Origin of the sequence: Flavobacterium sp. (assembly GCF_027531705.1) — a bacterium.
GTDB lineage: Bacteria > Bacteroidota > Bacteroidia > Flavobacteriales > Flavobacteriaceae > Flavobacterium.
This window is the reverse complement of sequence record NZ_JAPZSP010000024.1, coordinates 1-115343: the sequence shown is the minus strand read 5'-3', so window position 1 is coordinate 115343 and position 115343 is coordinate 1. Positions and strand designations below refer to the sequence as shown.

Below are 115343 nucleotides of genomic sequence, written 5' to 3'. Positions count from 1 at the left end.
CAGAAATAATCCCAACAATCCCAAGTGGATGGTATTGCTCATACATTCTGTGTCCAGGACGTTCTGAGTGCATTGTCAAACCATGTAATTGACGAGAAAGACCAACTGCAAAGTCGCAAATGTCAATCATTTCTTGTACTTCACCATAACCTTCTTGCAATGATTTTCCCATTTCATAGGAAACTAGTTTACCAAGTGGTTCTTTGTATTTTCTTAGTTTTTCTCCAAACTGACGGACAATTTCTCCACGTTTTGGAGCTGGCATTAAACGAAATGTTTTGAATGCTTCAGTCGCAGTTTGCATTACTTTTTCATAATCTTCGGCAGTTGTTGTTCTTACTTTTGCAATAAGTTGTCCATCTACTGGCGAATAACTTTCTAGAATAGCACCATTAGAAAAGTGATTGTTTCCTGTAGAAGTTCCTTCGTTTATGGCTTTTACACCTAGAATTTCTAATGCTTCGGTCATGCCGAATTGTTGAGCAATTGTTGACATTTGTATGTTTTTATTTGTGATTTATAAATTTTTGGTAAAAATAGTGGTTTATTTTGAATTTTTGGTATTTAGCCCAGATAGAAATGGAAAGCTTTTTGAAAAAAAATGCTAATTTTTCTTGGCAGAAAAGAGCGACCATAGAAGCTCCTTTTGTGGCTTAGAAAAATAGTGTTTATTTTCAAAAACTTGAAATGTATAGCTGGATTTGCTTAAAGAAATTAAACATGAAAGGAACAAAAAGAGCTTAATTTCTTAAATGTTTATTCTAGGATTCGTAGTCTTTATCTATAAATCTTGGGTCAGATTGCATTATAGTTCCACATTTTTGACACGTTCTTTTTTCTTCAGAATTGTAAAATTCTTTAAAATGTGAAAGAAAATCTTTTTCAATATTGTGTAATTCAAAATAGACTTCGTGCAATTTGTGATTGCAATTGTCGCAAAACCAAAGCAAACCGTCTTTTAAACTTAAGTTTTCTCTTTTTCTTTCGATAACCAAACCAATTGAGTTTTCTGTTCGCGATGGTGAATGTGGCACTTTGGCAGGCAGCAGAAACATATCTCCAGCAGAAAGCTTCATAGCTTTCTTTTTGCCATTTTCTTGAATGTAAACTGTTATTTCACCCTGTAATTGATAGAACAATTCTTCGGTTTCGTTGTAATGATAATCTTTTCGGGCATTTGGACCACCAACAATCATTACAATATAATCGCCAGAATCTACATAAAGGTTTTTATTAGAAACTGGCGGTTGAAGAAGATGTTTATTTTCTTCTATCCACTTGGCTAGGTTGAAAGGTTTTTGAATTGACATAAAATTATTTTTTACGAAATTACTAAAAAATAAAAAAGGCTGGCAAGAACCAACCTTTTAAAAATTATTTTACTTCTTTAATAAGATAGACATATACTGGAAAGTGATCACTAAAACCTTCTTCGGTAGCAGAATGTCTTAGTGGATAACCTTTGTACTGTCCAGTTGTTTGTATCATAAAAGGTTTGTTATAAATTCCAGCTTTCCAATATTTGTATGTGCTTGAGTCGCTATTTATGAATCGTTCACTAACCATAATTTGGTCAAAAATATCTCCAGAATCTCTGTAAAAAAGAGAGGCATGACCTTCTTTTGCCATTTGCTCAAATGGATTGTATATATCACCAGCTGATTGTAGTTCCGATTTTTTGAGTTTAGCACCAATTTCAACTTTTACACTTTTATTATAAGAACCATCATTAAGGTCGCCCATAGTTATGATTTTAGCATTAGGATTTATTTTTACTAATGAATCCATGATTTTTCTATTAAGTGCGCCAGCAGCTTCTCTAAAAGGTGAACTTTTCTTTTCACCACCAGAACGAGATGGCCAGTGATTAACAATAATATTAATTTCTTCACCATCTAGAAATCCTGTAACTAATAATTGATCTCTAGTATAAACTCTTTTTGAAGAAAGATCTTCTGCAATAGCATCATCTGTAATTTCTTCTTTTTCTTCTTTTTTAGATTTTTTTTCTTGATCCTTATATATGTATAATGGAACATTAGTATAACTAGTTAAGGTAAAGTTTTTCTTTTTGTATAAAAGGCCAACATCAATTCCTCTTTTGTCGGGCGAATCAAAATGAACAACTCCATATTGTTTATCAATGAGTAGTGGTTCTTTTACTAAATCTTCTAGAACTCCTCTATTTTCAACTTCGCAAACACCCAAAAAAGTTGGAGATTCTTTTTGTTGGTCGTTTGTTCCAATTTCGGCAATGACTCTTGCCATATTTTGAAGCTTTCTTTTATATTTTTCGCCTGTCCAGTTTTGAGAACCATTAGGCAACCATTCTTCGTCGTTATTCGGATTGTTAATTGTATCAAACAAATTTTCTAAATTATAAAACGCAACGGTATGAATTTTATACTTTTTAGCCTGTGCATTTGCGCCTTGCATTGCGAATAAAACAATCAAAAGGGCAATAAGTTTATTAATTCTCATAAATTCGATATTATTATACTGTAAAGTTATTTACAAATTCTCTGCCAAAAGTATATAATATTATTAAATGATGTACATTTGTACCGTTAAGAAATTAATTCTTGACAAAAAAATGTAAATTAATTTTATTCTATTTATGAAAAAACTTGTTATTAGTACATTATTTGTAATGCAAGTGTTATTTGTTTTTGCCCAAACAGGAACGGGAGTTTCAGGAAAAGTTTTGGATTCTAAAACACAAAAACCATTACAGAATGTCGTTACATCCATTCAAAACACAAATTTAACTCAAATTACAGACGGATCAGGAAAATTTGTATTCAAAGGAGTACCTGTTGGAAATCAGTTACTTCAAGTTAGAAGTCAAGGTTACAAAGATCAATTATTACAAATTGAAATAGTAGCAGGAAAAATGATTGATGTCGGAATAGTTGTTTTAGACGAAGACATCACCGAAGAACAGCAAAACAGCTTAATTACTATCACTGATAATGATTTGGGTGATGATAATAGTGGTTCAGAAAGCACATCGGCTTTATTACAAGCTAGTAGAGATGCTTTCCAACAAGCGGCTGCTTATAATTTTGGTCAAGCACGTTTTAGCGTTCGTGGTATCGATAATGAATATTCTACTGTTATGATTAACGGTGTTTCAATGAATCGATTATCAGATGGAAGACCACAATATAGTAATTGGGGTGGTCTAAACGATGCAACTAGAAACCAAGAATTTACAGATGGTTCAAAACCTTCTGATTATACTTTTGGAGGAATTGCTGGAACGCAAGAAATGAATACTCAAGCTTCAATATATAGAAAAGGAACTAGACTTTCTTTCTTAAGCACAAATACCAACTATAATTTTAGAGCAATGGTTACACATGCTTCTGGAATGGATAAAGATGGTTGGGCTTATGTAATTTCTGGAGGAAGACGTTGGGCAGAAGAAGGTCATTTTGACGGAACAACTTATGCTGCTAATTCATTATTTGCAAGTGTTGAAAAAAGAATAAATGCAAATCATTCGTTAAACCTTACTTCAATGTATGCTCAAAACAGAAGAGGGAAAAACTCTCCAAATACTGATGAGATTACAAATTTAAAAGATTTTAAATATAATTCATATTGGGGTTGGCAAGAAGGCGAGAAAAGAAATTCTCGTGAAAAAGTAGTGGAAGAACCAATAATCATCTTAAGCCATTATTGGAAATTAAATTCAAAATCAAAATTAAATACAAACGTTTCTTACCAAACTGGTAAAATAGGTAATAGTAGAATAGATTTTCAGGCAGTTGACAATCCAGATCCAACATATTATAAAAAACTACCAAGTTATGCTACGACCAATTTTATAGATGGTGTTTATAGCCCTAATTTTGTACAAGCTGAAGGATTAAAACAAGGGTTTTTATCAAATCCGCAGTTAAATTGGACTGCTATGTATAATGACAATAGAAAACCTTTGAATATTAATACTGGGAGCGTTTTTGTGTTATATGAAGACAGAACTGATGATACAACTGTAACTGCAAATTCTATTTTCTCAACTAGACTATCCGACAATATTGTAATGAACGCTGGAGCAACTTTTACAAATTCAAAATCAGAAAACTTTAAAAATTTGTTAGATTTATTAGGTGGAAACTTTTATAATGATGTAAATCTTTTTGGAGTTGGTTCAGAACAAGATTCTGATACAAACAATCCAGGTAGAATTGTTGGTGTAAATGATAGATATGGTTACAACTACAATATAAATGCAACTAAAATTGATGCTTTTACTCAATTCAAGTTTACTTACAAAAAAGTTGATTTTTACTTAGCACAAACCTTTTCAAGAAATTCTTATCAAAGAGAAGGTCTTTACAGAAACGGATTTAATCCAACTAACTCTTTTGGTAAAAGCGATAAATTACATTTTGATAATTTCGGTTTTAAAGGTGGTTTAACTTATAAAATTTCAGGAAGACATTATGTTGATTTTAACGGTGTTTATATGAGTAAAGCACCAAATACAAAAGATGTTTTTCCTTATGCAAGACAAAACAACAATAGCACCGAAAACATTTCTAATGAAGGAATTAGTAGTATGGATTTGAGTTATATTATCAAAACTCCTAAATTGAAAGCCAGATTTACAGGTTTTTTTAATGAAACCAAGAATTCTACAGATGTAGCTTTTTATTATGCTGATGCAATTAATACAACTGGTACAACTGCTGCAGGAGAATTTGTAACCGAAGTAATAACTGGTCAAAACAAAAGAAATATTGGTATTGAAGCCGGTATAGAATACCAAATTACTTCAACTATAAAAGCAACGGCAGTAGCAGCATTTGGAGAATATAAATATACAAATGATTCAGATATTAAACTTTTGGCTGATGGAATAGTTGAACCAATAAATGATGACACGGTTGCTAAAATCAAAAATTATAAAGTTGCAGGAACACCTCAAGAGGCTTACTCAATAGGATTAGAATACCGTGACCCAAAATTCTGGTGGATTGGAGCAAACGCAAACTATTTGGCTAAAAATTATGTTGATGTTTCTCCGTTACTCAGAACTAATGATTTTTATGACAAATCTGACAAAGCGTTATTTCCAACAAATCAAAACTTAGCTGACCAATATTTACAACAAGAACAATTTGACTCGTTTATGTTGTTTAACGTTGTAGGTGGAAAATCATGGAGAATTGGTCAAAATACACTTGGGATTTTTGCTAATGTAAATAATATTTTAGACAAAGTATACAAAACAGGTGGTTTTGAACAAGCTAGAAATGCTACATATAGTGAATTGTACAAAGATTATCAAGGTCCAAATCGTTCTTTTGGCAATAAATATTTCTATGGTTATGGAAGAACATTTATGGTAAACGTTTATTTAACTTTTTAAATAATAAAAATATGAAAACTATTTTCAATAAAATTATAGCAATCACAACTTTGATGACATTGTCGGTTAGTTGTGTAAATGAGACATTTAATGATCCTATTCAGGCAGACTGTGTTAATCCTTCATTAGTAAAAACAAAAGAAGTGTCAGATGTTTATGCAGTTGCAATCAACCCAGTTGCAATAGCGCCAAGCACAATTCCAAACACACCAGAATACACATCAGATGATGTTATCGAAGCCTATGTTATTTCAAATGATAAAGGAGGGAACTTCTTTAAAAACATGTATTTTCAGCCAATAGATGGTTCACGTGGATTTATTATGTCGGTAGATGACGACAACATTTATAATGAGGGTTTTGAACCAGGAAGAAAAGTTTATCTTAAAATGAAAGGACTGCACTTTGGTAATCCATCTGATTTTACAAGAGGGTTAGTTTTTGGTGCAAAACCAACAGATATATATGATGTTGATAGAATTCCGACTCTTGAGTACAAAAAATATTTAATTCCTTCCTGTCAAATTGTTGATGAGGAAACAATAGTACATAAAATTACTCTTGCCCAAGCAATAAGCGATACATATCTTAATACACTTGTTGAAATTAGTGATGTTCAGTTTGATGATGTTGCAATTACGGGAACATATAGCAAACCTGATTTTGATACAAGTCTAAAAATAACAAATGGCTCTACTACTCTAGATGTTAGAACAAGTAAATTTGCTAAGTTTGCTGGAAATTCTGTTGCAAAAGGGAATGGAAAAATAAGAGGAGTTCTTGGAAAATATAATAATGGTTTTCAATTAATACTGAGAACCGAAAATGATGTTAAGTTTGATAAACCAAGAGTATTGTCACCATCCTTACCTTTAGGTGGTACTAATATAACATTCTCAGGAACTCTAAATGAGCCATTTACTAGTTATGCAATTGATACGAAGTCTTTCCCAAACTATATAAATGATAGAAGTTTTGGAACAAAATATTGGTTTGTTAGGGAATTTTCTGGTAATAGATATTTAGAAATGAGTTCTTTTGCTGGAACAAATAATCCTGGAACTCCAGCACAATGCTATTTTATAGTCCCTGTTGATTTTACTGCAGCAAATTCATTAACTTTTTCAGAAAAAATCAGATTTAATAATGGTAATGCTTTGAATGTATATTATGTGAAGCAACAAGATTTTACAGTTGGGTTTTTAAATGTTGCTCCGTTTGTAAACATTACTTCAAGCTTTAATATTACTTATCCTGGTACTAATTCATCAGAAAGCAATTTTAATTCTGCCGGAACCTATAATATTCCAACTAGTTTGACAGGAAACGGTTATTTTGTCTTTGAGTACGTTGGAACAACAACTATTACAACAACTGTTCAATTAGACGACATTGTAATAAATTAAAAATTTATAAATCCAATAAAAAAGGGTTGCGTTTTATACGTAACCCTTTTTTTATAAAAGAAATTTAAAAGCAAAATCTTCAATTTTTGCATCTCTAAAACTTATAAACTATCTTTGCGCCTTTAATTTGAAATACTTACAATGAACAAACTATTAATAGTAGGAACGGTTGCTTTTGACGCTATCGAAACGCCTTTTGGGAAAACAGACAAAATTTTAGGTGGTGCTGCTACCTTTATCGGACTTTCAGCTTCACATTTTAATGTAAAATCTGGAATTGTTTCAATAGTTGGTGAAGATTTTCCTCAAGAATATTTAGATTTACTAACTGCAAGAAATATTGATATTTCTGGAATCGAAATCGTAAAAGGTGGAAAAACATTTTTTTGGAGTGGAAAGTATCACAATGATATGAATTCAAGAGATACTTTGGCAACAGAATTAAACGTTCTTGCCGATTTTAATCCAGTTGTTCCGCAAGATTTTAAAAACGCCGAAGTAGTAATGTTAGGAAACTTGCATCCATTAGTTCAGTCAGGTGTTTTAAAACAAATGACAACAACTCCAAAATTAGTAGTTCTTGACACAATGAATTTCTGGATGGATTGTGCTTTGCCAGAGTTATTAGACGTAATCAAACGCGTTGATGTAATAACAATCAATGATGAAGAAGCACGTCAACTTTCGGGAGAATATTCTCTAGTAAAAGCTGCTGCTAAAATTCACAAAATGGGACCAAAATATGTAGTGATTAAAAAAGGAGAACACGGTGCGTTAATTTTCCATAACGAACATATTTTCTTTGCACCAGCATTGCCACTGGCAGATGTTTTTGATCCAACAGGAGCTGGCGATACTTTTGCAGGCGGTTTTTCAGGATTTATTGCGCAACAAGGTGATGTTTCATTTAACACAATGAAAACGGCAATTATTCAAGGTTCCAACTTAGCATCATTTTGTGTAGAAAAATTTGGAACAGAAAGAATGTTAGAGCTAACAGAATCGGAAGTCAAAAATCGATTAAAATTATTCAAATCATTAACACATTTTGATATAGAATTATAATAACTTTATGCCTCGAAATTTTCGGGGCATTTTTATTTAAAAACAACAGCACGGACAAGTCGCGACTTGTCCCTAAAACAACTACAATACAATGAGTGACGCAATCAAACACGAATGTGGAATTGCACTTTTACGATTAAAGAAACCGTTAGAATTTTACAAAGAAAAATACGGTTCAGCTTTCTACGGAATTCAAAAAATGTATCTCTTAATGGAGAAACAACACAATAGAGGTCAAGATGGCGCTGGTTTAGCTTCTATCAAACTTGATGTAGAACCCGGAGAAAGATACATAAGTCGAATTCGTTCAAACGATGCACAACCAATTCAAGATATTTTTGCTCAAATAAATGGCAGAATCAACGAAGAATTAACCATACATCCTGAATATCAGGAAGATGTTCAACTTCAAAAAGATAATATTCCTTATATTGGCGAGTTGTTTCTTGGACATGTTCGATATGGAACATTTGGTAAAAATAGTATTGAAAGCGTTCATCCTTTTTTACGTCAAAACAATTGGATGCACCGTAACTTGATTGTGGCAGGAAACTTCAACATGACCAATGTAAAAGAGCTTTTTACAAGTTTAGTAGAATTAGGTCAGCATCCAAAAGAATTAGCAGATACCGTAACGGTTATGGAAAAAATTGGTCATTTTCTTGATGATGAAGTAACCGATTTATACCAAGAATGTAAAAATAATGGGTTATCCAAACGAGAAGCTTCTCCAGTTATTGCTGCCAAATTAGATATTGCCAAAATATTAAAAAGAGCTTCTCGTGGTTGGGATGGCGGCTATGCTATGGCAGGATTGTTAGGTCATGGAGACGCATTTGTATTTCGTGATCCGGCAGGAATTCGTCCTGCATATTTTTATGAAGATGATGAAGTTGTAGTCGTTGCCTCAGAAAGACCTGTTATTCAAACGGTTTTTAATGTTCCTTTTGAAAAAGTACAAGAACTTCCGGCAGGTAATGCATTGATTATCAAAAAAAATGGAATTGCCACTTTAGAGGAAATCATTACGCCAACTATAAAAAAAGCTTGTTCATTTGAACGAATATATTTTTCACGCGGAAGCGATGCCGAAATTTATCAAGAAAGAAAAAAATTAGGAAAACTAATTCTTCCTGCTGTTTTAGAAGCTATTGATAATGATACTGACAATACAGTTTTCTCTTTTATTCCAAATACCGCCGAAACTTCTTTTTACGGAATGGTAGAAGCGGCTAATGATTTTTTGAACCAAAGAAAAAACCAATTTATTCTAACCAATCGTAAAACATTAACCAAAGAAAAATTAGAAGAAATTCTTTCGGTAAAAATTAGAACTGAAAAAATTGCGATTAAAGACGTGAAACTAAGAACTTTTATTACTGAAGATAGTAGTCGAGATGATTTGGTAGCGCATGTTTACGATGTAACTTACGGCGTTATCAAACCAACAGATAATTTGGTAATTATTGACGATAGTATTGTACGAGGAACGACATTAAAGAAAAGTATTCTGAAAATGATGGACAGACTAAGTCCTAAAAGAATAGTTGTTGTTTCTTCAGCGCCACAAATTCGTTTTCCTGATTGTTATGGTATTGATATGGCTCGTTTGGAAGGACTTGTTGCATTTCAGGCAGCGCTTGAATTATTGAAAGAGCGAAATCTTTATCATATTGTTGAAACAGTTTATGAAAAATGCAAAACACAAGAAAATTTAAAAGACAGCGAAGTTATAAATCATGTAACCGAAATTTATGCGCCTTTCACCGATCAAGAGATTTCAGATAAAATTGCTGAACTATTAAATCCTAAAGACATAAAAGCAGAAGTGAAAATTATTTTTCAGACAGTTGCTAATTTACACGAAGCTTGTCCGAAAAACTTAGGCGATTGGTATTTTACTGGCGATTATCCAACACCTGGAGGAAATAGGGTTGTGAACAGAGCTTTTATCAATTTTTATGAGGGAATTAGTGCTAGAGCCTATTAAAAAAAGTAGAGTTATGCCATTCAACGATTTTTATAGCTTTTTGTCCTATATGTTTGTTGTAAAAATTTGTTAAGTATATATTTGGTCTACCATAGCATTAGTAGGTTAAGTTTATGGTAGATTTGGGGCAAAAAAGGTGAAAGCAATTTCACCTTTTTTATTTTAGTTAACTTCCAAAAAATTAGTCTTTCATTTACTTTTCATTTCTTTTTTAAAACCTCAAATTATACTATTTATTTCTCATTTTGATGCAACAAAAAAAGCATCTTAATTGATATTTATATTAAAAGAACCTTTGTAAATTGACTTTTTCTCATTTAAAATAACTTCTATTGACTATTTGAAAAGTATAATTACACTATCATTTGACTGTATTGTAAATATAATACTAATAACCAAGGCTGTTGACACCAAGGAATGACGTATGTTTGCTACATCATAAAATTAGTAGGTTAATCTTGTGGTAGATTTGGGGCAAAAAAGGTGAAAGAGATTTCACCTTTTTTATTTTGTAAAAATTTAAAATAAAAAAAAGGATTCAATATTTGAACCCTTTTCTTTAACCTTTTATAATAAAGCTAAAATCTATATCCGATAGATAATCCACCTCTACCCACAAAAACGTGGTCATAGAAATCATTTTTATCTGCATTCAATAAGTTCCTTCCAAAACCTGCATTTATTTCAAAAATCACACCTTTTTTAGTAATCCATTTTGAACCTATACCAAAACCTAATGCAAAGTCAGTATATTTTTCACCTTTTTGTGTTACGTAATTACTTCCATATACTGGATCATACGTTGGATTATATACATAGTATTGATAATCTTGAGTAGATATTGAATTTAGCATTCCAAAACCTTCAACATAAAAACCTGCCGCATATTTTTTTCCAAAATAGAATCTATAGTAAGGAGTCAATTTAAATTTGGTTTCTATTTCTTTATCAGCAGCAAAACCCATCGATAGTCCAACAGCCGATTCCTCATTAATAATTCTTTCATATGTAAACTCAGGAAATCCAGCTAACGTAGAAATAGCATTAATTTTTAATTCATTTTTGGGGTTTGCGTTTTCTGTTGATGTTGTTTCTTGAGCAAATGAAAAACCATTTACTGCAATAACTAATAAGATTATAATTTTTTTCATTTTTTAGTTTAAAATTTGTTTACAAAGAAACGCAAAACTAAGCATATTATTACATTTTTTTCACCAATCCTATTTTCAGCTTTTCGTCAAAACTACTTAGTTTTTGATTTTCACTTTCAACCGTAAAAATAATTGTTTCTCTTTCTGGGTTTTTAGGATACGTTTTAATTAGCAATTCCATAAAGAAGGTTCTATTATAAATGGCTTCTTTGAAAAAGGTTTGAATGTTTAAGTTGTATTCTTTTAATTTTGGATTTTCTCTATTAATTGGAATTCCGTAGGCGTTTTGATAACTTCTTTTCGGTTTTGTTTTTCTCAAAACTTCAAGAGTTTTATCATCGATTCTTAAAAAAATGGTGCTATAAATGAAATCTGCTATTTTTACGGGATTGTTTTTTAAATCTACCCAACTCATTTCTAAATAAGTAAAAACATCTTCATAGAAAGAATCTGAAAATGTTTTTATCCACTCGAAGGCAGGATCGGGTTTATGTTTGATAAAAAAATCTTTAAACCTTTCTTTAGTATTTTCCTTGTAAAACGAAAAGCCTGTAGCTTCATCAATTAGGTTTTTAATAAATCTATTTTCTAAAAAAGCAATAATTTTATCAGCAATTTTTCCTGTTTTTAGCTGGTTTAAAGATAAATATCCAGCATTTTTAGCTTTTGCAATTGTGGTTATAATTTCAATAAAAAAATGGGCATTGTAACCTAAATAGCTTTTCTGTTTTCCTTCATCGTTTGTATGTGTAAAAGCAATAGGATAAGTTAACGTTTCAACAAATTCATCAGAAAGAACAACATAATTTTTTATTGAAACAAAAAAATCTAACAGCCATTGTTCTGATTTCCCTTCTTTGCCTAATGCTTTTTCGAGTTTGTTTTTTTCAACAACACGAATATAATCGTTTAAAACATAAGCGTCTAACTCGATTGTTCCAAGTTTTAGTTTTTTTGTCGGCAAACCAAATCTAACAACTCTCATAATTTGTTATTGTTTCTTTAAAAGCAAAAGCCACTCTGACATTTTTAATTTTTCTTTCTCTACCGAAGAAAGTGTTATTGTTTCAGGTTCTTTTGTCTCAATAATTAGTGGCTTAGCAACTTTTACGATTACAGTTTTTTCTTTTTTAACTGTCGTTTTTCTAGCTTTCTTTTTCGATTTTACAATTCCGTTATCAGCTTCGAGATATGCTTTGATACGTTGCATCATATACCAAGCTGTTTTTTGAGTAATTCCAATTTCTTTTGCTAAAAAAACCGAAGTCATTCTTGTTTTTCTATTTGAAAGCATCCAAATTGAAATAAACCATTTCTGAAGTGGAATTCGAGAATTATGAAAAATGGTATTGGTTTTTACATTAAAATATTTTCCAGTGTTTCGACAACGGTATTTGTGGTTTTTGCAGAAATATACTTTTGAATTTTCATCAAATGGGCTTATTATGTCTTCTTTCCAGCGAAGTTGCTCTAAGTGTTTTATACAGCTTTCTTCGTTTGGAAAAGTAGTGGTTATATCATTTCGCGATAAAAAGTCTATTGATAACATTTATACTAAGTTTAGTTTACCAAAAATAGTATAATTTGTGTATTATAATAAGTAATCTGCTTATTTTTATAAACCATTTTTCAACACAGCAGTAGTTTATCGATTTTTTTTGCACTTAATGTTTTTTTGTTAACAATAGCGCCAAACCTATCAACAAGAGTTAAATAGTAAACAAAAAACTAGTAAATTAGCAATCTAATTGAAAAAAAGGTCCCAAGCCTACTCAAAATTTAAATGACAAAATAAGCTTTATTTTGTTTCTACTAATGCTTTGCTGTGTTTATAGCAATAGCATTATATGAAATTAACTTATATCATTATCGATGATGACACTCAAAGCATTTTAAAAACGCAAGCTGTTGCTTCTCGTTTTCAAAATCTTGTATGTGTTGCTACAGCAGCTAATTATAGCGATGGTGTAAATTTAATTTTAGAACACCAACCCAAAATTGTTTTTCTCGAAATCGATCCTTCCGATAAAGAAAGTAATCTTTCATTACATATTATTAACGAGTTACACCGTTATTTAAAAGTTATCCCAAAAATAATTATCACAACTAAGTATAAAGATCTTGCACATGAAGCTCTTAAATACGAGGTGTTTGATTACTTTACTAAACCGTTAGGTATTAATGAGTTTAGAAAAACTCTACTTAAAATTGAAAAAAATTGCCAGTTTCAAGAAAAAGAGACTAAACAATCATTCGGACTGTTAGAAACAGCAATTTCAGATGATACTTTTGCTGAGAGTAATTTTATAGTTGAGACAAAATCAGATTTGGTTTCTGAGACCTTTTTTGAATTTGAGAAAGCGATAGAAGATAATGCTGGCAATAACCAAGGTGAAACAACTGAGCAAGTTGAAGCTATCGAAGAAAATCTAGAAATTGCAACCGACGAAACATCTAAAAAAGACAAACCACTTATTATTTGTGTAAAATCGTATGGTGATTACCGATTTATTGAAGCTAAAGATATTTGCTATTTGCAAGCCGATAATAATTCAACTGATATTCACTTGTATAATGGCGAAATGATAACAGCGTTTAAAACACTGAAACATTTTGAAGGTGTTCTTAAATCACCTTTTGTGCGTATTCATAACAGTTATATTGTCAATATTGATTACGTTTCAAGAATTCATACAGGAAATGCCGTATGTTATATCAAACACACCACAATCAAACTTCCATTTTCTAAGTCTTATAAAGAAAATGTAGATTCTATTATTAGTAGTATTACTAATGGGAATTATTTAGAGATTTAGTTTTTCCTATTTCTCAATTTACCTTCAAGCAATCCTTTTGCACCTATTTTTGATTTTTCTCAAAACAGTATAATCGAATCTATTTGTCAGTAATGTAATGCTAAAATCAATATTTTTTGCTATCAAATATTTTTTAAAGTATTGAAAATAAATGTTTTAATATTATAATTATACGTTATTTACACTAGAATTTGTGCAAAACTAAACAATCCTACTGACTACCCTTTTTTTAAATTACATTCACTATCAAATGGCTATATTCTACCACAAATACAATTTGTAAGGTATGGTAAATTAATGTGTTATATAAATTTACAAAGTGAGAAAGAGATAAAACTCACGCTGAATTTTCATCTAATTAATTAATAACATAAAAAACCCCAACATTATGAAAAAAGCAATTTTAACTTTCGGTGTATTCTTTACAATGGTTGTATTAACGTCTTTTAATGAGCCAAAAACAGAAAAAGTAACTATCTCTAAAACTACTACTGAGATTGGTGGAACATCAACTGGAGTGAAAGTATAACAACTACTTCCATAAAAATAACTTAAAGATGCATTAATGCATCTTTTTTTTTATCTTTATCAAATGTTTTAAAAAATAAATTTTTGAAAAAGGCGCAAATATTTTTAATTTTTTTGTTGATTTTAGGTTGTAGTAAAAAGAAAAACTTGAATGAAACTAAACTTATATCAAAAGATTCTATTGGAACACTTATTAAAGATGGAGAAAAAACATCTTTAACTAGAGAAAAAAGAATTTCTTCATTAAACAAAAGTTTTGATTTAATAATAAAATCTGGAAATTCGTTAAATAACAGAAATTTGTTAGCCGAAATTTCAGAACAATATTATAAGTTGGATGAGACAAAAATGCAAGAAAAAACCAGTAAAGTTTTACTAACTTATGCTACTTTATCAAACGACACTTTAAATATTGCCTCATCTTATAACCTTATAGGAAAGTCCAAGTTAGATTTATATGAAATAGATAGTTCATATTATTACTTTTTGAAGGCTGAAAAACTTTATCTTATATTGAAAGACAGTTCTGATATTGCCAAAAATTTTATAGCAAAATCAAATCTTCTATACAGTACTAACAATTATTTAGAAAGTGAACAGTCGGCAATTGAAGCTTTAAAGTTCATCAACAAAGAGAAAGACTTAAAAAGTAACTACTTGGCTAACAATCTAATTGGACTTTCATCAAATGGTCTAAAAAATTATTCTAACTCAATTATATATTTAAATAATGCGCTTCAAATTGCGTTAACAATTGATACTTATGAAAAAAAATTTTATGTTCCTATTTCATTTAATAACATAGGTTTCTCCTATCAAAATAATAATGATCATATAAAAGCCATTGAATATTTTAAAGAAGGTCTCAAAAGTAAATATCTACTTCCTGAAATGCCCGATTTATTTGCTAACTTAACTGATAATTATGCTTATTCAAAATTTAAGTTAAAAGATTATAGTGAACTACCTGGTCTATTTCATTTATCTTTAAAATTAAGGGAAAAAAATCAACTTTATGATGGAGTAATTTTAAGTAAAATACATCTTTCAGAATATTATAGAGAAATTAATGATAGCATAAATTCAAAAAAATTTGCATATGATGCATTAAAACTAGCAAAATCTACTAAAGTGTCTAGTGATATTCTCGCGTCATTAAAACAACTATCAAACGTAGATATAAAAAACGCTGCAAAATACTCTCAAGAATACATTCGCCTAAACGACAGCGTACAAAACGAAGAGAGAAAAGTAAAAGATCGCTTTGCAAGGATTGCTTATGAAACAGATGAAATTATTCAACAAAAATCGGAGCTTGAGGTTGAGAACCGTAATCTAATTTACTATTTATTTGCTACTGCTGGAATCTTTGCACTTTTATATATTGTTAGATCACAAAAAGCTAAAAACCGTGAACTCGCTCTAAAACAACAACAACAAGAAGTAAATGAAGAGATCTATAATCTTATGATTTCGCAACAAGCTACAATTGAAGAAAGCCGTGCAGATGAGAAAAAGAGAATGGCACAAGAACTTCATGACGGTGTGTTGAGCAAAATGTTTGGTACAAGACTTAACTTAGATAGTTTGAATGATGCTAAAGACAAGGATTCTATCGATAGAAGGTATACTTATATTCAGGAATTGAAGAATATCGAACAAGAAATTCGAGAAATTTCTCATGACTTAAGCTCAGAAAAAGAAAAATTAATTAATAACTTTGTTGGAATTGTATTAAATTTGCTTGAAGAGCAAAAAAATTCTTTTACAACTAAGTTGACATATTCTTTTGATAAAAATATTAAATGGGATATGTTAAACAATATTGCTAAGATTAATTTGTATAGAATTCTTCAAGAAACGTTACAAAATTGTAATAAATACGCTAAAGCAAAAGCGATAAATGTTGATTTCAAATCGGTAGATGAAAACATTGTTTTAACTGTTAGTGATGACGGTTTAGGATTTGATTTAAACAAAAAGAAAAAAGGAATAGGATTGAAAAACATGGTTGCAAGAGCCGAGGAATCTAGTGGTAAATATGAAATTAATTCTCTCATTGACCAGGGAACTTCAACAACCGTAATAATTCCATTAAATGCCCCAAAACCAAACCAAACTTAGTACAAAATGTCAAATATTATTAACCTTCTTATTGTAGATGATCATCCGTTTATCATCGAAGGCTATAAGCATGGAATAAATGCATACAAATCAAAAGAAAACTACCAATTTAATATTTCCCAAGCTAAAAACTGTGAAACAGGTTATGAAGCAATAATGAATGCCGAAGTACCGTTTGATGTTGTATTTTTAGACTTGAACATGCCAGCATACGAAGAAAAAAACATTTTTTCTGGCGAAGATTTAGCTTTACTTATTCAAAAACAAATGCCTGATGCTCGACTTATCATGTTAACCATGACTAATGATATGGAAAAAGTGCTTTCGCTTATTGATACTGTAAATCCTAATGGTCTAGCTATAAAAAATGACCTTGGACATAAAGAGTTATTGCTCGGTTTTGATAAAATAATGAAAAACCTTCACTATTATAGTGATTCTGTTGTGAAGTTGTTAAGCAAACCACAATATGAAGGATACGATTTTGACCAATTTGATAAAGAGATTCTAACTCAAATTTCAAAAGGAATTAAGCCAAGATATTTACTAAAATATGTTCCGCTGACTTCTGAAGTCGTTATAAATAGAAGAAAAAATTTATTCAAAGTACTTGGTGTCAAAACAGATTTAGATCAAGATTTATTGGATAAAGCAAGAAAAAAAGGATTGTTATAAAAAAACAAAAAGCGTTCTATTACGGAACGCTTTTTTTATGTAAATAACTATATATTATTCTTCTAAAGCATCCCAACCTCTAGCTTTCAACGGAATTTTAGTGTTGGCTCTTGTAATCAAATGAATGCCTTCGGTTTCTTCTGTTAAATGTCCAATCACTGTAAAATTTGGATTTCCTTTTATTTTGTCAAAATCTTCCAAAGCAATTGTAAACAACAGTTCATAATCTTCGCCACCATTTATAGCAACGGTTGTGCTGTCGATAGTAAATTCTTCACAAACATTTATAAACTGAGGATCAACTGGAATTTTTTCTTCATAAAGATTACAACCCACTTTCGATTGTTTGCAAATATGAATAATCTCCGAAGACAATCCATCAGAAATATCAATCATAGCCGTTGGTTTTATTTCTAAAGCAAAAAGCAACGTTCTTACATCAGTACGAGCTTCAGGTTTAAGTTGTCTTTCTATCAAATACGAATAGGCGTCTAAATCGGGTTGGTTGTTCGGATTTACCTGAAAAACTTGTTTCTCACGTTCTAAAACTTGTAAACCCATATAAGCTGAACCTAAATCCCCAGAAACTACAAGTAAGTCTGTTGGTTTAGCACCATTTCTATATACAATTTCTTCTTCATTAGCTTCTCCAATAGCCGTAACCGAAATAATTAAACCTTTTTGAGACGAAGTTGTGTCGCCACCAATTACATCAACATTATAGAATTTTGCAGCCAATGCAATTCCTTCAAACAGTTCTTCTAAAGCTTCAAGCGGAAAACGATTAGAAACCGCCACAGAAACTGTTATTTGTGTTGGTTTGGCATTCATTGCGCAAATATCAGAAAGATTGACTACAACAGCTTTATAGCCTAAATGGCGCAAAGGCATATAAGACAAATCAAAATGAACACCTTCAATTAACAAATCGGTTGAAACAACTGCTTTTTTATCGCCAAAATTCAAAACAGCTCCATCATCACCAATCGACTTTAATGTGGAAGGTTGTTTGGCTTCAAAATTTTTAGTCAAATGTTCAATTAATCCAAATTCGCCTAATTGTGAAATCGATGTTCGTTGCGGATTTTTATCTTCTATCATGGTAGTGCTCAATTTTTATGCAAAGGTAATCAGAATTTTTGGATGTTGGGAGTTGGATGATAGATGCAAAATTTGGAATTTGGAATTTCTTTTTTGGAATTTTAAATAATTACCTTTGTCACATTATGAAAACAATTCACTACAAAAATATAAACGTTTCTTTTTCTGACACTGGAAAAGGAACAACAGTTGTTTTACTTCATGGTTTTCTCGAAAATCAGTTGATGTGGAATGACATTATGCCTGAATTATTACTTAAAAACCGTGTGGTGACTATTGATTTATTAGGTCACGGACAAACCGATTGCCTGAGTTATGTTCACACTATGGAAGATCAAGCCGATATGGTGCAAGCGGTTTTGCATGAATTAAAAATTAGAAAAGCGATTTTTGTTGGACATTCAATGGGCGGTTATGTTGCGTTGGCTTTCGCCGAATTATATCCTGAAAAAGTAAAAGGCTTGGTTTTGATGAATTCTACTTCGTATGCCGATTCAAAAGAAAGAAAAGTTAATAGAGACAGAGCCATCAAAGCCGTAAAGCAAGATTACACGACTTTTGTACGACTCTCAATTGCGAATTTATTTAGTGAAGAAAACCGTGAAAAACTTGCTTTGCAAACAGAAAAAGTAAAGTTAGAAGCTCTAAAAACGCCACTTCAGGGAATTATTGCGGCACTTGAAGGCATGAAAATAAGAAAAGATAGAGAGGTTTTGTTTCACCTAACTGACTATCCAAAATTATTGATTCTTGGCGAAAAAGACGGCGTTTTAAATTATGATGAAAACCGTCATCAAATAGAAAATACTTCGGTTGAATTAGTAACTTTTCCTGATGGACACATGAGCCACATTGAAAATAAAGAAGAATTAAAAGTAGTTTTGAAAGGTTTTTTGAAGAAGGTTTAGGGTTTAACCACGAAGATCACAAAGAAGGCACGAAGTTCACGAAGTTTTGCTATATTTTCTCTTCAAAAGGTTTATTTTCATCTAAAATCTCACTTAATAACAAAGCAATTTCGTCTAAATAATTGGTCAAAATTGAATCCTTGATTGTTGTGCTTTCGTTTTTGTCTTCTTTAAAAATAAAAGGTAAAAATCCTGATTTTAAGTTTTTGAATGATAAAATTCCAGCTTCTATTGGTTTTTCATTTGCTTGTTTTTCATACATAAAAGCATAAGCCAAAACTTGAATGATTTTGTCATTTTTGATTTCTTCTGTTAATCCATTCCATGATTTTAGGGTAACGTTTCCTTTTTCAACTTTACCGGTTTTGTAATCAATTATTCTTATGATTCCGTTGCGTTCTTCTATTCTATCTACATTTCCTTTTATCAATACTGGAAATGGCAATTTAGGATGATTTAATTCACGCTGAAAAGTTTGTTCGAGAGCAATTATCTTAATAGCATCACCACTTTTGATGCTTTCTAATTCCAGTTTAAGAAAATTGAATACATTTCGTTTAGCCACTTCAAAAGCGAGCAAATTTCTACCTTTTTTGATTTCGCCTTCTTTGTAAACCAATTTGAATTGTTTCAAAACTTCCTCATCTAACTTTTCTAAGCAATTTTTAATATCTTTTTCGCTCAAAAACTTTCCGATGAATGGTTCGTATAAAAACTTTAAAGTTTCATGAATAATCGTTCCTAAAGTGTTTAGTGCAATGTTTTCTTCAACTTCTTCGACTTCTCGAATATGTAGAATTTTTTGAAAGTAAAAATCAATCGGATTTCGAATATAACTTGTCAATGCCGATGGTGAAAATCCTAAAGCAGCTATTTCTTTCAATCGAGTCATGACACTTTCAGACTTTGGGATTACTAATGGTTGATAAGCTATTTCGGGCAAAACAGCATTGTAAATTTCATCAGTAATGGTGTGATTTGGTTGTTTTTCGACTTCTAATTGTGTTATAAAACGACTTTTTTCGCCAGCATCTAATCCTTCGCTTTCTGTATTATAAAGTAAGTAAATGTTTTTGGCACGTTGTATCAAATGGTAAAAGTGAAAAGTGTAAATAGCATCTTTTTCCTTATAAGTTGGCAAACCTAATTCTCTTTTCACATCATATGGAATAAATGAATTCATTGATTTTCCTGCTGGAAATTTTCCTTCGTTCATTGAGGTTATAATGACTGTTTCAAAATCTAAAACGCGACTTTCTAAAACACCCATAATTTGCAATCCATTCAAAGGTTCACCTTCAAAGGAAACTTCAGCCAAATCGATAACTTGTTTGTAGATGGCATATAAAGTTTCAATTTTATCGATATTATCATGATTTGAATAATAAGTGTTCAGTTTATTAATGGTTTTAAAAATTGAAAACACAAAAGCTTTACTTATTTTTTCATCTTCATTATTGTTACTCAAATTGTTTTTGATGGTAACCAACAAAGTTGAAATAGATTCAAGAACTTCAATTGAACCATTTTCCCATTTTGTAAAAAGTAAATTGAATAAATTATTCGGATTTTCAATAAGTTCATAAAGCTTTTTGTGGGTTATGAATGTGTAATTATTTTGATTAATAATGCTTGCCAATTTGTTAGCAAAAACATAAGGTTCAACAAGTGGATGTGTCAAAATATCGAGCACATCTTTGTAATAAAACACATAGCTTGCTCCGTTTCGAGATAAAGCATTGGTGTGTAATTTGAATAATTTTGCAATCAAAACTTGCGCTGGATTGTTTTTACTTGAATAACCCATTGTTATATTCAAAGCTTCAACAGTTGATGGTAAAGTGTATAAAAGCGGCACTAATAAACTTTCTTCTCCTAAAACAATCGCTACTTTATCTAACTGATTTTGGTGATTTTCATTGATTATGTTTTCAATAAGTTTTCCAGTTATTTTGGCTTGACCAATAGTTTTGGGTGTTCCAATAATATTGATTTTTTTTTCTTTAGAAAAATCGGTTGCAATCCATTCAAAAGGATTTGATTTGTAATATTTCCAGTTTTCTTTATAGCGACGAACAAACAAACCTGCATCATGATAGGAATCTTTCAAAAATGTTTCATCAATATCCCAATATATTTTAGCTTGACCATTTTCTAGTAGGTGTTGAATTATCTTTTCTTCAGAAGCATTAAGCGCATTAAACCCTGCAAAAATTATTTTTTTATCTGAAATAGAATTTGAGAATTGAACTAAATTATTGGTTGCTTCACGATATATTAAACCTTGGTAACCCACTTTTTTTTGAAGCAGATGACTATAAAGTGATTGGTAATAATTAGGTAGAAGTTTCCAAAAATCAATATATTTTTCGAGTAAAGGTGTTTTGTTTTCAACTTCTATTCCCCATTTTTTGATGTCTTCAATATCTTTAAGATAAGATAAAACATGCATTGGATCGAGTAAATAGCGATCAATTTCGTTAAAATCTTGTAATAATGTTTTTGCCCAATTGGCAAATAGTTCAAATTCTTGTTTGTTTGGTTTTTCTGTTATAGAAAGATAAACTTCATAAAACTCAAACAACAATTCGATTGGATCAATAGAACGAATACCAGCAATTTCTTGAATAAAATCTTCAATACTGATAATATTTGGCGATAAAATGGTATTGTCAGCTTTTTTCTTTAAAGCTTCGATTAAGAATACTTTCGCTCTTTTATTCGGCAAAATGATATAAGTATTCAATAAATCATTCGAATAATCATCGATTACTACTTTTGCAATTGCATCTAAAAAAGAGGTATTTGTCATTCTATAAAAATAAAAAAAACGCCCCGATAAATCGAGGCGTTTTCAAGAAATATTTTAAAAGAAATTATTTTACTAATTTCACTTCAACTCTTCTGTTGTTAGCTTTACCAGCTTTAGTTTTGTTAGTATCGATTGGTTTAGTTTCACCGTAACCAGCAGATGTTAATCTAGAAGAAGCAATTCCGTTTTCAACTAAATAGTTTTTAACAGCAGCAGCTCTATTATCTGATAATGTTTGGTTAGCAGCATCTTTACCATCGCTATCTGTATGACCTTCGATTGCGAAGTTAGAGTTTGGATACTCTTTTAAGATAGAAGTAATAGCTTGTAAAACTGGGTAAGTTTGTTGTTGGAATGTAGCTTTGTTAGTATCAAATAAGATAATTTTAGCATAGTCATTCAATTTTTTAACAACTTCATCACTTACTTCAGGACAACCTTTGTTAGCAACAGTTCCTTTTACAGTAGGACATTTGTCATCTTTGTCAAGAACTGAGTCACCGTCAGTATCTGGCCATGGACAACCAGCGTTATCTTTAGGACCTTTTACAGTAGGACATTTGTCTGAAGCATCAGTTACACCGTCACCATCAGAATCTGGACAACCATTAAGAGCAGCTAAACCAGCAACTTCTGGACAAGCATCATCTTTATCAGCAATACCATCACCGTCAGTATCAGGACATCCGTTTAAAGCAACTAAACCAAATACGTCAACACAAGCATCTTTGCTATCAACGATTCCGTCACCGTCAGTATCAGGACAACCTTGGAATTGTTTTAAACCAGCAACTTCTGGACAAGCGTCATCTTTGTCATAAACACCATCTCCATCAGTATCTTTACCTCCAAATTTGAAAGTAAGACCTGCGAAATGTTGCATGTGAGTTGGTACGTTATCTGCTGCACCTCTCATAGCTGAATCTTCCATTGAATGTTTGTAAGTTGACTGCCAAGAAAGACCAACCATTTCTGTAAACCAGAAAGTTAATCCTAAACCTCCATTTACAGTACCATAGCTAGCATCACCTAACCAAGTATAACCACCACCTATGTGAGCAGATGGTTCAACAACTTTACTTAAATACTTACCGAAGCTATATTTAATAACTCCATCAGCTGCATAGTAGCTTAAATCACCAGGGTTAACAACTGGATAGTCTCCAGGAACTGTTGGACGTTCTCCAACAAATTTAGAAATTTTGTTAACCGATCCAGTAACTCCAAAAGAGAAATTACCACCAACATGTTTTGTTACATTCAAATAAGATACAGAAGGGATAATGTTCCAGTAGTTTTTCACATTAAAAAACTGAGAAAATTGATCTTCCATTTTTGAGGCAGCACTAACTCTAGCACCGTCTACTGCGTTTGCTCCAAAGGAAATTGCCCATGGGTTGTCACTGTCTTGCGCTTGCGAACTTAGTCCAGCAAACAATAACACTACAGCAAATAATTTGTTAAGATGTTTCATACTTAATTTTGTTAGATTACAATAATTTAATGCGACAAAAGTAACACGTAATTTTTTAACTGCAAAATGAAAACTAAAAAAAAACGTGTAAAAGGTTATAAAACTTGTAATTATACAACATTTAATGCTTTGCCGACCTCAATAAATGCTGAAATTGCCTTGTCTAAATGCTCCTTAGTGTGAGCCGCTGACAATTGAACTCTGATTCTTGCTTTTTCTTTTGGAACCACTGGAAAGAAGAAACCTATTACATAAATCCCTTTTTTTAGAAGTTCGTTTGCCATTGTTTGAGATAATTTTGCATCATAAAGCATTACTGGAACAATAGCAGAATCTCCATCAATAATATCAAATCCTGCTTTTTTCATTCCTTCTTTTAAATAATTAGTATTCCATTCTAATTTATCTCTTAATGAGGTATCTTTTTCTAAAAGTTCAAATACTTTTATAGAAGCTCCAACAATTGCTGGTGCCAATGAATTAGAAAACAAATAAGGACGAGAACGTTGACGAAGAATTTCAATAACTTCTTTTTTAGCTGTTGTGTAACCGCCCATTGCACCACCAAGTGCTTTGCCTAATGTTCCTGTAATGATGTCAACTCTTCCCATTACGCCTTTTGCTTCAAGCGTTCCTTTTCCTGTTGCTCCGATAAATCCAGCTGCGTGACATTCGTCAACCATAACCATTGCATGGTATTTATCCGCCAAATCACAAATTTTGTCTAATGGCGCAACTAATCCGTCCATTGAGAAAACACCATCTGTTACAATAAGTTTAAAACGAGTTCCAGCTTCAGTAGCTTTTATAAGTTGTTGTTCTAAATCTTCCATATTGGAATTTTCATAACGGTAACGTGCTGCTTTACACAAACGAACACCATCAATAATAGAAGCGTGATTCAAACTATCAGAAATAATACAATCTTCTTCTCCTAATAATGGTTCAAAAACTCCACCGTTGGCGTCAAATGCTGCTGCATATAATATAGTGTCTTCAGTTCCGTAGAAATTGGCGATTTTTTGCTCTAATGTTTTATGAATATCTTGAGTTCCACAAATGAAACGAACTGATGACATTCCGAATCCGTGCGAATCTAATGCGTCTTTAGCCGCTTGAATAACTTCTGGGTGTGATGATAATCCTAAATAGTTATTGGCACAAAAATTTAATACTGTTTCACCATTAACGGTAATTTCTGCTCCTTGTGGTGAAGTAATGATTCTTTCTTTTTTGTACAAACCATTGTTTTCAATAGTTTGTAACTCGTTTTGCAGGTGTTGTTGAATTTTTCCGTACATATAAATGTAGTTTATTGTTTGTAGTTTTTTTGTTTGTGGTTACAAATGTAACACTTCAATTTTTTCTCCTATATATATAAGTGCTTTTTTATTGACTTTATAACCCATTTTTTCAATAGCTGTTTGGTAATTTTCTAATTGTTGCTTGTATTTAGGTTGATGCGAACCTGTTTTATAATCGAGTAAATAAACTTCATTTTTCTTGGAAATAACCATTCTGTCTGGTTTTACCAAATTTCCTTCTTTTTGAATGATGGTTTGCTCGTTTAAAACTAGGTTGTCTTTATCAAAATAATTTTCTAGTTCTGAATGATTTACAATTTCACTAATGGTTTTGGCAACCATTTCTTTTTGATTATTGGTTATTAATCCGTTTTCGAGAGCATTTGTGATAGCAAAATCAATATCTTCTTTGGTTTTTACAAAAGATAGAATTTCGTGAATTAAATTTCCATATTCAATGGCTTCTTGCTGATGAGTTCCCCACATTATGGCTTCTCGTTGGGCAATTTTAATGTTTTTTGGATTTAAAATTTCTGAAATCGATTCGATTATTTTTGAAGTATCAACATGTTCTTTGGTTGCAGATAGTTTTTCAGCATTTCCAAAGGCATATTCTAATTTATTTTCATCAAAAACAGATTGATTTTGCAAATATTTTATAAAAAAAGAAGCCATATTGCTAGGATATTCGCCATCTTTCTTATGTTTTAGCTGTTGCGAAATCACATACAATTGTTCTTCTGCACGAGTAAGAGCAACGTATAAAACGTTAATATTATCTAGCAATTCTTCTTGTTTTTTGGAATCATAAACCGCTTTTGCGGCTTCGCCAAAACCTTCAACCGAACTAGTGTTGTCTATTAATATTTTAGGTAATTCGACTGCTTCTTCTTCATTAGAAAGCCATAATTTGTCTTTAGGTTTTCGAGTATAATCTTCTTCGGCAAAAGGAAAAATTACAACGGGAAATTCCAATCCTTTTGATTTATGAATGGTCATAATACGAACAGCATTAGTTCCTTCGGGCGACGGAATGCTAAATTTTTCAGCATTTTTATCCCAATAATTCAAGAAATCTGAAATTCCAGCTTGGTTGCGAATGTCTCTTTCCAAAACAATGTCAAGGAAATATTGGATGTATGAATTCCCAACTTTTAAATTCAGAAATTTTGTAATTAAAATTTCGACCGCTTCATAAAGTGATTTTTTTCTAATATTTTGAAACGATAAATTCACATGAAAACTTTCAAGCCAATTTTCAAACTCTTTTTCATTTGTAAACGACATTCCTTTAGCAATAAAATCGTGAATAGGCATTTGGTCTTGACTATTTTGAGCCAAATAATTCAAGAACTGCGCTTTTGATTCTAAATCGGCATTGTTTTTTAGGTATTTTAACAAATGAATAATCAATCGAACTTCTGTCGCATTTTGAATCATCAAGGTTTCCGATGATAATAACGGAATATTTTGCTCGGTCAAATAATTGGCAATAGCAATTCCCTGATCGCGTTTTCGAGTCAAAATGACAATATCTTTATACTCAAAACCTTCTTTTAGGACTTTTTGAATTGTGTTTAAAGTCGCCAAAACGAAAAGTTCGGTTTTATCTAGTGCTTCGTCGTCGTTTTCAAATTCATTTTTATCGATTATGGGTAAAAAAGAAATGTTCATATAACCGCCTATTTGGTTATTAGATTTCTGAAAACTATGATTTTCGTATAAATCTTTATAAGCTGCATTGTCAAATTCATTTGATAACAACTTGAAAAACTGATTATTAAAATCGATTATCTGCGAATAACTTCTATAATTTTTATCTAAATGAAACTGCTTTTTATCGGGATTATTAAACGGATTTTTGTCTTTACTTAACTCGATAAATTGCTCTGCTTTTCCGCCACGCCAGCGGTAAATAGATTGTTTTGGGTCGCCTACAATCATCAACGTTCCTTTTTCGCCATCAATTTCGCCCGACAAAGCGTTGTCTATCAGCGGAATTAAATTTTGCCACTGCATTTCGGAAGTATCTTGAAATTCATCAATAAAAAAATGGCGGTAGCGTTCACCCAATCGTTCATAAATAAAAGGTGCTGGTTGGTTTTGAATTTCTCGATGAATAATAGCATTAAACTCAGCAATGGAAAGCACATTTTGTTCTTCCTGAATTTTAGCTAACTCATTGCTTACGGTATTTAGCAACGAAAGTGGCGTAATATTTTTTAGAAAGGCTTTGTAAAAATCTCTTTTTTCAAAATTTTTGTAAATTGTATCTAAAAACTCCAATAATTGTGGAATTACACTTTCAATAATGGCAGTATCTTTAGCTGTTTTATTGATTTTTATAGCATCAAATTCGTGATAGGTTTTATTTTTTGGGTTAAATTTTCCGTCAATAATACTCTGAATATGTTTAGGAAAATATTCGCCTGAAAATGATTTTGTATCAATTCCGTTTTGGTCAAAAATGGAAATAGCATTTTTAGCTAGATTGATATTTTCTGCTTCTAATTGTTCACAAATCTTGGCAAGACGTTTCTTGATTTCTAAAAATTCGGAAATTGTTTTGTTGTGAAAATGCGTTATCTCTTCTCGATTATTCTCGTTTAGCAACAATCTTCCCGTTTCTAGAATTTCCCGCGAAATATCCCAACTTTTATCGTCATCGGTTTTTTCCATGGTGAAATCGATGAGTAACTTAGTCAAGGTTTCGTCTTCGCCCGCTTGCGCAATAATGGCATCGACTGCTTCGGTAAGTAAATTTTCGGTATCGAGTGTTACTTCAAAAGTCATGGGTAAATTCAAATCGTGGGCAAAAGCTCTAATGACACGATGCGTAAATTTGTCGATGGTAGAAATATCAAAAGCGGCATAATTATGAATAATATGCTTGATGATTTGTTGCGATTTGACCTTAATTTGATTGACAGAAAGATTGGTTTCTATTGCCAAATCATGCATAAGGTCTGACGCTTTTTTGTTGGGTTCGTCTTTTGCAAATTCGGACAAACTGCCTACAATACGGCTTTTCATTTCGTGAACGGCTTTGTTGGTAAACGTAATGGCAAGAATATTTCGATAAGAATCGTTTTTGCTTGATGAAAGAATGATTTTGAGGTATTCTTTAACCAAAGCATAGGTTTTTCCTGAGCCAGCCGATGCGTCGTATATGGAGAATGAAGGTCTTTGCATTAGGTTTTTATTTTTGAAACGATTGTTGATCTTTAGAATTTTCTAGCCCTGATAGTAGTGGAAATCCTTTTCTTTTTTTCTTTAAAAAAGAAAAGATTGCAACGTATAGCAGGTTAAAGCTCATAAAAAATATCATTTCTTTATTTGATAAATATAATTCAATTTTGAATCTTCTCCATAATATTCTACTTCAAATTCATCAATTTTTGTGGCGCCTATTTTTTCTATTGCTTTTTGCGAACGAATATTAAAAGCTCCTATGTGAAAATAAATAGTATCAACATGTTGAAAAGCATAGTCCATCATAAGTTTTTTCAGTGCCTTGTTGTATCCGTTGCCCCAAAATTTTCTACCTATAAAAGTATAACCTATTAAAACTGATTTTTCATTTTCGTTATAATCATAAAATCGGCTACTACCAATAGGCTCGTTGGTTTTGGCGTCGCGAACAAAAAAAGCACCTTTCGACTGAATGGCACCTTCAAAAAAGTTTTGGAAGACTTCTTTTTGATAACGCAATTTATTAGGATGTTGTTCCCAAATGAGTTTGTCAGAAGCAACCGAATAAAGTTCGTCAAAATCATTTTCATTGAGCGGAACTAACTTGATTAATTCGTTTTCTAAGTGCCTTGGTTGTTGAATAAATTTCATTAAGCTAACTTTAAAATAAATAGTAGTTATAATTTTATAAAATTATACAATAAAAATATAATAATTTTTGAAGTTAAATGTATAAATTTGGATTCAATTATTTACTAATTTAAAAAATATATCATGGCATTTGAATTACCACAATTACCTTACGCTTACGATGCGTTAGAGCCACATATTGATGCCCGTACGATGGAAATTCATCATACAAAACATCACAATGCATACACTACCAACTTAAATGCAGCTATTGCTGGAACAGATTTAGAAGGAAAATCGATTGAAGAAATTCTGAAAAATCTAGATATGACCAAAGCAGCTGTTAGAAATAATGGTGGTGGATTTTACAATCATAACTTATTTTGGACTGTAATGTCACCAAATGGTGGCGGATTGCCAAAAGGTGATTTGCTAGCAGCAATAGAAAAAGATTTAGGTTCGTTTGACGAATTTAAAGCTGCATTTGCTAAAGCCGGTGCTACACAATTTGGTTCAGGATGGGCTTGGCTGTGTGTAAAAGATGGAAAATTAGAGGTTTGCGGAACTCCTAATCAAGATAATACGTTGATGCCAGGTGTTGGTTGTGGCGGAACTCCAATTTTAGGAATGGATGTTTGGGAGCACGCATACTACTTGCATTATCAAAACCGTCGTCCTGATTATATTGAAGCTTTTTTCAATGTTATCAATTGGGATGAAGTAACAAGAAGATACAACGAAGCTAAGTAATTTTAGATTTGTGTTAAAAATAAAACCCCGTTTCGGTTGAAACGGGGTTTTTTATGTTTACATCTTCATCAACCAATTCTTAACCGAAACTTCATTTTCTATAATGTCTTTTAGTTCCGAAATGCCCACTCTATCTTGTTTCATCGAATCTCTGTGGCGTATGGTTACGGTTTGATCTTCTAGTGTTTGATGGTCAACTGTTATACAAAATGGTGTTCCTAAAGCATCTTGACGACGGTAACGTCTTCCAACTGCATCTTTTTCGTCATAAGAAACATTGAAATTCCATTTTAAATCTTCTATTATTGTACGAGCCACTTCTGGCAAACCGTCTTTTTTAACTAATGGTAATACAGCCGCTTTTGTTGGCGCTAATACTGATGGTAATTGTAAAACCGTTCTTGTTGAACCGTCTTCAAGTGTTTCTTCTTTTAATGAATTGGAGAAAACAGCTAAAAACATTCTATCCAAACCAACTGAAGTTTCTACTACATAAGGTGTATAGTTAGCATTGGTTTCGGTATCAAAATACTGCATTTTTTTACCTGAAAATTCTTCGTGCGCTTTCAAGTCGAAATCGGTTCTTGAGTGAATTCCTTCTAATTCTTTGAAACCAAATGGGAAATGGAATTCGATATCAGCGGCAGCATTGGCGTAGTGTGCTAATTTTTCATGATCATGAAAACGGTAATTTTCTTTTCCTAAACCTAACGATAAATGCCAGTTCAAACGAGTAGTTTTCCAATACTCGTACCATTTCATTTCTTCACCTGGTTTTACAAAAAATTGCATTTCCATTTGTTCAAACTCACGCATACGGAAAATAAATTGTCTTGCTACAATCTCATTTCTAAAAGCTTTACCGGTTTGAGCAATACCAAAAGGAATTTTCATTCTTCCCGATTTTTGAACATTCAAGAAATTTACAAAAATTCCTTGTGCTGTTTCTGGACGTAAATATAAATCCATTGCACTTTCAGCAGAAGCACCTAGTTTTGTTCCAAACATTAAGTTGAACTGCTTTACGTCTGTCCAATTACGTGAACCGCTTTCTGGACAAGCAATTTCTAATTCTTCGATTAGTGCTTTTACATCTTCTAAATCGCCATTTCCTAATGATTTACCCATTCTTTCCAAGATTTCTCTTTCTTTAGAAAGGTATTCCATCACACGTGGATTGGTTGTTTTGTATTGTTCTTCGTCAAAAGAAGCACCAAAACGCTCACGGGCTTTTTCGATTTCTTTTTTGGCTTTCAGGTTTAATTTTTCCGCATAATCCTCAATTAAAACGTCGGCTCTATATCTTTTTTTCGAATCTTTGTTGTCTATCAATGGATCATTAAAGGCGTCAACGTGTCCTGATGCTTTCCATGTGGTTGGATGCATTAAGATAGCTGCGTCAATTCCGACAATGTTTTCGTGCATTTGCACCATTGCTTTCCACCAATATTCACGGATGTTTTTCTTAAGTTCAACACCGTTTTGTGCGTAGTCATAAACCGCACTTAATCCGTCGTAAATTTCGCTTGACGGGAAAATATATCCGTACTCTTTTGCGTGCGAAACTACATTCTTAAATAAATCTTCTTGTTTTGCCATAATGGTGCAAAAATATAAAAAGTGAACTTAAAAAATAACTTTATTGTAAATTGAATCAATCAATTTTATACATTTATACTTTCAAAACTATTTTTTCATGTTTGAGAGTCTTGTAAATCTCTTTTTTCCCAAGGTTTGTATGGGTTGTAATTCATTTTTGTTAAATAATGAAATTACAATTTGTACGGTTTGTCGTCACGAAATTCCTTTAACCAATCACCATTTGAACGAAGAGAATGAGGCGAAAATGAAATTTTACGGGAAAATCCCAGTCGAATTTGTCGCTACTTTCCTTTATTTCAACAAAAAAGGAATTGTGCAAGAACTAATTCACAACCTAAAATATAGAGGTCATCAAGAAATAGGAACTGCAATAGGAAATTGGTTTGTTGAAGATTTGAAAAACAATAAAATCATACAAACAGTTGATGAGGTAATACCTGTTCCGTTACATAAAAAACGACTCAAAAATCGAGGTTACAACCAAGTGACTACTTTTGCTAAAACAATTTCAGAAAATTTGGGACTGGTTTACAATGATGAAATTTTGTCCAGAAACATCTATTCAACAACACAAGTTTATAAAAACCTTTTGGGTCGAACTTCGGTTTCATCGGCAACTTTTGGAGTTACATTTTCTGAAAAAAATCACAACAAACATTTTCTTTTGGTTGACGATGTATTGACGACAGGCGCAACACTTGAAGCTTGTGCCAGAGAACTTCTAAAAATCCCAGGTGCAAAAGTTAGTATTGTTTGTATGGCATTGTCGCATTAATTCTTCGGGCCATTAATATAAGTATCAAAATAACCACATTCGCGGATAACTTCTTGGTAATATTTGGTGTTGAAATATGATTTTTTTAGGTTTTTAAAACCATTCCAAGCTAAGAAATTTACTTCTGTTTCTTCTTGCTCATACCAGTTTGTGTAAGTTGTATAATATTTTTTGTTGTAATACTCATTTCGTTCGCATTTGGCCAACATATAGTGGCATTTGGCTTTTTGTTCATCGGTTTTGGCAGCAGCTAATGCTTTTTCGTAATATAATTTTGCCAAAGAACAATCGGAAACCATTTTTTTAGACGAATCTCTAAAATCATAAGGTGACGATCCATAACCCATTATATTTCCTTCGTGAAATGAACGTGCATTTCCAAAATGAGTGATGTTGTAAAAGGCGTTTGCAGTTAACATTGCGTTTGTGTAAACATCTTCTTGTTTGGCTATTTTATCTTGCATTTCTTTGATAGTAGTAAGAAATTCAATTTCAGAATATTTTCGTTTTTGATAAGCAGCATGATCACAATCGTGGCAATCTTTAATATTTCCGTTGAATGGATTTCCTAAAAATTGGCTGTGTTGAATACTATCGGTTTTTTGCATAAAAGCAATTGCTTCTGGAATTTTATTTTGAAAAGTTGCTTTTACAGCTTCATATTCATATATTTCAGTAAGTTTCACATTATAAACGTTGGCAGCAATTTTTTCAATTTCAGATTTGTTTTCTTTTGACATAAAAGCTTTCATGGCATCTAAGTTAGCTTGATTATCATAAAAATCATTGTTTCTGTCAAAAAGCTCCGCCATTACAGTATTTTTTTGACTTTTGTACAAAGCCGACAAATATCTTTTGCTCCAAGCAGAAGCATTGTTATATCTTAATTCTCCAGCGGTATCGTATTTTAGTTCTTGGTAAATCCATTTTAAATCAGGCACAAGTAAAGCTTCACTTTTAGTATTCATTTTATCGGTTTTACTTACATTGTTTATAAAACGTAATAGTCGTAACTGATTGATAGCTAGATTTTTTTTTGGCAATTGTTTTTCGGCTTTATCAAAATAACTTTCGGCTTGACTGTAATTTTGCGTTAGAGTTTGCAAGTAACCAGCAGCACAATTCCATAAATAGGGTTTAGACGTTTTTCCTGCTTTTGCAATTTTGTCAACCAATGCTATTGCTGTGGCATTTAGAGCTTCTTTGTTGGTTTTTTTCTTTTCTTCTATTGTTTTATTTTCAAAAGAATTATCAATTTTTCCTTCTTGAATGTTGACTAATCTTGTCAAAAGATAATCTAAATGTTCGCTTTCGGGTTTTAAATCATAAATTTTCTCAATAGCTCTTACTTCGTCATTATAGTAACCTTGAAGTGCCCACAAAGCTGCTTTTTCTTCATTGGTTTTAGCCATTGCCAACGATTGATTCCAGTCGGTTTCTTCTTGTGGATGAAAGCAGTAAGCCGTTACAACACGCATCGTCGGACATTTGTCGAAAACTATACTGTATTGGTAATTGGAATGTGCGTAGTTTTTATTTTTATAATTTATTCCAGCTAAATAAGACAATCCTCTGTAATACAAGGTGTTTTTGGGAACATCATTTTGCGTTTTGTTGAAAAAAGCGACTGTTTTTTCGTAATCACCTTGGTAAAAAAGTGCTTTGATAGTTTGAAACCAATAACGATTTTTAAGAAAACTATCTTTTTCGGAGTTGTATCTTTTTTCAAAAAGAGAAATTAGTTTTCCATCAACCGTTTTTTGGTTCGCATTACTGTCATAATCCCAGTAGTTTTCATTGGTAGAAGCATCTTCCAGTTTTTTGGCAGCATCTAAAAATTCGATAAAACTTTTAACTTTCTTGTCTTTATAATCTATTTTCGATTCCCATTTTTTGGAAAAATCAGTTGGTTTTTTGGTTGAAATAAATTTGCTAATTCCGGTTAATTCCGTTGCACTTGAGTCGACTGTTAGGAAGAATTTCAAAGTTTCTAAATCAATTTTTTTATCGAGATAATTGCTCCAATCTGAAATTATTTCGTCATTAAAACGACCGTTGTGAGCGGTGTCAAACCCATAATAATCGCGGGTATAAAACACGTCAGGCGACAAAAATAGCGGAGAATACGATTTTTCTACAAAAACTTCGGGTGCAAAATTGGAGTTGTCATCCCAAAAATCCCAATCGCCGCCAGCGCAAGCGTAAATAATCGTATAAGAAAATAAGCCAATGGCACTAAAAGCTATTGCTAATTTTTGTAAAAATGTCGTTTTCATATTGTTGTGTATTGAATTCGTCTAAATCGTAAAAAATAATTTCGTTGGGATTTTGTTTTAAATTTTCTTTCAAATCATCTGTCATTTCTAGTAAATCTTCTTCAGAAATGCTTTCAAATTTTAAAATATCGTATGTTTTATAATAAGTTCCACCTTTAAAACAAGGATTTTTCGCCTTGAAAAAAGTTTCATTTACCTGAACAAAATTAGTATCTTTCTTTATATTTTCAATGCTAATTTTACTTTTTAAACCAGTAATTTTTCCATCTCTTATATGAATTGCCCATGTGTAAATAGGAAGCGCAATTTCAAGTTGCAAAGGATATTTCTGAATGCTTTCGAGGTATTTGTCAGCGATTTTTTTGTCGTAAATAGAATTTAGCGAATCAGGTGCAATTTTTCCCATATTGTAATACATCAAAACTGCTTTGTCCACATTAGGAACGCCCGTTTTTTGGTAATATTTTATTTGATGTAAACGAATAGTCGCCGAAATTTTGACCTTAGCCACTTTTTTGAAAGCTTTAATAAATTTGAAAAAACGGTCTTTGCTAGTCAATGTCCAATCGCAATCAAACTGTACTTCATCAATAGAAATATTGTTTTTAGCATTTATTTGATTGACAAACGAATTGGTTTTGGTGGCTAATTCTTCAAGATTAATTTTCGGATTTAGGAAAACTTTATTTTTAATGTAAATCACAGGAACAACTTTGAAACCTGTAGTTTTTTCTTGAAATTGAATAGGTGCTTTCGGAAAAGCCTCGTTGGTTTTTTCTAGCAAATCAATATCAAAATAACGAACATATAATTTTTGAACCTGATTGTTTTTCAGAATTGTTTTCTCCGATTCAGAGAATTTGAAAACGGTTTTCCAGTAATAAAAAGAAATCGTAGGCTTTTCTTGTTTTTGGCAAGAAAGGAAGAGCAATAAAAATAGGAGTAAACCAAATTTTTTCAAGAGTGATACTGTATTTTCGAGTGTAAAATTACATAAAAATGGGTGTGAGAATAAATAATGATGAAAAAATAATTGTCTGTATTAATAATTCTATAAAAAGTTTCAATAACAATAAATATAATTGTTATTTTGTAGCTAGTTAAAAAATACATTCTGTTTTGAAGAATTATATAAAAATTTTTGCAATTCTTTTCTCGATTCTTATTGCTAGTTGCGCCAAGCGTGGCTCTATTAGTGGTGGACTAAAAGATACGATTGCACCAGTTATGAAGGTTAGTTTACCCAAAAATTTCAGCACTAATTTTACTGGAAAAACCATCAAACTGACTTTTGACGAATATGTGAAACTAAAAAATGTAAACAAACAATTGATTGTTTCACCTCCAATGACAACGGCTCCCGATATTTCGCCAACAACGGCTAGCAAGTATATTACCATCAATATAAAAGATACGTTGCAACCAAATACAACCTATAGTTTTAATTTTGGGCAAAGTATAGAAGACAATAACGAAGGCAATCCGTACAAGCAATTCAAATATGTTTTTTCGACAGGAAGTTATATAGATTCATTGAAGTTGAGCGGAAAAATTAAAGATGCAATCGACAAAAAAACCGATAATTTTGTGTCTGTTCTATTGTATGAAATCAATGAAAAGTACAATGATTCGGTGGTTTACAAGCAGAAACCAAGATATGTTACCAATACGTTAGATAGCGCAACAACTTTTCAGTTAGAAAATCTAAAAGCTGGAAAATATCTTTTGGTTGCCATGAAAGATGTGAATAATAATTTCAAATTTGATTCTAAAACAGAGAAAATTGGGTTTCATAAACAATATGTTACAATTCCGAATGATACACTTTACGAAATTGAATTGTTCAAAGAAAAGCAGGCTTTCAAATCTGTAAAACCTTCGCAAGCTTCGAATAATAGAGCTTTATTAGGATATAGCGGCGATTATAAAGGTGCGAAAGTGACGCTAAAAAAAGGAAACGAAATCATTCCGAGTACGGTTTCTAAGTTTCAGGAAAAAGATTCGGTTCAAGTTTGGTTTAAACGTGCTGATATGGATTCTGTTTCTGTAAATGTTACCAAAGACAAGTATTCGGCAGATTATAATTTGAAACTAAAAAAACAAAAAGTCGATTCGCTTAGCATAACCCCAAAACAAAACGGAATTTTAAATTTAAGAGATAAATTTGCTTTGAAAACTTCGATTCCGATAACCAAAATTGATAATTCTAAAATCGCTTTTATCAATAAAGATTCGGTTGCAGTTAAATTTGAAACTGCTTACAACGAGTGGAATCAAGAAATCGAATTCAATTTTGAAAAAGAACCTTTGGAAAAATACAAACTCAAAATTTTGCCAGGTGCTTTTGTAGATTTTTACGAAAAAGAAAATGATAGTTTAAAATTTATCTTTTCGACCAAAAACGTAACCGACTACGGAAATCTTAGATTAAAACTCGAAAATGTAAAATCATTTCCAGTAATTGTTGAATTGACCAACAAAGAAGGCAAGGTTTTATATACCGAATATGCCGAAAAAAGTGGTCAAGTAAACTTTGATTTAATCGAACCAGCCCTTTTTACTTTGCGAATTATCTACGACGAAAATGGTAATAAAGAATGGGATTCTGGTAATTTTATAGCCAAAAAACAATCGGAAGAAGTCATTTATTTCCCAAAAGAAATTGACATAAGGGCCAATTGGGATGTCGAACAGGTTTTTGATTTGAAGAAATAACTTATTGACTTGTTTTTTTGCTACTGATTAGATGGATTAACACTGATTTTGTTATATCAAGATTGTAAAATCCTTATAACCTGTGAAAACCTGTGGCTAAATGATTTATTTAACGTGAGTTCGACGTAAGCATATTTAAATTTAGACACGAATTACACGAATTATTTTTTAACAATTGAATTTCATGAATTAAAAATCTGATAAAATCAGATTTTATTGGTGTAATTTTCTATCATCAATTTGTGTAAATTAGTGTAATTCGTGTAAAATGGTGAATGTTTCTTTGGTTTTTATATCGAACTCACGTTATTTAAGTTCAAATTCATCTTTATCGTTTAGAAAAGCTAATTTACTTCGTGTCTCGTCTTGTTTTTCTTTGTCTATTTCTACAATGAAAACGCCATCTTTTTCTTGAGGTTCTACCAAATAATTTCCTAAAAAATCGATGGCTTGTGAGTGACCAACATAGTCTAAATTGTTGTTGTCGTTTCCTATTCGGTTAACGCCAATTACGTAACTCATATTTTCTACTGCTCGTGCTTTTAGCAAAATATCCCAAGCATTTACGCGAGGTTTTGGCCAATTGGCAACATATAGTAGTAAGTCATAATTCTCAACATTTCTTGCAAAAACTGGAAAACGCAAATCATAACAAACAAGCGGACAAATTTTGAAACCCTTGTAAGTAACAATCAATTTTTTCTTGCCAGAAGTGTAAACTTTATCTTCGCCAGCAAGTGTGAAAAGATGTCGCTTGTCATAAAATTCAATTTTGCCATCGGGAAAAACAAAAAGCAATCGGTTGTAATAGTTTTCATTTTCTGTAATGACTAAACTTCCCGTAATAGCGCAATTTTTCGCTTTTGCTAGTTTTATTAGCCAAGAAACGGTTTCGCCTTGCATGGTTTCAGCAACCTTTTTCGGATTCATTGTAAAACCAGAAGTAAACATTTCGGGTAAAACAATCAAATCGATTACTTCATTTATAGAATTGATTTTTTGCTCGAAATTAGTTCGGTTTTCTGTTGGATTTTCCCAAACGAGCGTTGAGTTAAGCAGGGCTATTTTCATATGGTAAAGTTAAAAAAAAACTTCCGTCAAATTAACGGAAGTTTTTAGTTGTGATTTATTTTACCATAATTTTTTTGACTCTACCAAATTGATTATTTCCAAGTCGGATGAGGTAAACGCCTTTTGGAGCGTAACTCATGTCTAAGTTGTAACTATATTTACCTTCTTTGTTTTTAACTTTATCTAAAACAACACGTTGCCCGTTAGTGTTATAAACAGTAAAAACAAGTGGATTTACTTCTAGAGATTTTTCAAGTGAAATTTCAAACTGATTATTGGCAAGTGATTTTACAACTAGTTCAGTATTATTCAAGTTATAATTAGCAATAGCTAGAGTAGGAGTAATGGTAACTAAATAGTCTTCGGTTTCACCATAAGTTGTTCCATCACAAGCATCGTCAGGAACGTTATTATTCCAGTTTGTTTTGGCGCGCATCAAGTGTTGACCAAGAGTTGCAGTCTCTGAAACAGTCAAAGAAGTAGTTTCGGTATAAGTTCCAGAACCTTCGTTTGCTCCAAGTTCATAATTTGTAACTACTTTTTCATTTGTTGTAAAAACAAAATCATCATTATAATCAATCCAAACTGATACAAATTGGCTTCCATAATCGGTTGAGATAGTTAAATCATTAGTGCTTCCTTGAACTAAATCGGTAGAAAGATTGGTAAAATCGCTGTAGCCATTTGCACCACATTCTGAAGCATTATCAATAGTACCTAGCTGAAATAATCGTAATCCATCACCCGATGTACAATCGGCGTCTGGTTGGCAATTTGATTTAGTAATAACTGTCGAAAATGAATCGTTGGAATTATTACTATCGGCTACTAATGCAGTTGTTGCTGAAAGATTGTGAATACCTAATGCTACAAAATTACCTGTTTGTGTAAAAGTATAATTTGCCGAACTATCTGCTGGAATTGTACCAGTAAAAGTTTCGTTTACGGTTGTACCATCCAAAGTATAAGAAATAGGAAAATTAGATTGAGCTTGCCCACCAAAATTCTCTACGGTAACCGTTATGCTTTCCGTTGCGGTTAAATTTGTTCCCGAAACAGGTGAAGTTATAGCCGATACACCAACGTCTTTTGGGTTTAAATGTATAACTGTTTTAGTAAAACTATTGTTAGAATTGTCTTCATCGGTAGTCATTGCAGTTGAAGCAATTATTGTATAGGTTTGTCCAACAGTTCCTAAATTTGCTGTGGCAGAAAAAGTATAAGTTGCGTAACCAGCAGAAGCAATTGTACCTGTAAATGTTTCAGTAATGACTGTTCCACCATTTATTTGGTAAGAAACAGGAAAGTTAGAAGCTGCATTTTGACCATAATTAAAAATGGAAATGGTAACAGATTCTGAAGCAGTCAGTGTAGCATTATTTGGGTTTGTTATAGCTACAACACCAACATCATTGGTAAAGTTAGGTGCAATTTTGAAAACACCTACAACATCTTTTCTGCCAGAGTTCATATATTCATTGCAGAACCAAAATGATTTACTATCAACAGGATCAAGTGCAAGTTTGCTATAATCACCATAACGAGTACCTGGAATGTTTTGATTTCCAATAGCGATAACATTTTCTTCGATAGTCATTACGCCAAGCGGATCATTTGCATATCTTCCTGTATAGCATGAACCAACTTTTTGATTTACAGTTCCACCCATACTTGTATAACCCATTCCAATATTTCCTTGAATGTCAATTCCCATACTTGCATTCCAAGCATGTTTGTTATTTGGAGCCGTGTAAGTTCCTTCTTGATAAATAGACCAAGGTTGTCCATCACCAGATTGACGTAATTCGAACCATCTTACACCAGCTTGTTTGTCGGCATCAGTTTTAGTGTTTACCACAAAATTGAAAACTGCTGAATTATGAGAAGGGAATTTTCTAAATTGAGCTTGATTCATTACAGTTGCCTGAAGTGCATCAATTGAAGCACCACCATTTGGTTGCGCAAGATTTTCCCATGCTCCATCATCAAAAACTGATGTGAAAGCAGAAGTAGTAAGAGTTTGTGCAGTCGAAATAGTTGAATTTGAAGGTGTTGACCAATTTACATTTACTGACCATAGTTTTAAATGATCTTCGGTAACTCCAGACCAAGCATCATCTTGCATATAAACAATTGGCACATTTCCGGCAGCAGGAAAGTTAGAACTAGTTACATTAAAGGCTTGTGGACTGTAGAATCCGCTTGTTACTATTCCTGGTAAAGGAAAACCAATAATTTGTGCAGTTGTGTCACCAGTTAACATTTTGCTTCTTTCTAAAGCATAAATAACTTCTGTAGTTGATGCTGAACCTGAATCTTTGTTAGCAGTTAAATAATAACCGTCACTCCAAATAGAAAGTTTTTGATAATCGGTATTCATTGGAAAATTATACACATACCAACCACCAGTTACAGGATTTGATGTTTGACTAACAGCTACTTGTACGCCATCGCCTAAAAAAGTCATGACAAATCTTTCGGCTTGAGTATCGTATGAACAAGTTAAATCACAACAGCCACTTTCTGGAAAAATATTACTAGTGTCTAATTGAGCAGTAAGAGGATTTCCAAGTTTGTCAAAAATTCTAAAGCCTGTATTGAAAACTAAAATATAGTGGTCGGGACCAACGGCACCAGCTGGATCGGTAGGTTGCGATTCGGAAGCGGCACCATCAAAAACGATGCTGGCACTTCTACCTTTTAGCTTTAAATTGTTTTTGTTTTCTTTGGCTAATGGATCATTTCCATACGGAAAACCTTTGCCATAAACGGCTTTGTTTTTACCAGATTTTTTATCTTTTGCCTCACCAAGATTTACAGGAGCAGGAACAAGATTAGTTCGAGAAGATAAACTCTTAACGATGGTCATGTGGCTTGCATTCTTTATAAAAGTTGGATTGCTAGCCACTTGAGCATTTAGCTTACATTGTAAAAATATAGCTAAAGCAAGAAGTGTAATTTTTAATTTCATTTTTCTAGATTGTTGTTTGTTAGGCAAATCTAGGTATTTTTATTTTAAAGAAAGAATTCTTTTTCACAATGAATTACAAGTATAAATCAATTTGATATTTTATATTTTTCCTCTTCAGTGCTCAATTTCCAATTATCGGTTCTAAATGGAATTGTTGGAAAACCTTCGTTGTTAAACAAATTACATTCGGAAGCATCACCAACCCATCCAAAACGAATTGCGATTGGGTTTGGAACTTTATTGCATGTTAAGACAATTCTATTCTCAATAATTTCTGCCTTAGCAAAATAAAACACATGATTTTCACCAGCTACTTCAAAACCTTTTATATAGCCATATTTATCAGGTGTAAATAAACCAGAACCTATATTTTCAAAAGTTATATATGTTTTTCCTGCTTTATTTTCAAAAGATTTGAAAGTTGGTCCATTTGATGTTACTTGTTTAATTAGATTTACTTCATCATAAACACCATCAAGTGCTATTGAAGCCAATCGTTTTCCAACATCTTGTTTGTTAGTTGGATGAATATCTTTTGGATTGGTAACTAAATCAGTAGTGACAACCATTCCAGTGTTTTTTAGTTGCAAAGTATTGGTTTGTGCTTCTCTCAATTCTGCCCAAGAACAACCTTCATTGCTGTTTCCTTTGGTAAGAAAACTTGCTAATTGTACAAAATAAAAAGGAAAATCTGATTTGAATTTTGAACGCCAATCTTCAATTAATAAAGGAAAAGCTTTGTTGTATTGATAAGCTCTTGAAGTATTGCTTTCGCCTTGGTACCAAAGCACACCTTTGAATGCAAATGGAATTAGCGGATTAATCATTGCATTATAACAAAGTGATGGAAATTCGTTTTCGTTTACGCCGTTTTTGATGGTTTCAACTTGAAATTTCCAAGTTCCATTTAATGCAATTTGAGTTTTTTCAGAAATTAATTTTAATTCTTCATTATTTCCATAAATTCCGCCACCACCGCCGTTATCGATTACTCTAATTGCAATTACATTATCACCAACTTTTAGAATTTCTGATGGAATTTGATAAGCTCTTTTTATATCCCAACCAAAGGTTTCCCCGACTTTAATTCCATTTACAAAAGTTTCATCATTGTCATCTATAGCAGGAATTTCTAATGTAATAGACTTGTTGTTTTCGGTTAATGTAAAATGTTTTCTGAGCCAAACTACTCCATCAAAATCCCCTAAACTTTGTTCTTCCCAAGCGGTTGGTTGTTGTAAAGTGAGCCATAAACTGTCATCAAAATTTAAATCTTTATAAAATGGAACCTTTTCAGTTGAGAATTTAGTTTTTTGAAGAGTTTCAATTCTATTTTGAGCAGCTACCATTTTTAAATCTAATAGAGTATTGAGATTGACTTTTGGCATTTGAGCAATCATTTCTTTGAATTCAGGACTACTTTCAAAACCTTCACGACTTATCCAAGTTTCTATATTAGTTCCGCCCCATGAAGCATTTATTATACCAATTGGAATGTTTAGTTTTTGATTTAATTCTTTTGCGTAGAAATAACCAATTCCTGTAAAATCGGCTACCGTTTCTGGTGAACAAATTTGCCAAGATGCATTTTTTAAATCTGAATTGGGAATTGAATTAATTTCTTTAGGAATTTTGATATGTCTAATTGTTGGAAAATTGGCATTTGCAATTTCTTCTTTCGAATTATTAGATTGTCCAACAGTCCATTCCATATTAGATTGCCCTGAACAAAGCCAAACTTCACCAATTAGAATATTTTTTATTTCAATTTTTGTTTTTCCTTTTATTGAAAGAATAAATGGACCGCCAGCTGATTCATTGTCTAAATAAACTGACCATTTTCCTTCTTTATTTGCGATTGTTTTTTTAGTTTGATTATGAAATTTTACCGTAATTGCCTCATTTGCTTTTGCAAAACCCCAAACAGGAATTTTTACATTTTGTTGCAAAATCATGTTATCCGAAAAAATAGAAGCCACTGAAGTCTGCGCTTGAATAATAATTCCAATAAATAGGAATAATACGATTATGAAATGTTTCTGTTTCATTTATTCTATTATTTAAAAAAACCTACACAAACGTAATTTGTTTAGGTTTTACATAAATCAACTTATAATTTAATAAACAAGCGTTTGAATCGCATTTGGCAAAATAGTTACTTCTGTAGCTGTTTTTCCAATACATAAATTGTATGTTACTTTTTTGTTACTGTTATTAAGAACAACTGTAATTACTTTTCCATCTTTATTAAGGAAAGAAGTTGTGAGCAAATTACTTCTGCTTGAAACAGAACTAATTCTTTTGGCATTTTTTCCAATAAATTTTGAAAAATGACCTATAAAATAATAGGAAGGTGTGTATATTAAGTCACCAGTTTTGGTATCACCGTGAATAGGAGAGAAGCAGAAATTGCCAACATGATTTGGCCCACCGTTTTCATCTAATAGAATATTCCAGTCTGTCCAACCAACAGTTCCGTTATTAAAATCATTTATCATCGATTTTCCATAACGCATCCCATTTGCCCAAAGTTGGTATTTAGTTGCATCAAATTTTTCCACACAACCTTCAGTAAATAATAGGTTTTTATTTGGGTATAATTTATTCACTTCACCAACGTTAGATGACATTGGTTCACCACCTGTCCATGTTTCGTACCAGTGAAAACCAACACCCCAAACATATTTATTTGCTTCTGGATCGTCTAAAATTGTTGTGGCTCTTTGTACTAATAAGTCACGATTATGATCCCAAACAGTGATTTTTTTATCGCCAAGACCGGCTTTTTTTAGAGTTGGCCCAAGATAATTTTTTAAAAAATCACGTTCTTCTTCGGCAGTATATATGCAAGATTCCCATTTTTGTGTTGCCATTGGTTCATTCTGAATGGTTAATCCCCAAATTGGCATTCCTTCTTTTTGATAAGCATTGATGAATTTTACATAATAATTAGCCCAAGATTGATAGAATTCAGGTAATAATTTTCCGCCTTTGAGCATGTTTTTAGTATCTTTCATAAAAGCAGGCGGTGACCATGGTGATGCATAAAATTTGACATCAGAACCAATCTTTTCTATAGCTTTTTTGATAAGTGGAATTTTGAATTGCTTATCATGATCAATACTAAAGGTTTTTAGAGCAGCATCACCTTCTTCTACGTAAGTGTAACTTTCTGAACTAAAGTCGCAACTGTGAATGTTTGTTCGCAATAAGGTATAGCCAATTCCATTTTCTTTACTGAAATAGGCATCAAGAAATTCTTGTTGTTTTGCAGGAGTTAATTTTGCAAAAACTTCGGCAGAAGCATCCGTAATTGCGCCACCTATTCCTAAAAAAGTTTGAAATTTTTTATCCGGATCTACAAATATGCAGGTTTGCGTTTCTAACGGTTGTTTTAATGTTGTGAACTGTAAATTAGAATCGGTTTTGGCTAATCTTAAACTTGTACTATCAGCCGATGTGTATATAGTTACTGATTTGTTTTTGGTAGAAAAAGGGATAGCTTTTACAGTTTTTTTATTTTGACCAAAAGCAATAACTGAAAGTAGTAGAAATGATGTTATAATTATTTTTTTCATTTTTATTTATTACCATACAAATGTTCCAACTGCTCCACCATCAAGTGAAACGGTTACCCATTTGTTATTATATTTTATATTGAATGTTTCCGCAGTATTTCCATCGTTTTCAACAATAAGAACTTTTTTGCCTGTTGGAGTTTTAAAAGCGACATTGTTTAAGTTTCCTGAAATATTACTTGCAATTCTAACTGAGCCAGTTGGAACAAATTTCGAAGCGTGGGCGATGATGTAATAGCCTACATTTCTTATATAATTGTCTGCATTTGTAATTGTTAAAGCGCCTTTACACATTGTACAACCGCCAGGAGTATGAGGATTAAAACCTGAGTCGTTGGCCAAATTCCATTCTAATGCAATTTTACTCCAATTTCTCATAGAACCAATAATAACGTTTTTTGAATGCCATTTTAAATCTCCTTCAAAAGAACTATTCGAACCTGTCCATTGTTCAGTAAAATATATATTTTTATTAGGAAATGCATTATGAACATTACTTAAAACAGAAATATCGCCAGCATATAAATGGAATGCTGAGCCATCAACATAGGTATTTGCTGTAGAATCTGATAATACTGTTAAAGGATATTCTGGAACATCACAATTATGATCGTAGGCAACAATTTTAGTTGTAATACCTGACGATTGAAAAGCTTGACCTAAGTGATTTTTTATAAAATCGGTTTGTTGAATAGCAGTCATTAACAAACTCGGATTGTTATTTGGATTCAAAGGTTCATTTTGAGGAGTTATTGCATCAATTCTTATTCCTTGAGCTTGCATTTGCTGAATATATTTTACAAAATATTGAGCATATACTGTATAATATTGAGGTTGCAAACTTCCACCTACAGAACTATTATTATCTTTCATCCAAATAGGAGGTGACCAAGGCGCAGCCATAATTTTAATGTTGGGGTTTATTATGAGAATATCTTTTAGTAAATTAATTAATTGACTATCTGGTGTCAGACTAAAATTTGATAAGTTAATATCAGTTTGGCCATTTGGCATATCATCATAAGAAAAAACAGAACTATTTAAATCGGAAGCACCAATACTAATTCGTAGATAACTTATAGCAATGGAATTATCAGCTGTACCAAAAAGTTCTTGTAATAATTCTTGTTTTTTTGAAACTGATAACTGATTAATAACTTCTGCACTACCACCCGTAAGTGTATATCCAAAACCATCTATTGATTGAAAGGTTTGATTTTCATTAATTTCAATAGTTGTATAGTTATTATTGTTTGTATTAAAATTAAGATTATTGGTTTGTTTTTGTAGTTTGATGGATTCGTCTGATTTTGTAACCCAATAATCAACTTCACTTGTAGTGGGTTTTGTTGTTGAATTTGGTATATCCGAAGATTGAGCACAGCTATATAAAATACTAGCTATAAGCACCTTAAATATTATTTTAAAACTTTTTTTTGTCATTTTTTGTTGTGTTTTATTTGGATTAAAACAGGCAAATGATCAGAAGGATATTTCAAATCTTTAGAATCTGATAAAATTGCGTATTTTAATACTTTAATATTGCTATTCTTTGAAATAAAAATATAATCTATAAGTTTTGTTACAGGTTCATTATGTTTAAAACTATTAAAAGTTCCAGACGGACCAAAGGGTTTTTGTTCGGATATATCACGACTGTCTATCATTTCTTTTTTAAGATTGATAATTCGTTCCTCAGTTGGTTCCGAGTTAAAATCTCCCATAAAAATTACGGGATATTTATTTTTATTTAAAAACAGAATTTTTGAAAGGATAAGTTGGAGGCCTTTAGTTCTGGCTTCTTCACCTATATGGTCAAGATGAGTATTGAATACCCAAAATGTTTTTTTAGTTTTTTTGTCATTTAATAAGGCATAGGTGCAAACTCTATTATAAGCTGCATCCCAACCTTTAGAAATTGTATCAGGAGTTTCTGAAAGCCAAAAAGTGCTTTCTTGTATTACTCTAAAACGATTTTTTTTATAAAAAATATTGGAAGATTCGCCTTTGCCAATACCTTCTCTGCCGGTTCCGACAAAATTGTATTGATTTAATGAACTTGCAATATCGATTACTTGACTTGGAGTTGCTTCTTGAATTCCGAATACATCAGGTTCATAAAATTGTATTTGAGATATAAAATAATCTTTTCTATTAGTCCAACTATTTTCCCCATCCGAATCTAGATTTAGACGAATATTATATGTCATTATGTTCAATAATTGAGCATTTACTTGATAGCTCAATATATTAAAAAATAGAAGACCTGTTATTGTAATTACTTTTCTCATCTTTTTTACATTATCCATCAAAGCTTCTAGCAAATTTATAGTAGAAGCTATTAATGGACAAATCAACTTAAACAAAATAGTATTAAAAACACTAAAACTAAATATTAATCCATTAATAAGAACGCTAAAAGATTTTTTTAATAGAATTGGGAAACATTTTTAAAGTATATGTAAAAAATTAAATTCTTCATTTATTTCAAAATGTACTTTTGAGATTCTATTGTAGCAGTTCAAATTAATGGATTAAATTAACAAAAATTAATATCCAGGATTTTGAGTTAATAGTGCATTAGCATCCAATTTATCTTGAGGAATAGGCCATAAAAGTCTATTCGCATTGATGTTTGATGCAGATGACAAAACATTTCCATTACCATCTTTTTGTTGTGACAATACTTGAATAGCTTTCCCCATTCTTTTTAAATCAAACCAACGATCACCTTCAAAAGCTAATTCCATTAATCTTTCTTCAAGAATTTTATCAATTGCATCAGATTGACCAGTAGCACTAATTGTTGCAATTCCAGATCTTGTTCTTACTTGATTTACCAGCGACATTGCACCAGTTACATCACCAGTACTTGCCAAAGCTTCAGCTTTCAATAATAAAATATCGGCTAAACGAGCAATATAGAAGTTTTGATTACCGTTAGTATCTCTCATTTTATAAGCAAATGGATAAGCTGTTGAAGACCAATAGTTATCAGACCAGCTAACATTATCTCTAGTTATAGTAGATGCTAATCTTTGAGTATCACCATTACTAGTAAAAGCTTGAACTAAAGTATGAGAAGGAGCATTAAATTTTTTCCAATCTGTTCCTAAAAACATGAAAGTATTCCATGCTCCAATTGGACTACTCCATCCGTCGCCATTAATTTCCCAAATTGATTCAGCATTTCCTTCGTGCGCGCTATCAAAAAGATGATCAAATGTAGGTAAAAGGGTATAACCACCACCAATAACAACATCACAATGTTGAATTGTTTTTGCCCAATCAGGATTTGGCATTGTAGCATAAACTTTTGCAAGAAGAGCGTGAGCTGCCATTTTGTTAGCTTTAAATTTATTAGAAGCATCTGGAGCTTTTTCTATTGCAACTAAACAATCTGCTATGATTTGCGCATATACTTCATTAACGGGTTTTCTTGCAGGAAAAAGTTCATTGAAAACTTCGTTGAAGTTATCACTTGAAATTGAAAAGATTGCAGTTTTAGCAATTGGGCAATCGCCCCATAGTTGAACCGCTTGAAAATGATTTAAGGCCCTAATTAATGAGGCTTCACCAACCATCTCATTTTTTCGAGTTGTAGTTAGGTCAGTTGCTTGGTCAACATAATTGATTACAATATTACATGTATTTATATTATTATAAATATCATTCCAATCACCTTTCATTTGAGAATTAGTAGATAGCATTTGATAAGCTTCATATTGAAAAACAGCAGGATTATCTGCGCCAATATAGGCATTGTCAGATTGCCCGTCACCTGCTAATAGAAAATCTAGTTGCCAATAACCTGACCCAAAAGTTCCATATACTGCATTCATTCTAGATTCGGCAGCTGCAGCATCTTCTATTACAATGCCATTATTAAGCGTGGTTGCTTCCTCTGTAATAGGCTCAGTATCTAAATAATCGGAACAAGATGTTAAAAACAACACCATTGATGCAGTTACTATTTTTAAATAATTTTTAAATATTTTCATGATTATATAGTATTAATATTTTAGTATTAAAAATTGGCTTTTACTCCAAAAATAAATGTTTTCACCTGAGGATATGTACCCAAATCAATACCTTGACCAATTCCGGTAGCATTATTAAAAGCTCCAACTTCTGGGTCAAAACCTTTATAATCTGTTATTGTATATAGGTTTTGTCCAGTAACATATAGTTTTACTGTATTTAATTTCAATTTTTCCAATTTAAATTGATAACCTAACGTGACAGCTTTTAATCGGAAGTATGAACCATCTTCTACAAATCTGTCTGAAACATGTAAAGCACTTGCATCATTAGCTTTTGGAACATCGGTAATTTGACCAGGTGTAGTCCATCTGTTTAAGACTTCTGTAGATTGATTGTTGTAGTTATTCATCAATGTTAAGTCCATTCTTGATGCGTTAAAAATATCTCCACCTTGCGAACCCGTAATAAGAGCATCTACACTAAAACCTTTATAACTAAAATCATTACTGAACCCAAAAGTGTAGTTTGGGTTTGGATTTCCAATATTAGTTCTGTCATCAGGAGTTATAGTTCCATCTCCATTAACATCTTTGTATAGCAATGTTCCTGTAGCTGGATCAACTTTGTCAACTTTGTAGCCGTAAAAACTTCCTAAAGAACTTCCTTCAGTTAATAAAATGACACTTTCTCCCAAAGAAGTTAAGTTTTGAAAAGGCAATTTTTTTAATAATCCTAATTCAACTACTTTATTATCGTTAAAAGAAATATTAAAATTTGAATTCCATTTAAAGTCACCTACCAAGTTTCTTGTGTTCAACCCTAACTCCAATCCTTTATTTTCGATTTCGCCAGCATTATAGTAATATGGTTTTGAAAAACCAGGAAAATAAATAATTTGAAGTAGGTCTTTAGTATTCTTTTTATATATATCCGTTGTGAGTCTGATTCTATTATTAAATAAAGCCAAATCTAAACCTAAATTAATGTCAGTAGTTGTTTCCCATTTCAAGTCTGAATTACCAATTTGATCCAGAGTTGTTGCATTTGACAGAGGATTAGTGTAATTTAAATCAAAGCTGGAATAAGCTGGTAATCCAGATAAGTTACCTGTTTTTCCCCAACCTCCTCTAAGTTTTAATTCACTAATAGTGTTTATGTCCTTTAAGAAATCTTCATTTGATACAATCCAAGCTGCGGAAACTGCTGGAAAAAATCCCCATTTATTTCCTTTTGCCAATTGTGACGCACCACTTTCTCTAAACACCCCATTTAAAATATATTTGTTTTTAATAGTATAGGTTATTCTTCCAAAATAAGAAAGACTTCTAACCTCATTTTCTCTATTTTCGAAAGATTGATTTTTTGCCGCATTGATGTCATAACTAGTTTGTTCAACAGAAAACCCTGTTCCAGAATTTGCATCTTTTATATACTTGTTTTTTTGCATTGACGTACCACCTAATAAGGTTAATTCTGAATTATCGAATTTCAATGCATAATTCAAGGTGTTTTCAAAATTCCAATTAGTATTGTTTTCTAATGTGTTACTTCCTCTACCTTTATCAGATGTAGGATTGTTGTCTCCATTTCTCCCCCAAACATTGCTGTATGGATCAACAAACTGTAAATTGTTGGATCTTGTCCAATCTAAAGATACCATAGGCTTCCAAACCAAATTGTGTAAAATATTGACATCAAAACTAATACTGCTCAAGTATCTGTTTATATCCGTTGTGTTTTGTCTTGATAATAAGGAAACTGGATTTTCCCAACCAGATTGATAAGGATTTTCAGCATATTGACCATCTTTAAATCCATCTTTATATGATCCGTCAGGATTTGTATCTCTAATATTTAGTTGTGAACCCCAAATAGGCAAAAATGAAGGAGTTACTAAAGCACTCATAACTGCACCACCTTGTCCAACACTATTATTATCACTAATATATGAGCCATCTGATTGAATAACATTCATACTAACATCTGTTTTCAACCAAGAATAAAGTTCTGCATTTACATTTATTTTTCCAGAGAATCTGTTAAATTTTGATGGGTTTATTATACCTTCCATTGTTTGATACCCTAGAGCTCCATATAATTTTACTTTATCAGTTCCTCCAGCATAAGAAAAATTATAATTTTGATCGATACCAGTTCTTAAAATTTCATCTTGCCAATCAGTATTTATTCCTGTATATTTTGCCTCGTTTGCAGTTGTTACATAACTTGGATTAATATCATTGAGTAATAATTTATAATCTGATAAATTTAGAACATCTACATTATTGACTGCTTTTGAAGAACCTAAATAGGAACTAAATTGGAAATCATTTTTATTTGACTTTCCTTTTTTTGTAGTAATGATTACAACACCAGTTGAACCATTAACGCCATAGATTGCAGTTGCAGTTGCATCTTTTAGAATTGAAAAATCAACAATATCTTCGGTGTTTAAACCAGAAATATCTTTTGTTTGAACTCCATCAACAACATACAGAGGAGAGTTTTCAGAATTTATAGAACTTAGTCCTCTAATCCTTACATCAAAACTTGCTCCCGGTTTTCCCGAAGTTTGTACAACATTTACTCCTGCTGCATTTCCTTGAATGGCTTGAGCAACTGATAAAATAGGACGGTTATCAAAAGCATCAGCTTTTATTGTTGAAACAGCATTTGTTAAATTTTTCTTCTTCTGAGTTCCGTAACCTACATTGATTACAACCTCTTCTAATATGTTTTTGTCTTCTTCAAGTGAAACTTTCATCTCACCATTTGTAATTGAAACTTCCTTAGTAGCAAATCCTAAATAGGAAACTACTAAAGTTGTTGACGAAGAAGGCACGTTTAATGAGAACTTTCCTTCTAAATCTGTTGAAGTGCCTACAGTTGTTCCTTTTGCTACTACATTAGCACTTGCTAGTGGAAGCCCTTTTGATGTTACAATACCAGAAACTTTTTTCTGAGCTTGTACAGATACAATCAAAACGAAGAACATAGATAATAGGAAAAAATTATCCCTAAACCTGTTTGAAAATAGTTTTAAATTCATAAGTTTTAATATTAAAATTTGTTTTGTTTTTTTATTTCATTTAGCACAATGAAAAATGAAATTATTGTTACCACAATATTAATTTTTGTTTAGCGAAAACGTTGTAAATTTATTACACTTGTTTTACGTTCCTAAGATATTTGATTACTGTTTAAATACTTTTTTTTTTATAAATTATTATTTTTTAGCATTTTAATTAAAAAAAATAATTCAAGCAATCTCTCTAAAATTAGTATATTTGTTTTTTAATAAAAAAAGAGCTAAATAGAATTAGTATTTTTCAGATTATATATACATGTTAAAAAAGGTTTTTTTTATTTGGATATTTTATGCTTCATTAGGGTTATGTCAGACTAAGCATATAAACGATTTGGTACAGAATAAGTTAGGAACACCTAAAATTGTAAATTATTATAGAAATGATTTTAAAGCCGATCCTCAGTTTTGGACAATGTGTGAGACTAATGATAAATCTCTTATTTTTGGAAATAATGATGGCGCATTAGTTTTTGACGGTGAACATTGGCAAAAAGTTTATTTGCCAAATAATTCGTCTGTTAGAAGTATTGTTAAAACATCCAACGGTAAAATATATGTTGGTGGTTATAATGAGTTGGGAACTTTGCAAAAAAATAAATTTGGAGACTACTTTTACAAATCTCTTGTTACAGAATTTCATTTAGAAGATAAAAATATTGAAAATTTATGGCAAGTCCATCAATATGATAAATTTATAATTTACAGATCATTCTTAGAGCTAATAGTTATTAATGGAAGTAGAGTTACTCAATTACCTTCTAACAAATCCTTTTTATATTCAGCAAACGTTAGAGATAATTATTATGTTCAAGATTCAGAATTTGGAGTTTATAAATTGAATTCTAAATCAGTAAGCCTTGAACTTGTTTTTGATAATTCTATTTTTCCTTTAGATGAATTAGCTTCTATTCTTCCGACAAAAAATCCAAATATTATTCTTCTTACTTCAAAATCGGGTTTTGTTTATACTGGAGATATTTCTAAAAAAGCAATTATTGACAAGAACTATCTTTTTTCTGGTGTAAAAAGCGATCAAGTTATTACGGGTATTTGCCTTGATAATTATGATTATTTATTTGGAACGTTGAGTTCTCGAATTATTAAATTGAACAATTTGGGATTTATTAGTAGAGACAATGAAATTTCTGCTGGGCTTTCTTATGCTTCAATTCATTGTTTGTTTCAAACTGAAAATAAAAATATTTGGGTTTTACAAAATAATGGATTGAGTTTTTTAGATTTCAAATCTCCTTTTATTTCAGTTTTTGATGGTGCATCAGTTTATGATATTCTTGTAAAAGGAAATACGGTTTATGTTGCCACAAATAATGGAGTGTTTTATTCCAGTTTTTCATCCGTAAATAATAATTTTAATTTTGTTAAAGTTGAAGGACTTCAAGGGCAAAGTTGGGCTATTCAAGATATTGACAATGAAATTCTTATTTCTCACGATACCGGAATTTATAAGTTAGAAAACGGAAAAGTCCAAAAAATAGGAACACAAACTGGATTTTGGAAAATTACCAAGATTAAAGAAAAATCAAATTTATTCCTTGCCTCAAATTACAACGGATTATACTTAGTTGAAAAACTAGGAAAAACTTGGATAATTAAGAACAAAATAAAAGGTTTTGACGAATCTAGTAGAGATATTCTTGCCGATTATGAGCCAAACACTTACTGGATTTGTCATGGTTACAAAGGTGTTTACAAGGTTCATTTTAATTCAGATTATAGTCGAATTGATGCTGTTGATCATTTTACAAATAAAAACGGATTTAAATCGCCGTATAATATTAATGTCTTTAATTGGAAAGGCAAAATTGTATTCACAACCAATACCGGAATTTATACTTACAATAATCTAACTAATAAATTTGAACCATATTCTGCTTTGAATAAGTTATTTGATACAACTAAAAATACCAGAAAAATACTTGAAGCAAATTCTAAAACTTGGTTTATTCAAGATGATGAAGCTGGTTATTTTTATTCAAATATTGAAAATCCTAAACTCAATAAAGATTTGTTTCTTAATCTTAAAGGAAGCTTTAATCGTGGCATGGAAAGTATTTATCCAATAAGCAATAATAAAGTTTTTTTTGGCACAAACTCAGGTTTATATCTGTACACAATTTTCAATACTAAAGCAAAAGATAAGTTTCCAACAATTATTTCGCAAGTTAATTATACTCATAATCAAGAATTAAAGTTAATTGAAATTGATTCTGAAAATAACCAAATTACACTTCCAAATCAAACAGACATTTTGCGTTTTGAGTTTTCTTCGCCCAAAATGATTTCGAGTACCGAGATAAATTATAGTTATAAACTTGAAAATGTAGATGAAAATTGGTCGCCTTGGCAAAAAAACGCTTTCAAAGAATATACACATCTTCGACCAGGAAATTATACTTTTATTGTAAAAAGCAGAAATTTAGCTGGACTTGTTGGCGAAGAAACTTCTTTTCAATTCACCATTTTGCCAAAATGGTACCAAACTAATTTAGCCTACTTTATTTACTTGTTAGCAGGAATATCATTTATTTATTTTCTGTCGAGATATGTTAGCAAGAAAATTGCTTTTGAAAGATTAAAATCAAAAATTGAAGTCAAAAAAACACAGCAACTTCTTGAATTAGAAATAGAAAAGCTAAAACTAAAACACGACAAAGAAGAAATCTACAAAGATAAATTAACGCTCGAAGAAGATATAATTGGCAAGAGCAAAGAATTAGCAAACTATACGCTTTTATTAAGTCAAAAAAAGAATGCTTTTAATGATTTACAAGATGATTTAAAACAACTTAGAGAACTTCTAAAAAGTGAAGAATCTAGAAGAAAAATAACTGAAATTTTTCAAAAACTCAATCAGCATAAAATTGGGGAAGAATACATGGAAATTTTTGATGTAAACTTTGAAAAAATCCATCATGATTTCTTTGAAAAATTAAAGCAATTAGATCCAACCATTACCAAACGTGAATTGCGTCTTTGTGCTTTTGTAAAAATGGATTTAACCAACAAAGAGATTTCTCCATTGCTAAATATTTCTACAAGAGGAGTTGAAACAGCTCGTTATAAAGTAAGAAAGAAATTGAATGTTTCTCATGAAGAAAACTTCACAGCCTTTTTAGAAAAAATAGCTACAACTTGAAATTAATTTTTTTTTTTAAATTTCCATTATCATTTATCAAGGAAAACCCTTAGAAAAGAAAAACAGCAATTACCCTGAAAATTAATTGGTTGTCTAATAGTAGCTTGCACTTATAAATCAATAAGTGTTTGAGCATGAAAAAAAGCTATTTTCTTCTACTATTCTTTTTAGGTATAAAATCAATTTTTGCACAAGTTGGAATCAACACAACTACGCCCAATGCGCAATTAGAAATTAAGTCAAGTGACCAAGCAGCACCAAGTAACACAGACGGAATTTTAATTCCAAAAGTTGATGTTTTTCCTGCTACAAACCCAACGGCTACTCAACAAGGAATGATGGTTTATTTAACTACAACATCAGGAACTGATTTACCTGGATTTTATTATTGGGATAATTCAGGAACACCTTCATGGAAACCCATAGCAGGAACTAATATAGGTACATTAGACCAAGCTTACGATTTTGGAGGAGCAGGAAACGGAAAAACCATTACTGCTGATGCAGGAGCAGTAACTATTGATGGTACTGATGGTTTGGTTTCAACAGGCGTTTATACTAGCGGTGCAATTGCACCATCTGGTCCGGGAACTCGAATGGTTTGGAATCCAAGAAAAGCAGCTTTTAGAGCAGGTGATGTTGATGGAACACAATGGGATGATGAAAATATTGGTATAAGATCAGTTGCTTTTGGGCTAAGAACAACTTCAAGTGGTAACTCTTCTTCTGCTTTTGGTCAATTTTCAATAGCTAGTGGTGCTGTTGCCACTGCTTTTGGACGTTCAACGGCTAGTGGTTCATTTTCAACATCTTTTGGATATTCTTCTACTGCTAGCAATCAATTAGCAACTGCTTTTGGATTCAATACAACCGCAAGTGGAAATTTTTCTACTGCATTTGGATATGAAACAGAAGCTAGTGGAGATTATTCGACTTCGGTTGGAACACATTCTACAGCAAGCGGAAATTTTACAACTGCTTTAGGATGGAATACAACCGCAAGTGGAAATTTTACAACTGCATTTGGTTACGATACTGAAGCTAGCGGAGAATTTTCAACTGCTTTTGGACAAGTGACAATCGCAAATGGAAAATTGTCAACTTCATTTGGAAGATCGAACACTGCTAAAAGTTATGGAGAAACGGCTTTAGGAATAGGCGCAACAGATTATACACCTTCAACTAATGGCGATACTCAATTTAGAACCCCCAATGCTACTGATAGGCTATTTGTAATAGGTAATGCAATAGATACGAATGACAATGATTTCATAGACGCTAGCGAAAGAAGCGACGCACTAGTAATTCTTAAAAACGGGAATGCAGGTTTTGGTTCTTCAACACCACAAGAAAGGCTTCATTTAGTAGGTAATTTAAGAATGGTTGATGGAAATCAAGCCATTGGCAAAATATTAACTTGTGATGCCAACGGAACTGCAACTTGGCAAAACCCTGCTGTTAATGCTTGGGGTTTAATAGGTAATTCAGGAACAAATCCAATAGCTAATTTTATAGGAACTACAGATAACCAAAGTTTGGCTTTTAGAACCAATAATATAGAAAGAGTAAGAATATTAACTACTGGAGAGTTTGGAATTGGTACAACTGCGCCATCAAGAAAATTACAAATTACTGAAAACACACCTTCTACAATTAATGGTCAGCTATATATTGAACAATCTGGAACTGGTGATGCTTTTATGCATTTTGGAAATACAGGTGCTAGACATTTTAATATGGGATTGGATACTTCTGCCGAATCTTTTAAAATAAGTACAGCAACAACTGCTCCAGGTGCAGTTTCTGCAAGTACTTTAATCACATTACAATCAACTGGGGAATTTGGACTAGGAACCGTAACACCTGATAGAAAACTAGAAGTTTCAGGCACAGCAATAGGTTATGCTCGTATTACAAGCACAAGTTCTTCAGATGTCGGTATTGAACTCAAACGTTCAGGTTCAGACTGGCAAATGCGAAACGACACAGGTGATTTGGTTTTTGCACAAAGTAATGACGATTTAGCAACAGTAACCGATGTGGTTCGTGTAGGCGGTGGTTCTTTTACTCCAGTTACTGATAATGCTATTCCATTAGGACAAAGCATAAGAAGATGGACATCAGTTCATGCAGTAAATGGTGTTATTCAAACTAGTGATGCTACTGATAAAAAAGAAATGCTACCGTTGTCATATGGTCTAGAAAAAATAAAAAGTCTTCGACCAATTTCTTTTCAATGGAAAGATGCTAAAATTGATAATTCTTCCACACATTTAGGTTTTGTAGCACAAGAAGTTCAGCAAGTTTTACCCGAAGTTGTTGTTGATTATGACTGGAAAGAAATACCTGAAAGTCAAGAAAAAACTTGGGAAAAAACAGAAAAATTAGGAATGAAATATGCCGAAATCATCCCTGTTTTGGTAAAAGCTATTCAAGAACAACAAGTAATTATCGAAGAATTGAAAACTAAAATTGAAGCATTAGAAAAAAAGTAAAGTTCAATTCGTTTAAGGGAAAACCCTTAGAAGTAAAAAACAGCATTTACCCTTAAATCTAATTGATTGGTTTATAGTAGTTTGCGTTGGTAAATCAATAGTATTTTTTGTTTCAATAATTTAATATCAACAACATGAAAACACTTTTAAAAAATTTAATTACTTGTTTGCTATTTGCAATAATGAGTACTTCTTGCTCAAACGACAATGAAGAAACTGCGACTACTCTTGCTACTACCGATGTCTATATTGGAGGATCTACTAGAGGCGGTAATAATGTTCAAGTACCAACTATTTGGAAAAACGGTGTTCCTACTATCTTACCATCATTACCAGATGTTCAAACCATTGTTGAAAAAATTGTTGTTAGTGGCAATGATGTTTATGCAATAAATAGTTCGTTTAATGAAGATGGGAAAATTTTAGTATGGAAAAACGGTGTGCTTATACAAACTATTCCAAATAATTTTCCAATTGATTTAAAAGTAGATAACAATGATATTTACATATTAGGTAAATCTAACAATGTTTTCAAATATTGGAAAAATGGTGATGAAACTATTTTAACAAATAACTCGAGCTTTAATCAAGTTTTGAATATGGAAGTGCTAAATGGAGATGTTTACATTGCAGGCTCAGAGCAAAATGGTACTAGTAGCGTAGCAAAATTATGGAAAAATGGTGCTGCTACAGTAATTTCAAATCCAACATTACCCACTTTAGTTAATGGGTTGGATATAAATGGGAACGATGTTGTTGTTTTACTTCGCGAAACGTCTCTTTCAAACACAATTTCATTAAAAACATGGAAAAATGGAACAATCAACACAATAGAGACTGGGATTTTTAACGATTTTAGTTTTGGTACTGGTGTCGTTCAAATTAGTTCTAACGATATTTATGTTTCAGCAAAAGTACCATTAAGTAATTCATCTTCAAAAATCGTTTTTTGGAAAAATAATATCAAATCAGATATAACTTCTGGAACTTCAACCTCCTCTCTTTTTGATATGAAAGTGAAAGGAAGTGATGCTCATATACTTTTTTCTGAAAAAAATCCTGATGCTACAGGTAAAATGGTTTTAAAACTTTCAAAAAACGGTCAAACTACAATTCTAACAACCGATGCACAAGGTGATGTCTTAAACGCAGCAATGTCAATTTCAAATAATGGAAATGTGCATATTTCTGCTCTTGGCAAATACTTTATAAATAACACATCAGTAGGATTAGAAGGGCTTTTCTCAAGAACATTTTCCATTTTCACAGTAAATTAAAAAGTTATAATTATGAAAACAACAAAAATAAAATCGATATCAGTTTGCTTTTTACTCTTGTTTTTATCGGCTTGTGGACAAAACAATTCGCCAAAAAAGAATAAACCAACAGCTAAAAAGATGAATTTGACTAGCGGAATATTTACAGGGAAATATATTGCGTCTTATGAAAACGCTTCTATATCGGCAGAGTTGACAGAAAACAAAACTGTAGTAAAAGGATTTTTTTATATGGATGGCGTTCAAAACGAATTGATTGCCATTAGCGATAGAAACACCATGGCTGGAAAATTAAAGGATAAGAGTAAAAATGTGTATTATGATTTTACAGCAAATTTAAGAGACAACATACTTCGTTTTTCTATCACTTTTCCTGAATTAAACAATCAAGTTGTTGAACTACTACTTACCAAACAAGGATATACTTCTGGTGGTGAAAATAATCTAACTATTACTAACGGAGATTCCAATATAACTACCTCCGAAACAACTAATAGTTCAAGTTCAAAACCAAGTACTCAATTAAATTCAAGAGCAAAAGACAGGAGACTCATAGGCACTTGGCGCTATACCGAAGTATTGAGCAGTGGCGGTTATGGAGGCGATTACGCATCGGCAGCAACAGACTATTTTATTCAATTTAAACCTAATGGTGAATGTTTGTCATGGTCAGGCAGTAGTGCTGGCGGAACAAGCGATGTTACTTATGAAAGCAGAGGGAACGGCAATGTAACCACAGAAGGGTGGTACACAGAAGGGAAAAATGTAGTTTTTTATGATTTAAATACAAATGAAGAGGTAAGCATTCCTTTTCTAGCAGATGAAAACAGATTTTTATTAAAAGGTGGCAGTACTAAAATATATCAAAGAGTAAATTAAAAATAATTTAAAAAAACAATAATCATGAAAAAAAATGCACTAAAACGGATTATACTTCTATTGTTTCTTCTGAATGCAATAGCAACATTTAGTCAATGTTGGAAACAAGTTTCAGCAGGAAATAACTTTACATTGGCTATTAAAAACGATGGAACGCTCTGGGCTTGGGGCAGAATTCAAGGTGATTATGGTAATCAACAATTACCCATACAAATAGGCACTGACACCGATTGGAAATTTGCAGAAGCTGCATCAGAATACACACTCGTAATAAAAAATAATGGCACACTTTGGGGTTGGGGTAAAAACCCAAGTGGTCAATTAGGAAATGGTACCCAAACAGATGTTATGACCCTAACGCAAATAGGTAGCGACACCGATTGGGAATCTATTAGCGCTTATTACACAACGTTAGCTTTAAAAACAGACGGAACCTTATGGGTTTGGGGTGGTACTAATTTTGGATTGACTCCTCCGGTACTTTCACCTCAGCTCGTTGGAACAACTTCAGATCATTGGAAAAGTATTTCTAGTCACAATGGTACTTATGCAGCTATAAAAGTAGACGGTACGCTTTGGTTTTGGGGAAACACGCAACCTTATTTACCCTCTCAAGCACAACAGGTTACTTCTTCCATTACTTGGGATAAAGTAGTCTGTGGCGCAGGATTTCGTTTAGCTTTAAAAACAGATGGTACTTTATGGTCTTGGGGTTATAATTTTTACGGACAACTTGGTCAAGGAAATACCACGGATACTCAAATTGTAACACAAATAGGTTTAGCAACAGATTGGAAAGATATTGCTGCTAGTTATATAGGTAGTTTTGCTCAAAAAATTGATGGTTCCGTTTGGTCTTGGGGTCTTAATGCAAGTGGACAATTGGGCTATGGCTTTGAAGGCGGTTCGTTTTCTACACCAGCCCAAGTTGGTATTGCTACTGATGTGAAAACATTTGATGCAGGTGAAGATCATATTATGTATTTAAAAAATGATGATAGTATGTGGGTTTGTGGTTCTGATTATCTAGGACAATTAGGAAATGGCAATTCTTTATATTCACAAGCAACACCCATTGCTATCGCCTGCGCAGGAAGTCTAGCAACTAATGATTTTGTTGCCAATGAACTTTCTATTTTCCCAAACCCAACAACAGGAATAGTAATCATTTCAAATGAAGATAATCTTAGCATTGATAAAATTGAAATACTTGATATTTTAGGAAAAACCGTTTCTGTAAAAACCAACAACACTTCTCAAGTTGATATTTCTCATTTATCAAATGGCATTTATATTTTCAAAATCTATTCTGGAGAAACTGTTTTTCAAAAGAAAATAATTAAACAATAATCAACAAAACCAATAATCATGAAAAAAATTACATTATTACTTTTATTTATTAGTGCTTTTTCACAAGCGCAACGGTTTGATTGGGTTTCTACAGCAGGATATTCTGGTGTAGCAAATAGTTTTTCGGATGCAATTCCTATAGCAAGAGACTCACAAGGAAATATTTATATGCTAAATGGAGCAAACGGTCAGCAAATATGTCAAGGTGTAACGGCTGATTCGTTTTCGGGAACAACAACTGCTTTTTTGTATAAATTCAATGCTTCAGGAGTGTTGCAAAATATCAAACGTATTGGATTTACGCCATTAAATTTGCAAATAGGAGAAAATGATAATGTGTATGTTTTAGGTACGTTAAGTGGAACAAACTCATTAAAAATTGAAACCGAAACATTTGTAGGTGTTGCTAATAGAAATTATATTATCAAGTTTGGTGCAACTGGCAATTTGCTTTGGACAGCTTTTAACAATTCGAGTGGTCCACTATCGGCATCACCTATGTTGCAATTTGCCAACAACCATATCTATTTTCAATCGGGAAATTTGGCTATTAGTAAATTAAATACTGATGGACAATATGTTGCCACTTTAACAGCGACTTCTTTTGTTCCAGCAACAGCAAATGTTGGCGTTTCTTTTAAAGGATCGGGAGTTTTATCCAATGGAGATCTAGTTTTTTCGGCAGAATCTAGAGGCACAATTACTTATGGAACAACTACATTAACCCCAACAGGCAATCAATTTCTTGAAACAGCAGCATTGACTATTAGAACTACAGAAAATTTGAGTTTTGTTTGGGCTAACTATACCAATGGACTAAGATCACCAGATAACAATCAAATTCCAATGACAGTAGGCAATGACAACGGAATTTATATGGGCGTACAAGTCATTTCTTCGCTAACAGCTGGTACAGACACGATTACAAATACTGGTAGCAGTATAGGTTTTGGAGGTATTTTAAAAATGGATGCAGCTGGAAATAAAATTTGGTTAAAATCTACTACTCAAAGAGCTCAAACATGGGCTTTGCTAAATAATCCTGACGGTAGTGGTGTTTTTTGTGCTGGAGAAGTTTTTGGAATTCCAACTTTGGCTTTAGGTAGTACAACTCTAAATCCAGCAAACGGACCATCATTTGTTTCCAAAATTGATTATAATGGTGTTTTTCAAAATTCGTTTACTTTTGGTAGTGTGTCAGGAGCTTTTGCAAAATCATTAGCTACTAATAATCAAGGTGTTTTTTATGTTAGCGGAAGATTAAATTCTACTACAAATCCTATATTTAGTTGCATCGCTCGCGAAGGTCACATAGGCTCATATCTAGGAACTTTTACAGAACAACCTGATAGAGCACCAACACCGACTATAAATGTTAGTGGAAATACACTAACTGCATCACCTGCTTTTACTGGAACTATTCAGTGGTTTTTGAACGGTGTAGCAATTTCTGGAGCCAATTCTCAAACTTTAACGATTACTCAAACTGGTAATTATAGGGTAACTTATGTTTTGTCTGATTATAATGCTTGTACATCAACTTCATCTGTAACCACGATTTCAAATTTAGCAACGACTGATTTTGAAAACTCAACAAATTCAATTATAGTATTTCCAAACCCAACAAAAGGAATTATTACAATTTCAAATGAAGATAATCTTAAAATAGATAAAATTGAAATACTTGATATTTTAGGAAAAACGGTTACTACCAAAACAGAAAATACTTCTCATGTTGATATTAGTAATGTGGCAAATGGTATTTATATTTTCAAAATCTATTCTGGAGAAACTATTTTTCAAAAGAAGATAATTAAACAATAAATAGTTAGTTTTCTTTGTGAATGATTGTAATCTACTCTTTTTAATGCCAAAAGAGTAGATGCAATCTATTTATTTCTTAATTTTAACACAGTAAAACAGTTAGTTATGTTTAAATATTTTATTTTATTTTTTGTATTCTTCTCAACAAATGTACTTTCTCAAAAAGACACACTACAAATTTTAAAATTGATAGATGATGCAACCAATCTTGAGGTATCCAATCCTAAGGCTTCTTTAAAATTATACGATAAAACCTATTTACTTAGTAAAAAAGCTAATTATAAAAACGGCATGTATAAGTCGTTAATAAACAGTGCCTTTCCATATAGTAATATGGGTATGTATGATTCTGCAATATATCGTTTTAATAAAACAATTGCCTTTTGCAAAAAAAATAATATCGAAATCGGTGTCGCTAAAAGTTATGCAAATTTAGCTAACACGTATCAATACAAAGGCGAATATCCAGAAGCAATAAAAAATTATGTTAAATCTATCAAAATATTTGAAAAAACTAAAGATAGTGCCTTAATTAGTCAGAGTTATCAAAACCTATCAGCGGTTTATACACAATTCATAAACAAAAAGTTAGAGTTCTTTTATCTAAAAAAAGCTGAACAATTTATGCCTAAAGCCAATAAAGTGCAATTAGCGTTATTGTATGGAGACATGGGACTTGGGTATATAAGATATAATAATTTTGCTGAAAGTTTATCTTATTTCAAAAAAGCCGAAGCAATTGCTGTCAAAGAAAATAATAATGAGTTATGGTTTTATGTTACTCGAAATTTTGGTGAATATTATAGAATAAAGAAAGAGTATAAAAAAGCTATTCCATATTACGAAAAAGCATTTAAACTTGCTGATTCCGCTGTTGATATTATTCGAAAAAATGATTTGATGTACATTGTTAGTGGTTTATACCTCAATGATGGCAATTATTCCAAAGCTTTGGAGTTAGCCAATCAATCCTTAGAACTTTCAAGAAAAATTGGTGCAAGTGAATTTGAATACAAAACATTAAAACGTCTTTCCGAAATTCATAATAAACTTAACCAACCTCAAAAAGCTTATGATTTTTTAGAAAAAAGTTATGCTCTTAAAGATACTGTTTTTTCTCACAATCATTTGGAAGAAACTACTTTACTTCAAACCCAATTTGAAACCGAAAAAAAAGACAAGTCTATTGCTGAACAACAGGTTAAACTCAAAAAACAAGAGTTAGATTTAATCAAAAGCCAAAAAGAAAAACAACTATATTTTATAGCAAGTTTAGGTTTAATTTTACTTTCGTTAGGTATTTGGTATTTCTACAGACAACGCCAAAAAATAAAAAATAAGGAAATAATTGCTTTACAACAACAACAAGAGATTGCAAAATTAGAAGCCTTAATTGATGGTGAAGAAAAAGAAAGACGTAGAATTGCTCAAGAATTGCACGATGGTTTAAATGGTGATTTATCTGCAATTAAATATAGATTGTCCACGCTAGAAGAATCAGGTTTAAGTGCTATTGATACCGAAAATTTAACCAAAGTCATCAATATGATTGACGAATCGTGCGCACAAGTTAGAAGCATTTCTCATAATTTAATGCCGTCTTCCATTTTAGATTATGGTTTGTTAGAAACCGTTAAGGAATATTGTATCAAGATTAATAATTCTGATAATTTCAAAATTGACTTTCAAACTTTTGGTAATTATATTTCACTTTCCAAAAAAACGGAAACGGTAATTTACAGAATTATTCAAGAATTGGTTACCAATATTTTAAAGCATTCCAAAGCAACAGAAGCTATGATTCAATTCAATTATAGAGAAGACGAACTTTTTATAACGGTTGAAGATAACGGAATTGGTTTTGATAAAAACACTATTTCTAACGGAATTGGTCATAAAAACATTAAAACAAGAATTGATTTTCTAAACGCACAATTAGATGTTGATAGTTCTTCTACGGGAACTTCTTACACTATTTCTATTGATTTAAATAAAGTAAAATGATTCAAATAGCCATTACAGACGACCACACAATTGTGATTGAAGGCATCAAAAACATGCTAAAATCTAACAAAGAAATCGAAGTTTTACAATCTTTTGAAAACCTAAAGGATACTTTTGAAAACTTGAATGATTCTGTTGAGGTTTTGTTGTTAGATATCAATTTACCAGACGGAAATGGGATTAACGCTTGTAAAGAGCTTTTGGAAAAGCATAAAGATTTAAAAATCATTGCCTTAACCAATTTTGAAGACAGCATTTTCATCAAACAAATTCTAAAAAATGGTGCTATGGGTTATTTGCTAAAAAACACTAGCAAAACCGAACTTACTGAAGCTATAAAAGAAGTAAATAACGGTAACCGATATTTGCCAAAAAAAATTAGCGATATTCTATTAAATGATTCAATAGGAATTGAAAACTCGAGTTATTTTATTCCAAAATTAACTAGTAGAGAAAAAGAAATTCTGGCTTTAATAATCAAAGAATACACGACAGATGAAATTGCAAATGAACTTTTTGTTAGCAACAAAACAGTAGAGTCGCATCGAAGTAATTTAATGCAAAAATTAGGAGTAAAAAACTCGGCAGGATTAGTTAGAGTTGCCTTTGAAAAAGGATTGGTATAAAAAACGCATCCAAATTAATGAATGCGTTTGAGATTGTTCTTTGGTCAGAATGACAAAAAAGCTAATTATTTCAAACTTGCAGAAAGATATTCTCTATTCATTCTTGCAATATTTTCTAATGAAATTCCTTTTGGACATTCGATTTCACAAGCACCAGTATTGGTACAGTTTCCGAAACCTTCTTCATCCATTTGACGAACCATATTTAGAACTCTATTTGTAGCTTCTACTTTTCCTTGAGGTAATAATGCGTATTGAGATACTTTTGCTCCAACGAATAGCATTGCTGAACCGTTTTTACAAGTTGCAACACAAGCACCACAACCAATACATGCTGCAGCCATAAATGCTTTATCGGCATCGTCTTTAGCAATTGGAGTTGCATTTGCATCAATAGTATTTCCTGATGTGTTTACAGAAACGAAACCACCTGCTTGTTGAATTCTATCGAAAGCACTTCTATCTACAACCAAATCTTTAATTACAGGAAATGCTTTACTTCTCCATGGTTCAACAAATATGGTATCGCCATCTTTGAACATTCTCATGTGCAATTGACACGTTGTGATTCCTGTATCTGGACCGTGTGCACGACCGTTGATGTATAAAGAACACATTCCGCAAATTCCTTCACGACAATCATGATCAAATGCAATCGGCTCGATACTATCATTGATTAATTGCTCGTTTAATTGGTCTAACATTTCCAAAAACGAACTTGCTGTAGAAACATCATTCAATTTATATGTTTCTAAATTTCCTTTAGCTTTGGAGTTCTTTTGACGCCAAATTTTTAGGGTAATATTTATATTTTTTGCTGCGCTCATAACTCTATTATTTGTAATTTCTTGCGGCTATTTTGATAAACTCGTATTTCAATTCTTCTTTGTGAAGCTCTTCTTTAGTGATATCATCACCTTTATATTCCCAAGCGCCAACAAATGAGAAGTTTTCATCATCACGTAATGTTTCACCTTCAGAATCTTGATATTCTTCACGGAAATGCCCTCCACAAGATTCGTTTCTTTGTAAAGCATCCATTGCCATTAGTTGACCTAAATCAATAAAATCGGCAACACGTAATGCTTTTTCTAACTGTGGATTTAACTCATCAGCGTTTCCAGGAACATTTACATCTTTGTAGAATTCTTCTTTTAAAGAAGATATTTCAGCAATAGCCTCTTTTAAACCAGCTTCATTTCTACCCATACCAACTTTGTTCCACATAATTAATCCTAAACGTTTGTGGAAATGATCAACCGATTTAGATCCTTTATTGTTCAAGAATTTATCAATAGAATCTTTAACTCTATTCTCAGCATCAACAAATTCTTGTGTATCTGTAGAAATCTTACCAGTTCTAATTTCGTCTGCCAAATAATTAGAAACTGTGTAAGGAAGAACAAAATAACCATCTGCTAAACCTTGCATTAAAGCTGAAGCTCCAAGTCTGTTAGCGCCATGGTCAGAGAAATTAGCTTCTCCAGCTACGAAACAACCAGGAATAGTAGATTGTAAGTTATAATCAACCCAAACTCCACCCATTGTATAGTGAACCGCTGGATAGATTTTCATTGGAGTTTCATATGGATTTTCGTCCGTAATTTTTTGATACATTGTAAACAAGTTACCATATTTCTCTTTTAACCATTGTTTCCCTAAAGAAGTAATTTCTTCTGGAGTTGGATTATGATTTCCTTGCGCGTAAGCAGCTTGTTTTCCTTTATTTTGGATTTCTGTAGAAAAATCTAAATAAACTCCTTCATTAGTGTCGTTTGCTTCAATTCCTTTTCCTTCGTCACAAACTTCTTTTGCTGCTCTTGAAGCCACATCACGTGGTACTAAATTACCAAAAGCAGGATATTTTCTTTCTAAGAAATAATCTCTATCTTCTTCTGTTAATTGTGTTGGTTTTAATTTTCCTGCTCGAATTGCTTCAGCATCTTCTTTTTTCTTAGGAACCCAAATACGCCCTGAATTACGCAATGACTCTGACATCAAAGTTAATTTTGCCTGATTTGTTCCGTGAACAGGAATACAAGTTGGGTGGATTTGAACAAAACATGGATTTGCGAATAACGCTCCTTGTTTATGAACTTTCCAACCAGCAGTAACATTACTTCCCATAGCATTTGTAGAAAGGAAATAAACGTTTCCATAACCTCCAGAAGCAATAATAACAGCATGAGCAGAATGTCTTTCTAATTCCCCTGTTATCAAGTTACGAGCTATAATTCCACGAGCTTTTCCATCTACTTTTACTAAATCTAACATTTCGTGACGGTTGTACATTTTTACACGTCCAAGTCCGATTTGTCTTGATAAAGCTGAATAAGCTCCTAATAATAATTGTTGTCCGGTTTGTCCAGCAGCATAAAAAGTTCTTTGAACTTGTGTTCCACCAAATGAACGGTTATCTAACAATCCACCGTAATCTCTAGCAAAAGGAACACCTTGCGCGACACATTGGTCAATAATGTTTCCTGAAACTTCTGCTAAACGGTGAACGTTTGCTTCACGAGCTCTGTAATCACCACCTTTAATAGTATCATAGAACAATCTAAAGATACTATCGCCGTCATTTTGGTAATTTTTAGCAGCGTTTATTCCTCCTTGAGCAGCAATAGAGTGCGCTCGTCTTGGCGAATCTTGAAAGCAAAATGCTTTAACATTGTAACCCATTTCACCAAACGATGCTGCTGCCGAAGCTCCAGCTAAACCTGTTCCAACAACAATAATATCAATTTTTGGTCTGTTGTTTGGTGCAACTAATTTTAAATGATCTTTATAATCGGTCCATTTCTGAGAAATGTGTCCTTCTGGTATTTTAGAATCTAATTTCATATTGATAACTGATATTATTGATTAAAATGATGAAATAATGCAATAAAAATAAATCCAAACGGAACAATTATCGCAAATGCATATCCTAATTTATGTAATGATTTTGAAAATTTGTTATTAAAACCCACAGATTGAAACGATGAATTAAAGCCATGCCATAAATGTAATGAAAGCAATATAAAGGCAATACAGTACAAACCAGTACGAACTGGGCTTTCAAATTTGTGAACTAATTCTTCATAGTATCTTGCGGTGTCAACTGTATTTACGTCAACATATTTATACACTATTTCATGTAACCAGAAATCGTACATGTGTAAACCAAGAAATGCTAAAACAACAAGTCCCGAAATAATCATGTTTCTTGAAGCCCAAGAAGCATTTGCAGCACCATCATATTTTGCATAACCAACTGGTCTTGCATTTCTATTTTTAAGTTCTAAAACAATTCCCATTACGAAGTGAAAAACAACACCAGCGATAAGGATAGGTTGCATTACAAATTGAATTAGTGGATTGTAACCCATAAAATGAGAAGCTTCATTGAAAAAATCTTCGCTAAAAACAGAGGTTAGATTTATAAAAAAGTGAAGTGCTAAAAAGGTAATTAAAAAAAGTCCTGATAGTGCCATTGCAACTTTCCTAGCAATAGACGAACTCAAAAATGTAGATTTTGCCATAAGGTTGTTAATTTGTTTTAAAAAAGTAAACAAAAATAAACCAAATAGGAAACAACTACAACCTTTTCGCTATAATTTATAATGATTTTAAAGTAAATTTAATCAAGTTTAACAACTGTTTAGTAACGAGACATTTACGATTAATGTGTTTTCGTCATATCTACATCAACAACTATAATAAAATCAGCTTTTCCGTGGTTTTCTTTTTCTAAATCTTTTACGTCTTTTTGTTCAACAGTAGCAATTGTCATAATCGAAACTTCAGGATCGCGTTCTCTTATGTACCAACTTATTCCTTCAAAGTTATCACTGTGATAAGTCCCGTTATAATGTACAAAAATGTAGTTTTCTTTTAGATTTTTCAAAATAAAATAAGCCATTGTTGCATCTTTTATAGCTTGCGCTTTTGGCATTTTATCGCCAGCATGATTGCCTTCCATTTTTAGCATGTCTTTATAACCAGGCAATTCTCCATCAAACTCAATAGGCAATGGTGCCATTAACTTTTTTTCTTCAAAAGATATTGTTTGCAATTCTTCCAATCCTTTTTTGTAAACCATCGATGCGTATTTTCGAGGAATATTGGTGGCGATAAATGAGATTTTTTTGTCTTTGGCAAAATCAACTAATGGCTTGTAATCGGTTTTGTAGTTTTTCCATAAACGAGCCGTACTGTCCAACACTTTTTGATTTATTTTTCCATTCAAATAGTTGTTTAACTGGTTTTGATTATCGGTTTCAAACATCTCTGCACCAAGAACCAATCCTTTTTTTGTAAATAAATCTTTTGTAAATTCATATTGTAACCAATGCACAATAGCATTGTCATGAAGTTCGCCAAATAAAACAATTCTACTTTTTTGAGCGGTTTTTACAATTTTCTCATAAGAAGTTTTATTTCCTTTTGCATCAAAAATTTCATAGGCTTGTTTGTCCTGACCAAAACTTGTGGTTGCAAATAAAAAAGTAAGTAGTAAAGTAGAAAATTTCATGTTGGGGTTTTAAAATTTTAAGCTAAACTAGAAATATTTTAAAAGCAATCAAAATAAAATTAAACTATTCCTAAATTTAAGCATCACTTTTTTTGAATTTCATAAAAATGCTTTTTGAACTTGTTTATTGAAATAAAATCGTCTTTCTTTAGTTTATAGAGTTGTAATTTTGTACTTTATAAAAACTCCAAAAACAAAATGAAAATAGGGATAGATGCCATTGCTTTTGATGTTGCTCAAATTCATTTGCCAATAAAAACACTAGCAACGGCCAGAAATATTGAAGCCGAAAAATTAGAAAAAGGACTTGGTTTACTCAAAATGACTTTGTCCGATGTACATCAAGATACTGTTGTATTTGGTGCTAATGCTTTGACCAAATTAATTCAAAACAACCAAATTAATTTAGCCGAAATTGCTCGAATTTATGTCGGAACCGAAAGCGGAATTGATAGTTCAAAACCAATCGGTTCGTTCTTGGTAAGTTTGATGGAACAAAAATTTGGTGAAAACACACTTTCCGAATGCGATGTAGTTGATTTTACTTTTGCTTGCATTGGCGGTGTTGATGCGCTTCAAAACTGTATTGATTTTGTACGACTGAATCCAACTAAAAAAGCCATTGTGGTTACTAGCGACATTGCTAAATACGACTTAAACTCAACTGGAGAATATACGCAAGGAGCAGGCGCATTGGCAATGTTGATTTCTCAAAACCCTAAAATTATCGCTTTTGAAAATATCTGGGCAACCAATACTAAAGGTGTTTTTGATTTTTTCAAACCTTACCGAACAATTTCAAAAGAAAAAATTACAGGAAAAACTACCAACGAATCTTGGTTTGACAATTTAGAAGCCGAAATCGAAATTCATAAAGACCAACCTGTTTTTGACGGACAATATTCCAACCAATGCTATATGGATAGAACACGCAATGCTTATTTTTCATTCAAAAAAAATAAAAACACTTCTGAAACCCTATATACTTCTTGGAAAAGTATCATCATGCATTTGCCTTATGCTTTTCAAGGCAGACGAATGCTATCTGAAATCTATGCGTTAGATCATCAAACGCCAATTGTTGATGGAACAGAAGAGGTCGCAACGTATCAAAATAAACTAAAAGAAACCAGTAAATCGCCAGAATATCAAGCTTTTGTAACAGAAAAATTGCAGCCTGCTGAAATTGCTTCTTCGTTAATAGGAAATTTATACACAGGTTCTATTTTCATGGGATTACTATCAACATTAGCTCATTTTTATGATGCTAAAAAAGAAGTTGCTGGCGAAAAATTTGGATTTTTAGCCTACGGAAGCGGTTCTAAATCAAAAGTTTTTGAAGGCATTATTCAAGAAAATTGGAAAGAAGCCATGGGCAAAGTATCGTTATTTGAAACTTTAGCAAAAAGCCAAGAAATCGATTTTGAAACCTACGAAAGACTTCATAAAAAAGAACAAAAACAACCTATAAAATTGCCTAAAAACGAATGGATTTTAGACCGAATTGAAACAGAAATTCCAAATTTAATAGGTGCTCGTTATTATAAATGGGTTGACTAAATAGTATCAAAAAGTCAACACAAATTGCACTAATTTTCACAAATTATATAGTCTGTAGAAATGGATTTCACGAATAGTAATAGGATTTTTAGTGTAATTTAAAGATAATTGCTTCGTGTAAATTGGTGAAATTCGTGTGAAAATAACCAAATTAGTGTTTTTTGGATATTTTTGTAGCATGAAGCCAACAAATTCCGAAAGCAGTTTTTTAGAGTATTTACAACTTTTTGTCGATTGTAAAACCGATGAAATGGTTCGTGATATCAATACTGCTAAAGATAGTTTCTCAATTTCACATCTCAAAAAGAACGATTTTTTTGTAAAAGAAGGCGAAGTTTGCCAACATTTTTGTTTTGTAGAAAGCGGCATTTTGCAACATTCCATTTTGATAGACGACGAAGAAAAAACTTCTTATTTGGCTTTACGAAATTCGGTTACGACTTCATTGAACAGTTTTTTATTTCAAAAACCTTCTCGAAAAAGCATCAAAGCCATTGCCGATTGTAAATTATGGATTGTTGATTTAAAAACATTCAAAAATTTAATCGAAAACAACAAAGCGTTTCATCAATTTTATTACAACGTCATCGAAAAACAAATTTGCTTAATCGATGATTACCGTATCGATTTACTAACGTTAACACCAGAAGAACGTTATAAAAAACTACTTGCAACTGAATCCAAATTACTACAAGAAGTTCCATTACACTATCTAGCTTCTTTCCTCGGTATTTCGTCGCGTCACATGAGTCGTATTCGTAAAAACATAAATTAATAGCTACCACAAATTCGCAATTTTTTTTTCTCTTAATCTGATTTTAATTTGCGAATTTGCGGTTAATTAAAATAACGCCATTTGGCTACAACTTGAACTCAATTATTCCTTAATTTTGTTTAAAATAAATGCTTTTGACTATTCACTAATTACTAATTACTCAAAAAATGAAATACCATCAAATAGACCGTGATTTGTTTATTAAAAACAGAGCTAAATTCACGGCACAAATGAAACCTAATAGTGTTGCCGTTTTCAATTCGAACGATATTTATCCTGTTTCTGCTGATTCTACTTTGCCTTTTGCACAACATCGCGATATTTTTTATTTAAGCGGAGTTGATCAAGAAGAAAGTGTTTTGTTGCTTTTTCCTGATGCGCCATACGAGCATTTGAAAGAAATTTTGTTCTTAAAAGAAACCAACGAACACATTGCTATTTGGGAAGGCGAAAAACTTACTAAACAAAGAGCGTTTGAAGTAGCCGGAATTAAAAGTGTGATATGGTTGCAAGATTTTCATAAAACTTTGAAAGAAGTGATGACTTATGCCGAAACGATTTACATCAACACCAACGAACATTATCGTGCCGTGATTGAAACAGAAACTCGTGAAGCGCGTTTTATCAAATGGTGGAAAGAAAATTATCCAGCGCATAAAGTAGAAAAATCAAATCCTATTTTACAACGAATTCGTTCTGTTAAAGAAAGTGAAGAATTAGATTTGATTCAAGAAGCTTGTAATATTACTGAAAAAGGATTTCGTAGAATTTTGAATTTCGTAAAACCAAACGTAATGGAATACGAAATTGAAGCCGAATTTGCGCATGAATTTTTGAGAAATCGTTCAAAAGGTTTTGCTTATACACCAATTATTGCTTCAGGAAATAATGCCAATGTGTTGCATTATATCGAAAACAACCAACAATGTAACGCAGGTGATTTGATTTTGCTCGATGTTGGTGCAGAATATGCTAATTATTCAAGTGATATGACCAGAATGGTTCCAGTTTCGGGACGTTTTTCTGACAGACAAAAAGAAGTTTACAATGCCGTTTTACGTGTAAAAAATGAAGCAACAAAAATGTTAGTTCCGGGAACTTTATGGAAACAATACCATGTAGAAGTTGGCAAGATAATGACTTCAGAACTTTTAGGTTTAGGATTAATTGACAAAGCCGATGTTCAAAACGAAAATCCAGATTGGCCAGCGTACAAAAAATATTTCATGCACGGAACATCACACCACATGGGATTAGACACACACGATTACGGATTATTACACGAGCCAATGCAAGCGAATATGGTATTCACTGTTGAACCAGGAATTTACGTTCCAGCTGAAGGTTTCGGAATTCGTATTGAAGACGATATGGTCATTCAAGAAAAAGGTGAAGCGTTCAACTTGATGCGCAATATTCCGATTGAAGTAGATGAAATTGAATCGATAATGAATTCTTAAAATGTAGTTTAAGAGTTTATAGGTTTAAAAGTTTAAAAGCGGTTTGCAGTAATGTGAACCGTTTTTTAAACACAACAAGGTACAAAAGTTTTATCTTCTGTGCCTTTTTCTTTTTTTTGTGACTTTTGTGTTTGAAAACTAAACCGACGGAATTACTTCCACAACCATTTCGTTTCCAGCTTTGTCGTAATAACTACAAGTCATTTTATCCATTACAACAATCCATTTTTCTACGCCCGATTTTGCGCAGTCGTTTAGAAAAGTCATGTAATCGGTTTTGCCTTGTTGATGCGCTTTTAAATCAGATTTGAATTGCTCGATATTGCTTTTGTCTGTAATTGTTAGCGTTTCTGAAAAACCTTCGGAAGCAATTTGAAAATCATCTTTTCCGTAATAATTGGTGTGATTGTCAAATACAAATGTTTCAAATGAAGTTACGCCAAGCGCAATAATGTTTTGCATGTATTTTGGGAAATCGGCGCCGCTTTTTACTTTGGAATGAGCGTCTTTTATTTGTTGAATTGTGAACATGGTTTTTATTTTTCAGGTAATTTATAATTAGGTATAATATGTTTATCTGATTTATGAACTATTTTTAAACGCATTAAAGCTTTTTTATTAAAATGTCTAGAAATGTTTTGTGTCAATTCTGTAAAATTATCATTTTGTCCATCTTTATAATAGAAAATTTTTATCAATCTACAATTGTCATTTTCAAAAATTGAATTTAATAAAGTTCTATCTGATAAACCACAAGATGAACCCATGATAAAAACTTCAAATTTTTCACTTTCTGTAAAATCTAATAATCTTTTATAATTCGAATTTTGAAAGTATTGAAAAGATTTAAAATTCTTCAAATATTCATTATCATCAATATTTTCAATTAATTTATAGTCATTATCCATTTCATCACCAAAACCAAAGTTTATTCTATTATCATTCGTATTACCTATAAGACCGTGTATATAGTTAATATCAACTTCTATTTCAGGATTACCTTTTAAATAGTCATAATATTTATTGAGAGTTGGAGTGTAATTAAATGTCAAGAAATGAATTTTAATCTTAAGTTCTTTTATGCTGATTATATCCTCAATCTGCTCTCTGTCATTTTTTGAAAACGACTCTAAATATTTTGAAATTTGAATTTTATCATTTGTCAATAATTCTGGAAAAAAAATATCGTGAAATTTAAAAAAATCACCAGCTGAATCGGGATATTCATTGAAAATGAATTTATTTATTACTTTATCTTTTAAATATTTTTCTAAAAGATTTTTTACTTGTTCAAATTCTTCATTTAGTTTTTCAACTTCCTTTTTTTGTTGCTTTTTCCAATATTCCTCTGTTTTGGAAACGTCCAAACATTTGGATTTCACTATTTTTTTTAACTCTAAATAATATAAATTTTCAATATCCACCCAATTTTCAATACTCTCATTGTTAATTTTAAGAAAGAAATCATTTTTTATTCTAAAAATGTCTTTCATATTATGAATAGCTACACAATTTTCATCATAAAAATTATATTTATTATCCTTACAATATTCTACTAAATTTGACTTAAAATCCTTAAAATTTTTTATCTCACCATAATGCTTATAAAAACTATCGTAACTATCGTTAGTTATTACAATTTCTTTATAAAAATCACTTTTACAGTTTTCTTTAAAATTTAGCCAAAAATCATCAATAAAATCTCTATACCTCGTTGGCAAACCATGTGCCAAATCAAATCCGTTTCCAATAATAATTAATCTGTTCATAAAGCAAATTTCCGTTTCTCAAATATACTTAATTTTCTTATAGAAATTATAAAATCAATAAATTTTCAATAATTTTTAATGTTCCCAAAACCTACTGACAAACTGTTGTCACTTTCTGTGTTTAGCTTTGTGCCATAATCATTTAAAAACAAAAAATATGAACACTACAGCTCAAGTAATCAGTCCAGAACATTTGCTAAAACATTGGCAAGGGCATCGTGCTTTAACTCGTCACGTTATCGAAGCTTTTCCCGAAAAAGATTTTTTTGAATTCTCTATTGGCGGTATGCGACCGTTTGCCAAAATGGCTTCGGAGTTATTGTCTATTGCTGCACCAGCGCTAAAAGGTATAGTAAATCGCAATGAGCAACCTTACTCTGAACAACAAACCGAAACGTTGACAACCAAAGCGCAATTTTTGCAAAAATGGGACGAAGCAACCGAAGAAATCAATCAGTATTGGAAACAAATTCCGATGGAAGATTTTGGTAAAAATTTTAATCTTTTTGGGCAATACGAATTCCCAATTATCGAAAACATTTTCTATTTTATTGATAACGAAATTCATCATCGTGGTCAAGGTTATGTATATTTACGAGCCTTAGGAATTGAACCGCCATTTTTTTGGACAAGGGAATAATTTTAGTAGAAAAATCAAAAAATGACAATTAGGAAAGAAATTGAATTGGTTGCAACTGCCTTTGTAAAAGCTGGAGATAATAGCGATGTGAATTTGTTAGAAGTTGTATTACACAAAGATTTCAGAGTTATAAGCAGCGAGTTTATGGGAAAACCTGGTGTAACGATACTTGATAAAAAGCAATACATCAACAACATTAGAAAAGGTATTTTTGGCGGAAAACCACGCAAAATGAAAATTGAAAAAATTGATTTTTTTGAAACTATTGCTACTGTTAAACTTCGTTTAGAAAGTGCTGAAAACAGTTTTGTTTCCTATAATTCTTTGGTTTTAGATGTTGATGACAGATGGAAATTGATTCATAATATCGCTGTTGTCAAAGCCAAGAATGAAAGTTAATTGTCTAAAAAAATAACCAAAAATCCCAAAAGCAAAATGATGTTTTTGGGATTTTTATTTTAAAAGATGCTCTTTGTATGTTTCTAAAAGTTCAAGCGTTCTGTCTTTTAAACGTTGTGGTTCGATGATAGTTGTATAATCAGCAAACATCAACAACCATCTCGGAAAAGCGTTTTCTATATCGCGACTTAAGAAAGTCATTTCTACATTTTCGCCAATTGTTTTTTTAGAAATAAAGCCATGGTATTTCTTTTCATTGGAAAGATATTTGGCAATTTTTTTATTAACTAAAAGAACGACTCTTGTGGTTGGACATTCATTTTGTTTGTTTAGATAGGTTTCCAAAGAATTATGTTCTTTAGAAAATGGAATTGCGGTTTTGCTGATGCCTTGAATTCGGTCGGCTCTAAACTGTCGGTAATCGTTTCGTAAATGACAAAATCCGAAAACATACCAATTATTATTGTCGTGAAAAATGCCAACAGGTTCGATTATTCTTTCCGAAGTTTCTTCTGCTTCATAGGCTTGATAAAGTAATTTTACTTGTGTTTTATCGGCAATACTTTTGAAAAGAATGGTCATGGCATCGGGTACATTTTCATTAAATAATTTTCCAGTAGGTTGCTGAATTAAAACTTTCGACTCGATTGTTGAAACCCAATCTTTATCAGAATTTTGCAATACTGATTTCAATTTGAACATTGCCGATGCATAATGTTGCCCGAGTTCTTTGTCGATAAAAGTTTGCATTAATTTTTCGGCGGCAATAAAGCTACTAGCTTCTTCACGAGTAAACATAACAGGTGGCAATCGGTAGCCATCTACCAGAGAATAACCAACGCCAGCTTCACCATAAATAGGAACGCCCGAACTTTCTAGCGAACGAATATCGCGGTAAATGGTTCGCAAACTAACCTCAAAACGATCAGCCAATTCTTGCGCTTTCACAATCCGCTTGGATTGTAATTGAATAAGAATAGCTATTATTCGGTCAAAACGTTTTGGAGATTCATCAAGCATGAAAAGTCATTTAGTCAAAGATAAGAATTTTATAGTAAATGATAAAATCAATAAATTGTCGCATCTTTACAACAACTAATTTTTTTCAGAATGGAATCGCTACAAATTGTAACATTAACTATAAATCCTTCGTTAGACAAATCAACTCATTTTACAGGATTAATTGCCGAACAAAAAATTCGTTGCGAAAAACCACGTTATGATGCTGGCGGTGGCGGAATAAATGTGTCGAAGGCTATTTCTAAATTGGGCGGAAATTCGACATGTGTTTATACTTCGGGCGGTTCTTCTGGAGAAATGTTGGAAGATTTAATTGCAAATGAAAAACTAGAAAGCCGTGTTATCAAAATCAAAAATTGGACAAGAGAAAACTTTATAGCTTTTGAAAATACAAGCAAAGCACAATACCGATTTGGATTTCCTGGAAATGAATTTTCGGATGCTGAAAAAGATAAAATTCTTCAAACTATAAAAGAGTTGAAAACCGATTATTTAGTAATTAGCGGCAGTTTAAATGAAGGTTTACCAAGTGATTTCTATAAAAAAATTGCAGCTATCGCTAAAGAATCAAATGTAAAAGTAATTGTTGACACATCTGGCGAAGCTTTGAAAAAAGTTTTAGAAACTGGTGTTTATTTAATTAAACCCAACATAGGAGAATTGGCAAAATTAATTGGCGTTGAAAGATTAGAATTACCAGATGTAGAAAAAGCGGCAAAACAACTAATTGAAAATAAAAGTGCCGAAATTGTTGTAGTTTCACTTGGAGCAGACGGTGCCATTTTAGTCACAAAAGACGAAACACATTTAGTAAAAGCACCAAAAGTAGAAAAGAAAAGCACAGTTGGCGCCGGAGATAGTATGGTTGGCGGAATGGTTTGGGCATTTTCACAAAACAAAATCTTAAAAGAAGTAATCCAAATAGGCGTTTGTTGCGGAACAGCGGCCACCATGAACGAAGGAACACAGCTTTTTAAAGTTGAGGATGTGATGCGGTTATTAAAGGAAATCTAACAAAAAACCCAACAACTTTAGTTATCGGGTTTTACATTATACAGTATACAATTTTACATTATACAATCTCTTAATCATTCAACTTCAAAACCGCCATAAACGCTTCTTGTGGAATTTCAACATTTCCTACTTGACGCATACGTTTTTTACCTTTTTTCTGTTTTTCTAATAGTTTTCTTTTACGAGAAATATCGCCACCATAACATTTTGCGGTAACGTCTTTACGTAAGGCTTTTATAGTTTCACGAGCAATAATTTTGGCGCCAATAGCTGCTTGAATTGGAATGTCAAATTGTTGTCTTGGTATTAATTCACGTAGTTTTTCGGTCATTTTTTTACCAATATTATACGCATTATCTTCGTGAATTAATGCAGAAAGCGCATCAACCGTTTGTCCGTTTAAAAGAACATCTAATTTTACTAATTTAGAAGTTCGCATTCCAATTGGAGAATAATCAAATGACGCATAACCTTTAGAAACCGTTTTCAATCTATCATAAAAATCGAATACAATTTCGGCTAGTGGCATATCAAAATTTAATTCTACTCTTTCAGTTGTCAAATAGGTTTGATTGGTAATTTGACCACGTTTTTCTATACATAAACTCATTACATTTCCAACAAAATCGGATTTAGTAATGATAGTTGCTTTGATATAAGGTTCTTCAACTCTGTCCAAACGAGAAGGTTCGGGTAAGTCAGAAGGATTGTTTACTACAAAAGATGTTTCTGGATCTTTTTTGGTGTAAGCCAAATACGAAACGTTGGGAACAGTTGTAATTACTGTCATGTCGAACTCGCGCTCCAAACGTTCTTGGATGATTTCCATGTGCAACATTCCTAAGAATCCGCAACGGAAACCAAAACCTAATGCTGCCGAACTTTCAGCCACAAAAACTAACGAAGCGTCATTCAGTTGTAATTTTTCCATTGAAGAACGCAATTCTTCGTAATCTTCAGTATCAACAGGATAAATTCCGGCGAAAACCATTGGTTTTACATCTTCAAATCCCGTAATCATATTAGTAGTTGGTGTTTTGGCATCGGTAATTGTATCACCAACTTTTACTTCTTTGGCTTCTTTAATTCCCGAAATTAAATAACCAACATCACCAGCAGAAATCGAGTTTTTAGGAACTTGATTTAACTTTAATGTTCCCACTTCATCGGCAAAATATTCGTTTCCAGTTGCCATGAATTTAATTTTTTGACCTTTACGGATTTCGCCGTTTTTCACTCTAAAAATTACTTCTATTCCACGAAACGGATTGTAATGTGAATCAAAGATCAAGGCTTGAAGCGGTTCATCAACAACACCTTTTGGTGCAGGAATTTTTTCGATAATGGCTGCCAAAATATTTTCAACACCAAAACCAGTTTTTCCAGAAGCGTGAATAATATCTTCTAATTTGCAACCTAATAAATCAATAATATCATCGCTAACTTCTTCAGGATTAGCACTTGGTAAATCGACTTTATTTAAAACCGGAATAATTTCCAAGTCGTTTTCAAGAGCCAAATATAAATTAGAAATCGTTTGTGCTTGAATACTTTGTGCAGCATCAACAATCAAAAGCGCACCTTCGCAAGCCGCAATCGAACGCGAAACTTCGTATGAAAAATCAACGTGTCCAGGCGTGTCAATTAAATTTAAAATATATTGTTCACCTTTATAAGTGTATTCCATTTGAATAGCGTGACTTTTTATGGTAATACCACGTTCGCGCTCCAAGTCCATGTTGTCAAGCAATTGTGCTTTTTCTTCACGAGCGGTAACGGTTTGTGTGGCACCAAGAAGTCGGTCGGCAAGCGTACTTTTTCCGTGGTCAATATGTGCAATAATGCAAAAATTTCTAATATTTTTCATGCTTTAATATCAAGTTCAAATTTCAATTGCAATTTTAATGCAATTAATCTGCAAATATAGACTAAAAGTTTTGATTGTAGATTGAACAATAACTAATGTTGATTGAAGAATAAAATTTTTATCTATTGTTGAATTTTGCATTGTAAAATGTGGTGTCTTTTTCAGAAAAAAGGACTCTTCGGTTGTCTTCATTTTGAAATTCGAAAGTATCATTTACAACAAATTTTACTTCTGTAAATTTATAACCGGTTTCACCAGTTATGGTGATTTGATATAAACTATCTTTTTTAATTTCTTTCATTTCGGTGTCATAATCCCAAGATAAAGGTTTGTCGTTTCCTCGAATTCCAACTTTTTTTACGTTTTTAATTTCAGAAACGTCTAATGAGAAAACGACAGTTTTTTTATAGGTTTTCTGAACACAACTTGTCATCAATAATGAAAATACTATTGCGATTATTGTAACTATATTTTTCATCTTATGCTTTATTTTTAGTTAGTAAATAGTCAATTCCAAATCGTCCTGAACCCACAATTAAATAGAACATGGCAACCCATAGAAATCCCATTGCGGCAAGGCAATTCCATAATCCGTTTTGTATTTGTTGCATGAAAATGGCGACTAACATTGTGCAAATAATAAGGAAAGAAGTAATGCGAGTTTGAAATCCGAATACCAATAACAATCCGCCAACTGCTTCAGCAAAAGCACCCATCCAAGCAAAAAACGCAGGAGCAATGGCAAAGATTCCACCATAACTCGCAACATCATTTGGAAACCAAAAAGCGACTTCAAATAATCCTAAATTCTTGTCGACAGGTGACCATGGCATTCCAAATTTATCAGCGCCAAAATCAAAGGCAAGTAAGTAACCACAAACGATTCGTGGAATAATTAAAAATAAATCTTGTGACCAATGAGGCAACAATATGGGTTTTGTGATTTTAGTTAGTAGTTTCATATATTTAGAAATTGATTTTTGAAATTGAAATTGAAATTGATTTTTGATTTTGATTTATGATTTTGATTGATGATTGAAACTTTAGTTTATAATTAATTCTCCGTTACCTGATTTTTTGGATTTGGAGTCAAATTTTGCTTTTCCTTTATTAGTGATATCTCCATTTCCGGATAGTTTGGCAGTAAGTTCTTCAGATACATTGGCGATTAAATTTCCGTTTCCGGTGCTTTTTAATTCTGCTTTTTTGGCTACTAAATTTTCCGCGTTTACATCACCATTTCCAGTTTTGACTATATCAAGAACATCAATTGATCCACTGATTTTACTTTCGCCATTTCCTGTGTTTTCTAATCTGAAATAACGACCAAGAATATTTTTTACGGTTAAATCACTATTTCCTGTATTTCTTATTAAACTTACTTCAGGCATCGTGATTTTGATTTTGACGTTGGTATCTTCAACATACATTTGATTGTTTTTATTTCCTTTAAATTGAATTTTTAATTCATTTTCAGAAACGTTTTCAGAGAAACTCAAAAGATTCTCAAGATTATCATCAATAGTTACTGATATGCTCCAAGTTTTTCCTATTTCAACTTCAATCTTTCCGTCTATATCCTCAAAAGACAGTTTGTCAAAGTTTTTGTAATCGTAAGTTTTAGTAATTGTTTTTCCTGAACCTTTTAATTGTGCATTTGCAAAAGTTGAAGCTAAAGTCAACATAATGGCGATGATTAGTTTTGTCATGATTTAAATTTTTAATGATTAATAACAGGGCAAAATTGCGGCATTAATCGTCGTGAATCGCTTCAAATTATGATTTGAGACCTACTAAATAGACCTTAAATAAAAAACCTTGTAAAGCGTCATATTTACAAGGTCATTTTGAAAGTATCCAATCATGAAAAGTTGATTTTTATGAAATTATCCAGCATTTTCATAAGCCATTTTTATCCAATCAATTACCTCTTGGTCAATTTCAGAAACGTCATTAATATTTATTTTGTGTGAACAAATTCCATTTGGTTTTTCGTTTTCGAGTTTGCCTTTGGCTTCAACACCTTTTAGATTGAAACCGATTTCAAAACGTGTTTTTGAGGCTGGATTTAAGATGACAAATTGTTTTTTGCGTTTCAAACTTACATAAGTTTTCTTGGGTGCTATTTCAAATTCGCCTTCAAATTTTTGGATTTCAGCGATTAGTTTGTCATACCATGGTTTTAAATGTTCTTTTCCTTTGTATTGACTTTCGATAAAAGCAGTTGCATCGTTTGAAGAATCGGCATCTGAACCTAATACTTTTAAAGCAATTTCACTAGCATATCCATGTGTTACATTATGACTTTCTTTTAAGAATTTTACAATTTCGCCATGTTTAGCCAAATTTTCTTTTGCAATTATGTCTTTCCATTCTTCTAAAGTGTAACCTGTTTTTTCTTTCAGGTTGTCGATCATTGTTTGTACTGTTTTGTCCATGATTTTTAGTTTTTTAAGATTCAATTGATTTTTTTAATAGGTCAAGTCCTTGTTGGTTGGTTTTAACCATTTCGGCTTTGGCACCAAAAAGCCATAAGAAAAAGGCATCTACTTGACCAGATTCTAATTTAAAAGTTTCTTTCACGATTACACCATTAGCAGTTTCTGTAAAATTATAATCAAAAGTAGGTTTGGCTACAAATGGTTTTTGAATGTCACATTTTTTACCAATAAATGTTCCTTCATCTATTTTGATAATTTCTTGGTAACCAACATCTTCTCCGCCATTTCCAACCCAATGGTATTGCGAACCAACTGTGCCATTGATCCCTTTAATTTCATATTTTTGTGATGGATCTTGAACCAAAAATGGCGACCATTTTGGGAATTCTGCCAAGTTTTTTACTCTATTAAAGATGGTTTGTTTGTCACCTTTTATAGTGGTTTCTGTGATTATTTCTATAGATTTTAAATCACTGGCTTTGAACATTCCAAAACCTATAAATGCTACTAACGTTATTGCGATGATTGATACTACTTTTTTACTCATGATTTTATATTTTATATTTTTGGAAATCGTGAATCTTCGATTTCATGATTTCTGGTTTTTAAAAATTAAATAATTAAACTCCAAATTGTGTTAAATGATGGTCTAAATGCTTGTAATAAAAGTTGTTCCATTCTTGCTTGGACATTACACCAAAACCAGGATGATCTTTACCATCAAAATAGTTTTCGCCTTTAGATACAAATTGATGTAAGTTTTCAATTAATTGTTTTTTTTCTTTATCGAAATTTTTTACTTCTTTGATTAACATTTCTTTGGCTGTAGAACTATTTTTTGCTAAAGGTTTTTCATTTACAAATCCTTTTTTGACTAAATTTTTAAGAATAAATCGTATAAATCCATTCGATTTTTTATAGTTTTCATCCAATGCCATTTCATAACTTACGTTGCAATGTGCCATCATTTGGCTAGCATCCATTTTGCCCCATTTTGGTTGGGTTGTTGCTGATAAATTGTTAATTCTTGTTGTAAATTTTTGAGCAACTGCTTCTGTAAAGATGTTTTCTGTTTTCATTTTAAGTTAAATTTAATTGTTTAAGAATTTTATTTACATTGGTTGAATTGATCTTACTTCTACATTGCCACCCATATTTAGAATTGGACAATTTTTAGCGATTTCAGTCGCTTCATCTATTGTATTCACCGAAACTATTAGGTTTCCGCCCAGTGTTTGTTTGTCAGAAACATAAATTCCATGTTCTATTGATTTGTCCGCAGCAACCTTTGTTCCTTCAAACCCCAATTGGTATGTACTTACTAATTTACCTTGACCAGCAAGGTTTTCAAAAAATGCGCCCCATTCTTGTTGCATTTGATTCATTTCTTCCTGCGATGGTTGGTAATCGAAGTTTGGCTCGAAGCGAAACAATAACATAAATTCCTTTTTAGTTTCCATTTTAATTGATTTTAATTGTTAATAAATATTTGATTTAAAGTTACATTGGTTGAATTGATCTTACTTCTACATTGCCGCCTATATTTAGAATTGGGCAATTTTTAGCAATTTCTGTCGCTTCATTAATAGAGTTGGCTTTTACAATCATATTGCCAGCAACAGTTTGATTGTTTGACAAATAAATTCCGTTACTTGATTTTTTATCTGCAAAAATTTGATTGCCTTCAAAACCCAATTGATGTGTGCTTACCAACTTTTCCTGAATAGCTATGTTGCCAATAAACGAACCCCAACTTTGTTGCATCTCGTCCATTTCAGATTGTGTTGGCACATAATCGTTAGTAGGTTCGTAACGAAACAATAACATAAATTCTTTTTTAGTTTCCATTTTTAAATTTGTTTTAGTAATTAATATTGAAGCAAATTTATTGCGGTATAGGAACGTGAATCTTGCCATAGGACAAGAAAATAGTTTTTAACTAAATTTTTTTAATTTTTTGAAAATTGTCCAATGCAGAAACATAATCATTGGTGGCGCAAAGGCTGGAATGATACAAAAAGGCCAAGTCGCTAATGTGTCAACACCCATAGAACCTGTATCAATGGAAATTTTGGTCAAAGCATTGGCTGCAATTGCAGTAAAAAGAATATCAATAAAACCAAAAACATTCCAGATATAGGTTAGTTTTTTTGCGTTTGGATTTTTATTTTGAATAGCTTTTGCAACAAATAGTGAAGTAATTGCGGCAATCATATCTCCACAACCTGCAATCAAAGCAAATGGTTTTGGAAGAGCATCATAAAAAGCAAGGATTATAAAAAATACGCCAATAACTCTAAAAATATGGAGTTTTACTAAATTTTCGAGATTTGTGTTTTCTAAAATAGTTTGAAATTTTTGTGTTTTTGCAACCACCATAAATAACAAAAAAGCAAATGGAACTGTTGTGATTAATAAAACTTTTGGTGGAAATAAAATTTGATTGAACCAACCCAAGTAACTTGCCAGATATACATAAAGAATGTAGAATATAAAGAACACTAATGAAATTGGAAAAATTATTGAATTATTTAGTTTTTTGCTTTCAATTCGAATAAAGTTTAAAATCAAAATAAACGGCAACGGAATTGCAATTAAAAAGGCAATCGAAACCCAATTTGGAACGTAGTAATGTATCATAATTTTTATTTGTTATCGGATATTTCTTTTCGGATTCTACTTAATGATGTATCGGTAATTCCTAAATAGGTCGCAATTTGTTTCAAAGGAACATTTTGAATAATGTCTGGTTTGGTTTTCAAAAGATACAAATACCTGTCTTTTGCTGCATCGGCAATTATAGAAACTGAATGGTTTTTGAGCTCAAAGAAACCATTAACTAATCGGGTTCGACCTACTTCTCTAAAAGCTTCAATGCTGAATAATTTCATAAAATTATCAAACGAAATTTTCCAAACAACACAATTAGAAATAGCTTGGAAATGTTCTCGACATTTGGTTTTCATAAAATACGAATGCCAATCGATGACAATATCAGAACTGCTAAAAAACTTTGTGGTAATGTCGTTTCCTTCTAAATCAATTACATAGGAACGAGCAAAACCACTTTCAAGGAAATAGTAAAAATTGGCAGTTGTATCATAATCGATTAAAAAATCATTTCTTTTAACTTCAAGTCGTTTGTATTGACTAAGAATTAATTCAAAATCTTCGGGCTTGAAGTTGTCTTCATTAAAAATGGTTTTTAAAAAATGGTTTTCAGTCATTTTTGTTATGGTTTTAAAATTTCTAAGTCAAAATTTTATTTTTCAAAAGCATGAATAATGCAATGCATAAACCAACTAGAATACTTATAAAAAAGTATGAAATTACACTCATAATACTTCTGATTACCAAACTTTTTTTTGTGTAGCCGTACTCCGAAAAAAATTGTCGGTAAAACCAATAATTATAGATATAAGAACCAAGAGAAATAACCGCTAGAATTAGTCCCAACCCAGAAATATTGGTATAAAAGATCGAAATTAATGTAAATAAAATCAGAATAAGTAACTCACCAGCAGTTTTGTAGGAGTTTAAAACAAAATGTTCAGTTAAGTTCAATTTGGCTTTTTTGAACCAAAAAAATGTAATGATGGAATAAAATGGTATCGTCATTAACAAAATCAGCTTGGGATATTTTTGAGATATATTTTCATACTCTTTCATAAATCCCTGATTATCGGGCATAATGTCCGACATTTTGACTAATGAATAGCTACTTAAAAAATGAGAAACTGCAATGATTAGTACCAAAAGTGTGACAAAATTGAAAATTTTGACGCGTTTTCCTTGAATAAATTCTCTTATAGAATGTCCAGGCGATGTAAACAGCATTTTGATTGTGTAAAGTATGCCTTTGTCAACATGCAAAATACCGTGAACTAAATCATGTTCAATAAAATGTTTGACAGAATATTTATGCACAGTCGCTTTTTGTCCGCAATTTGGGCAAAAATTTGAAGCTACCTCGTGGTTACAATTTAGACAGTGTATCATAATTTTAAATTACGAGATTGAATTTCTTTTTTAACTTCGTCGTACTCTGGTTTCGCATTTCTAAACCAATAAGCAAATAATAAAGGTGTAAAAAGTAAAATTCCAAAACCGTTTTTAATAGCGCTCCAAACCGCAACGCCAATCATCATTCCGACTATAAACGCTGCTGTTTGGTAATTTATTTTTCGTTTTTTTGCTTCAATTTGAAGTTCTTCGTTTGTAAGTTGTGTTAGGTTTAGTTTTTTCATTTTAACTTATTTTACAACTTTAATTACATTTTCTTTAGCATTTTCAGTCAAGATATATTTGGTTTCAAATTTTAAAAAATCATTTTCTGAAATACCACTTTTAATGATCGAACTTTTAAAAAAAGCATAATCAGTTTTTGTAGTTTTATCAGATTTTAAAATAGTTTGCAACCAATTCCAAACTTTTTGTTTGCCTATTTCTTTTTCTAAAGCGGTTAATAAAAGTGGTACAAAATAATAACGATAGCTTTCACTAATTTCATTGTTTTTTATTATCGATAATGGTTTTGGATTTAATTCTTTTACTTCAACCAAATATTCGGCTATTTTTCTTTTATAATTATTTTCTCCCAAAACTTCTTTAATTGTTTGCAATGCTAAATATTCTGTAATTCCTTCTAGAAAAATCCACCTTAATTCAGAATTAGGTTCTATAACTGTTCCAAAATAATAATGCCCGAGTTCGTGCGCAAAATATTCAATATTGGCTGCGTCGTTTAATTCGTTCGTTTTATCAGAAAAATAACTTTTCACATTATATTTTTCTGGACCAATTATGGCAACTGTTGGATAGGTAACAAACATCCAAGCATTTTTTTTAGAAATTGGTGTTGTATATAAGTAAGTTACAGGATTCCCGTAAGGTATTCTTAAGTTATTTTCATAAAATTTAATTATTTTATCTGTCCAATTTGATAAAACTGTTTCTTGTTCGGGTTTTAAATCAGTATTGATAAAAAAAGTGTTTTTATTTTTAGTGAAGTCAAATATTCCTGCAAAGAGCAATAATGAAATGGGTTGATTGGATTTAAAATTAACTGAATTGCCGCTTTTTGGTGCAGCACCATTCAAATATATGCTACTGCAATCCGAACAGTTTACTGTTAAATCGTAAGTAACTTTACTTATTACAACATCATTATCAATATCATAAATTATTGGATACCATGCAGATTGTTCGGTTGTACGAATGGATTTTCCGTTAAACGCAATATTCCCTTTCCAGTCGCCTCGGTTATTTGCTTTTAGTGTATCACTTATTACTGGAAATTTGCCGACATAGTTTATTTTAAATTTTTCGGGTAATAATCGAATTTTTACATCTCCATCAGGTATATAATATTGAAAAGCTTCTGCTGATTTTTCATCATCAAAATACTTAATATTTGGATAATTAAATTTGTCTTCAGCATCTCTTAAATATCTTAAATTTAGCCCTGAATTCAACCAAAGACTATAATTTTTAATTTTAGGAACGTTTGAATATTCTAGATTACTTTCGATAGTTCCGTTTTTAATAGAAATAGAAACTTCACCTGATAAATGCGGAATTTGCGCAAATGTAAATTGAAATATTAGCAATAAAATGATTATCTTTTTCATAGTTATCTCTTTTTTTCCATGACCTCTTTCAACTCTACAATTTTATAATTTGAATCATGTTTCAACAAATCTAAAAACATGGTGATGTGACTTGCGCCTGCCAAAACCATAATTCTATTATCTGAACTTTCGGTTTGTTTTTGGATATTAGCTAGCATATATAAATTACGTCTGTACCATTCTGAAGCTAAAAAAGCGCCAACATAAGTACCTAGTTTATCAGAATCATTAATTTTGCCAACATACCACGGAATGTCAATTTTTCTGAGTTCTTCACTATTGTAGTAATACAAACATTTTAAAAGATCATTTTCGGTAAAAAGTGCATTTGATTTTGTTTCTGTATTTTTTATATCTAGCATAACCTCTTTTTTAAAATTTGGAAGCCTTACAGAATCTGCAAATTTCATAACACTATCAAAATCAAAACTAGTTTCTTGATAATCGATGGCAAATACTTTTTTTAGATTTGATTTTTTCGCTGCTCTAAATGCCAATTGTACTATTTCGTTTTGTACATAAAATTTTCTTTTCGGGTATTTTTTGGCTACATATTCAAAATAAGTTCCCTCTTGATATTTGTTATAGAGAGTATCTAAAGCCAATTGATCTTTCAGTTCCCATTCGGTAAAAATTTTTGTAGGTTTGAATTTCGCAATTGCTGTGGAAATTTCTTCCAATTGCTTTTGGGGCTTTTCGCCCATAATATCCAGAACCTTGTATTGAGCAACATCCAATCCGGGATTATTAAAATGATAGGTTCCTATGACTAAAATTTCGGTTGGTTTTTTTTGAGTTTGGGCTGTAATAAATTGTGAGGCGAGGATAAATAGTGCTATTTTTTTACTAATTGATTTTTTCATTTGATTGATGATTGAAACTTTGGTCATGTAAAATAAGTGGTATTCAAAACAATAAAATTGTAAAAATGTAAACTATGTTAAATCCAAAGCCATTTTATATCTTCACCTTTATTACAATCAATGTTTTTAAACAAATCTTTTGGAGCCATTCCTGTAAATGATTTAAAATCTTTGATAAAATGGGATTGGTCGTAAAACGTACTATCAATTAAAAGACTTGATAGGTTTTTGATGTTTTTTTTATTTTGAAATTGATTCAAAGTATTTCTAAATCGATGAATTTTTTTATAATCAGAAGGTGTTTTCCCCAAATGTGAAGTAAACATTTTAAACAGATTTTGTCTTGATGTTAAACATTTGTCCGCAACTTGCTGAATAGTATGTTCCATTTCATAATCTTCTAATAAATCAATTGCTTTATAAAGAAAACCACTTTCAAAAGAAGTCAATTTTGAAATCCAATAGTTTTCTACTATATCCTTTGCTTTTTCAATTTCTGTTGTTTCCAATACAAGTTGCATTGTTGGCAAATAATCATCATAAGGATCAAATGTTTTAAAAGAATCATCTAAATAATCTTTCAATTTTCTATTAAGAAAATTATTTATACCTAGCGGTTTAAAATAAGTGGTTAATTCTCTTATATTTCCCTTGCATTCAACATGTATTGGTTTTGTATAATTGGATATTATTGTCGAAAAACAATTTTGTTTGCTATCTTCAGTTAGAATAACTTTTCCTCTTAGAAATTTGAAACCACATCTATTCGTAACTGAAACAATGCTATAATTATTGGGAAAAGTAAGATAGCTATTATCTGATTCGCCATTAGTATTTGTTAAGAAGTAATATCCTTCAATATACTTTTGCAGTATAGGATTTTTGGGCTTGTAGTATTCGATAATCATTTTTAAACCTCAATTAAAGTTGTTGCAAAATTCTTAAGGAGTTTTTAGATTTTTTTAAATCTAAAATAGTAGCAAAAATGTAGAATTTATAAAACAATGAGGTATGGAATCATAATTCAACACCTAATAAGGTCGTAGAATTTGATTTTTTATACTCACTAGGTGTTTGGTTTGTGATTTTTTTGAATGTCGTAATAAATGTTGATTTTGAATTGAATCCAACTTCATACCCAATTCCCATAATATTGAGGTGGTTCATTTTAGGATTTACTATTAATTTTTTTGCTTCTTCAATTCGGTATCCATTTACAAATTGATTAAAATTTTCACCACTACATTCATTAATAATAAAAGATAAAGCATGGGCAGAAATTTTTAAAGTACTTGCTAAACTGAAAAGTGAAAGTTCAGAATTCAGAAAAGGTTTGTCGTTCTGCATTACCACTAATAATTTTTCGTAAACTTCTTGCTCTTCAAAATTGACTTCCCTTTTTTTAATTTTTTCTTGTTTTTTTTCTTCCTTAATTATTGTTCGAATTTCTTTTTTAGAAATATCAGAAAAGGGAAAAATTTCTTTTTGTTTCATTGCATTATATCCAATAAAAAGAAGGCTAACCAGTAGTAATGAATTAATCATAACTGCACTTTGAGTAAAAATATAAATAACAAAGAAAAATGAAAAACTAATAATGATATATAAAATGTGTTTTAACCATTTTAAGTCAATTCCCTCGATGTTAGAACTGAATTTTTTAATGTTTTGATTGTGTTTTTCAATTTCTTTAAAGCATTGCCAGAAGTAGATGATAAATTGTGAAGGTAAAACAATATACATCAAAAACTGATTAAAGTATAGTAAGAAGCTGGAAGAAATGGTCTTGCTAATTACCATATTACCGTTTACAATTTGTGTGGAATTTTGTTCAAAAATTATAAAAAGTAGACCAAATATGAAATGTAAAAAGTATATTGGTTTCCATTTTTTTTTGGGCTTTATGAAATAAATAATAGTAAAATAAAAAATTGGAACAATACAATATCTTGAAAAGACATAAAATTTTACAGTTCCAAAATCTAGATTGTTGTAATAAAGAAATTCATCAATATTCATTAAAAAAATACAGAAAATGAATAAACTCAGCCATCTATTACCAGGAATATTATGTTTATTTGGGTTAAAAAAAATTAAAAGAGTAATCAGCAAACTTGACCCAGCAATTAAATTAACAAGTAGTTGATTCATAGTTTATTTTAAATATTTAATAAGTATTCTTTAGGCGTTTTTCCAGTATTTTTTTTAAAAGCGCGGTTGAAAGTCGCTTTAGAATTAAATCCACAATCATAAGCGATTCCTAATAAGGTTGATTTTTTGTGTTCGCCATTGCTAAAACTATTTTTTACGGCTTCAATTCTATAATTATTGATACAATCGTTAAAGTTCATTTGAAATCCTTGATTGATGGTTTTGGAAATTACAGAAGCATTGGTTTCTAGTTTTTTTGCCAAATCGGTCAATGTTAATTCCGGATTTTGATAAAGTTTTTCCTCTTGAATTAAGCTTTCAATCTTAGATTTCCAAAGAGAAATTTCTGGCGAATTCGTTTCTTCAAATGTTTCGTGCGCAATATCAATTACTGACTCAACTTCATTGGAAGTGTTTGAATCCAATAAAAGAATTGGATTTTTATCAAATAGCGAAACTTTAAATGGAATTGTGGCATTTGTGGGATTAGAATATCCAGTGATAGCAATGTAATACATAACAATTGAAAAGAAAAGATAAAACCACCAACTTCCTTGATAGGATTTTATTTCGGGATAAAAATATCCGATAATTTCAAATAGAATAGGTAAAAGCAACATCACTAAAAAGGCAATCAAATAGTTTCTAATCCATTTGAACAACACAGAATCAGCATAACTTACAACTTGAAACATTAATTTTTTATAGACATTATAATATCGAATACTCAAAAAGAAATAGATAATCATAGAAAGTAAACCCAATTTTTGATACCATTCTTCAAAGTCTTTGTCCATTCCATCTGCATAAAAATAGTAATCTTGTAAAATTAATTGGTCATAAACCCAAATAACTACAGAATAAACTAAATATAAAATTCCGGGTAATAAGTGTAAAAAGTTGTTTTGGGTGAGTCGAAAGGATGGATTGAGTAAACTTTGAGTATAAAAATAAATCAATGGACCAATAAAAAATAACTGCTGAAAAGGCATATAAAACATAAAATCTCTGTAAGGTTGATTGTCATACCAACCAGCAAAGCCAAGCATCCACGGAGCAATAAATAAGCTGCATAAAAAAATAAAAAGACTTAACCAATAATTGGATTTGTTTTCGGTTTGAATCGCTTTTCTTAGTAGTAAAGCGCTATAAATCATACCTTGTGTGAAGGAAATAAGTAAAAGCGAACTGTAAGATCCAAACTGAAAAAGCATCAAATAGTTTTTGTAAAAATAATTATTAATTTTAAATGATTGTCACACATAAGATTAAATTTCATAACTAAATATTCTTAACTATCTTTGCAAAAAAAATAGTTCAATGCCCAAAATAGGCAACATCATATTACCAGATTTTCCGCTATTACTTGCGCCGATGGAAGACGTGAGTGATCCGCCATTTCGTAGGTTGTGCAAATTGCACGGTGCAGATTTGATGTATTCTGAATTTATTTCTTCGGAAGGATTGATTCGTGATGCTGTAAAAAGTCGTCAGAAATTAGATATTTTTGATTATGAACGTCCAGTTGGAATCCAAATATTTGGTGGCGATGAAGAAGCGATGGAAATGTCCTCACGAATTGTTGATACTGTTCAACCCGATTTGGTGGATATCAATTTTGGATGTCCCGTAAAAAAAGTAGTTTGTAAAGGCGCAGGCGCAGGCGTTTTGAAAGATGTAGATTTGATGGTGCGTTTGACAAAAGCGGTAATTAAAGGTACAAGTCTTCCGGTAACGGTGAAAACGCGTTTGGGTTGGGATGAAAATTCTATAAATATTGATGAGGTTGCAGAGCGATTACAGGATATTGGTGTTCAAGCTTTAACAGTTCACGCGAGAACTCGTGCGCAAATGTATAAAGGGCATTCTGATTGGAGTCATATTGAACGTGTAAAAAACAACCCTAGAATTACGATGCCAATCTTTGGAAATGGCGATATCGATTCTCCAGAAAAAGCATTAGAATATAAAAACAAATTCGGTCTTGATGGTATGATGATTGGTCGTGCTGCCATTGGTTATCCATGGATTTTTAATGAAATTAAACATTATTTCACAACTGGTGAACATTTAGCAAAACCAACAATTGCCGATAGAGTAGAAGCTGCTAGGAACCATCTAACGTGGTCAATGGATTGGAAAGGTGAACGCCTTGGAATTGTAGAAATGCGTCGTCATTACACGAATTATTTCAAAGGAATTGCGAATTTTAAAGAGTTTAGATTAAAGTTGGTAACTATAGAAGACCCAGAAGTTTTGTTTAAAGCTTTAGACGAAATTCAAGAAGTTTACGCTGATTATCAGGTTTTTTAATCCAACAATTTTTTAGTTACTCTACTGCTTGCAATAAAACTTGCAATAAAACCTAGCAAGACAATAGTTGTAAATACAATTAGTACATTTTGAATACTAAAAACAATCGGGTAAGCCAAAGTTGGCGTAATCATGATAAATTGAAATTGTTGCTGAAGTAATACAATTATAATTCCTAATAGTAAACCAATAATTCCGCCAAAAACACTTAGTAACGTTCCTTGTAACAAGAATATTTTACGTAAATTTTTGACTTCTGCTCCAAGGTTGTAAAGTGTTTTCAGATTTTCTTTTTTGTCCAAAATCATCATTATTAACGCGCCAATAAGATTGAATAACGCGATAATAATTACTAAAGTAAAAATCAAATAAACTGCAATATTTTCGGTATTGAGCATTTTGTATAACGAATCATTGAGTTGTGCTCTATTTTTTACCGTTACTTTATTATTGAAGATAGATTGAAGTTCTTTTTTAATAATTTCTTCATCTGAATTAGGTCTCAATTTCAATTCGATAGCCGAAATTTGATTTGATTTGTATTCGAGTAAATTTTGCGCTAAGCCTAAATCCGCATATACATATTTGCTGTCCAAATCTTCACTTATAGCATATATTCCAACTGGAGCAATAGTGGTTTTATTAAAAGCTTGTTCAGGATTTTCTATGGCGCCTTTTCCTGGTCTTGGAACAAAAACTTCAAATGGATGATTAAATTCAAATAATCCTAACGATAGTTTTTGCGAAATTCCATAACCAACCACTACTTGTGTTGTATTGGGTTCGAGCCAATCGCCTTGAAAAATAGTTTTTTTTACATCGTTTACTTTGCCATAAGAAGCATCAACTCCTTTGAGATAAGTAACAATTTCTTTTCCGTCAAACATAAAAAGTACTCTGTCTTCTAGAACTTTGCTAGAAGCTGCAATGCCATTTATTTTTAGAAGTTTTTCGTTTTGTATAGCAGAAACGTAAAATGATTTACCCAATGTAGCGCTAACTTTCAAATCAGGGTCGGAATCATTACTGAAAGACAAACTAAAATCTTTTAATCCACTAAAAACGGATAAAACCACAAACAAAGCCATTGCACCAACGATTATTCCAAGTGACGCAATTCCATTTATAATGTTTATTGCATTGTTTTTGCTGGCACTTTTAAGGTATCGTTTGGCTATGTATAAAGGGAAATTCAATTTTTTAAAATTTCTTTCTACGTTCTAATAAGTCACGATTTTCAATTGGATTCTCTTTCATTTTCAGAGCATTATCGATTTTTTCAATATAATCTAATGAATCATCGATGTAAAAAGTCAAATTCGGAACTTTACGCAATTGCAATTTAACACGTTGTGACAAATCGTGTTTTATTAATGGAGTATTACTTTTGATAGCAGCCAATGTTTCAGCAGCTTTTTCTTGCGGAAAAATACTCAAATGCACGGATGCTACTGACAAATCGGTAGTAACGACAACTTTAGAAACAGAAATAACCAAATTAGAAATTCCGTTTTTTCTTATTTCACCTTGCAAAATATCTACCAAATCTTTTTGTAGAACGCCACCAATTTTTTTCTGTCTATTTGTTTCCATGCTGCAAAAATACAATTTTTAAATTATAGTAGATAAATCTAAACACGACTTATGACAAAAATCATTAGTAGTTGCCAGATTGAATTATTAACTTTGCTATCAAATAAGTGAATCAATGAGAAAAATCGAACATATTGGTATTGCAGTAAAAGATTTAGAAACGTCAAATTTAGTTTTCGAAAAATTATTTGGAGCACCTGCTTACAAACAAGAAGAAGTCGCAAGCGAAGGTGTGAAGACCTCCTTTTTTATGAATGGACCTAATAAAATAGAGTTATTAGAAGCTACAAATCCGGATAGTCCAATTGCAAAATTTATAGAAAAAAAAGGAGAAGGAATCCATCACATAGCTTTTGATGTAGAAGATATTGAAAAAGAAGTAATCCGATTGAAAGGTGAAGGATTTGTAGTTTTAAATGAAATTCCAAAAAAAGGAGCTGATAATAAGTTAGTGGTTTTTTTGCATCCAAAAACAACAAATGGCGTTTTGGTTGAACTTTGTCAAGAAATTAAATAAATTTTGGCTAAACGAATAAGAATCAATCTTTTCAGAATTATTATTTTCAGTATAATTTAATTTTGAACATTAATACTCATAAAAAAGTTGCAACAAATCAAAAATAGTAGTAATATTGCAACCTCAATAAAGGTCCTATAGCTCATTCGGTTAGAGCAACTGACTCATAATCAGTAGGTGCTTGGTTCGATTCCAAGTGGGACCACCTCCAAACCGTTTAGAATTTTTCTAGACGGTTTTTTTATAAAATGAAGTAGAGATTGTTATTAAAACGTTTTTTTTTTTGAGTTTTAATCAAAAAAAATTTTTTTTTCCATTTGAAATTGTATTTTTGTCCCTAATTTAGAGATAATTTCAATTTGACAGAAGTTTAATTTTGTTAAGTTTAAAATTTATTTAGTTTTACAATCTTATGAATAAAATAGTGAGTAAGCCATTTTTTGCAGTTGTATTGTTTTTTGTTACAATTGCTTCACAAGCTAAGCAAGGTCCGCCGCCGCCGCCGGCTGCTCCGCCTGTTGGTTTGCCTATTGATGGAAATATATATGTCTTATTAGTTGTTTCCTTAGCTTTCGGAATTTACAAAATATATAACAATAAAATGATAAAAACTTCAAAGTAAATTTGAAGTTTTTTGTTTTTTACTAGTAGTTACTTTGCAATTTTGTAATGTACTTACCAATAACATCAAATTCTAAATTTATTTTTGTTCCAATTTTTATAGACTTGAAATTGGTGTTTTCATATGTGTATGGGATAATAGCTACACTAAATTCATTTTTTTTAGAATTCACAACGGTTAAGCTCACTCCATTTACAGTAATTGAACCTTTTTCAATAGTTAGATTCTTCAAATCTGGGTTGTATTCAAAAGTAAAATACCAACTTCCGTTAGCGTTTTCAATATTTATACAAGTCCCTATTTGGTCAACATGACCTTGTACAATGTGGCCATCAAGTCTGTCTCCAAGTTTCATAGCTCTTTCTAGATTGACTAAATCACCAACACTCCAATCACTTAAATTTGTTTTTTGAATCGTTTCTTTAATAGCAGTTACTGTATATTTTGAATCTGAAATTGACACAACAGTCAAACAAACACCATTATGTGCAACACTTTGGTCTACTTTTAACTCATTTGTAATCGAAGAAGCTATTGTAATATCGTAATTATCCTCGTTTTTTCTTATTTCTTGAACTGTGCCAAGTGTTTCTATTATTCCTGTAAACATTCTTGTTTTATTTTACTAAATTTGCAACTTCAAAAATAGCAATAAATAACGTTTACAAATGATAAAAAAGGCAGAAAATATAATCGTAGGAATTTCAATTGGAGATTTAAACGGTATTGGAAGCGAAGTCGTGCTCAAAACTTTTGAGGATTCAAGAATGTTAGAGTTATGTACTCCAGTTATTTTTGCTAACGTAAAAACAATTTCTTTTGTTAGAAAAAGTTTCGAATCAACAGCAATGCTTCACGGAATTGATAGATTAGACCAGGTAGTTGTTGGAAAAATAAATGTATTAAATGTTTGGAGAGAAGGTTTTGATATTAATTTTGGAGCTAATGACGAAACAGTTGGGAAATATGCAATAAAATCTTTTGTTGCCGCAACCAAAGCTTTAAAAGAAGGTTTAATAGATGTTTTAGTTACCGCACCAATCAATAAGTACAACATTCAGTCTGAAGAATTTAAATTTCCAGGGCATACAGATTATTTGGATAGAGAATTAGAAGGAAATGCTCTAATGCTTATGGTTCAAGATGATTTGAGAGTTGGTTTGTTAACTGATCATATTCCTGTAAACGAAGTGGCAAAACATTTAACAGAATCATTAATAACACAAAAAATCGAAACCATCAAAAAAACGTTGATTCAAGATTTTAGCATTAATAAACCAAAAATTGCTGTTTTAGGATTGAATCCACATGCAGGTGATGGTGGTGTTATCGGAAAAGAAGAAGAAGAAATTTTAAAACCGACATTAAAGAAAATATTCGATAAAGGAACATTGGTTTTTGGGCCTTTTCCAGCGGATGGTTTTTTTGGAAGTAATCAGTATGAAAAGTACGATGCAATACTGGCAACTTATCATGATCAAGGATTAATTCCGTTTAAAACATTGTCTTTTGGTAAAGGCGTAAATTACACAGCAGGTTTAAATAAAATTAGAACTTCTCCAGATCATGGAACTGCTTATGAAATTGCTGGGAAGAATATGGCCGATTTTAATTCGTTTAAAGAAGCTGTTTATCTGGCAATTGATATATTTCATTCGAGAAATCAGTATGAAAGCATAAGCCAAAATCCAATGAAAATAAGGGAAAAGCAAGAAGAAAAAAAATATTAAATAAAAAAAATGCTTAACAGTTTTATTTATTCAATAATTTTATATCTTTGCGCTCCCATAAAGTAGGGAAAATTGATATTGAAATGAAACAATTAAACGAATTCCTAATTCCTTTTGTTGGTTTAAAATTAGGAAAACATAAGTTTGAATATCAAATAAGTAAAGCGTTCTTTGATAACTTTGAGTATGACGATTTTGAAAGTTGTGATATCAAAGTTGAGGCAGTTTTAGAAAAGAAAAGTACAATGCTCGAACTTGATTTAAAGCACAAAGGAACTGTTCATGTTCCATGTGATTTGACAAGTGAGATGTTTGATTTGCCAATCAAAAGCAAAATTAGACTAGTTGTACAGTTTGGAGATACATTTAATAATGATAATGAAGAATTATTGATTTTGCCACATGGCGAACATCAACTAGATATTTCTCAATACATTTATGAAATGATTGTTCTTTCAGTTCCTCTAAAACGTGTTCATCCAGGTATAAAAGATGGAACTTTAAACACTCCAGCTCTAGAAAAGTTGAAAGAACACACCATCAAAGAAAATAAAAAAGAAGTAAAAGAAGAGAATACAGACCCGCGTTGGGACAAACTAAAAAATCTATTAACGGATAAATAATATAGTAAAATGGCACATCCTAAGAGAAAAATTTCCAAAACAAGAAGAGACAAGAGAAGAACACATTATAAAGCTACAGTTGCTCAAATTGCAACTTGTCCTGTAACTGGAGAAGCACATTTATACCACAGAGCTTACTGGCATGAAGGTAAAATGTATTACAGAGGTCAAGTAGTTATTGACAAATCTGTTGCGCTTGCGTAGTGTTTTTTTACAATTATAAACATGGACTCTCACATTTGTGGGAGTTTTTTGTTGTTTATAATTTTAACTAAATAAGCATTCAAAAAACTATTTCGTATAATTTTTTTTTGTAATTTCCACCACTTGTAGCAAATCGATTTGGTTTGCTGTGAAACTAATTAAAACTTATGAATACTATTACATCTGCAATTACTGCTGTCGGTGCTTATGTTCCTGATTTTGTGCTTTCTAATAAAGTGTTAGAAACAATGGTTGATACCAACGACGAATGGATCACCACAAGAACAGGTATAAAAGAAAGAAGAATTTTAAAAGGAGATAAGTTAGGAACCTCCTTTTTAGCAATAAAAGCGGCTCAAAATCTGATTGAAAAAAGCGGTCTAGATCCTAAAGAAATAGACATGGTTATTGTAGCAACTGCTACGCCAGACATGCCAGTTGCAGCAACTGCAGTTTATGTAGCAACACAAATTGGTGCTGTCAATGCTTTTGCTTACGACTTGCAAGCAGCTTGTTCAAGTTTTCTTTACGGAATGTCAACAGCTTCTGCATACATTCAGTCAGGAAGATATAAAAAAGTATTATTAATTGGAGCAGATAAGATGTCTTCAATAATTGATTATACCGATAGAGCCACTTGTATCATTTTTGGAGATGGTGCTGGAGCAGTTCTATTTGAACCAAATACTGAGGGTCTTGGTTTACAAGACGAATTTTTAAGAAGTGACGGAATAGGTCGCGAATATTTAAAAATTGATGCAGGCGGATCAATTCTTCCTGCTTCTAAAGAAACCGTTGAAAATAGCCAACATTACGTTTTCCAAGATGGGAAAACAGTATTTAAATATGCTGTTACAGGAATGGCTGATGTTAGCTCAATAATCATGGAACGCAACAATCTTACTAAAGATAGCGTAGATTGGTTAATTGCACATCAAGCTAACAGAAGAATAATTGATGCAACTGCTAGCAGAATGGAATTAGACGAAAGTAAAGTTCTTATTAATATTGAAAAATATGGTAACACAACTTCGGCTACCTTACCATTATTATTAAACGATTTTGAAAGTAAATTCAAAAAAGGAGATAATCTAATTTTTGCCGCATTTGGTGGAGGTTTCACTTGGGGATCGATCTACCTTAAATGGGCTTATTAAAATACAAACAAACTAAAAATTAAAAACAAATAATTATGGATTTAAAAGAAATTCAAAACCTAATCAAATTTGTATCAAACTCCGGTGTTGCCGAAGTAAAATTAGAAATGGATGATGTAAAAATCACCATTAGAACTACTTTAGAAGGGAATTCACATGATGTAACTTATGTGCAACAAGCACCAATGCAACAAGCTTTGCCTCAAGCAGCACCTGCAATTGCTCCAGTTGCCACAACTCCAGCTGCTTCTGATGAAAATTCTAAATATGTAACTATAAAATCTCCAATTATTGGTACTTTTTATAGAAAACCAGCTCCAGACAAACCAATGTTTGTTGAGGTTGGAAGCTCAATTGGTAAAGGAGACGTTCTTTGTGTAATTGAAGCAATGAAATTATTCAACGAAATTGAATCAGAAATTTCTGGAAAAATTGTAAAAATTCTTGTAGATGACATGTCTCCAGTAGAATTTGACCAACCATTATTTTTAGTAGATCCATCGTAATTTAAATTCCAATATTTTAAATTCCAAATTCCAAAAATTTTGACTTTAGAATTTGGAATTTGGGTTTTGTTTATTGAATTTTAAAAAACAAATTATGTTTAAAAAAATACTTATTGCCAATAGAGGTGAAATAGCACTTCGTGTTATAAGAACTTGTCGTGAGATGGGAATTAAGACAGTTGCTGTTTATTCTACAGCTGATGCAGAAAGTCTTCATGTAAAATTTGCTGATGAAGCCGTTTGTATTGGTCCTCCTCCAAGTAATCTTTCTTATCTAAAGATGTCAAATATTATTGCTGCTGCCGAAATAACAAATGCAGATGCAATTCATCCAGGATATGGTTTCCTTTCTGAAAATGCTAAGTTTTCAAAAATTTGTCAAGAACACGGAATTAAATTTATCGGTGCTTCTCCTGAAATGATTGATAGAATGGGTGATAAGGCTTCGGCTAAGTCAACTATGATTGAAGCTGGTGTACCATGTGTTCCCGGTTCAGTAGGGATTTTAGAATCATACGAACAAGCTGAAAAATTAGCAAGTGAATTTGGTTATCCTGTAATGCTAAAAGCAACTGCTGGTGGTGGCGGAAAAGGAATGCGTGCCGTATGGAAACAAGAAGATTTACTAAAAGCTTGGGAAGGCGCTCGTCAAGAATCTGCTGCTGCTTTTGGAAATGACGGAATGTATCTTGAAAAATTAATTGAAGAACCGCGTCATATCGAAATTCAAGTAGTTGGTGATGCTTACGGAAAAGCATGTCACCTTTCTGAAAGAGATTGTTCAGTACAACGTCGTCATCAAAAATTAACAGAAGAAACGCCTTCGCCATTTATGACAGATGATTTGCGTAAAAAAATGGGTGAAGCTGCTGTAAAAGCTGCCGAATATATCAAATATGAAGGTGCTGGAACAGTAGAATTTTTGGTTGATAAACATAGAAATTTCTATTTCATGGAAATGAATACCAGAATTCAAGTAGAACATCCAATCACCGAACAAGTTATTGATTATGATTTGATTCGTGAGCAAATTATGGTAGCGGCTGGAATTCCAATTTCGGGTAAAAATTATTTTCCAAATCTTCATGCTATCGAATGTCGTATAAATGCTGAAGATCCTTATAATGATTTTAGACCTTCTCCAGGAAAAATCACAACGCTTCATGCGCCAGGTGGTCACGGAGTTCGGTTAGACACACACGTTTATGCTGGTTACACAATTCCGCCAAATTACGACTCAATGATTGCTAAGTTGATTACTACTGCTCAAACAAGAGAAGAAGCTATCAACAAGATGAAAAGAGCTTTAGACGAGTTTGTGATTGAAGGTATCAAAACCACAATTCCTTTCCACAGACAATTAATGGATGAACCAGATTATGTAGCAGGAAATTATACTACAAAGTTTATGGAATCTTTTGTAATGAAAGATCCTGAATAAATAGAAAAGCCTCACTTATAATGAGGCTTTTTTCATATAAATTAAAACCCCGACTTCAATTGAAATCGGGGTTTTCTATTTTTATAACTTCGTACTTCGTATATTGACTTCGTACCTTTATTAATATCTGTAATACTCTGGTTTGAATGGTCCAGCAACTTCAACACCAATATATTCTGCTTGATCTTGACGTAATGTTTCCAATTCAACGCCTAATTTAGCTAAGTGTAAAGCAGCTACTTTTTCATCTAAATGTTTTGGTAACATATAAACGTCGTTGTTGTAAGCTGCACTGTTTTTCCATAACTCGATTTGAGCTAAAGTTTGGTTTGTAAACGAATTACTCATTACAAAACTTGGATGTCCAGTTGCACAACCTAAATTCACTAAACGACCTTCAGCTAAGATAAGAATATCTTTTCCAGCGATAGTATATTTATCAACTTGTGGTTTGATTTCAACTTTAGATGCACCGTGGTTTTTGTTTAACCAAGCCATATCAATTTCGTTATCGAAGTGACCGATGTTACAAACGATAGTTTTATCTTTCATTTGCTCAAAGTGCTCACCAAGAACGATATCTTTATTTCCAGTTGTTGTAATGATGATATCAGCATTAGCAATAACTGTGTTTAATTTTTTTACTTCAAAACCGTCCATTGCAGCTTGTAAAGCACAAATTGGATCAATTTCAGTTACAGTTACAATTGAACCTGCACCTCTAAAAGAAGCAGCAGTTCCTTTTCCAACGTCACCGTATCCACAAACAACAACTCTTTTACCAGCTAACATAATATCAGTTGCACGACGCACAGCATCAACAGCAGATTCTTTACAACCATATTTGTTATCAAATTTCGATTTAGTAACCGAATCATTAACGTTAATTGCAGGCATTGGTAAAGTTCCTGCTTTTACTCTTTCGTATAAACGGTGAACTCCAGTTGTAGTTTCTTCAGATAAACCTTTGATTCCAGCAACTAATTCTGGGTAACGATCAATAACCATGTTGGTTAAATCTCCACCATCATCAAGAATCATGTTCAATGGTTTTCTATCTTCACCAAAGAATAATGTTTGTTCGATGCACCAGTCAAATGACTCTTCATCTAAACCTTTCCAAGCATAAACCTGAATTCCAGCAGCAGCAATAGCAGCAGCAGCTTGATCTTGAGTTGAGAAAATATTACATGATGACCAAGTAACTTCAGCACCAAGTGCAATTAAAGTTTCAATTAAAACTGCAGTTTGAATAGTCATGTGAAGACATCCAGCAATACGAGCACCAGCAAGTGGTTGTTCGTTTTTGTATTCAGCTCTTAACGCCATTAACCCAGGCATTTCAGCTTCCGCCAATTCAATTTCTTTTCTTCCCCAAGCTGCAAGGTTAATATCCTTAACTTTGTAAGCTACAAATGGTAATGTTTGTGTACTCATCTATTATGTATATTTGTTTTTTTTATAATTTGGTGCAAAATTACAACATAGGTTTTGATTTTAATAATTTATTTTAAAATTTGTGAAATGTTTAATTTCATAATCTTTTGAAAAACAACAAAATACTAAATGCCACTACATAAAGTCGTTTATTTATCGAACAATACGAAACTGTATCTCTGGAAGATTACAGAAGAATTAGACTTGTTATTAAGTGAAGTAAAACTAAAAGATTCTTCAAAAGCTCGTTTAGAAAACATGAAATCGGAGAGCCATCAAAAAGGTTTTTTAGCCGTAAGAATGTTATTGCAACATCTAAACTATACTGATTTTGATTTGTATTATGATTCATTAGGCAAACCACATATTAAACCACAAGGTTGTAGTATTAAGGACGTTCATATTTCCATTTCGCATTCGCATGAATTTTCTGCAATTGCCATTAGTGATGAAAATATTGGTTTAGACATTGAAAAATTAAAAGAAAAAACCTTGAAAATTGCACCAAGATTTATGGATGTTTCTCATCTAGAAAATTTGAGTGACGAAGATAAAATCAAAAAAGCAACCGTAATTTGGGGAATAAAAGAAAGTATTTTTAAAGTTAAAAACGAAGTTGGAATAAGTTTTCCCGACCATATTTCAGAAACTCCATTTTCACTTGAAGATAAAACAGCAAATGCAACATTAAAGTTCAACAACAATACCGAAGTTTCGGGAGAAAATTTCAAAATCCAATTTGATTCCATTGAAGATTATATCTTTGTTTGCGCTTTTAAAAAATAAAACTGCAACTTTGCGCCTTAGCGTCTTTGAGAAAACCACATGATAAACATTTACAATGAAATACTATTAGCAAAATCGGAAGCCAAAAAACTTCTTGCTATTCTCATTGATCCTGACAAAGTCTCGATTGAAAGTACATCAGAATTAACTCAAAAAATAAACCAATCGCCAGCAACTCATATTTTTGTTGGAGGAAGTTCTTTTGATGGAACACATTTAGATGAATTAATCATTGAATTAAAATCGAAAATTAATTTACCAATTCTATTATTTCCTGGAAATCCTTCTCAAATCTCTAAAGAAGCTGATGGAATTTTATTTCTAACCTTATTATCAGGTAGAAATCCAGATTATTTAATCGAACATCAAATAAATGCTGTTCCAATTCTGAATAAAACCAATTTAGAAGTGATTTCTACAGGTTATATTTTAATAGAAAGTGGTAATGAAACTGCCGTTGAACGCGTTAGTAAAACCAAACCTTTAGATAGAAATAATCACCAATACGCATTGCAAACAGCACAAGCGGGAGAATTTATTGGCAATAAATTAATTTATTTAGAAGCTGGAAGTGGTGCAGCATTATCTGTTCCACAAGAAATGATTACATTAGTTTCTCAAAACATAAAAATTCCGTTGATTGTAGGTGGAGGCATTCGTTCCAAACAAGAGATTGAAAATACTTTTTCTTCTGGAGCAGATATAGTCGTTATCGGAACAGCTTTTGAAAATAACAGTAATTTTTTTGACAACTAAAAATGATAGACTTCCTTATTTCACAATATAAAAATGCTTCGACAAATCAAATCTGTTTGGAGTTTTTAGCGTTTGTATTCGGAATAATCAGTGTCTATTGTGCCAAAAAAGAAAATATTTGGGTTTATCCAACGGGATTAATTTCAACAGTTATCACGGTCTATTTGTTGTATCAAGCAAGTTATTTTGGCGATATGACTATGAATGCTTACTACTCCATAATGAGTATTTACGGTTGGTATAAATGGATGTCTAAATCTAAAGAAACTGAATTATTGATTACGAGAACCAATTCAAAAGAAAAAATAATAGGATTTATTTTTTTTATTCTCACAATGTTTATCACTTATTTAGTTTACAAATTTTTCGATTACAAACTTGAAATTCCTAATTATATTGATATTTTTACATCAGGAATATTTTTTACAGCTATGTGGTACATGGCAATCAAAAAAATAGAAAGTTGGACTTTGTGGATAATTGGAGATTGTATTGCGGTTCCATTATTTGCTCACAGAGGTTTGGGAATGTTGTCGCTACAATATTTAATTTTTACAATTTTAGCTATTTTAGCTTATTTAGAATGGAAGAAAATCTTAAACAATTACAATCTGAGATAATCAAGATTGCAATGTATGGACCAGAATCTACTGGAAAAACAACTTTGGCAAGTCAATTAGCGGAAGTATTCAATACAATTTGGATACCCGAATTTGCACGCGATTATTTGCAAGATAAATGGGATTTGAAGCAAGAAATTTGTTCCCAAGAAGATTTAATTCCTATAGCAATTGGGCAAATCAAACTAGAAAATGAAGCACTTTCTCAAGCTACTAAATTTCTTTTTTGCGATACTAATTCTTTAGTTACAAAAGTTTTCTCTGATATATATTATAATAGTTGCGATCCAATTTTAGATCAAGCGGCACTTGTGCATGACTATGATTTAATTTTCTTAACTGACGTTGATATTAAATGGGAGCCAGATGATATAAGAGACAAGCCAGACGATAGAGAAACGACTTTTGCAACCTTTGAAAAAACAATTAAACAATTTAAAAAACCCTATATAAAATTATCTGGAAACAAAGAAGAACGATTAGAAAAAGCTACTAAAATTATAAACGATCTAGCTAAAGCAAAACAGTTAGGTTTCAATTCATACGATTTTATCGAAATTTATAATAGAAAAATAAATGCCGAAACCATTGAATTTCAATTTAATATCCTAAAAAATGGTATTCCCAAAATAAATCTTGATAGAACAGCCACCATAAATGATGGAATTATCATAATATCAAAAGAAGAAGCTACTTATTTTTCAAATTATTTTGATCAGAAAAAAGAAAATCTCAAGCTCAAAAAATTCGTTCCAGCATCGGGTGCTGCCAGTAGAATGTTTAAATTCTTAAATGAATTTTTGAATGAATTCAAGCTTGGTGAAGAAAGTATAAATGCTTATATAAACAGAAAAAAAGAAAAAAATCTGCCCGTTTTTTTGGTGGCAAAAGAAAAATTTCCTTTCTATAATGATATTTTGAAAGTAGCTAAAGCATCATTACCTGATTTTGATTCGTGGGAAAAAGACACACGTGATTTTGGATTTATTAAAACAATGCTTTCAAATAATCATTTTGATTATGCCAATAAGCCAAAAGGAATCTTACCTTTCCATCAGTATAAATCTCATGTTGCGTCGGCAATTGAAGAGCATCTTAAAGAATGTTTATACTATGCAACTTCTAATGCCAAATCACATCTGCACTTTACCGTTTCTGAAGAACATCAAAAAAGTTTTGAATCAATTATTAACGATGTTAAGCCAAGACTTGAAAACAGTTCAAATGTTGCAATAGAAGTTAAATATTCGTATCAAAATAAATCTACAGATGTTATTGCTGTAGATATTGATGGAAATCCTTTTAGAGATGAGAACAATCAGATTCTTTTCCGTCCGGGCGGTCATGGTGCTTTGATTGAGAACTTGAATAATCTAAATGCGGATATTATTTTTATAAAAAATATTGACAATGTAATTCAAAATCATGCTGATGAAATTGCTCTTTACAAAAAAGCATTGGCAGGAGTTTTAATTCAGTATCAAGAAGTGATTTTTAGGTTTATGAAAATTTTAAATTCTCAAACCATTTCCAACGAAGAAATTGCCGAAATCGCTGATTATATAAAATCAAAACTGAATATTTCTATAAAACCAGATTTTGTAAAATATACCAAAGAAAGCAAAGTAGAACATCTTCAAACTATTTTAAGCAGACCAATTCGTGTGTGTGGAATGGTAAAAAATGAAGGCGAACCAGGCGGAGGCCCATTTTGGGTAATAGATAAAAAAGGAAAAACATTTCTGCAAATTATCGAATCTTCTCAAATAGACACTAAAGATGAAAATCAGATAAAAATATTTGAAAGCGCCACTCATTTTAACCCTGTTGATTTGGTGTGCGGAATAAAAGATTACAATGGGCAAAAATTTGATTTAACAAAATACATTGATGCTAATTCTGGTTTTGTTGTAGAAAAAAATAAAAATGGAAAACCTTATAATGCATTCGAACTTCCGGGACTTTGGAATGGTGCCATGGCAAAATGGTTAACCATTTTTGTAGAAGTACCATTAATAACTTTCAATCCTGTGAAAACGGTTAATGATTTGTTGAAACCAGCACATCAACCTATAGATCAATAAAAATGGAAATTGAAAAAATAATTTCTGAATTAAGTTTCAAAGCCGTTAGAAGTTCTGGCGCTGGCGGACAAAATGTGAATAAAGTTTCGTCTAAAGTTGTTTTGACTTTTGATTTGCTTAATTCACAATCGCTTTCTGATGAAGAAAAAGAACTATCTCAAAAGAAATTAAAATCCAAATTAACTTCTGAAGGAATTCTTATTTTAAATTGTGATGAAGACAGAAGTCAACTAAAAAATAAAGAAATTGTAACCAAACGTTTTCTCGAAATCATAAAAAAATCGTTAATCATTCCAAAAGAAAGAAAAGCTACAAAAATCCCAAAATCAGTCATTGAAAAAAGACTGAAAGACAAATCAACCAATTCAGAAATAAAGCAAAACAGGAAAAAACCAGAGTTGTAAAATTGCAATATCAATTGCAAAAAACAATATCAATTTTTAGATTTTCTGTGATTCCGAGTTCTGTCAAATAAACATAAAACAAATCCTTTTTTAATTTTCTTTCATTGATATTGCAATTGTCATTGATATTGAACTATCTTTGCCCTGTCTCAAAAGGGGTGCTCTAAATTACGAGCTGAGATTATACCCAATGAACCTAGAACAGGTAATGCTGTTTAGGGAAAAGTGACAAAACAGAGTGCACGCTGACCTTTGTCACAGGAAACAAACATTTTTATTTTTTAACCAAGAATAATTACCTCTTTTTATTCGTATAAATTATTTTACGAATGGAATTTTTATTTAACCAAAACTGCGCAAAAAGCGTATTGAAAAAAAGGGTTTTAACTCTATTTTCTATTTTCTATTTTCTATTTTCCAACTTCATTTTTAGTCAAGAAAAAGATTCAACCAAAGTAAACCAACTTGACGAAGTTTTAGTTTCGGCAATTCGAATTACCAAAAAAACACCTATAAGTTTTAGCGATTTAGACAAAAAAGAAATTGCGAAACGAAATTTAGGACAAGACATTCCTATTCTAATGAATTATTTGCCTTCTGTTGTGACGACTTCTGATGCTGGAAACGGTTTTGGATATACTGGAATTCGAGTTCGTGGTAGCGATGCAACTCGTGTGAATGTTACAATCAACGGTATTCCTTACAATGATTCTGAAAGTCATGGTACTTTTTGGGTAAATATGCCCGATTTTGCTTCGTCTGTTGAAAGCTTACAATTGCAGCGAGGTGTTGGAACATCTACTAATGGTTCTGGAGCTTTTGGTGCAAGTTTAAATATGCTGACTGATTCTTATTCACAAAAAAGTGCTGGCGAAATTTCTAATTCTTTTGGAAGTTTCAATTCGCGTAAGCATACTGTAAAATTCAGTTCGGGATTGATGAACGATCATTTTGAATTGGCAGGTCGAGTATCTAATTTAAAATCAGATGGATATATCGACAGAGCTTCTTCCGATTTGAAATCTTATTTTCTACAAGGAACTTATGTTGGCAAATCAACTTTAATCAAAGCTTTGGTTTTTGGTGGAACAGAAAAAACATATCAATCATGGAACGGAATTGATGGCGAAACTTTAAAAACGGACAGAACTTTTAATTCGGCTGGAATTTTTACAGATGAAAATGGAAACGAACGTTTTTATGACAACGAAACCGATAATTACCAACAAGATCATTATCAGTTACATTGGAATGAAAAAATTACTAAAAATTGGTCAACTAATTTAGCTTTTCATTATACCAAAGGAAAAGGTTATTTCGAAAACTATAAAAATGAAGAGCCAACCAATGATTACAACATTCTAACAACTGGAATTGTTGATGATGGTTATGGAAACTTAGTGCCAGGAACTGATTTAATTCGTCAAAAATGGTTAGACAACGATTTTTATGGCGCGACTTTTTCAACAAATTATAAAAAAGAGAAAATCGATTTCATTTTTGGTGGTGGTTGGAACAAATATTTAGGCGATCATTTTGGAAAAGTAATTTGGGCAAGAAATGCGTCTTCTTTTGAATTGGGCGACACTTATTATGATGATTATGGTTATAAAACTGACGGAACTATTTTTGCAAAAGCCAATTATCAGTTAACTAAAGAAGTAAGTCTTTTTGGCGATTTGCAATATAGAAGAGTAAATTATAAAGCCAATGGTGTTCAAGAAAGTTACTTGAATGAAACCTTTCATTTTTTTAATCCAAAAACAGGATTGACTTATTCAGTAAACTCCAAAAATGAATTTTATTTTTCTTTTGCGATTGCTAATCGTGAACCTAACAGAACTGATTACGAAGGCGGAGCTGCTAAACCTGAAAAATTAAACGATTTTGAACTGGGTTGGCGTTATAATTCAAACAAGATAAAATTCAACACCAATCTTTATTACATGCTTTACAAAGACCAGTTAATCTTGACTGGGAATCTTGATGATGTTGGAAATCCTATTCGATCTAATAGCGAGAAAAGTTATCGATTAGGGCTCGAGATTGATGCTACAATTTCACTTTCAAAAAAACTTATAGTTAGACCAAACATAACTATTAGTGAAAATAAAAATCAAGATTTGGATGTAGCTGGAGAAAATTTTGGAAACAAAAACATTGCATTTTCGCCAAGTATAGTTGGAGGAAATAGTATTGTTTTTCAACCATTTGAAAGTTTACAAATTAATTGGTTATCAAAATTTGTAGGCGAGCAATACATGAACAATATCGAATCGTCAGAGTCTAAATTAGAAAGTTATTTTGTAAATGATTTAAATATTACTTACGAATACAAAACTAAATCGGTATTCAAATCTATTGTTTTTTCAGGATTAATTAATAATATTTTGGATAAAAAGTATGTTTCAAACGGCTATATGTATGATATATATCCTTACTATTATCCACAAGCAGGAATTAATTTTTTAGCAGGAATTACGTTGAAGTTTTAGTTAGAAACCACCAAGCTCGTTGGGCTTAATACTTCAACTTTATAAGGCTTCATAGCATATTGCGAAGAACCAACACCTGTAAACAAACTATATTCTTGGTTATCGCAGTTGCATTTTGCGTTCAATCCGCTTATAACCATTGTAGAACAGTCACTCGGATACTGATTAGGGCAACTGGCTTCCCAAGCTCTAAAATCGGTATCCGATACTTTCATTACGATGATTCCTTTTATTCCAACAGTCTCTACATTAATATATAAAGGCTGCATGTTAAAGTTTAATTTAGAATACGAAGCAAGGTTAGTGTTGATAGGAAATGTAAACGAATAATTAGGTAAATAAGGATTGGTATTTCTTACTTTGTCTTTTGTACAACCATTTATAAAAGGAAGCAAAATCAATGCTAGTAAAAGATTTTTCATTTTTTAGAATAATTTTTTGACATAACAAATTTAATTTATTTAACTTTGAATCCGATATGATTAACATTTAATTATACAACAAAATAAAATTTAGTTATCTTTGTACTAAGGAATCCCGTCGAGAATGGGATTTTTTCTATTTATATAAACGATGAAATTATGAGCACAGTATCTTATTACACCGCAGAAGGATTAAAAAAATTAAGAGAAGAATTAGATCAACTTAAAAGTATAGAACGTCCAAAAGCTTCACAAGCCATTGCAGAAGCAAGAGATAAAGGCGACTTGTCGGAAAATGCAGAATATGACGCTGCCAAAGAAGCACAAGGAATGTTAGAAATGAGAATTGCCAAATTAGAAGAAATTCATTCTAACGCAAGACTTATTGATGAAACACATCTTGACGTTTCTAAAGTTTTGGTTTTGTCTAATGTGAAAATTAAAAATCAAGCCAACGGAATGGAACTAAAATATACTTTGGTTGCCGAAAGTGAAGCCGATTTAAAAACAGGAAAAATATCTGTAACTTCTCCAATTGGAAAAGGTTTACTAGGAAAATCAGTAGGTGAAGTTGCCGAAATTACAGTTCCGAACGGAACTTTAAAATTTGAAATTTTAGAGGTTTCTCGCGATTAATTCAATTTTGTCACACTGAGCGCAGTCGAAGTGCTTTTCAAAAATCAGTCTTCTGAACCAACTTCTAAACTCTTAACCTTTTTAAACTCCTAACCTTAAAAAAATGAGTTCAATTTTTACCAAAATAGTAAACGGAGAAATTCCTTGCTACAAAATAGCCGAAGACGAAAATTATTTGGCATTTTTAGATGTAAATCCAAATGCAAAAGGACATACACTTTGTATTCCGAAACAAGAAATCAACAAGATTTTTGACATGGAAGAAGAGCATTATTTAGGATTAATGAAGTTCTCTAGAAAAGTAGCAAAAGCACTCGAAAAATCAGTTGATTGCAAGCGAATTGGTGTTGCTGTTGTTGGTTTAGAAGTTCCGCATGTTCATGTGCATTTAATTCCGTTACAAGATATGGACGATATGCGTTTTCAACGAAAAGTTGCCTTATCTAAAGAAGAATTTGAGGCAATAGTTGCGTTGGTTCAAAGTAATTTATAAGAAAATAAAAAATTAATTAATTCCACAAATTTGCTCTTTCATGTGTAAGTTTGTGGAATTTTTTTTAATTCAATTTATATGAAAAATATTCTCTTTGCATTATTGTTTTTCTTTCAACTAAACACTTATAGTCAAGAAAGAAGTTTACACAATTATTATTGGAACGAATATGATTCTTATGAAGTAATTATTGGAGCAAAGAATTGTTATGTTCGCGAAAATCCTTCAATAAATGCCAAATTGATTGATTCTTTGCAAATTGGCAAACCTATTAAAGTGATTAAGTCAACAGATAATGAATTAGAAATTAAAGGTTTAAAAGTTTCTTGGGTAGAAGTTGAATATCAAACTAGTTTAGGAACAATTGCCAAAGGTTTTCTGTGGAAAGGATTTGTTGCTGTTGGTTTTCATAAAGAAGGTAATTACACTTATTTAACAACAATAGACAAAGTTGAAAAAAAACTAGAATCTGAGAATTATGAAGTCGATAATTTTTCAATTACAGTAAAACTTTTAGACGAAAAAAATGTGATTATTGGACAAAAAACTACCAAAAAAGCTATTGGTGATAGTCGCTATTTTGAAAACAAAACCATTGGAAGTCTTGGATTAAAAGAGTTGAAAAACATATACCGAATTAGTTTTAGCGGAGAAGCCTGCGGAATTCCATCATTCTATTATTATTTTGGTTGGAACGGAAAAGAATTTATAGAATTGCCTGAAAAATATGAAGTTGGCGATGCTGGCGTTTTTTATCATTCGGAAAATTTTATCTTTCCAAAAGAAGTTGGCGGAAAACCTGATTTTATTATAAAGACTATTGAAGAAGCAGTGAATGATGATGAAACAGGAGAAAAAAACACTTATGTTTTTGATGTTACAAAACACACTGAAACCTACAAATGGGATGGTCAAAAAGCAGTTTTTGTTTCAAAATCTAAACCAAAAAAGTTCAAGAGAAAAGAGAATTAACTTTGTTATTGACCTATTATAAAATATTCAATTTTCTACTTTTTTTGCTAGCGCGAGCTTCTAGCTCGTGCCCACAACAACTTATAAAACTTTTATATTTTGAGTATATAAATGCACGAGCTAGAAGCTCGCGCTAGCAGTGAAAGTCCCTTTTTAGGGATTTTTTTGTTTCTTAAAACTAACTTCCATAATAGTTCCTTTTCCAATTTCTGAATCGAAGACTTTTATTTTTCCTTTGTGGTATTCTTCTACAATTCTTTTGGTTAGTGATAATCCTAATCCCCAACCGCGTTTTTTGGTGGTAAAACCTGGTTCAAAAACACTTCTAAACTGGTTTCGCGGAATTCCTTTTCCAGTATCCGAAACGTAAATTTTTACTAATTTCCCTTCCTCTACAATTTTTACTGTTAGTTTTCCTTTTCCTTTCATAGCATCAATCGCATTTTTTACCAAATTCTCAATGGTCCAACTATGTAAGGCTGAATTTAAGGGAACAATAATTGGATTTTTTGGTGCTTTAAAAGAAAATTCAACTTGTTTTGAAAACCTCGATTGAAGATACGTGTAGGAATCTTTTGTTTCTTCAATAATATCTTTGGGTTCTAAAACTGGCTCCGAACCAATTTTGGAAAATCTATCGGTAATGGTTTGTAGTCTAATAATATCTTTTTCGATTTCTGAAACGGTTGTTTCATCTACATTATCGGCTTTCATAATTTCGAGCCAACCAATTAATGAGGATAATGGCGTTCCTATTTGATGAGCGGTTTCTTTTGCCATACCAGCCCAAAGTTTGTTTTGGGTTGCCATTTTGGTGCTTTTGTAAAAATTGTAAACAACTGCTCCAAACAAGAAAATAATCAATAAAAGTGCTACAGGATAATATTTTAATTTGCTCAAAAGTGAAGAATCACCATAATATAAATACTGAAATTTTCCGGGAATATATTCAATTGCAATAGGTTCGTTTTGATTTTTTAGCTGTTGCAAAAGTTTTTTGAGCTTGGTCTTGTCTTTTAAAATTGTTTCTTCAATATTGACAGTATTGATAATCGAATCATTTTGTGTTTGAATAATCGGAATTGATGCGTTTTGAATAATTTCAAGCGGCAATTCTAAATCCGCGTTTACATCGACACTATTAATTTTCTTTTGAGCAATTGCCCAATGACTCATTTTTACACGCTCTTCATTTTTAAAAATTTGAAAAAAAGTATAGGTGTTCCATAATATTAATGAAACAATAATAAAGGAAGACAAAATTAAAATCCAACGAGTAAGACTCTTTCTTTCGGAAAACTGCATGCACTAAATTTTGTTTAAAAGTAATGAATTTTTTTAAATTGAAATTGAATTTTGAAATTGTCATTGCAATTGAATCCTTATCTTTGTTCAAATTCAATTTTTATGTTAACACTTGATCCAAAAGAACTTTCTCCGGTAAAATTGCAAGGGTATTTGCAAAGTGCTATTGCGCCGAGACCAATAGCTTTTGCTAGTACAAAAGATAAAAATGGCAAAGCTAATTTGTCGCCTTTTAGTTTCTTCAATATTTTTAGTTCAAATCCGCCGATTTTGGTTTTTTCGCCTGCTCGACGAGTTCGTGATAATACCATAAAACACACGTTAATCAACTGCGAAGAAACGCGTGAAGTGGTTATAAATGTTGTTAACCATGCTATTGTACAACAAATGTCGTTGTCGAGTACAGAATATCCAAATGGTGTGAATGAGTTTTCAAAATCAGGATTAACAGCAATTCCATCTGAAATTGTGAAACCTTATCGTGTGGCTGAAAGTCCGGTTCAGTTTGAATGCAAGGTCAATCAAATTATACCGCTTGGAACAGAAGGTGGCGCAGGAAATATGATTATTTGTGAAGTAGTAAAAATGCACATTAGCGAAGATGTTTTAAATGCCGAAGGACAAATTGATCCTTTCAAAATAGATTTGGTATCGAGATTAGGTGGCAATTGGTATTCGAGAGCAAAAGAAGGACTTTTTGAAGTAGAAAAACCTATTGCAACATTAGGAATTGGCGTTGATATGATTCCAAATTTTATCAAAGAAAGTAGTGTTTTCGACGGAAATGATTTGGGAAAATTAGGAAATGTGGAAGCATTGCCAAGTGAAGAAGAAATTACTATATTTGTCAAACAAAATTTTGAAATAAAAGGTGTTATAAGTGCTGATGATGAGGTAAAAAAACACCAATTAGCAAAAGAATATTTAGATAAAAATGAAGTGCTAACCGCTTGGAAAGTGCTTTTAGCAAAACAATAAATTTAGAATAATTATGGAAGTTTTAGGAAAAGTAAAAGTAGTTGGCGCTGAGCAACAAGTAAGTCCAACATTTAGAAAAAGAGAATTGGTTGTAACTACAGACGAGCAATATCCGCAAAGCATTATGATTGAATTTGTTCAAGATAAAAGTGATTTATTAAAT

Annotated in this window: 100 protein-coding genes, 1 tRNA gene and 1 riboswitch (1 of these 102 running past the window's edge); of the genes, 47 read left to right on the top strand and 54 right to left on the bottom strand. The window is 31.7% G+C overall.

Annotated features, from left to right (window positions below):
* The 3 genes from O9267_RS10130 to O9267_RS10120 form a co-directional block, all read right to left on the bottom strand.
* Window positions 1–496: the beginning of an aldehyde dehydrogenase family protein gene (locus O9267_RS10130; RefSeq protein ID WP_298178917.1), read on the bottom strand. 1058 nt of this gene lie to the left of the window's left edge; only the first 496 of its 1554 coding nucleotides appear in the window; it begins with the start codon at window positions 494–496; the stop codon falls past the left edge of the window.
* A gap of 265 nt (window positions 497–761) precedes the next feature.
* Window positions 762–1310 (bottom strand): 3-hydroxyanthranilate 3,4-dioxygenase, encoded by a 549-nt coding sequence (locus O9267_RS10125; protein WP_298178915.1) that lies wholly within the window; start codon window positions 1308–1310, stop codon window positions 762–764.
* Between the two features lie 64 nt (window positions 1311–1374).
* Window positions 1375–2481, bottom strand: coding sequence for an endonuclease/exonuclease/phosphatase family protein (locus O9267_RS10120; protein ID WP_298178912.1), 1107 nt, complete (start codon window positions 2479–2481; stop codon window positions 1375–1377).
* A gap of 136 nt (window positions 2482–2617) precedes the next feature.
* Here O9267_RS10120 and O9267_RS10115 point away from each other — a divergent pair, with 136 nt between their 5' ends.
* The 4 genes from O9267_RS10115 (at window position 2618) to O9267_RS10100 (ending at window position 9844) form a co-directional block, all read left to right on the top strand.
* Entirely contained in the window at window positions 2618–5383 is a 2766-nt protein-coding gene (locus tag O9267_RS10115) for a TonB-dependent receptor (protein ID WP_298178909.1), read from the top strand.
* A gap of 11 nt (window positions 5384–5394) precedes the next feature.
* Window positions 5395–6789, top strand: a complete 1395-nt coding sequence (locus tag O9267_RS10110; protein ID WP_298178907.1) for a DUF5689 domain-containing protein — start codon at window positions 5395–5397, stop codon at window positions 6787–6789.
* 141 nt (window positions 6790–6930) lie between these two features.
* Complete coding sequence (locus tag O9267_RS10105) at window positions 6931–7854, top strand: PfkB family carbohydrate kinase (protein WP_298178903.1); 924 nt, start codon at window positions 6931–6933, stop codon at window positions 7852–7854.
* A gap of 91 nt (window positions 7855–7945) precedes the next feature.
* Window positions 7946–9844 carry an amidophosphoribosyltransferase gene (locus tag O9267_RS10100; protein WP_298178901.1) on the top strand — a complete coding sequence of 633 codons (1899 nt, stop codon included), beginning with the start codon at window positions 7946–7948 and terminating at the stop codon, window positions 9842–9844.
* A 578-nt stretch (window positions 9845–10422) separates the two neighbouring features.
* Here the strand turns inward: O9267_RS10100 and O9267_RS10095 are convergent.
* The 3 genes from O9267_RS10095 to O9267_RS10085 are packed head-to-tail and all read right to left on the bottom strand — an operon-like array spanning window position 10423 to window position 12544.
* Window positions 10423–10995, bottom strand: a complete 573-nt coding sequence (locus O9267_RS10095; RefSeq protein ID WP_298178898.1) for a DUF3575 domain-containing protein — start codon at window positions 10993–10995, stop codon at window positions 10423–10425.
* 49 nt (window positions 10996–11044) lie between these two features.
* Complete coding sequence (locus O9267_RS10090; protein WP_298178895.1) at window positions 11045–11980, bottom strand: hypothetical protein; 936 nt, start codon at window positions 11978–11980, stop codon at window positions 11045–11047.
* Between the two features lie 6 nt (window positions 11981–11986).
* Window positions 11987–12544: an IS1595 family transposase gene (locus tag O9267_RS10085; protein WP_298178891.1), complete on the bottom strand. Its 558-nt coding sequence runs from the start codon at window positions 12542–12544 to the stop codon at window positions 11987–11989.
* A gap of 298 nt (window positions 12545–12842) precedes the next feature.
* On the opposite strand from O9267_RS10085, the gene O9267_RS10080 reads away from it, so the two are divergent.
* From O9267_RS10080 to O9267_RS10065, 4 genes are all read left to right on the top strand, one after another.
* Window positions 12843–13811: a LytTR family DNA-binding domain-containing protein gene (locus tag O9267_RS10080; RefSeq protein WP_298178890.1), complete on the top strand. Its 969-nt coding sequence runs from the start codon at window positions 12843–12845 to the stop codon at window positions 13809–13811.
* 388 nt (window positions 13812–14199) lie between these two features.
* Window positions 14200–14340, top strand: coding sequence for a hypothetical protein (locus O9267_RS10075; RefSeq protein ID WP_298178887.1), 141 nt, complete (start codon window positions 14200–14202; stop codon window positions 14338–14340).
* Between the two features lie 146 nt (window positions 14341–14486).
* The gene (locus O9267_RS10070; RefSeq protein ID WP_298178885.1) at window positions 14487–16463 is read left to right on the top strand and encodes an ATP-binding protein; all 1977 of its coding nucleotides are present in this window, start codon (window positions 14487–14489) and stop codon (window positions 16461–16463) included.
* Between the two features lie 6 nt (window positions 16464–16469).
* On the top strand, window positions 16470–17138 hold the full coding sequence (locus O9267_RS10065; RefSeq protein WP_298178882.1) for a response regulator: 669 nt from the start codon (window positions 16470–16472) through the stop codon (window positions 17136–17138).
* 54 nt (window positions 17139–17192) lie between these two features.
* Here O9267_RS10065 and thiL read toward each other — a convergent pair whose 3' ends face one another.
* Window positions 17193–18239 carry a thiamine-phosphate kinase gene (thiL, locus tag O9267_RS10060; RefSeq protein WP_298178880.1) on the bottom strand — a complete coding sequence of 349 codons (1047 nt, stop codon included), beginning with the start codon at window positions 18237–18239 and terminating at the stop codon, window positions 17193–17195.
* Window positions 18240–18364: 125 nt separating this feature from the next.
* Here thiL and O9267_RS10055 point away from each other — a divergent pair, with 125 nt between their 5' ends.
* Window positions 18365–19147: an alpha/beta hydrolase gene (locus tag O9267_RS10055; protein ID WP_298178878.1), complete on the top strand. Its 783-nt coding sequence runs from the start codon at window positions 18365–18367 to the stop codon at window positions 19145–19147.
* Between the two features lie 49 nt (window positions 19148–19196).
* Here the strand turns inward: O9267_RS10055 and O9267_RS10050 are convergent, their stop codons facing one another.
* The 5 genes from O9267_RS10050 to O9267_RS10030 form a co-directional block, all read right to left on the bottom strand.
* Entirely contained in the window at window positions 19197–21959 is a 2763-nt protein-coding gene (locus tag O9267_RS10050; RefSeq protein WP_298178876.1) for a PD-(D/E)XK nuclease family protein, read from the bottom strand.
* 64 nt (window positions 21960–22023) lie between these two features.
* A complete protein-coding gene (locus O9267_RS10045) occupies window positions 22024–23433 on the bottom strand; it encodes an OmpA family protein (protein WP_298178873.1) in 1410 nt (469 codons plus the stop codon).
* 110 nt (window positions 23434–23543) lie between these two features.
* The gene (gene kbl / locus O9267_RS10040) at window positions 23544–24734 is read right to left on the bottom strand and encodes a glycine C-acetyltransferase (protein ID WP_298178870.1); all 1191 of its coding nucleotides are present in this window, start codon (window positions 24732–24734) and stop codon (window positions 23544–23546) included.
* 39 nt (window positions 24735–24773) lie between these two features.
* The gene (locus tag O9267_RS10035; RefSeq protein ID WP_298178867.1) at window positions 24774–27929 is read right to left on the bottom strand and encodes a UvrD-helicase domain-containing protein; all 3156 of its coding nucleotides are present in this window, start codon (window positions 27927–27929) and stop codon (window positions 24774–24776) included.
* 132 nt (window positions 27930–28061) lie between these two features.
* On the bottom strand, window positions 28062–28580 hold the full coding sequence (locus O9267_RS10030) for a GNAT family N-acetyltransferase (RefSeq protein WP_298178864.1): 519 nt from the start codon (window positions 28578–28580) through the stop codon (window positions 28062–28064).
* Window positions 28581–28703: 123 nt separating this feature from the next.
* Here O9267_RS10030 and O9267_RS10025 point away from each other — a divergent pair, with 123 nt between their 5' ends.
* Window positions 28704–29309, top strand: a complete 606-nt coding sequence (locus O9267_RS10025; protein ID WP_298178862.1) for a superoxide dismutase — start codon at window positions 28704–28706, stop codon at window positions 29307–29309.
* A gap of 57 nt (window positions 29310–29366) precedes the next feature.
* On the opposite strand, the gene O9267_RS10020 is transcribed toward O9267_RS10025, so the two are convergent.
* The gene (locus O9267_RS10020) at window positions 29367–30908 is read right to left on the bottom strand and encodes a glycine--tRNA ligase (RefSeq protein ID WP_298178859.1); all 1542 of its coding nucleotides are present in this window, start codon (window positions 30906–30908) and stop codon (window positions 29367–29369) included.
* A gap of 97 nt (window positions 30909–31005) precedes the next feature.
* Here O9267_RS10020 and O9267_RS10015 point away from each other — a divergent pair, with 97 nt between their 5' ends.
* Window positions 31006–31686, top strand: coding sequence for a phosphoribosyltransferase family protein (locus O9267_RS10015; RefSeq protein WP_298178857.1), 681 nt, complete (start codon window positions 31006–31008; stop codon window positions 31684–31686).
* Here O9267_RS10015 and O9267_RS10010 read toward each other — a convergent pair.
* Both O9267_RS10010 and O9267_RS10005 read right to left on the bottom strand, forming a co-directional pair.
* Window positions 31683–33962, bottom strand: a complete 2280-nt coding sequence (locus tag O9267_RS10010; RefSeq protein WP_298178855.1) for a hypothetical protein — start codon at window positions 33960–33962, stop codon at window positions 31683–31685. The genes O9267_RS10015 and O9267_RS10010 overlap by 4 nt on opposite strands.
* Window positions 33922–34923, bottom strand: coding sequence for a hypothetical protein (locus O9267_RS10005; protein WP_298178852.1), 1002 nt, complete (start codon window positions 34921–34923; stop codon window positions 33922–33924). Before O9267_RS10005 ends, O9267_RS10010 begins: the two co-directional genes overlap by 41 nt.
* A 158-nt stretch (window positions 34924–35081) precedes the next feature.
* On the opposite strand from O9267_RS10005, the gene O9267_RS10000 reads away from it, so the two are divergent.
* Window positions 35082–36677, top strand: a complete 1596-nt coding sequence (locus O9267_RS10000) for an Ig-like domain-containing protein (RefSeq protein WP_298178850.1) — start codon at window positions 35082–35084, stop codon at window positions 36675–36677.
* A gap of 306 nt (window positions 36678–36983) precedes the next feature.
* On the opposite strand, the gene O9267_RS09995 is transcribed toward O9267_RS10000, so the two are convergent.
* The 8 genes from O9267_RS09995 to O9267_RS09960 all read right to left on the bottom strand — a co-directional run bounded on the left by O9267_RS09995 (window position 36984) and on the right by O9267_RS09960 (window position 51330).
* The gene (locus O9267_RS09995) at window positions 36984–37748 is read right to left on the bottom strand and encodes an amidohydrolase (RefSeq protein ID WP_298178847.1); all 765 of its coding nucleotides are present in this window, start codon (window positions 37746–37748) and stop codon (window positions 36984–36986) included.
* Between the two features lie 55 nt (window positions 37749–37803).
* Complete coding sequence (locus O9267_RS09990; RefSeq protein ID WP_298178845.1) at window positions 37804–40719, bottom strand: GEVED domain-containing protein; 2916 nt, start codon at window positions 40717–40719, stop codon at window positions 37804–37806.
* 86 nt (window positions 40720–40805) lie between these two features.
* On the bottom strand, window positions 40806–42767 hold the full coding sequence (locus O9267_RS09985; RefSeq protein WP_298178842.1) for a sialate O-acetylesterase: 1962 nt from the start codon (window positions 42765–42767) through the stop codon (window positions 40806–40808).
* A gap of 69 nt (window positions 42768–42836) precedes the next feature.
* The gene (locus O9267_RS09980) at window positions 42837–44297 is read right to left on the bottom strand and encodes a glycoside hydrolase family 30 protein (RefSeq protein WP_298178840.1); all 1461 of its coding nucleotides are present in this window, start codon (window positions 44295–44297) and stop codon (window positions 42837–42839) included.
* A gap of 9 nt (window positions 44298–44306) precedes the next feature.
* On the bottom strand, window positions 44307–45740 hold the full coding sequence (locus O9267_RS09975; protein ID WP_298178835.1) for a glycoside hydrolase family 30 beta sandwich domain-containing protein: 1434 nt from the start codon (window positions 45738–45740) through the stop codon (window positions 44307–44309).
* The gene (locus O9267_RS09970) at window positions 45737–46588 is read right to left on the bottom strand and encodes an endonuclease/exonuclease/phosphatase family protein (protein WP_298178833.1); all 852 of its coding nucleotides are present in this window, start codon (window positions 46586–46588) and stop codon (window positions 45737–45739) included. Before O9267_RS09970 ends, O9267_RS09975 begins: the two co-directional genes overlap by 4 nt.
* Before the next feature lie 258 nt (window positions 46589–46846).
* Window positions 46847–48298: a RagB/SusD family nutrient uptake outer membrane protein gene (locus O9267_RS09965; RefSeq protein WP_298178831.1), complete on the bottom strand. Its 1452-nt coding sequence runs from the start codon at window positions 48296–48298 to the stop codon at window positions 46847–46849.
* Between the two features lie 26 nt (window positions 48299–48324).
* Window positions 48325–51330: a TonB-dependent receptor gene (locus O9267_RS09960; protein ID WP_298178829.1), complete on the bottom strand. Its 3006-nt coding sequence runs from the start codon at window positions 51328–51330 to the stop codon at window positions 48325–48327.
* A 295-nt stretch (window positions 51331–51625) separates the two neighbouring features.
* Between O9267_RS09960 and O9267_RS09955 the strand changes: the two genes are divergently transcribed.
* The 8 genes from O9267_RS09955 (at window position 51626) to O9267_RS09920 (ending at window position 64981) form a co-directional block, all read left to right on the top strand.
* A complete protein-coding gene (locus O9267_RS09955) occupies window positions 51626–54526 on the top strand; it encodes a triple tyrosine motif-containing protein (protein ID WP_298178827.1) in 2901 nt (966 codons plus the stop codon).
* 134 nt (window positions 54527–54660) lie between these two features.
* Entirely contained in the window at window positions 54661–57021 is a 2361-nt protein-coding gene (locus O9267_RS09950) for a tail fiber domain-containing protein (RefSeq protein WP_298178825.1), read from the top strand.
* Between the two features lie 134 nt (window positions 57022–57155).
* Entirely contained in the window at window positions 57156–58298 is a 1143-nt protein-coding gene (locus O9267_RS09945) for a hypothetical protein (RefSeq protein ID WP_298178823.1), read from the top strand.
* 12 nt (window positions 58299–58310) lie between these two features.
* The gene (locus O9267_RS09940) at window positions 58311–59177 is read left to right on the top strand and encodes a hypothetical protein (RefSeq protein WP_298178820.1); all 867 of its coding nucleotides are present in this window, start codon (window positions 58311–58313) and stop codon (window positions 59175–59177) included.
* A 24-nt stretch (window positions 59178–59201) separates the two neighbouring features.
* A complete protein-coding gene (locus O9267_RS09935; protein ID WP_298178817.1) occupies window positions 59202–60527 on the top strand; it encodes a T9SS type A sorting domain-containing protein in 1326 nt (441 codons plus the stop codon).
* A gap of 18 nt (window positions 60528–60545) precedes the next feature.
* On the top strand, window positions 60546–62351 hold the full coding sequence (locus O9267_RS09930) for a T9SS type A sorting domain-containing protein (protein WP_298178814.1): 1806 nt from the start codon (window positions 60546–60548) through the stop codon (window positions 62349–62351).
* Between the two features lie 105 nt (window positions 62352–62456).
* Entirely contained in the window at window positions 62457–64355 is a 1899-nt protein-coding gene (locus O9267_RS09925; protein WP_298178812.1) for a sensor histidine kinase, read from the top strand.
* The gene (locus tag O9267_RS09920; protein WP_298178810.1) at window positions 64352–64981 is read left to right on the top strand and encodes a response regulator transcription factor; all 630 of its coding nucleotides are present in this window, start codon (window positions 64352–64354) and stop codon (window positions 64979–64981) included. Before O9267_RS09925 ends, O9267_RS09920 begins: the two co-directional genes overlap by 4 nt.
* A gap of 65 nt (window positions 64982–65046) precedes the next feature.
* Here O9267_RS09920 and O9267_RS09915 read toward each other — a convergent pair whose 3' ends face one another.
* The 4 genes from O9267_RS09915 to O9267_RS09900 all read right to left on the bottom strand — a co-directional run bounded on the left by O9267_RS09915 (window position 65047) and on the right by O9267_RS09900 (window position 69497).
* Entirely contained in the window at window positions 65047–65808 is a 762-nt protein-coding gene (locus O9267_RS09915) for a succinate dehydrogenase/fumarate reductase iron-sulfur subunit (protein WP_298178807.1), read from the bottom strand.
* A gap of 7 nt (window positions 65809–65815) precedes the next feature.
* Complete coding sequence (locus O9267_RS09910) at window positions 65816–67825, bottom strand: fumarate reductase/succinate dehydrogenase flavoprotein subunit (RefSeq protein WP_298178805.1); 2010 nt, start codon at window positions 67823–67825, stop codon at window positions 65816–65818.
* Between the two features lie 14 nt (window positions 67826–67839).
* Entirely contained in the window at window positions 67840–68505 is a 666-nt protein-coding gene (locus tag O9267_RS09905) for a succinate dehydrogenase cytochrome b subunit (RefSeq protein WP_298178803.1), read from the bottom strand.
* 140 nt (window positions 68506–68645) lie between these two features.
* The gene (locus tag O9267_RS09900; protein WP_298178801.1) at window positions 68646–69497 is read right to left on the bottom strand and encodes a ChaN family lipoprotein; all 852 of its coding nucleotides are present in this window, start codon (window positions 69495–69497) and stop codon (window positions 68646–68648) included.
* A 198-nt stretch (window positions 69498–69695) separates the two neighbouring features.
* On the opposite strand from O9267_RS09900, the gene O9267_RS09895 reads away from it, so the two are divergent.
* The 3 genes from O9267_RS09895 to O9267_RS09885 all read left to right on the top strand — a co-directional run bounded on the left by O9267_RS09895 (window position 69696) and on the right by O9267_RS09885 (window position 73292).
* Window positions 69696–71057: a hydroxymethylglutaryl-CoA synthase gene (locus O9267_RS09895; protein ID WP_298178800.1), complete on the top strand. Its 1362-nt coding sequence runs from the start codon at window positions 69696–69698 to the stop codon at window positions 71055–71057.
* A 178-nt stretch (window positions 71058–71235) separates the two neighbouring features.
* On the top strand, window positions 71236–71832 hold the full coding sequence (locus tag O9267_RS09890) for a Crp/Fnr family transcriptional regulator (RefSeq protein WP_298178798.1): 597 nt from the start codon (window positions 71236–71238) through the stop codon (window positions 71830–71832).
* A 167-nt stretch (window positions 71833–71999) separates the two neighbouring features.
* The gene (locus tag O9267_RS09885; protein WP_298178797.1) at window positions 72000–73292 is read left to right on the top strand and encodes an aminopeptidase P family protein; all 1293 of its coding nucleotides are present in this window, start codon (window positions 72000–72002) and stop codon (window positions 73290–73292) included.
* 138 nt (window positions 73293–73430) lie between these two features.
* Here O9267_RS09885 and O9267_RS09880 read toward each other — a convergent pair whose 3' ends face one another.
* Together O9267_RS09880 and O9267_RS09875 are read right to left on the bottom strand one after the other, a co-directional pair.
* Window positions 73431–73823 carry a DUF1398 family protein gene (locus O9267_RS09880; RefSeq protein ID WP_298178795.1) on the bottom strand — a complete coding sequence of 131 codons (393 nt, stop codon included), beginning with the start codon at window positions 73821–73823 and terminating at the stop codon, window positions 73431–73433.
* 5 nt (window positions 73824–73828) lie between these two features.
* Window positions 73829–75061 (bottom strand): AbiH family protein, encoded by a 1233-nt coding sequence (locus tag O9267_RS09875; RefSeq protein ID WP_298178792.1) that lies wholly within the window; start codon window positions 75059–75061, stop codon window positions 73829–73831.
* 157 nt (window positions 75062–75218) lie between these two features.
* Between O9267_RS09875 and O9267_RS09870 the strand changes: the two genes are divergently transcribed.
* A complete protein-coding gene (locus O9267_RS09870; RefSeq protein ID WP_298178790.1) occupies window positions 75219–75701 on the top strand; it encodes a DinB family protein in 483 nt (160 codons plus the stop codon).
* A 21-nt stretch (window positions 75702–75722) separates the two neighbouring features.
* A complete protein-coding gene (locus O9267_RS09865; protein ID WP_298178787.1) occupies window positions 75723–76100 on the top strand; it encodes a nuclear transport factor 2 family protein in 378 nt (125 codons plus the stop codon).
* 54 nt (window positions 76101–76154) lie between these two features.
* On the opposite strand, the gene O9267_RS09860 is transcribed toward O9267_RS09865, so the two are convergent.
* Window positions 76155–77120, bottom strand: coding sequence for a YafY family protein (locus O9267_RS09860; protein WP_298178784.1), 966 nt, complete (start codon window positions 77118–77120; stop codon window positions 76155–76157).
* A 90-nt stretch (window positions 77121–77210) separates the two neighbouring features.
* Between O9267_RS09860 and O9267_RS09855 the strand changes: the two genes are divergently transcribed.
* Window positions 77211–78134, top strand: a complete 924-nt coding sequence (locus O9267_RS09855; RefSeq protein WP_298178780.1) for a 1-phosphofructokinase family hexose kinase — start codon at window positions 77211–77213, stop codon at window positions 78132–78134.
* A gap of 70 nt (window positions 78135–78204) precedes the next feature.
* Here the strand turns inward: O9267_RS09855 and lepA are convergent, their stop codons facing one another.
* From lepA to O9267_RS09765, 18 genes are all read right to left on the bottom strand, one after another.
* On the bottom strand, window positions 78205–80001 hold the full coding sequence (gene lepA, locus O9267_RS09850; protein ID WP_298178777.1) for a translation elongation factor 4: 1797 nt from the start codon (window positions 79999–80001) through the stop codon (window positions 78205–78207).
* 118 nt (window positions 80002–80119) lie between these two features.
* Window positions 80120–80479 carry a hypothetical protein gene (locus O9267_RS09845; RefSeq protein ID WP_298178774.1) on the bottom strand — a complete coding sequence of 120 codons (360 nt, stop codon included), beginning with the start codon at window positions 80477–80479 and terminating at the stop codon, window positions 80120–80122.
* A gap of 1 nt (window position 80480) precedes the next feature.
* Complete coding sequence (locus tag O9267_RS09840; RefSeq protein ID WP_298178770.1) at window positions 80481–80963, bottom strand: DoxX family protein; 483 nt, start codon at window positions 80961–80963, stop codon at window positions 80481–80483.
* An 81-nt stretch (window positions 80964–81044) separates the two neighbouring features.
* Window positions 81045–81710, bottom strand: coding sequence for a DUF2807 domain-containing protein (locus O9267_RS09835; RefSeq protein ID WP_298178766.1), 666 nt, complete (start codon window positions 81708–81710; stop codon window positions 81045–81047).
* 177 nt (window positions 81711–81887) lie between these two features.
* Entirely contained in the window at window positions 81888–82439 is a 552-nt protein-coding gene (locus tag O9267_RS09830) for a DUF5655 domain-containing protein (RefSeq protein ID WP_298178763.1), read from the bottom strand.
* Window positions 82440–82452: 13 nt separating this feature from the next.
* Complete coding sequence (locus O9267_RS09825) at window positions 82453–82989, bottom strand: hypothetical protein (protein ID WP_298178760.1); 537 nt, start codon at window positions 82987–82989, stop codon at window positions 82453–82455.
* Window positions 82990–83062: 73 nt separating this feature from the next.
* Entirely contained in the window at window positions 83063–83521 is a 459-nt protein-coding gene (locus tag O9267_RS09820; protein ID WP_298178756.1) for a DUF1569 domain-containing protein, read from the bottom strand.
* A gap of 33 nt (window positions 83522–83554) precedes the next feature.
* Window positions 83555–83902, bottom strand: coding sequence for a YciI family protein (locus O9267_RS09815; RefSeq protein WP_298178753.1), 348 nt, complete (start codon window positions 83900–83902; stop codon window positions 83555–83557).
* 40 nt (window positions 83903–83942) lie between these two features.
* Window positions 83943–84290: a YciI family protein gene (locus O9267_RS09810; RefSeq protein WP_298178750.1), complete on the bottom strand. Its 348-nt coding sequence runs from the start codon at window positions 84288–84290 to the stop codon at window positions 83943–83945.
* An 87-nt stretch (window positions 84291–84377) separates the two neighbouring features.
* Window positions 84378–85082, bottom strand: a complete 705-nt coding sequence (locus tag O9267_RS09805) for a hypothetical protein (protein ID WP_298178747.1) — start codon at window positions 85080–85082, stop codon at window positions 84378–84380.
* Between the two features lie 5 nt (window positions 85083–85087).
* On the bottom strand, window positions 85088–85669 hold the full coding sequence (locus O9267_RS09800; RefSeq protein WP_298178744.1) for a Crp/Fnr family transcriptional regulator: 582 nt from the start codon (window positions 85667–85669) through the stop codon (window positions 85088–85090).
* A gap of 22 nt (window positions 85670–85691) precedes the next feature.
* Complete coding sequence (locus O9267_RS09795; protein WP_298178742.1) at window positions 85692–86441, bottom strand: DUF3667 domain-containing protein; 750 nt, start codon at window positions 86439–86441, stop codon at window positions 85692–85694.
* On the bottom strand, window positions 86438–86689 hold the full coding sequence (locus O9267_RS09790) for a hypothetical protein (protein ID WP_298178739.1): 252 nt from the start codon (window positions 86687–86689) through the stop codon (window positions 86438–86440). Before O9267_RS09790 ends, O9267_RS09795 begins: the two co-directional genes overlap by 4 nt.
* A gap of 6 nt (window positions 86690–86695) precedes the next feature.
* Window positions 86696–88072 carry a hypothetical protein gene (locus O9267_RS09785; protein ID WP_298178736.1) on the bottom strand — a complete coding sequence of 459 codons (1377 nt, stop codon included), beginning with the start codon at window positions 88070–88072 and terminating at the stop codon, window positions 86696–86698.
* A gap of 2 nt (window positions 88073–88074) precedes the next feature.
* On the bottom strand, window positions 88075–88935 hold the full coding sequence (locus O9267_RS09780) for a DUF5694 domain-containing protein (RefSeq protein WP_298178730.1): 861 nt from the start codon (window positions 88933–88935) through the stop codon (window positions 88075–88077).
* A gap of 77 nt (window positions 88936–89012) precedes the next feature.
* Window positions 89013–89843 carry a helix-turn-helix domain-containing protein gene (locus tag O9267_RS09775; RefSeq protein WP_298178728.1) on the bottom strand — a complete coding sequence of 277 codons (831 nt, stop codon included), beginning with the start codon at window positions 89841–89843 and terminating at the stop codon, window positions 89013–89015.
* 109 nt (window positions 89844–89952) lie between these two features.
* The gene (locus O9267_RS09770; protein ID WP_298178726.1) at window positions 89953–90480 is read right to left on the bottom strand and encodes an AraC family transcriptional regulator; all 528 of its coding nucleotides are present in this window, start codon (window positions 90478–90480) and stop codon (window positions 89953–89955) included.
* 614 nt (window positions 90481–91094) lie between these two features.
* Window positions 91095–92300: a helix-turn-helix domain-containing protein gene (locus O9267_RS09765; RefSeq protein WP_298178724.1), complete on the bottom strand. Its 1206-nt coding sequence runs from the start codon at window positions 92298–92300 to the stop codon at window positions 91095–91097.
* Between the two features lie 106 nt (window positions 92301–92406).
* Here O9267_RS09765 and dusB point away from each other — a divergent pair, with 106 nt between their 5' ends.
* Window positions 92407–93399 (top strand): tRNA dihydrouridine synthase DusB, encoded by a 993-nt coding sequence (gene dusB, locus O9267_RS09760; protein WP_298178721.1) that lies wholly within the window; start codon window positions 92407–92409, stop codon window positions 93397–93399.
* Here dusB and O9267_RS09755 read toward each other — a convergent pair.
* A complete protein-coding gene (locus O9267_RS09755; protein ID WP_298178718.1) occupies window positions 93396–94595 on the bottom strand; it encodes an FtsX-like permease family protein in 1200 nt (399 codons plus the stop codon). The genes dusB and O9267_RS09755 overlap by 4 nt on opposite strands.
* A 4-nt stretch (window positions 94596–94599) precedes the next feature.
* Complete coding sequence (rbfA, locus tag O9267_RS09750) at window positions 94600–94992, bottom strand: 30S ribosome-binding factor RbfA (protein WP_298178714.1); 393 nt, start codon at window positions 94990–94992, stop codon at window positions 94600–94602.
* 115 nt (window positions 94993–95107) lie between these two features.
* On the opposite strand from rbfA, the gene mce reads away from it, so the two are divergent.
* The 3 genes from mce (at window position 95108) to O9267_RS09735 (ending at window position 96131) form a co-directional block, all read left to right on the top strand.
* Entirely contained in the window at window positions 95108–95509 is a 402-nt protein-coding gene (gene mce, locus O9267_RS09745; protein WP_298178711.1) for a methylmalonyl-CoA epimerase, read from the top strand.
* Window positions 95510–95640: 131 nt separating this feature from the next.
* A tRNA-Ile gene (locus tag O9267_RS09740) sits at window positions 95641–95714 on the top strand.
* A 207-nt stretch (window positions 95715–95921) separates the two neighbouring features.
* On the top strand, window positions 95922–96131 hold the full coding sequence (locus O9267_RS09735; RefSeq protein ID WP_298178708.1) for a hypothetical protein: 210 nt from the start codon (window positions 95922–95924) through the stop codon (window positions 96129–96131).
* Between the two features lie 22 nt (window positions 96132–96153).
* Here O9267_RS09735 and O9267_RS09730 read toward each other — a convergent pair whose 3' ends face one another.
* Window positions 96154–96741 (bottom strand): riboflavin synthase, encoded by a 588-nt coding sequence (locus tag O9267_RS09730; RefSeq protein ID WP_298178706.1) that lies wholly within the window; start codon window positions 96739–96741, stop codon window positions 96154–96156.
* A 58-nt stretch (window positions 96742–96799) separates the two neighbouring features.
* Between O9267_RS09730 and pdxA the strand changes: the two genes are divergently transcribed.
* From pdxA to accC, 6 genes are all read left to right on the top strand, one after another.
* Window positions 96800–97861, top strand: coding sequence for a 4-hydroxythreonine-4-phosphate dehydrogenase PdxA (gene pdxA / locus O9267_RS09725; RefSeq protein WP_298178703.1), 1062 nt, complete (start codon window positions 96800–96802; stop codon window positions 97859–97861).
* An 83-nt stretch (window positions 97862–97944) separates the two neighbouring features.
* The gene (locus O9267_RS09720; RefSeq protein ID WP_298178701.1) at window positions 97945–98484 is read left to right on the top strand and encodes a DUF177 domain-containing protein; all 540 of its coding nucleotides are present in this window, start codon (window positions 97945–97947) and stop codon (window positions 98482–98484) included.
* Window positions 98485–98493: 9 nt separating this feature from the next.
* Window positions 98494–98688 carry a 50S ribosomal protein L32 gene (rpmF, locus tag O9267_RS09715; RefSeq protein WP_298178698.1) on the top strand — a complete coding sequence of 65 codons (195 nt, stop codon included), beginning with the start codon at window positions 98494–98496 and terminating at the stop codon, window positions 98686–98688.
* 167 nt (window positions 98689–98855) lie between these two features.
* The gene (locus O9267_RS09710; RefSeq protein WP_298178696.1) at window positions 98856–99845 is read left to right on the top strand and encodes a beta-ketoacyl-ACP synthase III; all 990 of its coding nucleotides are present in this window, start codon (window positions 98856–98858) and stop codon (window positions 99843–99845) included.
* A gap of 35 nt (window positions 99846–99880) precedes the next feature.
* Window positions 99881–100351: an acetyl-CoA carboxylase biotin carboxyl carrier protein gene (gene accB, locus O9267_RS09705; RefSeq protein ID WP_298178692.1), complete on the top strand. Its 471-nt coding sequence runs from the start codon at window positions 99881–99883 to the stop codon at window positions 100349–100351.
* Between the two features lie 94 nt (window positions 100352–100445).
* Window positions 100446–101792 carry an acetyl-CoA carboxylase biotin carboxylase subunit gene (accC, locus tag O9267_RS09700; RefSeq protein WP_298178690.1) on the top strand — a complete coding sequence of 449 codons (1347 nt, stop codon included), beginning with the start codon at window positions 100446–100448 and terminating at the stop codon, window positions 101790–101792.
* Window positions 101793–101912: 120 nt separating this feature from the next.
* On the opposite strand, the gene ahcY is transcribed toward accC, so the two are convergent.
* Window positions 101913–103229, bottom strand: coding sequence for an adenosylhomocysteinase (gene ahcY, locus O9267_RS09695; protein ID WP_298178686.1), 1317 nt, complete (start codon window positions 103227–103229; stop codon window positions 101913–101915).
* A gap of 129 nt (window positions 103230–103358) precedes the next feature.
* Between ahcY and O9267_RS09690 the strand changes: the two genes are divergently transcribed.
* From O9267_RS09690 to O9267_RS09665, 6 genes are all read left to right on the top strand, one after another.
* Window positions 103359–104015 (top strand): 4'-phosphopantetheinyl transferase superfamily protein, encoded by a 657-nt coding sequence (locus O9267_RS09690; protein ID WP_298178685.1) that lies wholly within the window; start codon window positions 103359–103361, stop codon window positions 104013–104015.
* 39 nt (window positions 104016–104054) lie between these two features.
* Window positions 104055–104771, top strand: coding sequence for a geranylgeranylglyceryl/heptaprenylglyceryl phosphate synthase (locus tag O9267_RS09685; protein ID WP_298178682.1), 717 nt, complete (start codon window positions 104055–104057; stop codon window positions 104769–104771).
* Window positions 104772–104773: 2 nt separating this feature from the next.
* Window positions 104774–105391: a nicotinamide riboside transporter PnuC gene (gene pnuC / locus O9267_RS09680; protein WP_298178679.1), complete on the top strand. Its 618-nt coding sequence runs from the start codon at window positions 104774–104776 to the stop codon at window positions 105389–105391.
* The gene (locus tag O9267_RS09675) at window positions 105355–107475 is read left to right on the top strand and encodes a DUF4301 family protein (RefSeq protein WP_298178674.1); all 2121 of its coding nucleotides are present in this window, start codon (window positions 105355–105357) and stop codon (window positions 107473–107475) included. Before pnuC ends, O9267_RS09675 begins: the two co-directional genes overlap by 37 nt.
* Before the next feature lie 2 nt (window positions 107476–107477).
* Entirely contained in the window at window positions 107478–107879 is a 402-nt protein-coding gene (gene arfB / locus O9267_RS09670) for an alternative ribosome rescue aminoacyl-tRNA hydrolase ArfB (RefSeq protein WP_298178671.1), read from the top strand.
* A gap of 144 nt (window positions 107880–108023) precedes the next feature.
* Window positions 108024–108120, top strand: a riboswitch (TPP riboswitch).
* An 88-nt stretch (window positions 108121–108208) separates the two neighbouring features.
* The gene (locus O9267_RS09665) at window positions 108209–110374 is read left to right on the top strand and encodes a TonB-dependent receptor (protein WP_298178669.1); all 2166 of its coding nucleotides are present in this window, start codon (window positions 108209–108211) and stop codon (window positions 110372–110374) included.
* On the opposite strand, the gene O9267_RS09660 is transcribed toward O9267_RS09665, so the two are convergent.
* Entirely contained in the window at window positions 110371–110796 is a 426-nt protein-coding gene (locus O9267_RS09660) for a hypothetical protein (RefSeq protein ID WP_298178667.1), read from the bottom strand. The genes O9267_RS09665 and O9267_RS09660 overlap by 4 nt on opposite strands.
* A 159-nt stretch (window positions 110797–110955) precedes the next feature.
* Here O9267_RS09660 and greA point away from each other — a divergent pair, with 159 nt between their 5' ends.
* The 3 genes from greA (at window position 110956) to O9267_RS09645 (ending at window position 112897) form a co-directional block, all read left to right on the top strand.
* A complete protein-coding gene (gene greA, locus O9267_RS09655; protein ID WP_298178664.1) occupies window positions 110956–111432 on the top strand; it encodes a transcription elongation factor GreA in 477 nt (158 codons plus the stop codon).
* A gap of 103 nt (window positions 111433–111535) precedes the next feature.
* On the top strand, window positions 111536–111925 hold the full coding sequence (locus O9267_RS09650) for an HIT family protein (RefSeq protein ID WP_298178662.1): 390 nt from the start codon (window positions 111536–111538) through the stop codon (window positions 111923–111925).
* A gap of 78 nt (window positions 111926–112003) precedes the next feature.
* Window positions 112004–112897, top strand: coding sequence for a hypothetical protein (locus O9267_RS09645; RefSeq protein ID WP_298178659.1), 894 nt, complete (start codon window positions 112004–112006; stop codon window positions 112895–112897).
* A 153-nt stretch (window positions 112898–113050) separates the two neighbouring features.
* Here O9267_RS09645 and O9267_RS09640 read toward each other — a convergent pair whose 3' ends face one another.
* A complete protein-coding gene (locus O9267_RS09640; protein WP_298178658.1) occupies window positions 113051–114202 on the bottom strand; it encodes a HAMP domain-containing sensor histidine kinase in 1152 nt (383 codons plus the stop codon).
* Between the two features lie 102 nt (window positions 114203–114304).
* Between O9267_RS09640 and O9267_RS09635 the strand changes: the two genes are divergently transcribed.
* The gene (locus O9267_RS09635; RefSeq protein ID WP_298178656.1) at window positions 114305–115180 is read left to right on the top strand and encodes a flavin reductase family protein; all 876 of its coding nucleotides are present in this window, start codon (window positions 114305–114307) and stop codon (window positions 115178–115180) included.
* A 13-nt stretch (window positions 115181–115193) separates the two neighbouring features.
* The coding region (locus O9267_RS09630) for a DUF3127 domain-containing protein (protein ID WP_298178929.1) at window positions 115194–115343 on the top strand (150 nt) is incomplete at its 3' end.

Excerpts from the sequence above, each read along its gene's own strand:
- O9267_RS10090 (WP_298178895.1), bottom strand. The coding sequence starts at position 11,980 with ATGAGAGTTGTTAGATTTGGTTTGCCGACAAAAAAACTAAAACTTGGA.
- O9267_RS09805 (WP_298178747.1), bottom strand. The coding sequence starts at position 85,082 with ATGATACATTACTACGTTCCAAATTGGGTTTCGATTGCCTTTTTAATT.
- O9267_RS09690 (WP_298178685.1), top strand. The coding sequence starts at position 103,359 with ATGCCACTACATAAAGTCGTTTATTTATCGAACAATACGAAACTGTAT.
- ahcY (WP_298178686.1), bottom strand. The coding sequence starts at position 103,229 with ATGAGTACACAAACATTACCATTTGTAGCTTACAAAGTTAAGGATATT.
- O9267_RS09945 (WP_298178823.1), top strand. The coding sequence starts at position 57,156 with ATGAAAACACTTTTAAAAAATTTAATTACTTGTTTGCTATTTGCAATA.
- O9267_RS09865 (WP_298178787.1), top strand. The coding sequence starts at position 75,723 with ATGACAATTAGGAAAGAAATTGAATTGGTTGCAACTGCCTTTGTAAAA.
- O9267_RS09900 (WP_298178801.1), bottom strand. The coding sequence starts at position 69,497 with ATGAAATTTTCTACTTTACTACTTACTTTTTTATTTGCAACCACAAGT.
- O9267_RS09845 (WP_298178774.1), bottom strand. The coding sequence starts at position 80,479 with ATGAAAAATATAGTTACAATAATCGCAATAGTATTTTCATTATTGATG.
- O9267_RS09890 (WP_298178798.1), top strand. The coding sequence starts at position 71,236 with ATGAAGCCAACAAATTCCGAAAGCAGTTTTTTAGAGTATTTACAACTT.
- O9267_RS09765 (WP_298178724.1), bottom strand. The coding sequence starts at position 92,300 with ATGCTTTTTCAGTTTGGATCTTACAGTTCGCTTTTACTTATTTCCTTC.
- O9267_RS10065 (WP_298178882.1), top strand. The coding sequence starts at position 16,470 with ATGTCAAATATTATTAACCTTCTTATTGTAGATGATCATCCGTTTATC.
- accC (WP_298178690.1), top strand. The coding sequence starts at position 100,446 with ATGTTTAAAAAAATACTTATTGCCAATAGAGGTGAAATAGCACTTCGT.
- O9267_RS09870 (WP_298178790.1), top strand. The coding sequence starts at position 75,219 with ATGAACACTACAGCTCAAGTAATCAGTCCAGAACATTTGCTAAAACAT.
- O9267_RS09960 (WP_298178829.1), bottom strand. The coding sequence starts at position 51,330 with ATGAATTTAAAACTATTTTCAAACAGGTTTAGGGATAATTTTTTCCTA.
- O9267_RS09660 (WP_298178667.1), bottom strand. The coding sequence starts at position 110,796 with ATGAAAAATCTTTTACTAGCATTGATTTTGCTTCCTTTTATAAATGGT.
- O9267_RS09790 (WP_298178739.1), bottom strand. The coding sequence starts at position 86,689 with ATGAAAAAACTAAACCTAACACAACTTACAAACGAAGAACTTCAAATT.
- O9267_RS09650 (WP_298178662.1), top strand. The coding sequence starts at position 111,536 with ATGAGTTCAATTTTTACCAAAATAGTAAACGGAGAAATTCCTTGCTAC.
- O9267_RS10100 (WP_298178901.1), top strand. The coding sequence starts at position 7,946 with ATGAGTGACGCAATCAAACACGAATGTGGAATTGCACTTTTACGATTA.
- O9267_RS09930 (WP_298178814.1), top strand. The coding sequence starts at position 60,546 with ATGAAAAAAATTACATTATTACTTTTATTTATTAGTGCTTTTTCACAA.
- O9267_RS10015 (WP_298178857.1), top strand. The coding sequence starts at position 31,006 with ATGTTTGAGAGTCTTGTAAATCTCTTTTTTCCCAAGGTTTGTATGGGT.
- O9267_RS09770 (WP_298178726.1), bottom strand. The coding sequence starts at position 90,480 with ATGATTAATTCATTACTACTGGTTAGCCTTCTTTTTATTGGATATAAT.
- O9267_RS09925 (WP_298178812.1), top strand. The coding sequence starts at position 62,457 with ATGTTTAAATATTTTATTTTATTTTTTGTATTCTTCTCAACAAATGTA.
- O9267_RS10055 (WP_298178878.1), top strand. The coding sequence starts at position 18,365 with ATGAAAACAATTCACTACAAAAATATAAACGTTTCTTTTTCTGACACT.
- mce (WP_298178711.1), top strand. The coding sequence starts at position 95,108 with ATGAGAAAAATCGAACATATTGGTATTGCAGTAAAAGATTTAGAAACG.
- O9267_RS09965 (WP_298178831.1), bottom strand. The coding sequence starts at position 48,298 with ATGAAAATATTTAAAAATTATTTAAAAATAGTAACTGCATCAATGGTG.
- O9267_RS09910 (WP_298178805.1), bottom strand. The coding sequence starts at position 67,825 with ATGAAATTAGATTCTAAAATACCAGAAGGACACATTTCTCAGAAATGG.
- O9267_RS09915 (WP_298178807.1), bottom strand. The coding sequence starts at position 65,808 with ATGAGCGCAGCAAAAAATATAAATATTACCCTAAAAATTTGGCGTCAA.
- O9267_RS09995 (WP_298178847.1), bottom strand. The coding sequence starts at position 37,748 with ATGAAAATAGCCCTGCTTAACTCAACGCTCGTTTGGGAAAATCCAACA.
- O9267_RS09735 (WP_298178708.1), top strand. The coding sequence starts at position 95,922 with ATGAATAAAATAGTGAGTAAGCCATTTTTTGCAGTTGTATTGTTTTTT.
- rbfA (WP_298178714.1), bottom strand. The coding sequence starts at position 94,992 with ATGGAAACAAATAGACAGAAAAAAATTGGTGGCGTTCTACAAAAAGAT.
- O9267_RS09840 (WP_298178770.1), bottom strand. The coding sequence starts at position 80,963 with ATGAAACTACTAACTAAAATCACAAAACCCATATTGTTGCCTCATTGG.
- O9267_RS10080 (WP_298178890.1), top strand. The coding sequence starts at position 12,843 with ATGAAATTAACTTATATCATTATCGATGATGACACTCAAAGCATTTTA.
- O9267_RS09800 (WP_298178744.1), bottom strand. The coding sequence starts at position 85,669 with ATGACTGAAAACCATTTTTTAAAAACCATTTTTAATGAAGACAACTTC.
- O9267_RS09935 (WP_298178817.1), top strand. The coding sequence starts at position 59,202 with ATGAAAAAAAATGCACTAAAACGGATTATACTTCTATTGTTTCTTCTG.
- pnuC (WP_298178679.1), top strand. The coding sequence starts at position 104,774 with ATGATAGACTTCCTTATTTCACAATATAAAAATGCTTCGACAAATCAA.
- O9267_RS10075 (WP_298178887.1), top strand. The coding sequence starts at position 14,200 with ATGAAAAAAGCAATTTTAACTTTCGGTGTATTCTTTACAATGGTTGTA.
- dusB (WP_298178721.1), top strand. The coding sequence starts at position 92,407 with ATGCCCAAAATAGGCAACATCATATTACCAGATTTTCCGCTATTACTT.
- O9267_RS10035 (WP_298178867.1), bottom strand. The coding sequence starts at position 27,929 with ATGCAAAGACCTTCATTCTCCATATACGACGCATCGGCTGGCTCAGGA.
- rpmF (WP_298178698.1), top strand. The coding sequence starts at position 98,494 with ATGGCACATCCTAAGAGAAAAATTTCCAAAACAAGAAGAGACAAGAGA.
- O9267_RS09675 (WP_298178674.1), top strand. The coding sequence starts at position 105,355 with ATGGAAGAAAATCTTAAACAATTACAATCTGAGATAATCAAGATTGCA.
- lepA (WP_298178777.1), bottom strand. The coding sequence starts at position 80,001 with ATGAAAAATATTAGAAATTTTTGCATTATTGCACATATTGACCACGGA.
- O9267_RS09975 (WP_298178835.1), bottom strand. The coding sequence starts at position 45,740 with ATGACAAAAAAAAGTTTTAAAATAATATTTAAGGTGCTTATAGCTAGT.
- O9267_RS09635 (WP_298178656.1), top strand. The coding sequence starts at position 114,305 with ATGTTAACACTTGATCCAAAAGAACTTTCTCCGGTAAAATTGCAAGGG.
- O9267_RS09830 (WP_298178763.1), bottom strand. The coding sequence starts at position 82,439 with ATGGACAAAACAGTACAAACAATGATCGACAACCTGAAAGAAAAAACA.
- arfB (WP_298178671.1), top strand. The coding sequence starts at position 107,478 with ATGGAAATTGAAAAAATAATTTCTGAATTAAGTTTCAAAGCCGTTAGA.
- O9267_RS09710 (WP_298178696.1), top strand. The coding sequence starts at position 98,856 with ATGAATACTATTACATCTGCAATTACTGCTGTCGGTGCTTATGTTCCT.
- O9267_RS09880 (WP_298178795.1), bottom strand. The coding sequence starts at position 73,823 with ATGTTCACAATTCAACAAATAAAAGACGCTCATTCCAAAGTAAAAAGC.
- O9267_RS10125 (WP_298178915.1), bottom strand. The coding sequence starts at position 1,310 with ATGTCAATTCAAAAACCTTTCAACCTAGCCAAGTGGATAGAAGAAAAT.
- O9267_RS09825 (WP_298178760.1), bottom strand. The coding sequence starts at position 82,989 with ATGAGTAAAAAAGTAGTATCAATCATCGCAATAACGTTAGTAGCATTT.
- O9267_RS09855 (WP_298178780.1), top strand. The coding sequence starts at position 77,211 with ATGGAATCGCTACAAATTGTAACATTAACTATAAATCCTTCGTTAGAC.
- O9267_RS10110 (WP_298178907.1), top strand. The coding sequence starts at position 5,395 with ATGAAAACTATTTTCAATAAAATTATAGCAATCACAACTTTGATGACA.
- pdxA (WP_298178703.1), top strand. The coding sequence starts at position 96,800 with ATGATAAAAAAGGCAGAAAATATAATCGTAGGAATTTCAATTGGAGAT.
- O9267_RS10045 (WP_298178873.1), bottom strand. The coding sequence starts at position 23,433 with ATGAAACATCTTAACAAATTATTTGCTGTAGTGTTATTGTTTGCTGGA.
- O9267_RS09685 (WP_298178682.1), top strand. The coding sequence starts at position 104,055 with ATGATAAACATTTACAATGAAATACTATTAGCAAAATCGGAAGCCAAA.
- O9267_RS09875 (WP_298178792.1), bottom strand. The coding sequence starts at position 75,061 with ATGAACAGATTAATTATTATTGGAAACGGATTTGATTTGGCACATGGT.
- O9267_RS09665 (WP_298178669.1), top strand. The coding sequence starts at position 108,209 with ATGGAATTTTTATTTAACCAAAACTGCGCAAAAAGCGTATTGAAAAAA.
- O9267_RS09955 (WP_298178827.1), top strand. The coding sequence starts at position 51,626 with ATGTTAAAAAAGGTTTTTTTTATTTGGATATTTTATGCTTCATTAGGG.
- O9267_RS09780 (WP_298178730.1), bottom strand. The coding sequence starts at position 88,935 with ATGAAAAAATCAATTAGTAAAAAAATAGCACTATTTATCCTCGCCTCA.
- kbl (WP_298178870.1), bottom strand. The coding sequence starts at position 24,734 with ATGTACGGAAAAATTCAACAACACCTGCAAAACGAGTTACAAACTATT.
- O9267_RS09940 (WP_298178820.1), top strand. The coding sequence starts at position 58,311 with ATGAAAACAACAAAAATAAAATCGATATCAGTTTGCTTTTTACTCTTG.
- O9267_RS09885 (WP_298178797.1), top strand. The coding sequence starts at position 72,000 with ATGAAATACCATCAAATAGACCGTGATTTGTTTATTAAAAACAGAGCT.
- O9267_RS10050 (WP_298178876.1), bottom strand. The coding sequence starts at position 21,959 with ATGACAAATACCTCTTTTTTAGATGCAATTGCAAAAGTAGTAATCGAT.
- O9267_RS09730 (WP_298178706.1), bottom strand. The coding sequence starts at position 96,741 with ATGTTTACAGGAATAATAGAAACACTTGGCACAGTTCAAGAAATAAGA.
- O9267_RS10010 (WP_298178855.1), bottom strand. The coding sequence starts at position 33,962 with ATGAAAACGACATTTTTACAAAAATTAGCAATAGCTTTTAGTGCCATT.
- O9267_RS10120 (WP_298178912.1), bottom strand. The coding sequence starts at position 2,481 with ATGAGAATTAATAAACTTATTGCCCTTTTGATTGTTTTATTCGCAATG.
- O9267_RS10025 (WP_298178862.1), top strand. The coding sequence starts at position 28,704 with ATGGCATTTGAATTACCACAATTACCTTACGCTTACGATGCGTTAGAG.
- O9267_RS09990 (WP_298178845.1), bottom strand. The coding sequence starts at position 40,719 with ATGAAATTAAAAATTACACTTCTTGCTTTAGCTATATTTTTACAATGT.
- O9267_RS09985 (WP_298178842.1), bottom strand. The coding sequence starts at position 42,767 with ATGAAACAGAAACATTTCATAATCGTATTATTCCTATTTATTGGAATT.
- O9267_RS09950 (WP_298178825.1), top strand. The coding sequence starts at position 54,661 with ATGAAAAAAAGCTATTTTCTTCTACTATTCTTTTTAGGTATAAAATCA.
- O9267_RS09835 (WP_298178766.1), bottom strand. The coding sequence starts at position 81,710 with ATGACAAAACTAATCATCGCCATTATGTTGACTTTAGCTTCAACTTTT.
- O9267_RS09720 (WP_298178701.1), top strand. The coding sequence starts at position 97,945 with ATGAAACAATTAAACGAATTCCTAATTCCTTTTGTTGGTTTAAAATTA.
- O9267_RS09810 (WP_298178750.1), bottom strand. The coding sequence starts at position 84,290 with ATGGAAACTAAAAAAGAATTTATGTTATTGTTTCGTTACGAACCTACT.
- O9267_RS09820 (WP_298178756.1), bottom strand. The coding sequence starts at position 83,521 with ATGAAAACAGAAAACATCTTTACAGAAGCAGTTGCTCAAAAATTTACA.
- O9267_RS09860 (WP_298178784.1), bottom strand. The coding sequence starts at position 77,120 with ATGCTTGATGAATCTCCAAAACGTTTTGACCGAATAATAGCTATTCTT.
- O9267_RS09645 (WP_298178659.1), top strand. The coding sequence starts at position 112,004 with ATGAAAAATATTCTCTTTGCATTATTGTTTTTCTTTCAACTAAACACT.
- O9267_RS09815 (WP_298178753.1), bottom strand. The coding sequence starts at position 83,902 with ATGGAAACTAAAAAGGAATTTATGTTATTGTTTCGCTTCGAGCCAAAC.
- O9267_RS09895 (WP_298178800.1), top strand. The coding sequence starts at position 69,696 with ATGAAAATAGGGATAGATGCCATTGCTTTTGATGTTGCTCAAATTCAT.
- O9267_RS09785 (WP_298178736.1), bottom strand. The coding sequence starts at position 88,072 with ATGAAAAAGATAATCATTTTATTGCTAATATTTCAATTTACATTTGCG.
- O9267_RS09775 (WP_298178728.1), bottom strand. The coding sequence starts at position 89,843 with ATGATTATCGAATACTACAAGCCCAAAAATCCTATACTGCAAAAGTAT.
- O9267_RS09920 (WP_298178810.1), top strand. The coding sequence starts at position 64,352 with ATGATTCAAATAGCCATTACAGACGACCACACAATTGTGATTGAAGGC.
- O9267_RS10105 (WP_298178903.1), top strand. The coding sequence starts at position 6,931 with ATGAACAAACTATTAATAGTAGGAACGGTTGCTTTTGACGCTATCGAA.
- O9267_RS09970 (WP_298178833.1), bottom strand. The coding sequence starts at position 46,588 with ATGAGAAAAGTAATTACAATAACAGGTCTTCTATTTTTTAATATATTG.
- thiL (WP_298178880.1), bottom strand. The coding sequence starts at position 18,239 with ATGATAGAAGATAAAAATCCGCAACGAACATCGATTTCACAATTAGGC.
- greA (WP_298178664.1), top strand. The coding sequence starts at position 110,956 with ATGAGCACAGTATCTTATTACACCGCAGAAGGATTAAAAAAATTAAGA.
- O9267_RS10030 (WP_298178864.1), bottom strand. The coding sequence starts at position 28,580 with ATGAAATTTATTCAACAACCAAGGCACTTAGAAAACGAATTAATCAAG.
- O9267_RS10095 (WP_298178898.1), bottom strand. The coding sequence starts at position 10,995 with ATGAAAAAAATTATAATCTTATTAGTTATTGCAGTAAATGGTTTTTCA.
- O9267_RS09905 (WP_298178803.1), bottom strand. The coding sequence starts at position 68,505 with ATGGCAAAATCTACATTTTTGAGTTCGTCTATTGCTAGGAAAGTTGCA.
- O9267_RS10020 (WP_298178859.1), bottom strand. The coding sequence starts at position 30,908 with ATGGCAAAACAAGAAGATTTATTTAAGAATGTAGTTTCGCACGCAAAA.
- accB (WP_298178692.1), top strand. The coding sequence starts at position 99,881 with ATGGATTTAAAAGAAATTCAAAACCTAATCAAATTTGTATCAAACTCC.
- O9267_RS09980 (WP_298178840.1), bottom strand. The coding sequence starts at position 44,297 with ATGAAAAAAATAATTATAACATCATTTCTACTACTTTCAGTTATTGCT.
- O9267_RS10115 (WP_298178909.1), top strand. The coding sequence starts at position 2,618 with ATGAAAAAACTTGTTATTAGTACATTATTTGTAATGCAAGTGTTATTT.
- O9267_RS09795 (WP_298178742.1), bottom strand. The coding sequence starts at position 86,441 with ATGATACACTGTCTAAATTGTAACCACGAGGTAGCTTCAAATTTTTGC.
- O9267_RS09640 (WP_298178658.1), bottom strand. The coding sequence starts at position 114,202 with ATGCAGTTTTCCGAAAGAAAGAGTCTTACTCGTTGGATTTTAATTTTG.
- O9267_RS10085 (WP_298178891.1), bottom strand. The coding sequence starts at position 12,544 with ATGTTATCAATAGACTTTTTATCGCGAAATGATATAACCACTACTTTT.